This is a genomic window from Klebsiella sp. WP8-S18-ESBL-06, from assembly GCF_014169755.1.
Lineage (GTDB): Bacteria > Pseudomonadota > Gammaproteobacteria > Enterobacterales > Enterobacteriaceae > Kluyvera > Kluyvera ascorbata_B.
In genome coordinates this window covers 1-114,961 of sequence record NZ_AP022257.1, presented here as the reverse complement: position 1 = coordinate 114,961, position 114,961 = coordinate 1, and the positions used below count along the sequence as shown (strand labels likewise).

The window sequence follows — 114,961 nt, the reverse complement described above, 5'->3', positions numbered from 1 at the left end:
TGATGACCGAGCCATAAGAGCTGCGCGTGCCAGCTATCGCGAGTACGCCGCAGCGGTTTGCCCTGCCAGAGAATTTCCCCTTCTTCTGGCGTCGATAACCCGGTCAGGAGGTGTAATAACGAGGTTTTTCCCGCGCCGTTGGGGCCTGAAATTTGAATAATCTCGCCGGGTTGTACCGCAAACGATAGGTGGGTAAAAAGGGTTCGTTCATCCCGCAGGCAGGCGATATTTTTTATTTCCAGCATCAGATAGGAGGTCCAGTCTGGGCGTCAGTGCATGAAGTGGCTTATTATAACGAAAGAAAACAATATGTTTTGCTAACTGTATCAAAATTTTAAGCAGGGGATAAGCGGTAAATGTAAGGGTTCGCGACCCGATATAGCCGGAAACGTAGGATCATTATCCGGTTTTAGAATGCCGAGCAGCGCGCAGGCATTCCTGGATGCGCCAGCGGCGCATGAAGGCGCCAGCTGGAGCTGAATGTGGCTCTTCTGGTTAGTGGCGCCGTAGCCCGGCGCAGCCGGCTGATTTATAGAGGATCGCTATCAACCCCCCCTTCCCTGCAAAGCTTTAACCCGCTAATCGCGATGTAGAAGCATCTGTGCGCCGTCGGAGTGGCCACGACAAGGCGTAGCCGCAGTCGGGGCGTATCTCCGCGTTAGCGGGCCGTCAGGGCCGCTTACGGGCGTGTACGAGAAAACCCCAGCTGTACTACTTAAAGCGGCTAAAAATCTAGTTACAACATCCATTATTAAAAGCGACGTTGTTCCGGGCCTTCGGCCCGGGGCGGCCTCGCTTTTCAGTGGTGGGGAGGGGCTGTGAGGGTTCAGGCAGACACTGTTCCTGCTTTTGAGTGAGTATTTTGAATGTTGTAACTATATGTGCCGTGCCGGGGCCCGTCGCGTAGCGATGGGAGCTACTTTAGGCAGTTGCCGAACCGGCGCGGACGTGAGTCCGCTGCAAGGGCGGGCATTTTCAGGAGCCTGTCCACAGGTCAGGCGACGAACAGGTTATATATTTATATGAATGAAATAAAAGATATTTAAAAGAAGTACAGAGCAGGTTTTTAAAGGAAACCACGCACTTTGAAATCAGGTCGGCTGGCGCTCTGTAAGCATAACGGTTGTAACCTTATGGAAAGGTCCCTTGCAGTTATTTGTGGGTAACTGAATCTGGCGACGAGATGTGGCCACTCTGATGCAATTTCTGGCCATTCTGATGGCGGAATGGGGTGAATGTCAGGAAGGACGGCCGTCATTTCGTGCAGAAAACCGTCAACGATGGACTGCAGACGTGCGAAACCCTCCGGCGCCAGCCGGATTTTTCACACAGGAAGGGTTATATGGGGACGGTGGCCAGCCGCGTGTAGTTGTTACCACGCGACATCAGCATGCGCTCTTTCACGCGCCGCTCCAGCTCACGCTGGAGAGCATCCCTGTCGCCGACGAAACGCCCTTTGGCGTAGTCACGCGTCAGCTGCTGTTTCACCAGCGTCACAATGTCCTTACGGGCTCTGTCCGCGTCACGTCGGGCGCGGGCGCGCTTCAGGCCATGCTGTTTACGTTCGGACTGGTAGCTGCGGAACCGTTCGCGCACAAACCGCCAGGCCTTCGCTATCAGCTCGTCCATCTCCAGCGGCTTCAGGTTCTGCTTCTTACGCTGCTGATTCTCCCATTCCACACGGCTGCGCCTCGCGGCCACAACGGCCACGTCAGAGACGTCGAGCGCGGAGAACAGTGCCGGCGTGAAGGTGATATCGGTCGGGATATTGCAGCCAATCTGCGGGTCATACTCGGTCTGATAGGTAATCAGCCCCAGCTCCGCCATAAACGTCAGCGCCCGCGTGGCGCGGGTGATGGACAGATTACCGCTTTTCGACTCGGTGGCGAGACCGCACTCGATGGCCAGATTGGTGATGGAGCGCTGAACGCGGTTGGCCAGCGGGTCATAGTGGAAACACAGCCCCTGGAGCAGGGCATCGATGGCCCGGCGGCGCAACAGTGGCGGCATCCGGTGACGTTTACCCAGCGAGCGTAAGAACGCCACATGGATGGAAAAGTCAAAACGGGACGTGAAGCCTTCGGCTTTCGCCATCAGCTTACGACAGAACGGCAGTGTCTTTTTGCCTTCACGCGGCGTGAATGCCGGGTTCGGGTTTTTGACCTGACGGTAATGGGAGAAGGGGTTTGAGGGCCAATGGAACGAAAACGTACGCTAAGAAGTTAATTCATTGTTTAAATTGAAATTTAGTTCTCTCAGTTCCCCCTTCAAAATATCCTCCGGTAGCGTAAACGTATAATGCCCCAGCATATTGATATGCCCGTGCATCAGTGGGGACAACCGGGCGATATCTTCAACCCCGATTTCTTCTCCATTACTGCGTATCCAGCTCAGGGCTTCCTGCATATAAAGTGTGTTCCACAGTACCACTGCGTTAGTGACCAGGCCCAGTGCCCCCAGCTGATCTTCCTGACCTTCACGATAGCGCTTTCTGATCTCACCGCGCTGCCCGTAGCAGATCGCCCTCGCCACAGCATGGCGGCCTTCCCCCCGGTTTAGCTGCGTCAGGATCCGCCGACGATAATCCTCATCATCAATATAATTAAGAAGGTACAGCGTCTTGTTGACGCGCCCCACTTCCATGATCGCCTGTGCCAGCCCTGATGGGCGCGAGCTTTTCAGCAAAGAGCGAATGAGTTCTGAAGCATGAATGGTGCCCAGTTTCAGCGAACCGGCGGTTCGCATCATCTCATCCCACTGATCCTCGGCTTTCGACAGATCGGCACAACCACGTGCCAGTTCGTCCAGTGCACCGTAATTTGCCGATTTATCCACTCGCCAGAATACCGCTTCACCGGCATCGGCAAGCCGGGGGGAAAACTGGTATCCCAGCAGCCAGAAGAGGCCAAAAATAATGTCGCTGGTACCGGCTGTGTCTGTCATGATCTCAACCGGATTCAGCCCTGTCTGCTGCTCCAGAAGGCCTTCCAGCACAAAAATGGAATCTCGTAATGTGCCGGGGACAACGATGCCGTGGAATCCAGAGTACTGATCAGAGACGAAGTTGTACCAGGTGATGCCACGTCCGGAACCAAAATATTTTCTGTTAGGTCCTGAATTGACGGTTTTCACCGGCGTGACAAAGCGCATGCCATCAGCTGAAGCCACTTCGCCACCACCCCAGCGGCCAGCAAGCTCCAGTGTGGACTGAAAATCAACCAGGCGGGCATTGGCGCTGACCAGCGTTTCTGCCCGGAGGTAATTCTGTTTTACCCAGCTAAGCCGGTGGCGCGTCAGCGCCGGTATATTGTGCTTTATCAGCGGTTCCAGCCCGATATTGCAGGCCTCTGCCATCAGGACCGCGCACAGGCTGATGTGCAGATCCTGTGCCCGGGCCCCGGATTCACTGACATGCGTAAACTCACGTGTAAATCCCGTTCTGGCATCTATTTCAAGCAACAGTTCCGTCAAATCTACTGGCGGGAGTAGCAGCCTTACCCGACTGTTGAGACGATGCAACGATGGTGGCTCCTCCAGTTTCTCCAGGCTGCTGATAGTCAGGGAAGGATGTTTACCGTCATGGCAAATATGAACCTCCGCATTTCCTTCAAAGCGGGATGCGACGGTTTTCCAGGTTTCATCTAGCTGGACCGCCAACTGTTGCACGCCTTTATGTCCATCAGTGGGATGTCCCAGCGCCCGGCAAACGGGGACCCGCTGAGCCTGCCATTCTTCCCCCTGCAACAGCTTCTCGCGGGATTTCCCCAGCGATCGCTGTTTTCGAGCCAGATGTCCCTTCGACGTAGTGCATCCTGAAGGCGCTCCAGCAGACAAAGCGAGTAACCGGCACGCTGTATCCGGCCCTCCGCATCGTATACCAGGCGTTTCCAGGGGCCGGTAATAATATGTTCAGGCGCATTGTCCAGGATGCGCTTTTTCGAGCCGTTCAGTTCGGTCAGATAATGAATGGCGGACAACGTATGTTCTCCGGCTGGCGCTGCCTGGAAATGCAGGTCGCGCAATACCGCCGGAAGAAAGCGCTTTACCCGCCCGTACTGCTCCACCATTTCGTCATGGAAATTGTTGTTCTGAGGCCGGGCCAGCTCATTTACCTTGCTGACGGATTCTGCCAGCCTGCTTTTCGGTATGCTGTTGAATATGGTCTCCCTCAGTTCAGCATCGTCAGCCTGTTCATCCAGCAACAATGAACATGCCCGCGCCAATATTAGCGCAGCACGATCAAGATCTTTAAGCGTCCTGAGCCGTTTTTTCTGCCCCGTTTTCTTCGCCGCACGAGTGATATCCAGTATCAGCATATCGAGCACATCAACGGCCTCATCCAGCGCCGCAGTCTCCTGCGCTTTAACGAATGCTGTGAGTACGGCCAGTTTTCTCTGCTGTGGCATTCGCGCGATATATTTTACCGACGCCATGCCTGCGTAACGGGCCAAATTACGCAGTTGTATAGCAGGCAGACCGGTAAAATTCAGTCGGGAAAATTCCAGGTTTCGCAGCCGGATATACCGCTCCAGCGCTTCGGTAAATGCCGGGCCGCTGACGGTGACCGGTCCCTTTTTCAGTTGCTCCAGCGGTGAAGTACGCTGCCCCTCAGGAATGTCCAGAAGCTCCGTCACGCGGGCGGTCTGCCAGCTGTCCGGCAACGCGGCCAGTTTCTTCCACAGCCGCTGATTTGCCCGTTCGCGTATTTCACTGACGAGACGTACAAGTGTGGTTGCTCCGGGCAGCAGGACCTTATTCTGAAGCAGCCACGCGGTGGCAAAATCAAACATAAGGCCGGGTCGCTCATTACTGAGCCATGCGCGGGTGTACAGCAGGCGCTTCAGGCGGAAAGACCAGGGGAAATCGCCAAATTCATGGTAACCGTAATATTCCTTAATCAGCGCAGTATGCTCTCTGAGGGTGGTAACCCGTTCTGCGTAGCGGGTAAGGACTTCCGGACGGCGAATATTAAGCTGCACCGCGACAAATTGCTGAACACCTGGCAGAACCCGGGTTAAGTCTGTCAGAAAGGTGCCCAGAAAACGGGCGGTGGTGAGCTGAAGCGCAATTCCCAGCCGGTTATGCCTTCCCCGCCGCTGGTTAATGAAGGCAAGATCCCGCTCATCAAGATGAAAATAGCGCGCCAGCTGCACGTCATTGGGTTCTGCAACATAGCGACCATAATTCAGTTCCTGCTCAGTGGTCAGAAAATCGACGGGCATACCGGCCTCCCTGCCTGATGGTCATGAATTAACAATTTCGCAACCGTCCGAAATATTATAAATTCTCGGACACACTAAAATGGTGTTGTCTAGGTGTCTATTAAATCGATTTTTTGTTATAACAGACACCCACTGTCCGATATTTGATTTAGGATACATTTTTATGCGACTTTTTGGTTACGCACGGGTATCAACAAGCCAGCAGTCCCTCGATATTCAGATCAAGGGGCTTAAAGAGGCGGGGGTGAAAGCCAGTCGCATATTTACCGACAAAGCATCCGGCAGTTCTACCGACAGGAAAGGACTGGATCTGCTGCGAATGAAGGTGGAGGAAGGTGACGTCATCCTGGTGAAGAAACTCGACCGGCTTGGCCGCGACACTGCCGATATGATCCAACTGATAAAAGAATTCGACGCTCAGGGAGTCGCGGTCCGATTCATAGACGACGGGATCAGCACCGACGGTGAAATGGGGAAAATGGTTGTGACCATTCTTTCAGCTGTAGCCCAGGCCGAACGCAGGAGGATTCTGGAGCGTACGAACGAAGGACGGCAGGAGGCCAGGCTGAAAGGTATCCGGTTTGGCCGAAAGCGCATCATCGACAGAAATAGTGTACTGGCACTTCATCAGCAGGGAACTGGTGCAACAGATATTGCCCGCCGGCTCAGTATTGCCCGTTCCACTGTTTATAAAATTCTGGAAGATGAGAGCCGGGTTAATCTGAGCAAAATTTGAGGACGAACATGAGTGATGTAAAGGCATTCAACAATTGCATGAGTGTGTTCTGGCGACAGCATGAAGCCGAATTCTCTCGCTTTCTGACATCGAAGACAGGTGATAGCGAAAAAGCAGCAGACCCGGAGAAGACGAAGGTGATTATCGTGACGCTTGCCGAAACGACACCTGTACTGGAAGCCGCTAACCTGCAGCAGGATCTACGCCGAGCTGGCATCGAGCCGTGGGCATGGGTCGTTAATAACAGCCTGGCAGCTGCTCAACCGTCTTCGCCTTTCCTGAAGATCAGGGCGAACCGCGAGCTGCCTCTCATCTCTGATGTGGAAGAGCAGTATGCAAAGCGTATTGCATTAACAGCGCTACAGAGCGAAGAGCCGGTTGGTATTGACCTGCTGGAAGAAATGGCGAAGTAATAATGAAGGGGGCAAATGCCCCCTTCGTCTTTATTTCAGTCTTTTACCTGAATCATCAACGACTTTTTCACCGTCTTCCTTGGTGAAAGCCGCTTTCTGGGCATCTGGAAGGATATCGAGAACAACCTCTGAAGGACGGCAAAGTTTAGTTCCCAGTGGCGTCACTACGATCGGACGGTTGATCAGAATCGGATGCTGTAGCATAAAGTCGATGAGCTGGTCGTCAGTAAATTTATCTTCTGCAAGACCCAGTTCCTCATACGGCTCGACGTTCTTACGCAGCAAAGCCCGGACGGAAATGCCCATATCCGCAATGAGTTTGAGCAGCTCATCGCGTGAAGGTGGAGTCTCAAGGTAAAGAATAACGGTCGGCTCGATACCGCTGTTGCGGATCATCTCCAGCGTATTACGCGACGTGCCGCAGGCTGGGTTGTGATAAATGGTGATGTTGCTCATATCAGTATCTCATTACAAAGTGAAAGAGAGACGTAGCGCCAGCGCGGCCAGCGTTACAAACAGCACAGGCAGAGTCATGACGATCCCGGTGCGGAAATAGTATCCCCATGTGATGGTCATGTTCTTCTGTGAAAGGACATGCAGCCAGAGCAACGTTGCCAGGCTACCAATAGGTGTAATTTTCGGTCCAAGATCGCAGCCAATCACGTTGGCAAAAATCATCGCCTCTTTGATAACGCCTGTTGCAGTGCTGCCATCAATAGAGAGAGCACCAACCAGCACGGTAGGCATATTGTTCATGATGGAAGAGAGGAAAGCCGTCAGGAAGCCAGTACCAAACGTCGCGGCCCAAAGTCCTTTATCTGCCAGCACGTTCAACACACCGGAGAGGTATTCTGTTAGTCCGGCATTACGCAGACCATAGACCACCAGATACATTCCCAGAGAGAATATGACGATCTGCCATGGCGCACCGCGAAGCACTTTGCCAGTGTTAATGGCATGGCCTCGCTTCGCCACCGCAAACAGAATGACAGCCCCTACAGCAGCAATCGCACTGACCGGGATACCCAACGGCTCAAGGACGAAAAAGCCAACCAGAAGAAGGATCAACACTATCCAGCCGGTTCTGAAGGTTGCCAGATCTTTAATCGCTTTTGCCGGTGCTTTCAGGAGAGCCAGGTCGTAAGTTGGCGGAATATCTTTGCGGAAGAACAGATGCAGCATCACCAGCGTGGCGATAATGGCTGCGATATCCACCGGCACCATTACCGACGCATACTCAGTGAAACCCAGCCCAAAGAAGTCTGCAGAAACGATGTTAACCAGGTTGGACACGATAAGCGGCAGACTGGCCGTATCGGCAATAAACCCGGCGGCCATGACAAATGCCAGCGTAGTGCCTTTGCTGAAACCTAATGCAAGCAGCATGGCGATAACAATTGGCGTCAGAATCAATGCCGCACCATCGTTGGCAAACAGTGCCGCCACCGCTGCGCCGAGCAAAACGATATAGGTAAACAGCAAACGCCCGCGACCGTTACCCCAACGTGAAACGTGCAGCGCCGCCCATTCGAAAAAGCCCGATTCATCGAGCAGAAGGCTGATAATAATCACGGCAATAAAGGTCGCCGTCGCATTCCAGACAATATTCCACACTACAGGGATATCACCAAAATGGACTACGCCAGAGATCAGCGCCAGTACCGCGCCCAGCGTCGCACTCCAGCCGATCCCTAATCCCTTCGGTTGCCAGATAACCAAAACGATGGTCAGGACAAAAATAGCGCCTGCCAGTAACATAAATCCTCCAGACAGGACGGCTTTGCCGCCCTGTATATACAAAAAAATTAAACAACCAGCTCTCTGAGTTTCTCGATGCCAGTGGGCTCTGCAGCCATTACCGGTACTAACGCTATGCGGCTTGCATGCTGGTTTTTCACAACCTCGATTTGAGGACGCTCTTGTAGGGCGCGCTGGCAAAGCAGCGGCGATTGCGTCTGTGCAATCGAAAGGCTGTTATTGATAATCCAGCCCCAGGGATGAATCCCCGCACGTTCAAGATCGGACTGCAGGTTTGCCGCTTCCAGTACAGGTGTGGTTTCAGGCAGAGTGACCAGCAAAACTTTGGTACGTTCCTGGTCCTGAAGCTGCATCATCGGAGTGGTAAAATGACCTTTATCCCCCATCTTCCTGGCAATCTCACGGTGATAAGCCCCGGTAGCATCAAGCAGTAATAGCGTATGCCCGGTAGGTGCCGTATCCATGACCACAAACCGTTTGCCAGCTTCACGAATTACGCGTGAAAACGCCTGGAACACCGCAATCTCTTCTGTGCAAGGAGAACGTAAATCCTCTTCGAGCAGCCGTTTCCCAGCCTCATCCAGATCCCTGCCTTTCGTCTCAAGAACATGCTGACGATAGCGTTCAGTTTCATCGTGAGGGTTGATTCGGCTGACCTGCAGATTTTTGAGGCTGCCATTGAGCGTTGTACTGAGATGTGCAGCAGGATCTGAGGTGGTGAGATGCACATCAAAACCCTTATCCGCCAGACTGACGGCGATAGCCGCAGCCATTGTGGTTTTGCCCACACCACCTTTGCCCATCAGCATAATCAAACCGTGTTCACTGCGGGCGATATCATCAACCAGGACAGACAACGACATATTCTCTGGCTTGTTCTGTGGGCTTTGTTCAGGAAGCGATGTTATCTCAGCGTGTTCGTTGAGCAGGCCTTTCAATGCGGATACACCAACCATGTTCAGCGGCTGCAGGTATAAGTTGTCTGTCGGCAAATCAGATAACCCGGCAGGAAGATTTGCCAGCGCCTCTTGGGAAGTTGCGATTAAGTGGTCCGCAGCTCCCGATATGACGCCCCAAACCGTCCTTTATCGACGTCCTGTGGCTCAATTTTCCAATTTTCAGCCCAAAATCGTCTCTTCGTGGCTGATTTTGGCCCTGTTTCAGGCCAATTTCCTCATTTCAGGTAGATCTCGCCTGTGCCCGTATCAATTGGTCAACTCGAACCAGGTTCGCCAGGGTGAATAACATCGCCAGTTGACTGTCATTTTTAGCCAGCCCCTTGTACCTGGCTTTGACGAAACCAAACTGACATTTTACTATCCGAAATGGATGCTCAACCTTCGCTCGGATACTCGCTTTCAGGTATTCGTAACGGATGGCCAGCTTGTTCTTGCGCGGGTGTTGCTTCAATGCATTCACTTTGCCGGGACGCTTGGCGATAAGCCAGTCTGCGCTGACATCGCTGAGCTCATCGCGCTTTTCGGCCCCCTGATAACCAGCATCGGCTGAGATAAATTCTTCATCGCCATGCAGTAACTTGCCAACCTGATTGAGGTCGTGCTCGTTAGCCGCCGTGGTCACCAGACTGTGGGTCAGGCCACTTTTGGCGTCCACGCCAATGTGCGCTTTCATGCCGAAGTACCACTGGTTACCTTTCTTGGTCTGGTGCATGTCTTCATCACGGCTGTTGTGTTTGTTTTTGGTAGAGCTGGGGGCTTGAATGATGGTGGCATCCACCAAGGTGCCCTGGGTCATTAGAACGCCACACTCTGCTAGCCAGTGATTAACGGTACTGAAGATTTTGCGGGCCAGTTCATGCTGCTCCAGCAAATGCCGGAAATTCATGATGGTAGTGCGGTCTGGAATGGCTTTATCCAGTGACAGGCGAGCAAATTGGCGCATGGAGGCGATTTCATAGAGGGCATCTTCCATGGCCTCATCGCTCAGGTTGTACCATTGCTGCATGCAGTGAATACGCAGCATGGTTTCCAGCGGATAGGGCCTGCGACCATTACCGGCCTTGGGATACACAGGCTCGATAACGCCAAGTAATTTGTCCCAGGGAAGCAAGTCATCCATTCTGCCAAGGAAAACTTCTTTGCGGGTCTGGCGGCGTTTACTGGAAAACTCACTGTCGGCAAAAGTCAGTTGCTGGCTCATCCGGTTACTCATTCTGGGTTCAGGTTACAACACGATGATCTCACATCTCGGACTTATTCGCACCTTCCCTTGCTCCCGTTGCCATATTGCAGCGGCCAGTGCATCACGTTCTGCTTCGCTCGCAGGCAGGACACCGTTAATGACTAAATACTGATTTTTAAGGCCAATAGCTGATAATTCGTCATGAGTACGAGCGACTTCCTGCAGTGTTGATTTTTGCAATCGCGCGACCAGCACAAGGCGAGTTCGTTCAGGATCGGATAATGCCTCAACCGCATGAGCATATTGCTCGCGTTGTTTTTCCAGCCCAGCCATTGGACCAAGACAGGAAGCACCATCCGGGTTACTTTCGATGAAGCTGCTCCAGGCTCCGGGAAGCTGAAGAAGGCGAATAGTGTGGCCAGTTGGGGCAGTATCAAAAATGATGTGATCAAAGCGGGTCAGCAGAGAAGCGTCAGTCAGTAAGCCAGTAAACTCGTCGAATGCAGCGATCTCTGTCGTACAAGCTCCTGAAAGCTGTTCACTGATGCTGTTAACAACGTCATCAGGCAAAAGACCTTTAATAGGGTCAACGATTCTGGCGCGGTATTGCTGGGCGGCGTCCTGCGGGTCAATCTCCAGAGCCGAAAGACCAGACACAGCAGTCACGGGCTGGATAGTGTTACCGATAGTCTGATCGAATACCTGACCGACATTGGAAGCCGGGTCGGTACTGACAAGCAGAACACGCTTTCCCAGTTCAGCCAGACGTATAGCCGTTGCGCAGGAAATCGAAGTTTTGCCTACACCTCCCTTACCGGTGAAAAACAGGTAAGACGGGATATTCTCTAAGAATTTCATATGTCCTCCTGACATACTCAACAACAGGAAGTTTTACCACCACAGCAACTGGTGGAAGCTAAACCCACCTTTTCCAGCGGTATACCAAACCAGCGAGCCAGTTCAGCGCGTTTTGGGTATCGCCCGGCCATCACCGTTTCACCATCAAGCAACAGCAGCGGAAGCCCTTCAGCTCCAGAAGCCTCAAGGAATGCTTTCGCTTTTTCGTTCTCAACGAAGCTCATAGGCTGCTGCGCCAGGTTATAACGTTCGATCTGAACCCCACGCCCTTTCAGCCATTGCACATCAGCAGAAAAATTGACCAAAACCTGATCGACATCTGAACCACAAACGCCGGTACTGCAGCACATCGCCGGATCAAACACCGTTAACATTTTCATCTTTAACACCTCATATTCGTAAAAACATATATGTACAGGCAAAATTTTTAGATACAAACAGCCTTACCGCTGCCAGAGCAGTTGGCCGATGCCAGCTTACGGGCGATGGCCTGTACGTCGTCCTGTTGACTTAACCAGGCCTGCTCAATCACCAGGGCAGCCCAGGAAGGAATATGCGGGGATAAGCGATAATGAACCCATTTCCCCTGCTTGCGATCCAGCAACAGGCCACTTTCCCGAAGCATCGCCAGATGGCGGGAGGTCTTGGGTTGTGATTGTTCCAGCGCTGTGCAGAGATCGCATACGCACAGCTCCCCCATCTCCCTGAGCAGTAGCACGATACCCAGGCGGGTTTCATCAGATAGTATTTTGAAAAGTTGTAGGGATGCAATTTCTGGCATTATGTACTCCTGCTATGAATGGGTATTGTCTCTCCACCAAAACAAGAAGTCAAAATCATATGTGTTTTCTCGCATGTGAGTGCAGGTGTCACTATGCGGTTGAAAAACGACCTGATGTGCGATCGTTACGTTAGTTGGGTAGGTAAAAAAGTCATTTGAGGCTAAAACATTGCTTAGTGCGGGCTTTCAGTTCATAGAGAAGAATGAATAATATCAATTATAACAATTGGTTATTTCCTTAGCGTACGTTTTCGTTCCATTGGCCCTCAGACCCCATCACTTGCAGAAATTTCACCGCCCCTTATACTGTATGCATATGGGTCTTCCCTTGTTGTGGTGGCTGAAGGCATGATAATGGTGTATTTAATCGCCAGAGGTCACCGCCATGGACGAAAAGTCCCTCTACGCTCATATTCTCAACCTGTCCGATCCGTGGCAGGTAAAGTCCCTTTCTCTCGATGAAAATGCCGGTTCTGTTACTGTCACTATTGAGATCGCTGAAAACACCCGGCTAGCCTGTCCGACCTGCGGTAAATCCTGTTCTGTTCACGATCACCGTCATCGTAAATGGCGCCATCTTGATACCTGCCAGTTCACCACTATTGTTGAAGCCGATGTTCCACGAATTATGTGTCCGGAGCATGGCTGCCTGACGTTGCCTGTTCCGTGGGCTGGCCCCGGAAGCCGGTATACGTTGCTATTCGAATCGTTCGTTCTCTCATGGCTGAAAATCAGCACCGTTGATGCTGTCAGGAAGCAACTTAAGCTCAGTTGGAATGCGGTTGACGGCATTATGACCCGGGCAGTTAAGCGAGGTCTTGCCCGGATAAAAAAGCCATTATCCGCCCGTCATATGAATGTGGATGAGGTCGCCTTTAAAAAAGGACATCGTTACATAACGGTGATCTCCGATCGCGATGGTCGGGCGCTGGCCTTAACGGATGATCGCGGCACAGAGAGTCTTGCCGGCTATCTTCGCACGCTCACTGATGGGCAGTTGCTGGCTATCAAAACGCTCTCAATGGACATGAACGCGGGCTATATAAGAGCAGCGCGTATCCACTTACCCAGTGCGGTTGAGAAAATCGCCTTTGACCGCTTCCATGTGGCGAAGCAACTGGGCGAGGTAGTTGATAAAACCCGTCAGAATGAACATCCGCACCTCCCTGTTGAAAGCCGACACCAGGCAAAAGGAACCCGCTTCCTGTGGCAGTACAGCGATAAGTGGATGACCGAATCCCGGCAGGAAAAGCTGATGTGGCTGCGTGCACAGATGAAGCTGACGAGCCAGTGCTGGGCGCTGAAAGAGCTGGCAAAGGATATCTGGAACAGGCCATGGAGCGAGGAAAGACGGAGTGACTGGCAGAGATGGTTGGCGCTGGCGGCTAACAGTGACGTTCCCATGATGAAAAATGCCGCGAAAACGATAGGAAAAAGGCTGTACGGGATCCTGAATGCGATGCGACACAGTGTCTCAAACGGAAATGCGGAGGCACTTAACAGCAAGATCAGGCTGCTGAGGATAAAAGCCAGGGGATACCGAAACCGGGAGCGCTTTAAACTGGGGGTGATGTTCCACTACGGAAAGCTGAATATGGCGTTCTGAGCCTTCCCACCATGATCGGGGAAGACCCATGCATATACAGTTTTAAGCGAGGGAAAAAACGATGAAGTTCATTCCTGCAGTATCAGAAGCCAGCATAGTAAAAATTCCTTTGTTCACAGAGCGATGCCCTGCGGGTTTTCCGTCACCGGCAGCAGACTATACTGAGTCTGAACTGGATCTGAATGAGTACTGCATTCACCGGCGCCACTCCACCTATTTTGTCAGAGCGATTGGCAACTCAATGACTGATATTGGCCTCTATTCCGGCGATCTGATGGTCGTGGATAAAGCAGAACAGCCGCGGCACGGGGATATTGTTATCGCGGAAATTGAGGGTGAATTTACGGTAAAACGCCTGCTTCTGACGCCGCGGCCAGCCCTGCAGGCGATGAACCCGGACTTCCCTTCCCTGTACCCGGATCCGGAAACTCTGCAAATTTTCGGCGTGGTGACGGCCTTCATTCATAAAACCCGGAGGGCAGACTGATGTTCGCCCTGGCAGACGTCAACTCCTTCTACGCCAGTTGCGAGAAGGTTTTCAGGCCGGATTTGCGCGGCAAACCTGTCGTCGTTCTCAGTAACAACGATGGCTGCGTTATTGCCCGGAGTGCTGAAGCCAAACGGCTGGGTATAAAGATGGGACCCCCCTGGTTCCAGCTCAAAGAGGCGCAGTTTCCTGAAAAACTGTACGTTTTTTCCAGCAACTACGAGCTCTACGCGAGCCTGAGTAACCGTGTGGTCGCCCTGCTGGAAGAGCTGTCGCCCCGCGTCGAACAATACTCAATTGACGAATGTTTCCTGGATGCCCGGGGAATTAGCCACTGTATGGATCTGGAGGATTTTGGCAGGCAGCTGCGTGGGCATGTTCTCAGTGGAACCGGACTGACGATCGGTGTCGGCTTCGGCGCCACAAAAACACTGGCCAAATCGGCGCAGTGGGCGTCAAAGGAATGGCCACAATTCAGTGGGGTGCTGGCGCTGTCGCCCGAAAATCCACGCAGAACGGCAAAATTACTCAGCCTGCAGCCGGTGGAAGAAATCTGGGGCGTGGGGAACCGGATAGCGAAAAAGCTGCACGTTATGGGGATCACCACCGCCCTGCAGCTGTCGCTGACGAACCCTACATTTATCCGGAAAAACTTCAACGTAGTGCTGGAGCGCACGGTACGTGAGCTGAACGGCGAGAGTTGCATTTCGCTGGAGGAAGCGCCGCCGCCGAAACAGCAGATTGTCTGCAGTCGCAGCTTCGGGCAGCGGATCACCACCTACGGAGAAATGCGCCAGGCCGTCTGCCAGTATGCCGAGCGCGCGGCGGAAAAGTTGCGCGGTGAGCGACAGTACTGCCGGCATATCAGCACCTTCATTAAGACATCCCCTTTTGCGGTTAATGAGCCGTATTACGGTAACGTGGCCACGGAAAAACTGAACACCCCTACCCGTGACACCCGGGACATTATCGCGGCAGCGGTCAGGTCTCTGGACAGGATCTGGCTCGATGGCCACCGCTACGCAAAAGCGGGGATAATGCTCAATGATTTCAGTCCGAACGGCGTCGCGCAGCTGAATCTGTTCGATGACGTGCAGCCACGGCCGCACAGCGATGCGCTGATGAAGGTACTCGACGGCATTAATCATTCCGGACTCGGGAAAGTCTGGTTTGCCGGACGGGGTATTGCGCCGGACTGGCAGATGAAACGGGAGATGCTGTCACCGGCATATACCACACGCTGGAAGGAGCTGCCGGTTGCCCGTTTCTGACCGTTGAAATGACAGAAGGGACTTGCCGCCAGAGCTTACTTTACCGATCATACAGGTGACTTGTCTCAGGGGGGAACCATGACAAATATCATTCTGTGTGATGTGACTGCCAGCGTCAGCGAACTTAAAAACGATCCGGTGGCCACCGCCAGTGCCCACGGCGGCTACCCGGTCGAGATAATTGACCGTAACCGCCCTGTTTTTTATTGTGTGCCCGCGGCTTTGTATGAACAAATGCTCGATGAGCTGGACGAAAAAGACCTGGTGCAAACGATAACAGAACGTCAAAACCAGCCGCTGCGTGAAGTGGATCTCAATCAGTATCTGTGATGTGCTCCGGTGCGAGGAGCAAGGAATGTATTAAGCCAATGTTAAGGAACAATATGGGTAGCAAAATCGCAGGTGTGGTTTTCTTATACTTCGCTGTCTGGGGAATGGCTTCAGTGATTGAATTGCAGTACTGGCGTAACGCTGATACCTATCCTGTCTGGCTGACAAAACATCTCCGGATCTCTCCTGAAAATAACGACAGGAGCCTGATAAGGATAGAAATGGAAACCTTTGACAAGGTATGTGGTGATAAAAGGGGCCTCCTTGCCGTCACCCAAAAACAAAACGGTATGTTTATGCGCTGTGATGATTCCCCCGGTTTTTTTTCATGGTTCAGCGGCGTTTACAAAGTCAATTAATCAGATAACGTGTTGCACTTTCAATATGTTACCCACATGGTTATCCCCCGTTACTGTGGGTAATCAATATATTGTGTCTCTGGCAGCTGCTTTTCCTACCATATGTTGTCCCTGCCCGTTCTATTTTGTGATCGGACAGTGTGAAAAACGACATCACAGTGGAGACGCTGCTGACGGGATGATGTTCATCCAGGGTCGTAAGATCGGCCGGTACTGGTTACCCGCCGGACGAAGGGCCGGCCAACGCGCAGCGTCGGTAGCTGGCTTTAAAAATGCTGGCGGAAATTTAAAGATGAAGCCGCATACTCTGCGAAATTTTGCAAATTTCACTCAACATGCTTCGTTCAGATCCCAACAGAGCTTTCACCATCGCCTGTAACAGCCGTCCTGCTGCGTGATTACTCCGCTCAACGGGTTGCTGGCGACAAGCCAATACCTGTTCGTGACAGGCATTGATTGAACCGTTGTCCCTAACTAATAATGTGCCGACGATGCAGGTGGGACCGTGGTCCCAGGCAGATAACCTGACCGGCGATACAGGTGGGACCGTGGTCCCAGGCAGATAAGCTGACAGACGATGCAGGTGGGACCGTGGTCCCAGGCAGATAACCTGACCGGCGATACAGGTGGGACCGTGGTCCCAGGCAGATAAGCTGACCGGCGATGCAGGTGGGACCGTGGTCCCAGGCAGATAACCTGACCGGCGATACAGGTGGGACCGTGGTCCCAGGCAGATAACCTGAGCGGCGATACAGATGGGACCGTGGTCCCAGAGAGAATATTCAGGCCAGTTATGTTTTCTGGCCTGTGAGAAAGGAAATGAAGTAAAGGGAGATCACCGTAGACTAAAGCGTGTCCGCATCAGACTCCTGGTTTCTCAAGCTCCTTAAGAATGGCTTCTATTTTCTCTATACACTCCGCAGGAATGCGGGACCTATCCAGGTTAAGCACCATTTTATCGCCCTTATACAATGCTGTTGCCCCTGGAGCAAACTGATGACGTGAGCTCAGATTAACTCTTGATGCGGGAGATTGTTTCAGTACGGATGTTAAAAGACTAATGACCTCTTCAGCTTCAAAGATTAGTCCCGCTTTCTTCTGATCGTGGAGAGTCTCAGCCTGCTGCTTCAGTAATTCTTCTTTATCTGCAAAAGCCTTCTGAAGGGATTCACCTGACCGGGCAGACAGTTCTCCAGGATGTGCAAACAGGGCAACAACGGATTTAGGCAATTTGGCCGTATTGATACAGCGGGTAATGATCTTACGAGAGATGTTTTCCGCATCGGCAAGCGCAGAAATATTTCCTGCAAACTCATTCTGCAGCCGGCTTGTATAACGCAGGCCACGTTCATAAGCACTCGTCGGCCGATAATCGTTACCCAGTCGGGACAATGCAGCCATCTGCTCATCGTCCAGTTCACCAACCAGAACGCGATAATCACTTTCCGTCAGGATTGCGGCTTTACGGCGACGGCTGCCGTCGGCAATTTCTATGACATCAGAAACCCGGCGGCCGAAAGCTGGAGTCTGCTGACCGGTCAGTAAAAATGAAGGAATGAGATCATCCAGAGCATCTTCGGTAAGTAGTTCCTGATCGCGCTCATTGCCTGACCATACGCGTGAAGCGCTCTCAACAGAGTCTCCCCGGAGCACCTCAAGGGTAAATTTCACTTCCCGTCCACATACCGGAAGAGAGATTGCATTACCGCGGGCCATAGCACCCACGCGCGCAATTAATGAATCCACCATCGGCGCGGCCGGCGCCGGTGATGAAGTATCTTCAGTCGATTGACTATGTGTGGTATGTCTTGGAATGACAGGAGCACGCTTCATTATCTAATCTCCCAGCGTGGTTTAATCAGACGATCAAAAATCTCATTGCAAACAGGCTCCCAGATAGAGAGGGCATTACGCCAGGCACCGGTTGAAGAACGTTGATCAATAGCCTGTTCAAAAACGGTTCTCATACGGATCTGACCTTTACCGACTTCATCCGTTTCGCGCACAACATTTTTAAGGACCATGCTTCCCCAGGCATCCCGAATTTGTTCTTCCATCCACGGGGACTGTGAGCCATTATTATTACTGTATTTGGTAAGCAGAATACGGACATCTGGCTCGAAGCCTTTAAGATCCACGTTCTTAAGCAGGTCACGAAGCATATCGAAAAACTGCAGTGCGGAGGTGTAGTCGAACAGCTCTGCCGGAGTAGGGACAATCAGAACATCAGCAGCGCATACAACATTTATCGTACCGATACCAAGGTTGGGTGCACTGTCGATAACTATCACGTCATAATCATGAGCGACAGTTTCAATGGCCAGACGGAGCATCAGGTGCGGGTCAGCAGGTAATTTGCCTTCGTCAAATTTCCCCATCAGCTCGGTTTCAATGCGGTGCAGTGCCAGACAGGACGGGATGATATCAAGGCCAGGCCAGCAGGTGGGCTTTATAGCGTAGCTGGCGTCATCCTTTTCCCCAAGATAAAAGGGCAGGAGAGTGTCCTCAGCATGAATATGAAGATCGGGCACCCATCCGTGATACATAGAAGCAGTTCCCTGTGGGTCATTGCCTTCAACAAGCAGAACACGGAGTCCTTTCAGAGCAAGATCCTGAGCCAGGTGAACGGATACTGAGGTTTTGTAAACACCACCTTTGTGAGCTGCAACGCCAATCACCGGCGGAAACGCATCTTCAGCACGGCGCAGTCGTGTACCAAATACATCCCGCATGTGATTGATTTGTTCGATGGTATAACCAACGCGTTGCTCAACTCTCCCACGGGTTTCCATATCAGGGTGCGGCAGCCGGCCAGCTTTCTCGGCATCCCTGATAGCCTGAGATGACACGCCAACTAAATCTGCCGCTTCACCAATCCTCCAGCGCCGGGTTATTTTCCGGGCTTCCGGACTGTCATCATTAAACTGTGCAATGGCGATTGCTTTCGTCATTTCATGACCAGCACTTATGCACTGGTTGAGTGTATCCATAAGTCCCATACTGAACATCCTTTAATCATCACTTTGCACTATTTTATTAAATCTTGGAATTTATTGCAAAGCAACAATAAAATCGCAAAGCACACGAAAAAGTGCAAAGTGAACCACATTGGGTAATGAAAGAACGCAGGGGATTACAAAAGAGTACATACCGCAGTCAATATTAATCACTGCCGCTCGCCGCAGTAAGCGATCTCACACAGTGAGAAAGCGGCGAGGAAGCGGAAAATCACAGAACTCACAGATTGCACGTACGTCGGGTTGCTAAAGATGACCCGGGATCAGCCAGTTATAATGAAATTGACTGCGGTATGTAATATATTGACTATGGTATGATGCTTACCGCATCTGTAGGAAAGACGACTCAGCATACCGCAGTCAATGTTTCATTGTTGTACCTGTAGATCTCAATCTTCCAGAGCGTATTCAGGAAAATCAGGCCAGGGTTCTGGATATCTGGTGTGGCGCTTCCGGCCTTGTATCTGAGTTATTCATGGTCTCGATCCAATAATTGATCCCAAGGAGATCATAGTGAGATCCAAAAGAGATCCCCGGATCGCTCCAGCATGCGCTGTAACTGGCTTTAACGTCTGTCTGGATCGACTGCGGAATGTAAAATGTTGACTGTTATATGCATAATCTAATACTGTGATATGCAACGGTATTTACTGAGGTATGTATATCCGTTGACTGCGATACGTATTACTACATCCTTTTGTGGATAACCGTTGAGGATCAAGATGACGAGCGAAAATAATAGCTTACTTCTGAACCTTCAGGAAGTTGATAAGACAACCGGTGAAGTTGTTAAGCTGGATGTCAACAGCACCAGTACCGTGCAGCCAGTAGCGCTCATGAGACTCGGTCTCTTCGTTCCAACTCTGAAATCAACAGGGAAGAGCAAGGCGAACCGGAAAAACGTTACAGACGCGACTGAGGAGCTTGTACAGCTGGCCATTGCCAAAAGCGAAGGATACACTGACGTTAAGATCACCGGTTCGCGTCTTGATATGGACACGGATTTTAAAGTCTGGCTGGGGATAATTCGCTCCATGTCGGAGTATGGGGTAAAAAGTGACACCCTGGAACTGTCGTTCGTCGAATTCGTTAAGATGTGCGGATTTGACTCCCGTCGTTCAAACAAAAAAATGCGCGATCGCATCAGTAATTCCCTGTTTAAACTCGCCTCGGTTACGCTGAAGTTCCAGAGCGAGACCAAAGGATGGACCACCCATCTGGTGCAGTCAGCCTATTATGACATCAACGAGGATATCGTTGAGATCAAGGCTGAACCTAAGCTGTTTGAGCTTTACCACATGGACAGAAGGGTACTGCTGCGGCTGAAAGCCATTGACGCCCTGCAGCGCAAGGAATCAGCCCAGGCGCTTTATACCTACATCGAAAGTCTTCCCCAGAATCCTGCACCTATTTCCATGAAACGGATGCGTGACCGGCTGAATCTCACCTCAAATGTCTATACACAGAACCACACGGTGCGTAAGGCGATGGAGCAGCTGCGTGATATTGGTTATCTGGATTACACCGAGTTTAAACGTGGCCGAGCCACCTATTTCAGCGTGCATTATCGCAACCCCAAACTCATCAGTAGTCCTGTGAAGGTTCCGCGCAAAGAGGAAGAAGAGAAGGCGCCAGAGCAAAATTATGACGAAGTCATTAAGGCGCTGAAGGCTGCTGGCATCGATCCTCTTAAACTGGCTGAAGCCCTCTCAGCGATGAAGCCAGAAAATTGACTGCGATATGCATATCATGACTGCCGTATGCCGCTAAGGACATTCCATTGACTGTGATATGCATCACGCATACCGCAGTCAATATTTATTCTCTATCATGTCTGCCCGGATCGAACAATATTGACTGTCATATGTGATTTCGGGTCATGATACGCAGATATTGACTACGGAATGCGGGTTTAATGGGGGTAATCCCTGGTCTGTTCACCATTCCATGGGGGATAACATGCCACAGTCAATTTTTCAGTAACGCTCTATATCCCTTACGAAAATCTCAATCGGGTGCTGAGACGGTCATGTTACCTGACGGTATCCGTTCCCCTGTGTACTGCAGGTTTAGCCCGGCAGGATGAGACTGCAGCTGTCTGTATAACCCGGCGCCAGCTTCACACTGTTAAATGCGATCAGGAAACGGGAGCCGAATGGCAGAAAGGTGTTGGCTAGGGAAGGTGCGAATAAGCAGGTCATTTCTTCCCAAGCTGACTCGCTGATTAAAATTTCGCGGATCTGGGCCGATTTTTTTCCCGCAAACACATCGAATCAGCCTATTTAGGGGTCAGTTTGGAGATCGGAAATTATTGTACTATAAGGGCTTCCCCGGCATGTCAACGCCGGTGTTTACGGTTTCTGTCTGCACTATAGTAAAAAAATAAAGGGGAGAGACTGCGGTACTATAAACGGTCATGATGAATCGTCATCGATTCGAACCCTGATGAAAGACGCTCGTGAGGCTCTAGTTCGTTAGTCGGGTACACTTGCCCTGTACAATAAGCAGATATACCTCACGGGGTCTAACCCTTTATCATCAACGAGTTGCAGAACAGATGGTCATACAGCTTTGTACTTTAGCTAGCTGAGTACAACCTGAAATCATCACCGTAATGCAATGATGCCCAGCACAGTCTTGCATTTTTGGCAGCGATGGCAACAACAGCGCGCCAGTATCCTCTGCGTTCGACCAGTGAGCAGACCCAACGACTGAATAAATCAGTCCTTTTCTCCGCCCCGATCAGTACCGAGCGGGCACCCTGAACCAGAAGTGTTCTCAGATACGAATCGCCAGCTTTCGTTATCCTGCCAAGCTTCGACTTTCCGCCGCTGCTGTACTGCGATGGTGTCAGTCCCAGCCAGGCTGCCAGCTGGCGCCCATTCTTAAAATCATGTGCATTACCGATACTGGCGACCAGCGCACAGGCCGTTGTGGGGCCAACGCCCTTCAATTCCATCAGCCGCTGACTGCGATGATCTGTTTTGGCCATGCGGGACAAAATTCGGTCATATTCAGCGATGTTATCTTCAATGCGAGCAACGTGCTCCAGCAAATCATCAACACATTGCTGAACCTGAAGTGGTAAAGAATTCTTCTGCTCAAAAACTATGTGGCGCAGGGCATCTGTACTTTGTGGGGCGATAACGCCGAATTCAGATATCAACCCCCGGAGACGATTATATGTTGCTGTTTTCTCTTCGATAAAACCCTGTCGGGTACGATGCAGACACTGCATTGCCTGCTGGCTCTCATCCTTAACCGGCACAAACCGCATATGTGGGCGACGAACCGCCTCGCAGATAGCCTGAGCATCAGCTGCATCATTTTTCCCTGATTTACCAGCCATGCGGTAAGGCGATACAAATTTAGCGGCCATCAGACGCGGCTCATGACCATACTGCCGAAACAGTCTTGCCCAGTAATGAGCCCCGGAGCACGCCTCCATCCCGATAACACAGGGCGGCAAACCAGCAATCAGCCCGGGAAGAGCTGCGCGGGTTACTCTGGATTTAACCAGAACGGTTTTGCCATTCTGGTCAACGCAATGAACAGCGAACACATTTTTAGCAAGATCGATACCGACAGTAGTAATGGTCATAACGAATCCCTCCGGGGTTGTGTTTACCCCATGATTGCACAAGAGTTAATCAGGCGCATAATCAGGGGAAGTCCCTTCCATTCGGTAAGCCTGTTTTTTGAACAGACTTACCGTACAATAATTTCCGTTTCCCAAACCGACCCCTATTTGCAGTACCAGCGTACGGCCCACAGAATGATGTCACGCTGAAAATGCCGGCCTTTAAATGGGTTCATGTGCAGCTCCATCAGCAAAAGGGGATGATAAGTTTATCACCACCGACTATTTGCAACAGTGCCCATTTTTGTTGGTCAATGCTGTTTTTAAGTTTTTTAAAAACAAAGAATTAACAAAAAAGGATTAAAAATCACCGACCGGTAGACATCAGGCGACTGATGCGATCAAGATCACACAAATGTCGCCATTTAAAGCGTAGAAAGGTTTGAGCTTTTTCTTGCCACTCGCCTCTGAGGGGCAAAACCCACGATAACTTCAAACATTTTCACCCGATGACAGGAGTTGGCATCAATACCCTATTACTTGCAACGCTGGGAGGAACACATGACATATGCAACGATCAATCCCTTCACGGGAGAGCTCATCAAAGAATTTCCCAATGCCACTGATGCCGAAGTCACAGAGGCAATTGAATCGGCCCACCAGGCCTTTTTGAGTTGGCGCAATACCTCTTTTGCCAACAAGGCTGAAATACTCAATCGGGCTGCAGCCCTGCTCAGAGACAGCAAGCGCCGCTATGCAGAGCTGCTGACCCTAGAGATGGGTAAAGTCATTGGAGAGGCCGAGGCCGAAGTAGAACTGTCGGCGCAGATCCTCGAATACTATGCCGAGCATGCCGAGAGACTGCTGGCACCGCAGAAACTGCCTGTGGCCGATCCCGCCGAAGGGGAAGCGCTGCTGGTCAATGAACCTCTTGGGGTCTTGCTGGCCATTGAACCCTGGAACTTCCCCTATTACCAGATAGCCAGGATCTTGGCTCCGCAACTTTCTGCCGGCAACACCCTGCTGCTGAAACACGCTTCCAATGTGCCTCAGTGCGCCGCCGCTTTTGAGAGCCTGATGCGGGATGCCGGACTGCCACAGGGCGCCTTCCAGAACCTGTATGCTACCCGGGATCAAGTCGAGCAGATCATCAACTCACCCAAGGTACATGGCGTGGCTCTGACCGGCTCTGAAGGTGCAGGCGCCGTTATTGCCTCTCAGGCCGGTAAGGCGCTGAAAAAATCCACTCTGGAGCTGGGCGGCTCTGACGCCTTTATCGTGCTGGAAGATGCCGAGCTTGAGAAAACCATAGATTGGGCGGTATTCGGCCGTCACTGGAATGCCGGTCAGGTATGTGTTTCATCCAAACGGATGATCCTGGTGGAAGCCATTTATGACAAGTTTATGGAAGGCTATACCAAAGGCGTAGCCGCGCTTAAAGCCGGTGACCCTATGGATCCGAACACGACTCTGGCGCCCCTGTCTTCCCAGGGTGCTGCCGATGAAGTGAAGCAGAAAATTCGTGAAGCGGTTGAGCATGGTGCCACAGCTACCGAAGTTGGTCCCAAAGTGCCGGAGCAAGGCGCTTTTGTACAGCCGACCATACTTACCAATGTGACCCCGGACAACCCGGCTTACTATTGGGAGTTCTTCGGCCCTGTCTCCATGATCCTCAAGGCAAAGGATGAACAGGAAGCGATTGCCATTGCCAACGATTCGCCCTTCGGCCTCGGTGGCTCTGTGTTCACCGCCGATGAACAGCGCGGTCTGGCGGTAGCCAAGCAAGTCTCTACCGGGATGATGTTTGTCAACCACCCCACCATGGTTAAGGCTGATTTGCCCTTTGGCGGCATCCGCCGCTCCGGCTATGGTCGTGAACTGATCGACTTAGGCCTGAAAGAGTTCGTCAACCACAAGTTGATCAACGTGGTGGATATCAACGCTCCCTTCTGATCGGGCACTGTTGCAAATAGTCGGTGGTGATAAACTTATCATCCCCTTTTGCTGATGGAGCTGCACATGAACCCATTCAAAGGCCGGCATTTTCAGCGTGACATCATTCTGTGGGCCGTACGCTGGTACTGCAAATACGGCATCAGTTACCGTGAGCTGCAGGAGATGCTGGCTGAACGCGGAGTGAATGTCGATCACTCCACGATTTACCGCTGGGTTCAGCGTTATGCGCCTGAAATGGAAAAACGGCTGCGCTGGTACTGGCGTAACCCTTCCGATCTTTGCCCGTGGCACATGGATGAAACCTACGTGAAGGTCAATGGCCGCTGGGCGTATCTGTACCGGGCCGTCGACAGCCGGGGCCGCACTGTCGATTTTTATCTCTCCTCCCGTCGTAACAGCAAAGCTGCATACCGGTTTCTGGGTAAAATCCTCAACAACGTGAAGAAGTGGCAGATCCCGCGATTCATCAACACGGATAAAGCGCCCGCCTATGGTCGCGCGCTTGCTCTGCTCAAACGCGAAGGCCGGTGCCCGTCTGACGTTGAACACCGACAGATTAAGTACCGGAACAACGTGATTGAATGCGATCATGGCAAACTGAAACGGATAATCGGCGCCACGCTGGGATTTAAATCCATGAAGACGGCTTACGCCACCATCAAAGGTATTGAGGTGATGCGTGCACTACGCAAAGGCCAGGCCTCAGCATTTTATTATGGTGATCCCCTGGGCGAAATGCGCCTGGTAAGCAGAGTTTTTGAAATGTAAGGCCTTTGAATAAGACAAAAGGCTGCCTCATCGCTAACTTTGCAACAGTGCCCTCTGGGAGACTACCCCAGCCTCTCCACCTTCGTTTCTCCTTCCACCATCGACAGCTGATACAGCGAAAACGATCTCTGTTTCTCAATTAAATTCGCCAGTTCCGGCGAGTGGCTGGTCAGCCAAATTTGCGAGTAGCGGCTGGCCTCGGCGATTAAGCTCGCCAGCGCGGGCAGCATCTGCGGATGCAGGCTGTTTTCCGGTTCGTTGAGGGCGATAAAGGCCGGTGGACGCGGGCTTAATAGCGCCACCGCCAGGCACAGAAAACGCAGAGTGCCGTCGGAGAATTCCGCCGGCTCCAGCGGTCTGCTTAGCCCTTCACGCTGCATCATCATCCGGAAGCGTCCGCCGGTGTTGTCGCTGTAAAACACGCAGCCGGGGAAGGCCTGGTCGAGGATGCGCATCAGCAGCAGCTCGTCGCCAATTTCCACGATGGTCTGAAACGCCGCCGCCAGGTTTGCGCCGTCGCTGGCCAGCACTGGGGAGCGGAAACCGACCTGAGGCGCGCGCATGGCCGAGCCGATTGATACAGAAAACTCCTGATAAAAGCGCCAGTTACGCAGCGACTCGCGCATCTGCGACACTTCCGGGTAAAGATGCGGCTCGCCAAGCTGGCCGAACACCGATTCGTTCTCATACAGCGTGCCGCTGTGGGTGACTTTCTCGTGATGCACGTTGTTCAGAAATACGGCCTGATTTTTACGCTTCATCAGCTGTGACGACGGGCGGCGGTATTGACCACTCAGCCAGATGGACTCTTCTTTGATCACCGGATCGAGTTGAAACTGTGAGGGGTAAGGCAGTTTTTCGACAAAGCCTACCTGCAGCTCGTATTCGTAGGTTTCGGTTTCAACGGCCAAATTCATCCGCCGCAGCTGGTCGCTGCGGGTTTTGCCTGCCCAGAACACTTTTAAAATCCCACCCTCGTTCGCCAGTGCCTGCGAAAACTGCCCCTGTGCGGCGCTGTGCATCAGGTGGATCGCCTTGTAGATATTGGATTTTCCGGTGCCGTTTGGGCCAAAGACGATGTTGAGCTGTTCCAGCTCCAGCGACATTTCGCGAATCGAGCGGTAGTTTTGAATGTGCAGGGTGGTGATCACAGGCAGTCCCTTTTTGCGTTACAATCCTGTACATAATTACAGTCTTTTGTGTGGAATGCAAAAAAGAGACGACAGTGAGGGTGTCGTCTAAACGGGGTACTGCTTTGGGCCTCTGTGGGTCAAACGGGCCTTCGCATTTTTATCGTCAGGTTACTGCCAGACGCAGACCCAAATCATCAGGATAGGGATCAAAGTAGTTTTGCGTCATCAGATACCGGTCAGGGTATTCGGCCATGTAGTGTTTCAGTAGCGTCAACGGCGCGAGGATGGGTAGCAGCCCGTCGCGATAGTGCAGGATCACATCGCGCAGCTCGACGCGCTGGCGGCTGTTCAGCTGGTTACGGAAATAGCCCTGGATATGCATTAGCACGTTGGTATGGTTTTTCCGCGAGGCGGGCTTTTTCAGGATGGTCATCAGCTTTTCGCGGTACGCCACGAAGAACGCGTCCAGATCTTCCCATTCATGCAGCGACGCAACGAACGGGCCAATCTCGCGGTAGCCCGCCTGATGGTGCGCCAGAAGCTGCAATTTATAGCGGCTGTGGAAATCCAGCAGCGCGCGGCGCGTCAGGCCTTTAGCGCGCAGCGTGTTCAGCTCGTGCAGGGCAAATACCCGCTCGATAAAGTTTTCCCGCAGCACCGGGTCGTGCAGCCGACCGTCTTCCTCCACGGGCAGCCACGGGTAGGTTTCAAGCAGGGCGGCGGTGAACAGCCCGACACCCTCCTTGCGGCCCCGGTTGCCGTTTTCATCATATAGCCGCACGCGTTCCATGCCGCAGCTTGGCGATTTCGCGCAGACGATAAATCCCGACAGATCGCCGATTTTTGGCAGATAGTCCGCCGTAAAGTCGGCCATTTTCTGCGTTATATCATCATGGGGCGGCTTGCTGAAGCGGAGCTGCGTTTCGCCGCTGTCCGTCAGCGTCAGGCGTATGGCCGGGCGTGGCGTCGGCAGGCCAATCGCCATTTCCGGGCAGACGGGCCTGAAACTCACCCACTGGGCCAGTTCATCCATGACAAAGCCCATACGCTTGTGTCCGCCGTCGAAGCGAACGGCAGACCCGGTCAAACATCCGCTAATACCGAGCACAGGTTTTGTTGTCATGGTGTGGTCCTCCCGTTCTTCTCTTTAAAACTTACACAACATGACTAATTTGTCCAAGTATTAGCGGAATTATTTTTTATTTGCCTTTAAAATCAACGTTTCTTAACTGCCCTTGTAAGTTGAATAACCGTATTGGCTCAGCAGGAGAGGGATGTGCAGCTTTTCGTTGGTCCGGGTTACGGTGAACAGCACCGGGATCTCCGGGAAGAAGGAGTCCAGCTTCTTCCCGTGGAAGTAATCTGCGGTTTTAAAGGCCACTTTATAGACGCCGGGCTGCATATCCTGATCCTCCGGATAAAGCGATTTGATGCGGCCGTCATGGTCAGTTTTGCCGCTGGCAATTGGGGTCCATTTGTCCTGCTGCTGTTTTTCCAGCGTGACGGTAACGTCCGATGGCGGGATCCCGGTTTGCTGGTCAAGAATGTGTACGCTCAGCGTGCCGGCAGGGGCGCTAAAGGCGGCAGGGGCAAAGGCCAGGGTGGTCAGCATCAGCAGAGAGGCAGTTTTTTTCATTGTGTTTTCCTGTGGGGTTGTCGGTCACAGGAAAACGTTAGCATTTGTGGCGCGGGAAAATATTCAACTTTTCGTGAAGATTCCCGCAGGAGAAAATGATTAGAGGATAATCACTTCAAGCGATACCTGCTGCTGCCACTGCTCGATCTGCTTTTTGCGCGCGGCGGTGAGTTTACCGCGCGTGACCAGAAGCCAGTGGCGGTCCGGGAAAATCTCCGGGGCCAGCGTGGCGGGCGGCGTGGGTAAAATATCGATACGGTGGCCTTGCCCGGTGCGGGTTAAGGCTTCGAGCCAGACTTCGCACGGGTCATTCAGGTTCCAGCCGCTGAGCAGGATGTTGTCGCCCGGCGCTTTTTTATCGCCTTCCAAGCAAAACGAGGTGTAGGCGATGATGATGCCGTCGAGGATCTCCCGCAGGGTCATGGCGGCGGCGACGTTTGCCGACACCTGACTGCGCAGCGGACGCAGCACGTTCGCGACCAGTTCTGGTCTTGGGTACTCGCGTCCTGCGTCGTAAATCATCTGACGCAGGGACTCGATTTTGCCGTCCTGCAGGCGCTGTAACATGCTCTGCTGCAGCGTGAGCCAGTTGTTGGTCAGGCGCGACGTAGGGCGCTCCAGCAGCGGTTTGACCTGGCCAATCGGGACGCCTTTTTTTACCCAGTCGAGGATTTTTAGCGCCTGCTGGACGTCCTCATCGCTGTACTGGCGGTGGCCGCCCTCCGTGCGCTGAGGCTTGAGTAAGCCGTAGCGCCGCTGCCAGGCCCGCAGCGTGGTGGCGGTGATCCCGCTGAGTCTGGCGAATTCGCCGATGGAGTAAGCCATGTCCGTGTCCAGAGTTGAGGAATACTCTCAATATACTACGAATTTTCGCGGATGGGATGAAGCGCCGCCGCGGTGCACTACACTTAATTTCCAACCGTGCAAATGAAAGGAATTCTCATGAAGCTATGGCCTGTTGTGGTAATCCCCCCATTTTTAGCAGAGGTCAATAGTAGAACTTAGGCTGTGCGCAGCTCATGTTGTCTTGGCGTATAACCACCCAGTGCCATATTCGGCCTTTCGTGATTATAAAACCACTGCCATTCTGTCGCGTAGCGTTGTAATTCATCCAGCGAACAAAATAAATACTGCCCCAGCCAGTCATAACGCACTGTCCGGTTATAGCGCTCAATATAAGCGTTTTGTTGCGGATTTCCCGGCTGAATAAAGTTGAGTTTTATTCCGTTATCCTCCGCCCAGTTTATTAATTCGTGGCTCGTGTATTCCGGGCCGTTGTCACATCTGATTGCGGCGGGTTTACCTCGCCATTCAATGATCTGCTCAAGTGTGCGTTTTACCCGACTGGACGGCAGCGAGAAGTCCACTTCTATTGCCAGGGCTTCCCGGTTGAAGTCATCAATAATGTTCAAAAGCCGAACTGAACGGCCATCTGAAAGCTGATCATGCATGAAGTCCATTGACCAGCATTCGTTGCTGTATTCCGGCACCGCAAGCGGCTCTGGCTTATCACGCTTCAGCCTCTTTTTAGGTTTGATCCGCATATTCAGTGATAATTCGCAGTAAATTCGATAAACGCGTTTATGGTTCCAGCGAAAACCTTTCACATTACGCAGGTACAAAAAGCACAAACCAAAACCCCAGTTCCGCTGGCTGCCTGTAATGCGCAGTAGCCAGCCAGCAATACGCTGATTTTCTACAGAAAGACGTGGCAGATATCGATAGCACGTTTCACTGACAGAAAAAATCTGGCAGGCCAGGCGGATACTGATTTGCTGCGTGCTGACGGCGTGTCTGGCCATCTGTCGGCGTTGAGATGGCCTCACCACTTTTTTGACATAGCTTCCTGAATAACTTCAGCTTTAAGTCGCTCTTCGGCATACATTTTCTTAAGACGCCGATTTTCATCTTCCAGTTCTTTGAGACGCGCCATCAGAGAGGCATCCATCCCGCCAAACTTTGACCGCCATTTATAGAAGCTGGCGCTGCTGAAGCCATGTTCCCGGCACAGCTCAGGGACCGGTGTTCCGGCTTCAGCCTGTTTCAGAATGGTCATGATTTGGCTGTCGGTGAAACGTGATTTTTTCATAGAGATCTCCTCAGTTGAGATTACGAGAAAATTCTACTTATGAACACACTGCTTTTTCGGGAGGATTACCGTTCCTACAAAACACCAATTTTGACACCAATGATAGATAGACCAGAAATCATATGGCCTGATTATTTATTCATCTTTTACTTCGAACAACTCTTCAATAGATTTTGTCGGGTAGAAGAGCGAATTACAGTTCTCTTCCTTTAACTGTATAAAACCCAGTCGAAGGTAGAATTTTTGGGCGTTGTCGTTCAGCGCCTCCACGAACATTCCGTGTATGCCCACAGCCTGCGAGGCCTGATACACGACTTTCATCGCATGGGTCACAAGTATTTCTCCATATCCCTGGTGATGAATGCTTTTATCAATTGCCAGACGGCCCAAAGTCACGCTCGGCACATTCTTGTAGGGTACACGCTTTTGTTGTGTTTTGCTGGGTAGAAGTATTTTCTCAAAGCAACTTCCTGATAGCGTGTAGTACCCCATCACACGCGGTTTATCCTCTCTCGTCACGAGAACATAACCACGTAAGATCTTACTGTTATGCTGCCGTTTCAGATGGTCAGTAAGAAAAGTATTCAGATACTCTTCTCCACAATCGAAGTTGCTTAATTCATATTCAACTTCCTCTGAAAAAATCTCAATCCTTAAACCCTCCATTTATTACTCCAGTTCCCGGAGACGGTTAGCGGCGCGTTTCAGCCGGTCATTCGGTGCTGGCGGATTAATGATTGCATCCATAACCAGGTTCCAGGACTCCTCATTGAGGAGCAGACGACGGTGCTGGTCAATAACTTCTGCAGCGCGTTCTGAGGCGGTACTGACCATGAACTGCGAAATTGACTGGTTAGTCATTGCTGCAGCTTCTTCGATCATGTGTTTGTCGTCTTCATTTAATCTCAGGTCAATGCGCTGCTTTTTCAGTGCTGACATAGTTTCTCTCCCAGGCCACTCTTTAATCTGAAAGAGCGGACAGTTTTGTTGAGTTCGGGACTTAAGGCGATAGCATGTACGGATGTATACCGTACAATTATAATAGAGTTATGGTATGCATGTTTCAACCACTAGTTGGCTGTGGATCCGGGTACAGCACGTAAAGGTGTAGAGAAAAACTTCTCGATGTTGATCGGTCAGGCTCAAATTACCGTTGCTGTGTCTGATCGGAAGAAACCAGAATCAAACTGTACTATGTAACCTCCGTATCATGGCTCTGAGAGAAGTGCAGTTTTGACATAGTCTGTATTGAGAAATGAATAGATCAGTGCTCGCCGCAGTCCGGTGACCGGGCTTATGCCCGCGAACCGGCGAGGAAGCGCAATAGCACAGATGCTGGCAGGAGCAGGTACGCGTTGTTGCCGGTATGAAAAGGGATCATTAATGAACAGTCTGAATTACCTTGTCGGTCAGCAGGTTATCCACATATACAGTCATTCGATCCAGTAATAAGATCCTTAAAGCGATCCCTGTAAGATCCAAAGAAGATCCCGACACCTCTGAAGGCCGCGTCAGGACTGAGCCTAGAGCATGATCACATAAGCTGTAGCATGTTAATCATAAGCTGTAACTGGTAGACAATAAGCTGTATTATGCAACGGATATGCTGTAATAAGCGATTGATATAAACTACAGTGAGTATGTCACCTGAAAGTTCATCAGGGCTGTGCATAAACTGAAGCCAGTTGTCTGGCGTTTTACAGGCCATAACATGAGAACAGTGGCTGCTTTTATTCTAAAACAATCCACCGATCGGGGGGCTCTCTGGACAAGGACAATCTGGACATAAAAAAGCTGTTTGAAGAGGTGGATAAATCCTCCGGTGAAGTCGTAAATCTCACACCTAATGCAGCTAATACAGTGCAGCCTGTGGCACTGATGCGGCTTGGGGTGTTTGTTCCCACGCTCAAATCACTGAAAAACAGTAAAAAAAATACGCTTTCCCGTACTGATGCGACGGAAGAACTGACGCGCCTTTCTCTCGCCAGAGCCGAAGGGTTTGATAAGGTGGAGATCACCGGCCCCCGCCTGGACATGGATAATGACTTCAAGACCTGGGTAGGGGTGATCCATTCCTTTGCCCGGCATAAGGTTATCGGCGATAAAGTTGAGCTGCCGTTTGTCGAGTTCGCCAAACTCTGCGGGATCCCCTCCAGTCAGTCATCACGTAAGCTCCGGGAGCGTATCAGCCCTTCACTCAAGCGTATTGCGGGTACAGTGATCTCGTTTTCCCGCACAACGGAGAAACACACCAAAGAGTACATCACGCATCTGGTGCAGTCGGCTTACTATGATACGGAAAAAGATATCGTTCAGCTGCAGGCCGATCCACGTCTGTTTGAACTCTACCAGTTTGACCGTAAAGTCCTGCTGCAGCTCAAGGCCATCAATGCCCTGAAGCGTAGGGAGTCAGCTCAGGCTCTTTATACCTTTATAGAGAGTCTGCCGCGGGATCCGGCACCGATATCACTGGCGCGTCTGCGGGCCCGTCTGAACCTGAAATCCCCTGTATTCTCACAGAACCAGACGGTGAGGCGTGCCATGGAGCAGCTCCGGGAGATTGGCTATCTGGACTACACTGAGATCCAGCGGGGACGCACAAAACTCTTCTGCATTCACTACCGCCGTCCCAAATTAAAGCCACCTCATGATGAGAGTGCGGAGAACCCGCAGCTGCCTGCCACACCGGGTGATGTCAGTCCGGAGATGGCTGAAAAACTGAAACTTCTCGAGAAACTGGGCATCACGCTTGATGACCTGGAAAAACTCTTCAAATCCCGCTGAACATAAGCTGTAGTGAGTAATCCATCTCTGTTTACTTACTACAGCTTATATTACTGCCTCTGGTGAGTGTTCTGCTCACTGCAGCTTATATAAGCAGTGATGAGAGCTGCCCATACCGGAAGCACTGCCTTCCTGATCCACAAGCCCTTCAGAACGGCATTCCTGTTACTGCCGGAGCCCTGCGAAACCGTCGTGCCCACCATAAACCGGCATCTGCTCACTATAGCTTATGTTGCCTGCTACAGTTTATTTCACTCACTACAGCTTATCTCCGGGAAGGTTTACTCACCACAGCTTATATAAACTGTGGTGAGTGACGTTGTCACGTAAGAGGGGGGAGTGTCCGGAGGATCTGCGCGGCATCATGCCCGTCACCGGTGAACGGCACGGCCAGTGTGGCGGCCATATCCAGCGCGAATACCCGGGTATACACCTCCATGGAGCGCGGATCCTTGTGACCGGCCAGTGCCTGAATCACTTTCCGGGGCTGGCGATGATAGAGCATGTGCATGATGTAGCTGTGCCGGAAAGTATGGGGGGTCACCGGAATTGAAAAATGCACCCCGTCAGCTTCGGCCCGCTTCACGGCCTGCTTCAGCCAGTTACGCATGGTTTCATCGGTGACGGCCCACAAAGGTTCGCGCCGGCGGGGGCGGGTGGTGACCATCCAGCTCGCCATCTGCCTGACATAGCTTATATCGGTCAGCGGGACCAGGCGGACCTCATCCTTTGGCGGGCGTCCGCGTCGTGCCCGTACTTTTTCAGACAGTACCCGCACAAACGGCCGCAGCCCGTCGAGATCAAATGACTCCGGGGTCAGCGTCCGGGCTTCTCCGATACGGATGCCGGTGTTCCACATGGTGGCGAACAGCATGTGATGCCGCTGGTCGGGCATATACCAGAGGAGGGCACTGACTTCCGGCGCCAGCAGGTAGGTCGGGGTGGCGCCGGTGGAGGTGGCCATGCGTCGTAATGCCACGGCGGTCGCAAAATCAACGCCGGGGGCGATCGGCAACAACGAAACGCGTTCTGGTGAATTCTGCAGGGGAATGACGTTGTTCATCAGTTATTTTTCACGTAGCGCACGCACTGTTTATGGATACAGGTATTTTGCACCTGACCGGCCGATCCTGCCATGACAATAAATCGCAGCGCGCGGATCCTTTTATTGTCTTATCCCGCATTATTGCGGGTAAAACCAAATGCGTAAAGGATCATTTTTCAGCGTCGATCCACGCTGAAGCCAGTCATGACGCGGGCTGAGGGCCGTTTTACGTTTTTTGGGAGAAATGGGGTAATGCCAGGACAGACATGATCGGACCATAATGAGAATGGAGCAGAGAAGAAGAGGATGGGGTCCGCTTGGAAAAGGGAAAATAACCTACGCTAAGACTACTTTTTAACCAATCGGCTATTGGATATCACTCGGTTCGCGGGGCTACAGCGTTTCTGTGTCCGAAACCGAACGATTGCGTACACCATGCCAATAACATGTACGAAAGTAAGCAAAACTGTTAACGGACAGTCAGATCGTTCCGTACATCCCTTACGGTCAGGGGTTCGCGCTCAATGGAACGAAATCACTCGTTAAGCTCAAAACGCTTAACGTAGGAAAATTTCCGTTTTCCAAGCGGACCCCATTACTCCCGGTCATTCGCTGATTAGCCACTGCACGGTTACGGTCTGCATATTCACCGGGCCAGTAACCCGCACCTTTTCGGGGAGGGATAAGCGCGCTGATTTTCTTACGCCGCAGTTCATCGTGACATAGCCGGGTATCGTAAGCGCCATCGGCGGCGGCTGACCTGATTTTCCGGTGGGTTTGCCGGATTAACCCGGGGAAGGCCTCTGAGTCCGTAACGTTGTTCAGCGACAGGTCAGCGCAGATGATTTCATGTGTTTTACTGTCAACGGCGAGATGCAGCTTACGCCAGATACGGCGGCGTTCCTGGCCATGCTTTTTGACTTTCCACTCGCCTTCACCGAAGACCTTCAGCCCGGTGGAATCAATTACCAGGTGTGCGATTTCACCCCGGGTGGGCGTTTTGAAACTGACATTAACCGACTTTGCCCGCCTGCTGACACAGCTGTAATCCGGGCAGCGTAGCGGAACGTTCATCAGAGAAAAAATGGAATCAATAAAGCCCTGCGCAGCGCGCAGGGTCAGCCTGAATACGCGTTTAATGACCAGCACAGTCGTGATGGCAAGGTCAGAATAGCGCTGAGGTCTGCCTCGTGAAGAAGGTGTTGCTGACTCATACCAGGCCTGAATAGCTTCATCATCCAGCCAGAAAGTTATGGAGCCACGGTTGATGAGGGCTTTATTGTAGGTGGGCCAGTTGGTGATTTTGAACTTTTGCTTTGCCACGGAACGGTCTGCGTTGTCGGGAAGATACGTGATCTGATCCTTCAACTCAGCAAAAGTTCGATTTATTCAACAAAGTCTGATTTCGCCGCAGGAATAGATTTTCTTTAAAGAGTTAAACCCCAACTGTTTCATTATGCTGTTGCTGTAGGTATAGGTGGTTTTTGGCTTGATGTTATATAAGGTACTGATATCGTCAATCGTGTAGCCTGAGATCATTAACTTCAGGACACAGAACTCCATGTGCGTCAGTTCGATATGTTTTTTGACGATCCCGCTTTTGCTGGGGTGGCGCTGGGTATGCATTTTCCTGACGATTTCATCGTTGGTCAGATTATTGATGTTCACGAGACGATGTTTGTAATGCGAGCAGATGCAGGCGAAAAGCTCCGGAAAGATATCCGAGTGGTAAGCGATGATGATCTCATCTATGGCGTGGAGATTTGTTTTCTGTTTGAGTGAGATAAGCCACTGAAAGTAGATGATGTTGCTATAAATAGAGTCAGGAAGCACCAGGTACAAGGTAAAAAAACTATCTTTTTTCATACCTTTTGCCCAGTCATGAAAATGGTGCTGATTATAAAAAGAGAGAATCTCTTCTTTTTTGAATGTATTGGAAAGTAAATGGCGCAATCCGATATTGCTGAAATGACATCTTGATAATATGACCCGCGACGTATCCATTTTTATTCCTTTGGTTAAGGAAGTTGCGATTAAGTGGTCCGCAGCTCCCGATATGACGCCCCAAACCGTCCTTTATCGACGTCCTGTGGCTCAATTTTCCAATTTTCAGCCCAAAATCGTCTCTTCGTGGCTGATTTTGGCCCTGTTTCAGGCCAATTTCCTCATTTCAGGTAGATCTCGCCTGTGCCCGTATCAATTGGTCAACTCGAACCAGGTTCGCCAGGGTGAATAACATCGCCAGTTGACTGTCATTTTTAGCCAGCCCCTTGTACCTGGCTTTGACGAAACCAAACTGACATTTTACTATCCGAAATGGATGCTCAACCTTCGCTCGGATACTCGCTTTCAGGTATTCGTAACGGATGGCCAGCTTGTTCTTGCGCGGGTGTTGCTTCAATGCATTCACTTTGCCGGGACGCTTGGCGATAAGCCAGTCTGCGCTGACATCGCTGAGCTCATCGCGCTTTTCGGCCCCCTGATAACCAGCATCGGCTGAGATAAATTCTTCATCGCCATGCAGTAACTTGCCAACCTGATTGAGGTCGTGCTCGTTAGCCGCCGTGGTCACCAGACTGTGGGTCAGGCCACTTTTGGCGTCCACGCCAATGTGCGCTTTCATGCCGAAGTACCACTGGTTACCTTTCTTGGTCTGGTGCATGTCTTCATCACGGCTGTTGTGTTTGTTTTTGGTAGAGCTGGGGGCTTGAATGATGGTGGCATCCACCAAGGCTTTACCTTCAGTTTTACTCTTTCTCGGAGTAACTATAACCGTAATAGTTATAGCCGTAACTGTAAGCGGTGCTGGCGCGTTTAATCACACCATTGAGGATAGCGCCTTTAATATTGACGCCTGCCTGTTCCAGACGCTGCATTGACAAGCTCACCTCTTTGGCGGTGTTCAGGCCAAAACGCGCAACCAGCAGGCTGGTGCCGACAGAGCGCCCCACGACCGCAGCATCGCTCACCATCAGCATCGGCGGCGTATCGACAATCACCAGATCGTAATGGTCGTTCGCCCATTCCAGTAATTGACGCATCCGATCGCGCATCAGCAGTTCAGACGGGTTAGGTGGTATCTGACCGCGAGTAATCACATCAAAGCCTCCTTTGCCAAAATGCTGGATCACTTTGTTGAGCTCATCTTTACCTGCCAGATATTCCGACAAGCCATGTTCATTACTCACGGTAAACAGGTTATGCGAATAACCACGGCGTAAGTCGGCATCAATAAATAACACTTTTTGATCGGACTGGGCGATCACCGCTGCCAGAGTTGAACTGACAAACGTTTTACCACCGTCTGGCGTCGCACCGGTGATCATTAGAATGTTATTCTCCGTCTCCATCATAGCGAAATGCAGACTGGTTCGTAGCGCACGTACGGCTTCCACAGCAGAATCCGCCGGGTTATCCACCGCCAGGAAGGGGATATTTTTAGTACGATGGCGCTGCTGATTAGAAAATAAATTTTTCTTACGCAGACGGGTGCGTTTATCCAGCCACTCGGACATTGGGATAGTGGCATAAACGCTGATGCCGTGCTCTTCCAGTTGTTCCGGGGCTTCTACACCACGACGCAACATCGCACGCGCCAGCACGGCACCCACAGAAATAAACAGGCCAAGAATAAAACCAAGCACCACGTTCAACGCTTTTTTCGGTTTCACTGGCTGCGGCTGAGTGACTGCCGGGTCGATAATCCGCACGTTACCAATGGCACTGGATTTCGAAATACTCAACTCCTGCTGGCGGTTAAGTAATTGCAGATATACCGCACGGCCCGCTTCTACGTCACGACTTAAACGCAACACTTCCTGTTGGGTGGAAGGCATTGCCGATACCCGCTTATTCAGGCGTTTGCGTTCTTGCTCCAGCGTCTGGCGTTTTTCCAGCAGCGCACGATAAGTTGGGTGATCTTTCTTATACAGCTGGGAGATCTCTGCCTCGCGGAAGGTCAGCTCATTGAGTTGATTATCAACGTTCACAATCTGCTCAAGAACGGCTTTGGCTTCCAGGTTAAGGTCAACCGAATCGCGCTGCTGGCGATAAACGCTGAGTTTTTCTTCCGCCTGGTCCAGCTCGCTGCGCACTTCTGGCAACTGGCGCTGTAAGAATTCAAGGCTTTGTGAATCCTGCGCCGCCTGGCGAGCGATATTCTGTTGCAAATAGTTGTTAGCGATGCTGTTCAGAATACGAGTAATCAACTGGGGATCATCACCAGTCATGGTAAGTTCCAGCATCCCGCTTTCTTTACTGCGTTCGCTAACGGTAAAGGTTTTCTGCAACGCGTTAATCGCTTCCAGTTCGGTACGCTGGCTCAGGACAAACTGTGTTCCTGGTTTGGCCTTAATGTCCGCGATAGTCAGCGCAACGCCATCTTTTTCCAGACGCTGGCCGACCATACCATTGACGGTGAACTCTTCACCTTCCAGCGTATAGTGGCCGTTTTCCCCAACCGTGAGTGTCAGTTGCTGATCCTGACCATTCAGTTGTGGAATATGCATCCAGCTGATCGCCAGCTCACCTGGTTTCTCTTTGGTTAATCTCGCCCAGCCGCGACCCACAATCGGAAAATACTTCTGCTCAACCATGTCGCGCAGATTCAGTTCAGCAATGGTTTTACCGAGAATCATGCGCGATTGCAGCAGTTGGATCTCCGGTGCAGACTCGGGCGATGAGTTAGGGATCATATCGCTCAGGTCACTGAGAATGGCGTTGCCCTGTTTCTGCTCAACCTGGACCAGAGTATCTGCCTGATAAATTGGCGTGCTTAACAGCGAGTAAGCGACAGCGATCAGCGTGAATAACGCGGTCACGCTGATAATAAACTTACGGTGATCCCATAACTCGCCGACCAGACGAAGCAGATCGATCTCATTTTCCTGAGTGCTGCCTGGTGGCGTATTCATATTTTTAGTTGTCATCGTATCTTATAAACTCAAATTACCGGCTGAGGCGCTTCGCCCATTCCTGACTGGCGCGCTCCAACATACCGTAGACATGTTCAAATGCGTCCTGACTTTTACGATAGGGATCCGGGATCTCTTTCTGTTCCAGCCATTGCCCAAACAGCATTGTCTTCCCGCGGACCTCGGGAGCGATTGCGGTAACCTGAGCAATATGTTCCGACTCCATTGCCAGAATCAGATCGTAATTTCGTGCCATCTCAGCAGTGAGCTTACGTCCGGCATGTCCTTCAAGAGATACGCCATGATTAGCGGCAACATCTGCCGCTGTCGCATCTGCAGGGTGTTTTACCAGACCATGAACACCTGCCGATTTGACTTTTACGCCCGGCAGACGTTTACGCAGCAAGCGCTCGCCAATGGGCGAACGGCAAATGTTGCCGGTACAAACCACCAGGATTGAGTTAAATTTTAGTTGGGCCATGTTTGAATCCACCGTGAAGTCTCTGTCAGGTCATGCACCCCGGAAATCGTCGGTACCAGCAGAGAAATCACACGGTTCCAACGAGCCAGCGGCGCGGTAGTGACATAAACAATGTCGTAAGGTTCAAGCTGGAATTCCGTTCCGAGTATCATTGCCGATGCGTCCTTCGCATTCAGCTGATAAATATTGGCGATTTTGCCATTCTGCTTGTTTTGCGTTGCACGAATAACAAAAATCCCCGTCGCATCAGCGACATCCTGATTCATACCCTCAGCGTTACCCAGCGCTTCCGCCAGGGTCATACCGCTGCGGTCCATTTTCAGCGTGCTCTGTTTACCCACTTCACCCATCACGAAGACTTTCAGATCATCGTTGCGCGGAATAAATAAAATATCGCCCGGGTGCAGCAGTTTGTTCTGGCGCAAGTCGCCACGCTGCATCAGCGCATAGAGGTTCACTTTGGTCTTTACGCCATTCTGGGTGAGCACCACATTGCGCCAGTCTGCATCTGCGGTCAGACCGCCCGCGGCGTTAATCGCATCCATGATGGTCAGAGGAATATTGGTAATCGGCTGCTGACCCGATTTGCTGACTTCGCCGGTGACGTACGCTTTTTGCGATCGGAACGCCGCGACGCTGACATCGACTTGCGGGCTTTCAATGACTGAATCGAGACGCGCTGTAATCTCGTTGCGTACCTGGGTAAGTGTTTTCCCGGCCACTTTCAGGCGACCAATATAGGGGTAGAAAATCGCACCATCGGCGTTAACCCAGTTGCCGGTATCACTGGCGCTACGGTATTGCCCTGCGGGGGTGGTTAGTTCCGGGTGATCCCAGACCGTAACCATCAACACATCACCAATCCCGATACGATATTCATAGTTTGCGATTTGCTGCTCCAGCTCCGGGTTAGCCTGCGACATAATCGGTTTGGCGCGCAACTGATCAATCAATCCTGGCGTGACGGGATAGATATTGACCATTTTGTCCAGGTCATACTGATTGTCAGGTAGTTCAATGACATCCTTGTTACTGGTCGATAAATTCTGACCAGGAACAAGGGTACATGCTGTCAAAGACAGAACAGCCAATGTCAGTACCGAAAACTTAAAAATGTTCTTTTTCATTGGTTTATATTTATCAGTCAATGTAATGTTATGAATTACGTCAGGTTATTGTCCAACCGGTACTTCTCGCTCTGCCGTCATTGGATAGAGCTGGTATTTGCGTGACAGCATTTGTCCACCATCACGCGTCAATGGTGTCCACGAAACCACCGCGCGGTTGCGGTTAGGTCCAATGGTCATCAAGTCGAATGGAATCGAGATATAAAAACCTTTACTAAAGCCGCCTTCGCCGTAGTCATCTTTAGATACGTTACTGATTGCCGCCCATACCCCTACCGCCACGCCGCTGTCAAAGCGTTTGGCGACGTCGATCGTTGCGCCTTTATCTTTTGCCAGATATTGCCCAACGCTAAGTTTCATCAGTATGCCATTGAGCGTCGGCGGGTTCCAGTAAGCCGTCACGAAACCTGTGGGCGTGGAATAATCGGTGAAACGCATCATGTTGTCCCAGTCACGCTGCTTCACGTAGTTAACGTCCACACCCAGCGCCCAGCTGGCATCTAGCGGGCGATAAAGCAGCTCGGAACCGACACCGGCATACATCGTTTCCAGATAACCGCCATACATCTGGCCATAGAAACCATTGCCTAAGTCGGCAAAGTAGTTCGCCTGCAAGTTGTTGAGATAAACGTCATTGCGAACGTAATCACGGATATGCGTGCGCACGCGGGGCAGGGTAGAGTCCGCGGGCAACAGCGAAGACTTAAACTTGTCGTAGTTGTTGTAAATATTGGTGAAAATACCGCCATCAAGCAGCAGGTGGTCGGTAAACCAGTAGCGGGCACTGGACATCAGCCCCAGCTGGAACATATAGAAATCTTCCGGGCCGCCCAGCGACTGTGAAAGTGTTGGGTTGAAAGAGTAGCTAAAGCGATCTTCACGAATACGGTAGCCCCGACCAAAGGCAGAAAGATCTTCTGCTTCAACACGTTGTTGTTGAAGTTGCTCTGATTGACCAGGCGCTGTACCAGCCAGCTGTTTGCGCAGGCTGGCTACGTCGGTTTCGGTAGTCACCATCGCCATATGCTCGCGCTTTTGCGTCACGCTAATCTTCTCAACGCCTTGCGGCAGGTTATTCACCAGAATCCGGCTGGCACGATCGACCGCTTCGCGAGAATCACGGTATTTGTATTGTTGACCAGACATATACAGCGTCTTATCGCGCAGCTGAATTTCCGGTGCTTCAAAACCTGCGTTGTACTTCAGCGCGGTAAGTTGGTTCGCTACTGTGGTGTACTGCAATCCTTCAGATTCAGGCGCAGGTTGATATGCCGGTTTTGGCGTATCGCGCAGGGCAGGGCGCAGATCGTTGAAATTGGTCCGTAACGTGAAGCCAAACATCAACGTGTTACCGCGTTCATAACTCAGGTTGAGATCTGCCCAGCTGGCAGCGCGATAAACTGCGCCGACGTTGAAATGGCTTGCCTGAGGCAGTTTGCCAGCGAAATCATTCTGGTAATTGTTGCCATCGTATTCGAGTTTCAGACGCAGGGGATTCCACGGCGTTTGATACTCAATGCCGCCAAAGATGGAAGCCGGGCCACGAAAGATATCGCTAAAGCTGATATCGCCCGCATCGTGAGACTCTGCGCGATGACAATATTTATCGCTCACCCGGCAAAACGGGTTGGTAATATTGCCCGCATTACCGGCGTAGCCCCATGCCATCCCGAGGGTGAAATCAAATGGCCCCGCTTGCTTGCTGGCCACCAGATACTCACCGTCAAACAGACCCGTACCAGCAATATCACGTTTACCAAACGCCACTTGCGGTAGCCAGTAACCTTCTTCCCACAGGCGAAGTTTAAAATCGAATGATTTGTCTTTGTATGACTGATCGCCGCTGAAATCTTCCCACTGGCTATATTTGCGTGTGCGCACATCCGTATAACGAATGGTGCCTTCCAGCCATGGGAACAGCGCCACGGAGGTGGAGTAGAACCGGTATTGATCGTTATCCCGGTAGTTGACTCTGAATTCACCTTCCGGTGCGATGCGCGCATTTGGCATCTGCAACAATCCTGTGCCGCCAAAGTCTGATTGCGACGAACCCAGCGGATCCGGGTAGGTTAAGGAAGGTGCGAATAAGTCCGAGATGTGAGATCATCGTGTTGTAACCTGAACCCAGAATGAGTAACCGGATGAGCCAGCAACTGACTTTTGCCGACAGTGAGTTTTCCAGTAAACGCCGCCAGACCCGCAAAGAAGTTTTCCTTGGCAGAATGGATGACTTGCTTCCCTGGGACAAATTACTTGGCGTTATCGAGCCTGTGTATCCCAAGGCCGGTAATGGTCGCAGGCCCTATCCGCTGGAAACCATGCTGCGTATTCACTGCATGCAGCAATGGTACAACCTGAGCGATGAGGCCATGGAAGATGCCCTCTATGAAATCGCCTCCATGCGCCAATTTGCTCGCCTGTCACTGGATAAAGCCATTCCAGACCGCACTACCATCATGAATTTCCGGCATTTGCTGGAGCAGCATGAACTGGCCCGCAAAATCTTCAGTACCGTTAATCACTGGCTAGCAGAGTGTGGCGTTCTAATGACCCAGGGCACCTTGGTGGATGCCACCATCATTCAAGCCCCCAGCTCTACCAAAAACAAACACAACAGCCGTGATGAAGACATGCACCAGACCAAGAAAGGTAACCAGTGGTACTTCGGCATGAAAGCGCACATTGGCGTGGACGCCAAAAGTGGCCTGACCCACAGTCTGGTGACCACGGCGGCTAACGAGCACGACCTCAATCAGGTTGGCAAGTTACTGCATGGCGATGAAGAATTTATCTCAGCCGATGCTGGTTATCAGGGGGCCGAAAAGCGCGATGAGCTCAGCGATGTCAGCGCAGACTGGCTTATCGCCAAGCGTCCCGGCAAAGTGAATGCATTGAAGCAACACCCGCGCAAGAACAAGCTGGCCATCCGTTACGAATACCTGAAAGCGAGTATCCGAGCGAAGGTTGAGCATCCATTTCGGATAGTAAAATGTCAGTTTGGTTTCGTCAAAGCCAGGTACAAGGGGCTGGCTAAAAATGACAGTCAACTGGCGATGTTATTCACCCTGGCGAACCTGGTTCGAGTTGACCAATTGATACGGGCACAGGCGAGATCTACCTGAAATGAGGAAATTGGCCTGAAACAGGGCCAAAATCAGCCACGAAGAGACGATTTTGGGCTGAAAATTGGAAAATTGAGCCACAGGACGTCGATAAAGGACGGTTTGGGGCGTCATATCGGGAGCTGCGGACCACTTAATCGCAACTTCCCTAAAATGATACCTTTACGCTTCGTCATTTCTTGCGATCTCCATAATTCTGCTCAATCCAGCTTTTGTAAGCACCGCTTTGAACATTAGAAACCCATTCCTGGTTGTTCAAATACCATTCGACTGTTTTTCGAATGCCACTCTCAAACGTTTCCTGAGGTTTCCAACCTAGTTCAGCTGTAATTTTAGGTGATGCTACCAACTTGCTGATTTAGTGTATAATGGTGTTTTTGAGGTGCTCCCGTGGCTTCAGTCTCCGTCTGCTGTCCCTCCTGTTCCGCTACTGAAGGCGTGATGCGTAATGGCAAAAGTACTGCCGGGCATCAACGTTATCTCTGCTCTCACTGCCGTAAAACATGGCAGCTCACCTTCACTTATGCCGCTTCTCAGCCCGGTACACACCAGAAAATCATTGATATGGCTATGAACGGCGTCGGTTGCCGTGCCACCGCACGACTAATGGGCGTGGGCCTCAACACCATTTTGCGCCATTTAAAAAACTCAGGCCGCAGTCAGTAACCTCCCGGATACAGCCGGGCAGTGATGTCATTGTCTGTGCGGAGATGGACGAGCAATGGGGCTACGTCGGTGCAAAATCACGTCAGCGCTGGCTGTTTTACGCGTATGACAGGATACGCAGGGCGGTGGTAGCCCACGTTTTCGGTGAACGCACTATGGCCACACTGGAGCGTCTTCTGAGCCTGCTGTCAGTTTTTGACGTGGTGGTATGGATGACGGACGGCTGGCCGATGTATGAGTCACGTCTGAAGGGAAAACTGCACGTCATCAGTAAGCGTTACACGCAGCGAATTGAGCGACACAACCTGAATCTGAGACAGCATCTGGCAAGGCTGGGCAGGAAGTCCCTGTCGTTCTCAAAATCGGTGGAGCTGCATGACAAAGTCATCGGGCACTATCTGAACATAAAACACTATCAGTAAATTGGAGTCATTACCTAATTTTACGGGCATCAATGGCATAACGACGATCGTGTCCAGGACGATCGGTTACGTAGGTGATCTGGTCCCGATAAGAGCTTGTTTTTGGTACAATTTCATCCAGCAGATCGCATATTGTATGAACTACCTCAATATTTTTCTTCTCGTTGTAGCCGCCAATATTATATGTTTCGCCAGTTTTACCCGTAGTCAGAACGGCATACAACGCACGTGCATGATCTTCAACATATAGCCAATCGCGGATCTGGTCACCTTTGCCATAAATAGGTAATGCCTTATTTTCGAGAGCATTAAGGATGACGAGTGGAATTAATTTCTCCGGGAAATGAAAAGGACCATAGTTATTGGAGCAGTTAGTGACAATCCCCGGCAGTCCGTAGGTGCGGATCCATGCACGAACTAAATGATCGCTTGATGCTTTTGATGCGGAATAGGGACTGCTTGGCGCATACGCTGTTTTTTCGGTAAAGAGCGGTAACGAAGAGGAGCTGTGATGCTCATCAGGATGGGGTAAATCGCCATAAACTTCATCTGTTGAAATATGGTGAAAACGAAATGTCGATTTAGCCCGCTCATCCAGTGCAGACCAGTAAGCGCGACTCGTTTCTAACAGGACGTAAGTGCCAACAATATTTGTTTCAATAAATGCAGCTGGCCCAGTGATGGAGCGATCAACATGGCTTTCTGCCGCCAGGTGCATTACTGCATCGGGTTGATGAGCGGCAAAAATCTTTTCCATTGCAATTTTGTCGCATATATCAGCATGTTCAAAAACATAGCGGTCACTATCGCTTACTTCACGCAAGGATTCCAGATTACCGGCATAGGTCAATTTATCAACGTTAACAACGCTATCTTGAGTATTATTAATGATATGTCGGATAACCGCGGAACCGATAAAACCGGCACCACCGGTGACGAGAATTTTCACGCAATCTATTCCGTTCAAAAGTGAGTGGACTTGGCGAGATAAAAAAGCCCGGTATCGCTACCGGGCTTGATGGAATGGCAGAACTAATTAGATTAATCCAGCCATTCGGTGTGGAACACACCTTCTTTATCCGTACGTTTATACGTATGCGCACCGAAGTAGTCACGCTGCGCCTGGATCAGATTGGCAGGCAGTACGGCAGCGCGATAGCTGTCGTAGTACGCCACTGCAGCGGAGAAGGTCGGCACAGGAATACCGTTCTGTACAGCGTATGCAACCACATCACGCAGCGCCTGCTGGTATTCGTCAGCAATCTTCTTAAAGTAAGGTGCCAGAAGCAGGTTCGCGATATCTGCATTTTCAGCATAGGCATCGGTGATTTTCTGCAGGAACTGGGCGCGGATGATGCAACCTGCACGGAAGATCTTCGCGATTTCACCGTAGTTCAGATCCCAGTTGTTTTCGTCAGAAGCCGCGCGCAGCTGAGAGAAACCTTGCGCGTAAGAGACGATTTTGCCCAGGTACAGAGCACGACGAACCTTCTCAACGAATTCCGCTTTGTCACCAGCTGGTTTAGCCTGCGGACCAGACAGCACTTTGGAAGCCGCAACGCGCTGATCTTTTAGAGAAGAGATGTAGCGAGCAAATACGGATTCGGTGATCAGAGACAGCGGTTCGCCCAGGTCCAGAGAGCTCTGGCTGGTCCATTTGCCGGTACCTTTGTTCGCCGCTTCGTCAAGAATCACATCGACCAGGTATTTACCCTCTTCATCTTTCTTCGTGAAGATATCTTTGGTGATGTCGATCAGATAGCTGTTCAGCTCGCCTTTGTTCCACTCGGTGAAGGTCTCTGCGAGTTCTTCGTTGGAAAGATTCAGGCCCCCCTTCAGCAGAGAGTAGGCTTCAGCAATCAGCTGCATATCGCCGTATTCGATGCCGTTGTGAACCATCTTAACATAGTGGCCTGCACCGTCCGGACCGATATAGGTCACACACGGCTCACCATCTTCCGCAACGGCAGCGATTTTGGTCAGGATTGGCGCAACAAGCTTGTAGGGCTCCGTTTGGGAAACGGACAATATTGTACTATAAGGGCTTCCCCGGCATGTCAACGCCGGTGTTTACGGTTTCTGTCTGCACTATAGTAAAAAAATAAAGGGGAGAGACTGCGGTACTATAAACGGTCATGATGAATCGTCATCGATTCGGACCCTGATGAAAGACGCTCGTGAGGCTCTAGTTCGTTAGTCGGGTACACTTGCCCTGTACAATAAGCAGATATACCTCACGGGGTCTAACCCTTTATCATCAACGAGTTGCAGAACAGATGGTCATACAGCTTTGTACTTTAGCTGGCTGAGTACAACCTGAAATCATCACCGTAATGCAATGATGCCCAGCACAGTCTTGCATTTTTGGCAGCGATGGCAACAACAGCGCGCCAGTATCCTCTGCGTTCGACCAGTGAGCAGACCCAACGACTGAATAAATCAGTCCTTTTCTCCGCCCCGATCAGTACCGAGCGGGCACCCTGAACCAGAAGTGTTCTCAGATACGAATCGCCAGCTTTCGTTATCCTGCCAAGCTTCGACTTTCCGCCGCTGCTGTACTGCGATGGTGTCAGTCCCAGCCAGGCTGCCAGCTGGCGCCCATTCTTAAAATCATGTGCATTACCGATACTGGCGACCAGCGCACAGGCCGTTGTGGGGCCAACGCCCTTCAATTCCATCAGCCGCTGACTGCGATGATCTGTTTTGGCCATGCGGGACAAAATTCGGTCATATTCAGCGATGTTATCTTCAATGCGAGCAACGTGCTCCAGCAAATCATCAACACATTGCGTATTCCGCTCTATTCGATCACGGATTGGCATCGAAGTCCGATCAGCGATTCGCATCCATTCGATCAACCGGGAACTTAACTTTTTCTACCGCTTTTTAACGCGTTTTTTCGCTGCTTTCCACTACCGGGGGATTTTTCCTCAGTGACTCTCCCTGAAGGACCACCCGGTGTGAGTTATGTACCAGTCTGTCCAGGATGGCATCTGCTGTTGTTGGGTTCTCCATCAGACCATGCCATTTATCTACCGGGAACTGGCTTACCACTATCGTGCTGCTTTGTCCGTAACGATCCTCTATGAGCTCCAGAAGGTCATTACACTGGGCGTTACTTAACTGTTCCAGCCCCAGATCGTCCAGGATTAGAACCTGTATTTTTTGCAACTGTTTCAGATATTTCAGCCAGCTGCCATCAACACGTCCCTGAGCCAGTTGTTCCAGTAATCGCCCGGTTCTACAGTACCGGACGCTGTGTTTCTGTCGACATGCCTGTTCGCCCAGCGCATTGGCTATCCAGCTCTTGCCACATCCTGTCGGACCGGTTATCAGCAGGTTTTTCCTGTGGGTTATGTAGTGGCCGTTCAGCAGTTCTCTCATCTGTTCAGCCCGCAGACCTCTTGAGGCCGGATAGCGCAGCCCTTCCGGTGTTGCCTGGTATTTCAGGCCGGCATTTTTTCTCAACCGTGCCACACGGCTGTTTTCCCTGCTCAGAAGCTCGTCATCAACCAGCAGCGTCAGCCTTTCCTCGAACGACAGTTCGTCGTAGGTCTGAGGCGTTTCCCGCTGCCGTATCAGGCTCCCGGCCATCGCCGGGAGTTTCAGTTGGGTCAGTTTGTTTAACAGGTTATCACTCATACTGTTGTTCCTTCTGTCAGTGGTAGTAGCCCGGACCACGCAGGTTTTCATGCTCTGAAGCATATGCCGGATGTTGTTCGCCCTGGCGGGATAATGGAAGCTCCAGGTTCTCCCGATGGTGACGCAGCAGATTGTCGATAAAGCGTCTGTCAGGGGCGTTATAGTGCAGGGCAACGTAACAGGCCTTTTCCAGCCGTTCCGGGCCGTATTTTTTCTGAAGTGCCAGCAGCCCCAGAACTGCACGATAAGCCAGTTCCGGATGGGGTTTTGCCTTCAGCATGGATTCAACCACCCGGCCTGTGGACGGGCCCGTACGTTTTCCCTGCTCGATCAGGCGTTCCGGTGTCCATGTCCCGTGCTGCCGGTGGCGCTCTGGCATGTGAAGCGGATTGGTTGTGTGTTTATATTCATGTGTGCTGCGCGGATGTTGCGCCACACACTGCCCCTTGTGCCAGAGCTGTACCACCGACTGCCCCGCCTTCAGTGACAGACGCTGACCGACCAGTTCGTGTGGAACGGAGTACCAGTGACGGGCATATTCAACGTGGTAGTCAGGGCCAACCTTCACAGCTTTGTATTCCGTGTATTCATAAGGTGCCAGAGGCAGCGGAGAGAGTGCTGGCGCATCCAGTATGCGGAAGCGTTCTGCACGGGTTTGATTGCCGTACCCCTTCATTGGCCGGTTATTCATGTCTGTCAGTAACTCCCTAAGGCGCGCATTCAGCGCCCTGAGCGTGTGGAAGGTTTCATTACGGATGCGGGCAAGAAGCCATCGTTCGACGATGAGGACGCCGTTTTCTGCTTTTGGTTTATCTTTAGGTTTGCGTGGTCGGGCCGGGATGATAACCGTGCCATAGTGCTCAGCCAGTGCCTGATAACTGTCGTTGATGACAGGCTCATATCGATCGGCCTTTTTCACTGCGCTTCTGAGGTTATCGGGGATGAGCAGCTTCGGTACGCCGCCCAGGAAGGTCAGGCAACGGCTGTGGGCATTTAACCATGACATCATGTCCTGACCTTCGCACGCTTCAACGTAGGTATAGTTGGACGCCCCCATTACGGCCACGAAGATTGCCACGCGGCGTATCTCACCGGTGTCCGGATTAATAACAGGAACCGTAGGACCACAGAAGTCGATAAAAAGCTTTTCGCCGGCACGATGCTCCTGGCGCATGGAGAGACGTCGCGTTTTTTTCCACTCCCGGTAGCAACGGCAGAAGTGCGAGTATCCCATCGCTTTGTCACCCGCCTGTGCCTTGTATTCCATCCACAACAGTTGCCGCGTCACACCTGGTTTTCTCATTTCCGTATCGAAGTACAACATGTCAGGCATTACAAGCTCTGATGCAAAGGTGTCTTTGGGCGGAAAAATGAGTTTCTCCAGCGTGTCATGGGATATATCAGCAGGTAATGGCCATGACAGAGAAGAGGCTTTGAAGCGGGCAAGAACCTCAAAAACGGTTGAGGCGCTGATGTGTAACGTCAGTCCGATACAACGGTTAGTCAGCTTCTTGTCGAACTTGAGCTGAAGGATCTTAAAACAGGTTTCCATAGTGCTCCTGGATTTTCTCTTTCTGGACATTGACGTCTCCACTGGTTTAAACACGGCAATGGAGACTGTGGTGAAAAGAGTTAATTCCCGGAGTGACTGGCAGGATGCCAATCAATGATCGGAAGCATGCCAAATCGTGATCGATTGTGATGCCAAACTGTGATCGGAGATGGATGCCAAATCATGATCGATTCGAATGCCAAACTGCGATCGATTCAGATGCCATTTTGCAACACATTGCTGAACCTGAAGTGGTAAAGAATTCTTCTGCTCAAAAACTATGTGGCGCAGGGCATCTGTACTTTGTGGGGCGATAACGCCGAATTCAGATATCAACCCCCGGAGACGATTATATGTTGCTGTTTTCTCTTCGATAAAACCCTGTCGGGTACGATGCAGACACTGCATTGCCTGCTGGCTCTCATCCTTAACCGGCACAAACCGCATATGTGGGCGACGAACCGCCTCGCAGATAGCCTGAGCATCAGCTGCATCATTTTTCCCTGATTTACCAGCCATGCGGTAAGGCGATACAAATTTAGCGGCCATCAGACGCGGCTCATGACCATACTGCCGAAACAGTCTTGCCCAGTAATGAGCCCCGGAGCACGCCTCCATCCCGATAACACAGGGCGGCAAACCAGCAATCAGCCCGGGAAGAGCTGCGCGGGTTACTCTGGATTTAACCAGAACGGTTTTGCCATTCTGGTCAACGCAATGAACAGCGAACACATTTTTAGCAAGATCGATACCGACAGTAGTAATGGTCATAACGAATCCCTCCGGGGTTGTGTTTACCCCATGATTGCACAAGAGTTAATCAGGCGCATAATCAGGGGAAGTCCCTTCCATTCGTTAAGGTTGTTTTTTGTACTGGCTGATATCAACCGGCCGCAAAGGTCGATACTTCCCTTCTGCCAGTTTTTTATTGTTTCTCCAGATATAATCTCCCGTCAGATTAATGTGCTCCCAGCCCAACGGAGACAAGTGTGACAGCAATTGCTCATTGAGATGTAGCCCCTTCCTCTTCAGCAGGTTAACGGCGTTCTCTATATATACGGTATTCCACAATGTGATCGCGGCGGTGATCAGCGTCAGTCCACTGGCCCGGTAACTCTGGTTTTCCAGACCTCGATCCCTTATTTCGCCCAGACGATGCATGAAAACGGCTCTGGCAAGGGCATTCCGGGCTTCCCCTTTGTTCAGACCTGCCTGAACTCTGCGACGCAGTGAAGGATCGCGAAACCAGTCCAGCATAAACAGTGTTCGCTCAATGCGGCCGATTTCCCTCAGTGCCTTGGCAAGCCCATTCTGTTTCGGATAACTGGCCAGCTTTTTCAGCATCAGAGAAGCGGTCACAGTTCCCTGCTTTATTGAGGTCGCCAGCCTCAGAATTTCATTCCAGTGGGTTTCTATCTCTTTGATATTCAGTTGAGTTGTGGAAATAATTGACTGTAGAGCCGGATATTTATCAGCCTTCCCCTGAATAAACAACCGCTTGTCATGAAGATCCCGGATCCTGGGTGCAAAAGCGAACCCCAGCAGATGCATCAGCGCAAAAACATGCTCCGTGAAACCTGCCGTATCGGTGTAATGTTCCGTGATTTCAAGATCACTTTCGTGATACAGCAGGCCATCAAGTACGTGGGTGGAATCACGAACACGGCTGATCACTTTGGTGTAAAACGGACTGTATTGGTCAGAAATGTGCGTATAAAACTGCACCCCCGGCTTCTGACCGTACTTCAGGTTGACCTGACCGGCATAGCGGCCATGGCTGCCAACCCGAAAATTCTGACCGTCAGAAGATGAGGTTGAACCGTCTCCCCATAATGCCGCCAGCGGACGTGACTTCTGGGCATTAACCAGTTCAGCCAGTGCAGCAGAGTACGTTTCATCGCGGATATACCATGCCTGCATGTTTTCCAGCGAAGCCCGCGTGGTTCCCGGACAGGACTCTGCCATTTTGGTCAGCCCCAGATTGATGCCGTCCGCCAGGATGGTGGTAAGCAGCAAACGGTTATCCTGCGGGCGGGTAAGCGGGTTCTTCAGATGGGTAAAATGTCGCGAGAAGGCTGTCCATCTCTCAACTTCATCCAGTATTTCTGTAATTTTTGGGTGTGGCAACATGTTGTAAATCAGGTCGGCCAGTGGTGATATTGTGGAAGGAACGCTGTTATCCAGCGGGGTGATCTTTAGACCTTTATCTGAAATATCCACATCGGGAAGATCCCCGGTAACGGCCATTGCGTTAACTTCCTCCAGGCGGGAGGCCAGCAGCGTCAGCCTTGCCTTAAGGTAAGCTTCGCAATCTGTTTCGACAGGTATATTTAACTGATTATTATTTAATAACTTTTCGAAATTATCTCCTGGCATAAGATAGTCATCGAAGTTTTTGTAGCGCCGGGAACCCCGGATCCAGATATCACCGGCCCGCAGCGCCCCCTTCAGCTCGTTCATTGCGCAAATTTCATAGTATTGCCGGTCAATACCTGAGGGGGTGATCACCATCTTTTTCCAGCTCTCAGGGATGAAATCCAGTGACGCTGATGAGGGAACCTTTCTTAGCTGCTTACGATACATTTCACGGATAGTATCGAGGGCATCATTAAGAGATAAGGCGGCCGGAGTGGCCCTCAGTTGCAGGGCCGATAACAACCGGGACGAATATTTGCGCAGCGTGCTGAATTTTTCGGTAATAAGATGAAGCGGTTCGAAATTATCCTTACGTGCAAGGAGCCGGGTTTCCTCCAAGCTGGCGGCAAAATCTTCCCACGGTAATATCTGTTCAACAGCAGACAGAGGATCTTCGCCTGCGTTGCGTGCATCCAAGATAGCCTGTCCAACGGAAACATACTGCCGTAATTTCTGCTGTATCAGCTTGCCCGTTTTCTGAAGGCGTTCGGCCTGCTGACGTTTTGCCCGGCTGAACATACTGCCCAGTATGCGTTCATGCAGTTCTATAATTTCATCAATGATTGTGGCTCTGGCCTCAGTCAGTACACAGACCATCGTTGCGTATCGACGAGCAGGGGAAAAATCAGCTAAATCCCGGCTGCTCATTTTGCGGCCTTCCCGCGCCAGTTTCAGCAGCCGGTTCTGATGAACTGTTTTATCCACGCCTTCCGGTAGCGCCAGTGCTTCAATGGCGTTAAGGCGGTCGATATGTTGCAGGACATTCTTTCCATTGATCTTTCCCGGAGGCTGAAGCAACCACGTCAAACGGGAGATTTGTTTTTCAGTTGTCACCAGTAGCGCATCAAGCGCTGATTTATGCGTGATACCAAGATGCGCATTCAACGTGGTGTAAACCGCTTTATCACCCAGTGTCATTGCTTCAGCACAGGTACGTTCCACAACATCAATACCAGGAATAATAATTCGCTGTTGATGCAGACGCTTCAGTAATTCCTCGGCGATAAGTATGCCCCGATCGGTCCTGGTAGACAGAGGGAGCAGATGCTGGATGCATTCTTTCTGAAGTGCCCCATTAAAGGCTTTCAGTTCCAGATACCGATACAGTTCCCCCAGGTGCTCGCGCCGGGTGGTATCACGGCCGGAAATATATTCCTGCCAGAGTTCTGCTGAAAGTTTAAGGCGGTTGCCGATGACTCTGAGCAATTCTGCCGGTGGAGACGATTTTTTATCCGGAGCAAACCCGATATTTTTCAGATAGCAAAGAAGGACGGCGAAACCAAACCGGCTGGCCGGTTTACGATGAGCATTAATAAATGCCAGATCCTGCTCACTGAAATAGGCCATTCGGGTCAGCGTTAACTCATCGTCCGGTAATGCCAGTAATGATTCTCTTTCCGACAGAGAAAGAATCTGCCTCCTTGCCATATAGTTTTCCTCGTAAATTATTCAGTACGGTATTTTTAACAAAACCAGATATCGCATAAGGGTTACACCCCGACGCCATACTCAAAACGTGACGGCACACGATGAATGACATAACCTATATGCGATAGAATTAATGCAATAACCTAAATGCGATAACGTGGTGAAAAAATGTTCATCAGAGCTTATTTAAGGGCATCGACGGAAGATCAGTTCGCCGATCGGGCAAAAGAGATGCTGGAGCAGTTCGTCCAGGAGCGGGGGCATAAAATCGCCAGCTACTATCGGGAGAACATCAGCGGTACAAAACTTGACCGTCCGGAGCTGGGCCGCTTACTGATGGACAGTCACCGTAATGATATTTTGCTGGTCGAGCAGATAGACCGCCTGACCCGTCTCAGCAACAGTGACTGGATGACGCTGAAAAAGCAGATAGAACAACACGAGTTGCGGATTGTCAGTCTGGATGTTCCCACCTCATGGCAGGCGCTGTCAGAGAAAGATCCTTCACAGGCTGACCCGATAACCCGCGCTGTCATTACTGCCATCAACAATATGTTGATTGATCTGATGGCTGCAATGTCGCACAAGGACTGGCTGAGTCGTCGCCAGCGACAGCAGCAGGGAATTAAGCGTGCTCATTCTCTGGGGAAATACCGGGGCAAACAGGCAGACCAGGAACGACACCAGAAGGTGTTGTACTACCGACAGGTTAAGAAACTCAGTATACGGGAGACAGCAGAAGCAACCGGCTACAGTTCTTCTCAGGTTTGTCGGATACAGGCGCTTAATAAAATCACCGGTACTGATTGAATCAGCTTTAACCTGGATCAATTCCCGCCTATACAACGTACTATCAAACTTATCATCTGAAATGCTATGCTCGTCGTTATGTCAAAAATGACATAACGAATCAGAGAGGAATGCATGTCATCAGTTTCAAAAAGGAATGGAAAAGGTTTTTTCTCAGGCGCGGTAATTGGGGCTTTAGGAGGGCTGATTGGGCTCGGTGGGGCTGAGTTTCGCCTTCCCGTCCTGATCGGTAGTTTCAAAATACCCACCCTGGAAGCCGTCATCTTTAACAAAGCAATGAGCCTCGCTGTTGTCGCTATCGCTCTAATTTTCCGCACAAAATCGATAGCCCCCGATCAGTTGGTAGAGCATCTTGATATTGTCATGAATTTACTGGCGGGAAGTCTTATTGGGGCATGGTGGGCCGCAGGCCGCGCCATTAAGATGTCCAGAATCTGGCTGGACAGAATCATTCTGATCCTCCTTGTTTTACTGTCGTTCGTCATGTTCTCAGAAGCATGGCTACCACTACACAGTATTTCCGGCGGGTTATTTCAACCCGGTATTGCCACCATTATTGCAGGTGTGATTTCAGGGTTCTTTATCGGGATAGTTGCAGCATTGCTCGGTGTGGCTGGCGGTGAGCTTCTGATCCCCACAATCGTTATCCTGTTCGGGGTTGACATCAAACTGGCCGGAAGCCTGTCATTGATGATTAGCCTGCCCACAATGATTGTTGGTTTTTCCCGTTATACAAATGCAGATGCTTTCCAGATTCTGAAGAAAGAAAGGCCACTGTTTGTATGGATGGTCATCGGATCTGTGATTGGTGCGGCAATTGGCGGACTTCTGGTCGGCCTGTTCCCGGTTAAGGTACTTATGACTTTACTTGGGGTGATCCTTCTTATCTCCGCCATCAAAACGTTCAAACACACCCGGCAAAAATAATTCCGAGAAAGGTATCAGGATGAATAAAAAAGCGCTTATATCTGATTTTATTTTGGTCAGACCCCGAATTTACATTAATGACAACATCTCGCTGGGGCCGGGTAAAATTGATCTATTGCGCGCTATAGATGGGTTTCACTCCCTGTCAGCCGCCGCAAAAGATCTGGGTATACCCTACAAAAGGGCTTGGCTCCTGATTGATACGTTAAACAAAGGGATAGGTAAGCCCGTGGTCATCACGTCAACAGGCGGCAGCAAAGGTGGAGGCTCGGTTTTGACACCACTTGGTCAGAATCTACTTAGCTGGTACGACAAAGCAGAAGCCAACCTTAACGAACAATCACAGCAGGACTTGCAGGATCTCGAAAAAATTATCTTCGGTGAGAAATAACCCATTCGGCTCGGTCTTTGATCGGGCCATGACCGTACAAAAAATCATCTTAACGAATGGAAGGGACTTCCCCTGATTATGCGCCTGATTAACTCTTGTGCAATCATGGGGTAAACACAACCCCGGAGGGATTCGTTATGACCATTACTACTGTCGGTATCGATCTTGCTAAAAATGTGTTCGCTGTTCATTGCGTTGACCAGAATGGCAAAACCGTTCTGGTTAAATCCAGAGTAACCCGCGCAGCTCTTCCCGGGCTGATTGCTGGTTTGCCGCCCTGTGTTATCGGGATGGAGGCGTGCTCCGGGGCTCATTACTGGGCAAGACTGTTTCGGCAGTATGGTCATGAGCCGCGTCTGATGGCCGCTAAATTTGTATCGCCTTACCGCATGGCTGGTAAATCAGGGAAAAATGATGCAGCTGATGCTCAGGCTATCTGCGAGGCGGTTCGTCGCCCACATATGCGGTTTGTGCCGGTTAAGGATGAGAGCCAGCAGGCAATGCAGTGTCTGCATCGTACCCGACAGGGTTTTATCGAAGAGAAAACAGCAACATATAATCGTCTCCGGGGGTTGATATCTGAATTCGGCGTTATCGCCCCACAAAGTACAGATGCCCTGCGCCACATAGTTTTTGAGCAGAAGAATTCTTTACCACTTCAGGTTCAGCAATGTGTTGATGATTTGCTGGAGCACGTTGCTCGCATTGAAGATAACATCGCTGAATATGACCGAATTTTGTCCCGCATGGCCAAAACAGATCATCGCAGTCAGCGGCTGATGGAATTGAAGGGCGTTGGCCCCACAACGGCCTGTGCGCTGGTCGCCAGTATCGGTAATGCACATGATTTTAAGAATGGGCGCCAGCTGGCAGCCTGGCTGGGACTGACACCATCGCAGTACAGCAGCGGCGGAAAGTCGAAGCTTGGCAGGATAACGAAAGCTGGCGATTCGTATCTGAGAACACTTCTGGTTCAGGGTGCCCGCTCGGTACTGATCGGGGCGGAGAAAAGGACTGATTTATTCAGTCGTTGGGTCTGCTCACTGGTCGAACGCAGAGGATACTGGCGCGCTGTTGTTGCCATCGCTGCCAAAAATGCAAGACTGTGCTGGGCATCATTGCATTACGGTGATGATTTCAGGTTGTACTCAGCCAGCTAAAGTACAAAGCTGTATGACCATCTGTTCTGCAACTCGTTGATGATAAAGGGTTAGACCCCGTGAGGTATATCTGCTTATTGTACAGGGCAAGTGTACCCGACTAACGAACTAGAGCCTCACGAGCGTCTTTCATCAGGGTCCGAATCGATGACGATTCATCATGACCGTTTATAGTACCGCAGTCTCTCCCCTTTATTTTTTTACTATAGTGCAGACAGAAACCGTAAACACCGGCGTTGACATGCCGGGGAAGCCCTTATAGTACAATATTTGCCGTTTCCCAAACGGAGCCCATATAAAACCCGCGTATTGGTGCATTAATATGCACCATCACGATGAAGAACGACCTTCACAGTTTTGAACAAAATTGCGATATCATTCCAGAGCGACCAGTTTTTTACATACCAGGAGTCAAAGTAGACGCGCGTATCGTAATCCACATCATTACGGCCACTCACCTGCCATAAACCTGTCATGCCAGGTTTCGCCATCAGATAGTAATCGACATTATCATCATATCGAGGCAGTTCTTCAGAAATAATGGGACGCGGCCCAACCAGACTCATTTGCCCTTTAAGGACATTGAATAACTGAGGCAGTTCATCAAGGCTGGTTTTGCGAATAAACCGACCTACCGAAGTGATCCTGGGGTCATTTTTTAGCTTGAAATCACGATCCCACTCTTGACGGGCCGCTGGATCCGAATCAAGAAGCTTTTGCAAAACCTCCTGAGAATTCAGGACCATAGAGCGAAATTTATAGCATGGGAAAAGCTTACCATGTCGCCCGACGCGCATATGTCCATAGATTGCCGGGCCACCATCACGGGTCACTTTATACCAGAGATAAATAAGCAAAGGTGACGCAATCAGGATGATCAGTGACGAACAAACAATATCGAATGTGCGTTTCAGGAAACGAGAAGTCCTCTTCGCCAGATTATTATGGATTCGAAGAAGCATAACTTCGTGGCTGAAGATAAATGACATATCGGTGTTATATAGCGGTAAACCTCGTAAAGAAGGTATCACCGTAACGGAACGACAGTCTTTCTTTGACAGTTCTCGCAGCCAGTTTAGGGTCTTATCGCTGTTTTCCATTTCAAATGCGACGATGAAATGAATATCCCCTGTTTTCTTCATCTGCCAAAGAATTTCGGGGTCACGCAAAACAGGCAGTCCCTGGAGCATCGTTTCCGTAGAATCTTCATCATAGAAGGCCACGACATCGAAACCGAGCATTTCTTCGCTCTGCAACGCGAAGTAAGCCTCAACAGCATTGCTTCCGCTTCCCATGATGATGGTTTTTTTCTTCCAGATACCAAGGCGATTAAGAAGATGCTTCGTCATGGCTCTAAAGAATGGAAGCAGGATTAACGCAAAGGTCCAGCAAAAAACCCACACATACCGCGAGAACTGCCATTTAGAAAAGGCAACAAGCGCCAGGTCAAAAACAGCAAAAATAACGATAGTACGGATAATTTCCTTTAATTCAAACCAAAATGGTTTTCGATAGGAATAATGCCGCAACCGAACCCAGAACCATCCCACACAAATTATACTTAATATGATGTGGGAAATGATACGCATCTCAAGTTGGTTATCAGGGATAAAACGATAGAGATCGTTAAAAATCCAATACACACAACCAATTGAAAGTGCGAGTGAAACGTTAAAAAATATAAAATCCGAGGCCGCCAGAAAAACTTTGCATAGCAACGGGTTATATTTATTCAAAAAATTATCCGTATCCATGACCACACCTGACTTTATCGCGGATTTATATTAAATACAGGCATCGGCTCCTGATTTTTTTGGCATTCGAGATATTTGTTTGCCACATCAATAGCTTCGCGGATAGTGACATCCATATCAAGATAGCGATAGGTACCCAGACGGCCAACAAAAGTTGTATTACTGAGTGCCATGGCCTTGTCAAGATAGCGGTTTAATAACTCTTTCTCTTTTACCATACGAATCGGGTAATAAGGCACATCGTTTTCGGTACAAAAACGGCTAAACTCACGATAGCAGGTAGTATTTTCGTGTGATTCCCAGGGTGAAAAATGCTTATGCTCGGTAATACGAGTATAAGGTACGTCTTCTTCACAGTAGTTGATCACTGCTGTACCCTGATAGTCGCCTTCCGCGGAGAATTTTTCAAAGTCCAATGTGCGATAGCCAAGCCGCCCTTCGCTGAAGTTAAAGTATCCATCCAGGGCACCTGACCAGAACACATGTTCATACGCAGTGCTTTCTGCCGCAGAAAACTCGGTATCCGTTCTGACCTCAATCAGCTCATGGTCGAGAATTTTTGCGACCATCTCGGTATAGCCTTCTTTAGGCATGCCCTGATACTGATGATTAAAGTAATTGTCGTTGTAATTGAAGCGCAGCGGCAAACGCTTCAAAATACTGGCAGGCAATTCCGTTGGTTCAACGCCCCATTGCTTGCGCGTGTATCCCTTGAAGAACGCCTCGTAGAGCTCACGGCCAATCATGCTGATTGCTTGTTCTTCAAAGTTTTGCGGATCGACAATTGATTTATCCGCTTTTGATTCAATAAACGCCCGAGCTTCGTCAGGACGTAGCGTTTTATTGAAAAACTGGTTAATGGTGTGCAGGTTAACAGGCAGCAGATAGACATTGCCCTTGTAAACAGCCTTTACGCGGTTTGTGTAAGGCATGAATTCAGAATAAGCATTTACGAAGTCCCAGACTTCTTTATCATCTGTGTGGAAGATATGCGGACCATAGACGTGCAGCATGACATTAGTCTGCGGATCACGTTCAGAATGGCAGTTTCCTGCAATATGCGAGCGCTTATCAAAAACAACGGATGATATTCCTTGCTCAGCTAACAGCCTGGCGATAACGGCCCCAGAGATACCTGCACCAACAATAGCGACTGTCATTTTGTTCCCCAAAAATGTCGTTTTAATAATCCAATCCCCTTCAGAAGGAGGTTCTCACCATCAATATTGACCACCGGCATATATTTAATCCTCAGTCGATTGCGCTGATGATGAAGCCACACATTGAAAAGTCTTTCTGCCATAAACCCAAAGACGCGTTTTTGGTACGCATCATAATTCTGATAAGCAATTTTTTGTTCAAGCGCGAACAATAGTGGGAAGAGCCAGGCAAAATATTCATCTATCAATGCTTTTTTACAGACGAACATATTGTACAGGCTGATCTTAGTGCCCCCCATAACATCATCAAAATCTGAGAGATAATCAGGTTGTTGTCGCGCTATTTCATCTCGCAGTTGAGTGTAGTCCGACTCATGATGAGCATGTATATAATGGCTTTTAATGCTCGTAATATAATAATTACGTGGTTTAGCAACCAGAATATCAGCATTTTGCAGAAGATTCATCATCTCTTCAGGAGAGGCGATACGCTTCCCTTTAACCACCAGATTACTTGTAGAAGAGGCAAAATAGCGGCGGTAGTGCGCGAGGCCAACAATGTCTTCCTGAGAGTTCTTCCATATCCAATAGGCTGCGGTGAGTTCGCAGAATGATGAATTTAGATGGGCGATGTTGTCGCCAGCACAGTCTTGCTCGTAACTCGAAGATATTTCATCACTTAACATGCCAACTTTAAGAGGTACATATTCTCGAGTGGTTGGAAATTCATAAGGTTTATGAGAAACCACAAATACTTTCATTTATTACCTTTAACATAATCATTATCAGGCACGACAATGCAATTGCCGTTTTATTTACTAATACGGTTGTATAGTATCTTGAAACAGAAAAAACCGACCTTATTCATTTTCAATAGTGCAAAGCAAATCTTATCTGGTAGGTTAGCATCGCATTGTAATATTAAAGAAAGGGGATATTGATTGAATTTTGTATAAATAATTTTTTGATTCTCCCTTAATACATGCGAAGAACTATTTGTTTTGGAGGTTTTGTATAGCGTAATCAAAGCACTTCTTGATAAATGAGCAACGCAAGAATATAGGTGCGGTCGATATTCTTTGATTTTCTTGACCCTTTCTTCAAGAAGCGAAAGTGCAGTAACTAATTCCATGTTCCTTAGAACATTATAATTCGTCAACGAATCTTTTCTTACGCGGTAATAGTAAAGCACCTCATTGATTTTTAAAACATTTTGAGCCCTAGCGTTAAGCAAAGGTACCGTTACCGAATCCTCATAAATAATCCCCTCAGGAAAAAGATTATTATTAAAAAATTCTCGCCGAACAACTCTCACCCAAGGATAATTATGGATTGTAGAGAGCACTTTTTTTGGTACAAGTTCCAATGAAGAAAAATCGAAGCCGGCATTTAAAATTTCAGGTTCTATACCATCCTGGAATTTCTCATAGCGGTAAATAATTGTATCAACGTCATTAAACTTCTTAATGGATTCTTCTAAGTATTTAAAAAAAGCGGGTGAGAGCAAATCATCTGGGTCTAGACATGAAATAAACTTACCAGAAGCATGACTAATACCATAATTTCTTGCAGTGGATACTCCACCATTTTCTTTATGTAAAACTATCACTCTTGGATCAGCTAATGCAAACTGCTTAAGTATCTCAGCTGACGTATCAGTCGAACCATCATCAATGAAAATTATTTCACAAGGTAATGTACATAATTTGAAAGGTGAAAAAAAATCTTTAAGATAAGCAGATACATTATAGACGGGTATGATAAAAGAAACATTAAACATTGGTTCTAGAAACCCTATTTTTTGAATGTGCAACCAAGGCAAATACTAAAGGCAGCAGTAAAAGAATAATTTTCCATTCAAACAAAAGGTATACCCTGCCCATCAATATGAACTGAATAGCGATGTTGAAAACTTTCATTGCTATAAACAGCAAGATATAGTCTTTATTCCTTAAAGTATATGCTGTAAACCAAAAGGCCAATGATAGGAAAAACGCCAATATCGCACATACTAGTAGTGCCAAAACTGGACCAAAGAACAGCAATACATTTGCAGGGAATGCCATAGTCAGAGCAATTCCTGCCTCTTGATAAACATTGAATAATTGTTGAGGCATAACCAGCCCCATGAGATATGACATTCCCGTATTTTCAGGTTGAACTCCGATGCCAAAAAAATTACCAAAAATATTCGACACATCAACTTCAGCTGAGTTCGCAGTATTTGTTAGAGACCACCAAAGCTGACTTTGCGCTGCAATACGCGTTTTCAGGGATTCAAATGCGAGCGAACTATCTCCAGAAAGAGAGAAATAGCTAGTCCAAACTAAAGTAACAAAAGCAATACCTAAGACTGAAAATAACAATATACTTCTTAATGAAAATAATTTTTTGCTAATTTTTTTGTTCGATGCAATGAGAAAACATACACTGAAGAAAAGAAGCATCTGGAAAATTCCCGTGAATTTTTCGCCAACAAGAACTTGCGAAATGACGCCAAAAAGGAATATTCCAAGGGTAAATTTACTTTTAGTTTTGGCATATATACAGCCAAGAATAAATACTGATTGTTCCACAAACAATCGCACATTATTGCCCCAAGATGGAGCAACATTATTCCAGTAGTAAAACCTGTCCTGGCCGTAATCGCTTGGCCTGCCAAATTTAATAAAGAAAAATATCACGACTAGGGTAGCAAAAAGAACTAAGACTGGATATATCCTTTCTATAATAGCATTCACTACAAATGAGGTATTTAAATTAACAACTATACGCTCGTTCATGAAAATAAAAAAATTGGATGCAACCAAAAAGGTTATTACTGCCAAACTAACATTTATAGCCGTTGCACCATTTATCGTAGATATTTCTCCGAGTTCAGGTATAAATACACCGGTTTCAAGAATCAAGCCACTAATCGCTGTTGTTAAAATAGACCATAAAAAGAAGCTGCCAATTATAAAGAAATCTTCTTTTTTAATTAACAGGTAAAAAAGTACAATTATATAACCTAGTACGACAATCAGATTAAGTATATACGAACCATGAAAGATATAGCTTGTTAAGAAAACAGATATCCAGCACCACAACATTAGCATTTAGTGGTCCTTTAATGCGCGAATTATTTGTGAGCTGACTTTTTCAACAAATTCAGCACCTGGATAATTCGTGTAATTTATCGTTAGTGGAAAACAAAGAGAGTCATAAGCACCGACAAATCGAATGTTGTATTCATTATAATTTGCAGACTGATTGTCATCAATATGTTTAACAGCATTTACGATATCACCGTAGCCTTTACACTGATGCACAAGAGGATGCCTCATATAAAATACATCACCGAAAACGGCAACTGGTTTATTCATCAGTACAGCCTCATAACCCACCGTACTGGTTAATGTGAATACACCTAATGATTTATTTATTAATTCTTTAGAATTCAGTTTCGGATTAGCGAGTTTAACGTTAGGAAGTTTTAGGATTTTTTTATAGAACTCAATACCTTCATATCCAGTCGCGGAAATATGATCTTTTACAACCAAAAATGTCCCATGTGGTAAACTGAAAGCTAAATTGCGGATGAGGTTATATTCATCGTAAAATTTTGCAAGAATAGATGTAGATGATTCGGGATGGTAATGCAATGGATATAGATAAAAGGGTTGCGATGTAAGATCTTCATCGAAGAAATCTTTTATCCTTTTCACGCAAAACCAACGTTTTACCTCTCTATAATTCATGTGAAAACTTTTCAGCAATGGGTTTCCTACTTGGAACAAGACATTTTTACCGACAATGGTTTGCCTTATAGTTTCAGTAATAAAAGTAAAATCCCGTTTCTTTAAAATTTTGCTCACAAAATTAACAGAAGAAAGCCCGTTATTATTCATATAATCAGGTTGGATATGCTGAATATTAGCAATATATTCACTAATTTCTTCATGCTTCTCCTGACTGAGTTCAGGCATTGTATCTATCGTTTTTAATATTGTTTTAGATAAGCGATCGTCCAAAGATGAAAATAAGGATCGCCCTGGCAAACGACTCGCTGTTAAGCCTAAATATTTCACACCGTATTTTTCTGCAACTTGATTCGCAGTATATGCCAATCCATTTGAAACATTTTCATAAAACACGAAATCAAACCTTTGTTTACTGAAAATGCTTTCAAAAAAGCAATATAAATTCTTAGAAACGCGCCCCCAAAAATTACTCTCGGAAGAATAAACTGAATGATAATAGTTATCACGATCATAATCAGAATGTATATTCCACTTATCATACTGACTTAGCAATGAAATATCTTTATCTGTACTAGTATATTCTTCGAAGCAAATAATTTCACATTTCACTTCATGAAGTTTATATTTCCTAATGGAAAAATAGCTATCGGTAATTATAGTAATGTCGACATTTTTATTTATTAATTCAATCGCCAACCTTTTAAATACTGGGGAGAAAATTGCATTATTAATTAAGATGACACCCTTCACCATTGAACTCCTTCACAAATAGAATATACTTAATTATTAAGATAAATAGATTAGAACCAATTAAGGCTATTAATATCGCAAGCATACCGCTATCAGGCAGCATTTTAACACCGGAGAATGAAATAATTATAAATAATAGCAATGCAATCGCATTTATACAGATAATTGAAGTGTCTTTCTTCTTGGAGTATAAAACATAGTGATAAGGCATTGACACATTTAAAATTGATGTTGCAATAACTATTAATATATACCACAGGAAATAATTAGCATATTCAACTTTACCTGTTAATGTAATCATTAAATAACAGGCTGGAATAGATAGTATGTAAAGCCCAAAATTATACAAGAAAATTTTCTTTTTGAATCTTACAAAAGCTTTTTTTGCTTCGATTACATTATTAGCTTGAATCGCTTTAACAAGTGAAGGGTAGTATCTTGTCACGACCAATACATCAATAATCGCTTGAACGGCAGCCGCTACTCCAAAAAAGAAGACATATACACCTAAGTTTGGTGACGTAATAAAGTGAACTGCAATGACTTTATCTAAATAGTTAATTACTCGAAGACATAGAGTACCGAGAAAAAAAAGGAATGAAGTTTTTACCCCTCTTTTTAACCATTGGACATCTAACTTGAAATCAGAAATTGAAACAGATTCGAATTTTACAATAGAGATTACTCCTACAGCTACGGATATTGCTGAAAAGACTAACCATATATAGAATATTTGTTCTAATTTGATGAAATGAAAATAAAGTAGTGGCACACATAAATAACACCATATGCCTGACCGAATAAACAATATAAAATTAGCAATCGTAATTCTTTCTTTGATAATTAATACGCGATAACACTCTTGTGAAAGATGTTCTGTGATCGTTAAGACAAACAACAATCCACCGACTCCAGTGATTGCGGATAAAGTTAATAACCCCAGCCAGATTGCAGCAAGCAATAAGTAACTAAAAGCAAAAAAAACAAACTGATTAAACAGTATTTCACCTATATTTTTAATTACTTTGGGATCTAATATTTCTCGAGTTGAAAAAATATAGAAATCCAAACCAACAAAATAAAGTGAAACAACTATTATACTGACATATAATCCATAATCACCGACATCTTTAACTGTTAAGAACCTAGCGATAGCCATCATTAACAAAAACTTGCCGCCAAGCGCAGCTATTCTTAATGACAAATCAAATAAATACGTTGGAACTTTTATTTTTAACAAAATTACACCATCCTAAGAACTCTTAGCCCTCCTTGGCTAATATTTTAACTAAAATGTTCTTTTTTAAGTGGAGTGCCTTTATTTAGATCCCGGGTAGCAAATTTATCAATTACATCATGATAATTTTTAGGCGCAAGCCCATATCCGGGACGAATGCTTTTGACGTTTTCAGCCGTTAGCTTTTCACCTTTTTTGACATCCTTAACTATATAGAGTGAACGACGGAACTTAACATTTCCTTTTTCACTTTCTTTACGTTCATAATTTACATAGCCTAAAGCTTTCCACGCTATTTTTGCATCCCTACACAAGGCAATTAACTCGGCAGGTTCAAGCGAGAAACTGTCATCTGGCCCCCCACCATTCCGATCCAGTGTAACGTGTTTTTCAATAACGTTAGCACCAAGGACAACTGATGCAACTGCAGTCGTATTATCGATTGTGTGATCTGACAGCCCAGTAATGACCCCAAAACGCTCAGCCATATCTGGAATAGTCGCCAGATTATAATCTTCTGCTGGTGCCGGGTAACCACTCACGCAATGCAGAACGACAAGTTCCTTACAACCACCGTCACGTGCTGCAGTAATAGCCTCCTGAATCTCCTGCTCGTCAGCCATGCCCGTTGAAATAATCATCGGCTTGCCTGTTTTTGCAACATATTTTATTAATGGCAGATCGATAGCTTCAAATGAAGCGATTTTATAGGCAGGGGCTCCGAGTTCCTCCAGAAGATCTACAGCTGTATAATCGAAAGGACTACTGAAAATAGTGATTCCGAGTTCTTTAGCTTTGTCAAACAGAGGCTTATGCCATTCCCAGGGCATTTGTGCCCCTTTGTATAAATTATAAAGCGTTTGCCCATCCCATAGGCCGCCATGAATCTGAAAATCTTCAGTATCACAATCAATGGTGATGGTGTCTGCACGGTATGTTTGTAATTTTATGGCATCTGCACCTGCAGCTTTCGCTTCTTCCATAATCTTGAATGCACGGTTGATGTCGCCATTATGGTTCGCCGAAAGCTCAGCAATAATATAAGGAGGATGATCTTTACCAATTTTACGACCATCAATAGTAATAAATTTGTTCATTATTTTTTCTCGCTGATATATTCGCTGGGTGAAAATTTATAAAATCCGATACGCTCAAATAACTGATGCGATGTATGGTTTTCAGGTAAAACCGTTGCCAGTATGCTTATACCTTTATGCAACATTAAGGCGCGTTTGATAGCTGCACTCGCAATGCCTTTACCGTGACATGCTGATGTCAGAAAAATCGATATTTCATATTTTGCAAAGCCATGCTCAACAGGATCTAATCGAATGACACCACATGCCCCTGCATTTTCAATAACGTAAAAAAATGCATTGTCGGCATTTAACTTTCGTTTCATCCATTCGACGTGATTCTCGTATGCAGGAATTTCAGGATTTCGAGCATATTTGCGCGTTTGCGGCTCACATTGAAGTTGATATACAAAATCGATATCGTCAAATGTAGCCTGACGCAGAGTCACATTAGTGCCATCTTTGGCTGACATTATTACTATTTCCTGGATATCTCTGTTAAGCCCCTGTCCATCACATATGTTCATAGCAAGGAGGCGCTGCTCGTGATAATGCGCGATCAAATGATTCAGAGCCTCGCTCAACTCTGCAGCATTAAAATTATCCGCATATAGCACAATCGCACCAGCGCTAGACAGATTGTTTGCGATGGTTTTTTGATTATCCGCAATGACTACGTTTACCGCAGGTAAACCCATAGTACATCGTTCCCACGTCGTTCCCCCCATAGCGCCGATTGCGAAATCGTGTTCCAGCATCAGTTCTGCCATATTTGACACATTAACGAGAACGTCGACGTCGTATTTCGATTTATTCGCAAGAGAGATAATTTCAGAACGGTGTGGACAAGCAGAGCCCAATACAACAGTGATTTTTTCTATGTTTTTAAAGTTTGACTGCTCAAGGAATACCAGCATTTTTCCAGCAACATTATGTGCATCCACCCCACCCATTGTTAATAATAGTTTTTTCGGTGCAGTAATGTTGGCTTTACGAACAATTGATTGTTTTCTTAATTGCGAAAATGCAGGGTTTAGCAACGCATATTTTGCGCCAGCGAGAACTTTACCTTCTCTTTTATTGAATTGGGCATATTCTCTGGCGCTGCGCATATAGGTTTGATCAATCAGTAAATCACAACAATGCGGCCGGTTGCAGAGATCATCGATCACCACTAAATGTGAATCAGGAAAACGTGCTTTCACAATCGCTTCCCATTCGTAATCAAGAGAATAGTGATCGACAATGATGATGTCTGGATCAGAACAGTTTTCTACTATTAAATCGATAAATTTCTCAGCATCATCGTATTGACTTCCATTAAGCCATGATTTTTCATCGCTGATGTAAGTACTCGATTTATCGGCAGCTGCGATAACTTCGACAGGAAAACCTTCCTGTTTTATTTTATCCAGAATATTACCAGGGTGGTCTTTTGATATAAATGAACAACGAGCTCCTGCTTTTTCTAAGACTTTCGCAAGATTTAGACAACGGATAATATGACCAGAACCGATCGATAGCGATGAATCAGCCCGCAGAAACACGTTCATTTTTAAACTCCATGGCTTTAAACAACCACTCAGCTACGCGCCAGTCTTCTGGAGTATCAATATCCTGGACACGTTCACGCGGAAGTTCAATCGAGTAGGAATCTGCGCTAAAAATCGGCTTTTCGTTCAACCAAGCTGAGGATGTCCCCCAATAAAATTGCCCGGCATCGTGCCACGACTCTTCAAGATCCTGTGACCGGACATGGAACATCTCAGGTGAAAACATACTTATACGCTGTTCATCACTGACTTTAAGTGCTCGTTGAATGGGATAAGGAAACCTTGAAACTGTGAAAGCATAATCGCCTTGCTGGCTTTGGAGAGTTCCTAATCCCTGAATAATATCTTCAGCGCGGATAAAAGGAGCTGTAGCATAAATACAGCAAACATAATCAACCGCGCAGTCGTGACTAATGAGCCAATCAGTCGCGTGGCGAATCACAGGAATAGTACCTGCATAATCATTTGAGAGTTCTTCCGGGCGCATAAATGGCGCTTCTGCACCATATTGACGCGCAACTTCAGCTATCTCCGCATCATCTGTTGAGACAATGATTCGGTCAAAGACGCCGCTCTTTTGAGCGGCTTCAATGGACCAGGCAATCATTGGTTTCCCACAAAAATTTTTAATGTTTTTTCGTGGAATACGCTTACTGCCACCACGCGCAGGAATGATTGCCACATTCATTTAAAAAAACTCCCGAATGCACTGAATAACGTAGTCTTGCTCTTCATCTGTCAGCGTTGAGTACATAGGGATACTTAGCGCGCGAGAGTAATAGTCTTCAGCGACGGGATAATCACCAGATTTATGACCTAACTGCTCATAATAAGGCTGAGTATGAACGGGGATATAGTGGACGTTAACCCCAATGCCTTTATCACGCAGATAATCAAACAGTGGTTTACGTTGCGCAGGCTCGTTCACCGTCAGTGGGTAAAGATGCAAAGCACTGTACCCACTCTCTGACTGCTGAGGTATTGAAACTGGAACACCGTCAAAGGCCGTGTGATAACGTTTTGCCAGCTCATGACGACGTGCCACAAAACCATCAATGCGCTTCAACTGACTCACACCCAGTGCAGCCTGTAGTTCGGTCATGCGATAGTTTAATCCGAGATCTACCTGCTGATAGTACCAACCACCTTCCGATAGTTTGGTCATTTTCTCGTTGTCGCGGGTAATCCCGTGGCTGCGGAAAAGTTGCATACTCTCGGCCAGCGCATCGTTGTTTGTCAGCGCCATACCACCTTCAGCAGTTGTGATGATCTTAACCGGGTGGAAGCTCAAAACGGTAATGTCGGCAAAACGCGAGTTGCCAATTTTAGCTCCCTGATAATTACCACCGATCGCATGCGACGCATCTTCGATAATGGCGAACCCATACTCTTTAGACAGTTTATGGATCGCTTCCATATCACATGATTGACCCGCGAACGCTACTGGCACCACGATTTTAGGCAATTTGCCTTCTGCTTTAGCCGCAATGAGTTTAGCTTCCAGAGCGGAAACACTCATGTTGTAAGTTTGCGGATCAATATCAACAAAGCTTACATTGGCATCACAATAAAGCGCACAGTTTGCCGAAGCCACAAAGGTATTAGGCGAAGTCCAAAGCCAGTCGCCTTTTTTCAACCCCAGCGCTAAGCATGCAATATGAAGTGCAGACGTTGCGCTATTAACCGCTACAGCATGTTTAACGCCAACATAGTCAGCAATGGCCTGCTCGAACTGTGGAACACATGGCCCCTGAGTCAAGAAATCAGACTTCAGTACGTCCACCACTGCACTGATATCTTCTTCTGAGATATCCTGCCGTCCGTAGGGGATAAATTTCATTAGATATTGCCTACTTTTTCACGGTTATCATCAATCCATTGACGCAGTTCTTCAATGCTCATCCACTCGGTATTGCTGTCGCTTTCGTAAACGAACCCTTCTGGTACACGTTTACCATCTTTAATACGTTCAGGAGAATCGCACCAGTTATGGATTGCAGGAAGGATTTTGAAGTGTTCCGGATATTCATAGGTGTAATGCGCATCTTCTGCACTGATCATTTGTTCATGCAGTTTTTCACCCGGACGAATACCGATTACTTTCTGAGTTGCGTCAGGAGCAACAGCCGTTGCAACATCAGTTACTTTCATTGATGGGATTTTCTTAACATAGATCTCGCCACCTTCCATGTCATTGAAGGCGTGCCAAACCAGTTCCACACCCTGTTCCAGGGTAATCATGAAACGGGTCATGCGGTCATCGGTAATTGGCAGTTCGCCCTTGTCTTTGATAGACAGGAAGAATGGAATTACGGAACCACGGGATCCCATAACGTTCCCGTAACGCACAACGGCGAAGCGGGTCTTGGTTGCACCGGAGTAGGAATTACCTGCCACAAACAATTTATCGGATGCCAGTTTAGTTGCGCCATACAGGTTTGCTGGGCTGCTTGCTTTGTCAGTAGACAGTGCAACGACACGCTCGATACCTTTATCAATACATGCATCAATAACATTCATCGCACCGTTGATGTTGGTTTTCACACACTCAAACGGGTTGTATTCTGCGGTAGGAACGATTTTTGTTGCTGCTGCATGCACCACGAAATCAACCCCATCTAACGCGCGGTACAAACGATCTTTATCGCGGACATCACCGATGAAAAAGCGGATGCGGCTTTCATCTTTGAAATGCTTTGCCATTTCCCATTGTTTCATTTCATCACGTGAATAAATGATAATTTTTTTAGGATTATATTTTTCAAGCGTCATGCGGACGAATTTATTGCCGAATGAACCTGTGCCGCCAGTTACCAGAATCGTTTTATTATCAAACATGTTTTTCACCAGAAAATATCAACTTATTGAATGCTACAATTGAAGAGATTGTAACCCAACCCTGCAAGGGTTTTTCCCACGCTACCGCCCCTGGCTTAACAGCTACCAGTGCACTGAATGAAGGTTAAATGTTCCATATGCTGAAGTCTTACACCGGACTCTACTGGTGCTGGACAACCACAAAAAACTGGCGTTAATTGTCGTCCTAAACGACCTCAGAAACAAGCACAAATCGTTACAAATCTGACCAGATTTAAATCAGATAAATCCATGTTATCATTAGAATGGCTTTGTTGAATAAATCGAACTTTTGCTGAGTTGAAGGATCAGATCACGCATCCTCCCGACTGGATTTGCCCCTATATTTCCAGACACCTGTTATCACTTAATGGAGTGACCCCGAGCCCGTAGACAAATCTGCCCTATAGTTTGAGCATAGGAGGAGTCTATGGGCACATCACGTTTTACCCCTGAATTTAAGGAAGAGGCCGTCCGCCAGATCACCGAGTGTACTGCACCCATTTTGTTGGACGATGAAATGGAATAGTCCCTGATATGTCAAAGCCAAAATACCCCTTCGAAAAGCGCCTTGAAGTCGTGAATCACTACTTCACAACTGATGATGGTTACAGGATCATCTCTGCACGTTTTGGTGTACCCCGAACCCAGGTCAGGACGTGGGTTGCCCTCTATGAAAAACATGGAGAAAAAGGTTTAATTCCCAAACCTAAAGGCGTTAGTGCTGATCCAGAGTTGCGCATTAAGGTCGTGAAAGCCGTGACCGAGCAGCAGATGTCCCTCAATCAGGCTGCTGCTCACTTTATGCTTGCTGGTAGTGGTTCTGTAGCCAAGTGGCTGAAAGTCTATGAGGAGCACGGAGAAGCTGGTTTACGCGCACTCAAGATCGGCACCAAAAGAAACATTACAATGTCAGTTGATCCAGAAAAAGCGGCGTTAGCATTGGAGCTGTCGAAAGACCGACGTATCGAAGATCTTGAAAGACAAGTTCGATTCCTTGAAATGCGGCTTACGTATCTAAAAAAGCTGAAAGCCTTAGCTCATCCCGCGAAAAAGTGAAAGTACTCAACGAGCTAAGGCAGTTTTACCCTCTTGATGAGCTTCTCAAGGCAGCGGAGATACCGCGCAGTACGTTTTATTACCATCTAAAGGCTCTCAGCAAGCCTGATAAGTATGCGGATGTTAAAAAGCGTATTGGTGAGATTTATCACGAGAATAAAGGTCGATACGGATACCGCAGGGTAACGTTGTCTCTCCATCGAGACGGGGAACGGATTAACCATAAAGCTGTTCAGCGCCTGATGGGAACCCTCTCGCTTAAGGCAGCGATTAAGGTCAAGCGATACAGCTCCTACAGAGGAGAGATAGGGCAAACCGCCCCCAATGTTCTCCAAAGGGATTTCAAGGCTACACGGCCAAACGAGAAGTGGGTTACCGATGTTACTGAATTTGCAGTCAATGGGCGCAAGCTGTATTTGTCTCCAGTAATAGATCTCTTCAACAACGAAGTTATTTCTTATAGCCTGTCGGAAAGACCTGTGATGAACATGGTCGAGAATATGCTCGATCAGGCATTCAAAAAGCTTAAGCCTCACGAGCATCCTATTCTGCACTCTGACCAGGGATGGCAGTATCGTATGAGAAGGTATCAAAACATCCTTAAAGAACAAGGTATTACACAGAGCATGTCAAGAAAAGGGAATTGTCTGGATAATGCAGTCGTGGAATGTTTCTTTGGAACCTTAAAGTCGGAGTGTTTTTATCTTGACGAGTTCAGTAATATAAGCGAACTGAAGGATGCTGTTACGGAATATATTGAGTACTACAACAGCAGAAGAATTAGCCTGAAATTAAAAGGTCTGAGTCCAATTGAATATCGAACCCAGACCTATGTGCCTCGTGTTTAACTGTCCAACTTTTTGGGGTCAGTACAGAGCGGGGCTATTCTATTGCTGAAGTATCTGAACGGCTCGGCGTGTCGGCGCACAGCCTATATAAATGGCTCCGGGCTGTTAAGCCTGACAACAGTGGACAGCAGGCACAGGATTTACTGGATGCCAGAACAGAAATTCTCAGGCTGAAAGCACAGCTTAAACGGTAAGCGACTCGTCAGAACCGTATTGATATTTACTGAGAGCTCAGATCAACTTTCCAGGGCAACAGATCGCGTACCCGGTTTGCCGGCCAGTCCTGGATATGTTCAATGACGTAACGCAGCCACTTTTCTGGCTCCACATTGTTCAGACGGCATGTGCCGATCAGCGAGTACAACACCGCCGCATGTTCACCACCGCTGTCGGAACCCGCGAACATCCAGTTTTTCCGGCCTACGGCCACTCCCCGTAAGGCGTTCTCTGCGATGTTGTTGTCGATTTCCACCCAGCCATTACTGCAGTACACGTTCAGTGCATCCCACTGTTTCAGCAGGTATGCGAACGCTTTTGCCGTATCTGAGTGACGCGACAGTGTTTTCATCTGTTGCTGTATCCAGTCATACAGTGACTGCATCAGTGGCGCGGCTCTGGCTTTTCTTGCCGCCAGACGCTGTTCTGCTGAACAGCCCCGGACCTCTGCCTCGATGGCATACAGTTCACCGATACGCTGCAGGGCTTCCGTGGTGATGTAGGTGGGCGCTCTTGCATGCACATCGTGGATTTTTCTCCGGGCATGAGCCATACACGCGGCTTCCGTTATTCTGCCGGATTCGTATAACGCCCGGTAACCACCGTAAGCATCGGCCTGAAGCACACCGCTGTAACCGGCCAGGTGATTTTGTGGATGGATACCTTTCCGGTCCGGACTGTACGCGAACCAGACCGCCGGGGGCATCTGTGAACCGGCGTTACGGTCATCACGGACGTAGACCCACAGCCGGGCTGTCCGGGTTTTACCGCTGCCCGGCTCCTGGACCGGGACGGGGATATCATCAGCATGGACTTTACCGGGCATCAGCACATACTGGCGCAGGACGTCATACAGCGGCTCCAGCAGTTCAGCAACAGCACCTGTCCAGCGCCCCAGTGTGGCACGGCTCAGCTCCACTCCCTGACGACGGTATATTTCTGACTGGCGGTATAACGGCAGATGGTCTGCATATTTCCCGGTGACAACATGGGCCAGAAGCCCCGCTCCGGCATAACTGCGTGCAATGGGTTTTGAAGGTACTGGTGCCTGCACGATATGGTCGCACCGGCAACAGGCCTGTTTCGGACGTTGTGTTTCGATAACCTTAAAGGCGCTGCTGATAAGCTCCAGTTGCTCTGACACATCACATCCCAGAGAACTGAGTTCACCACCACAGGCAGGACAGCATTCCTCTTCCGGCCGGATAACCCGGGTTTCACGGGGAAGTGAGGCCGGTAACGGTTTACGGGCTGAAGACTGGCGCAGGGCGGATGGCAGTACCGGGTCATATTGCTCACCCAGCGTTTCCGCCATTTCTTCCTGAAGTGCGCTGATTCGCTCCTGTGCTTCCTGTATCTGCCGTTCGGTTTTTGCACGAAGTTTTTCTGAGCTTTTACCGAACTGCATACGTTGCAGTTTCGCAACCAGCGCCTTCAGTCGGTTGATTTCGGAAGCATAAGCCGCCACCCGCTGTGAGAGCAGGCGGTTGTATTTCGCCATCTGTCGGATGGTGTCCTGTTGCGTCTGCAACAGTGCCCGCAGGCGGGCGTTCTCATGAGCAAGTGAGGTGTCCATATCCTCACTTTACAACGGGTTATATGCGGATTCCAGCGCGTTCCGTTCGTTTCGGGTGCTTCCAGTTGATACCTTCAAGAAGCATGGATAACTGAGCCGGAGTAAGGTGCACCTTGCCGTCACGGGTGACTGGCCAGACGAAGCGGCCCCGCTCCAGGCGTTTGGTGAAGAGGCACAGTCCGTCACTGTCAGCCCACAACACTTTTATCTGGTCACCCCGGCGTCCGCGGAAGATGAACAGGTGTCCGGAGAACGGGTCATCCTTCAGGACGTTCTGAACTTTTGATGCCAGGCCGTTAAAGCCATTTCGCATATCGGTGATACCTGCAACCAGCCAGATACGCGAACCTGCAGGGAGAGATATCATCAGTGGCTGCTCCCTTTTATTTCGCGGATAAGTGTCTGTAATAACGCCGGCGTCAGTTTACCTTTAAGCCTGAGAGTTCCGGCCGGCAGAACCAGCTCACAACACAGACTGTCGGACGGTGTATTTATCTGCTCTGGTTCCTGTGCGGGGGCCGGGATTTTATTATCCGGCTCCGGCGTTAACGTCACGGGAAGCAGTGCCGGCATATTTTTTCCGGAAGGCAGCAGGCCACCTTTCCGGTATTGATGGCGCCAGTTGAAGAGCAGGTTATCGTTGATTCCGTTTTCCCGGGCGATCTGCGCCACACAGGCTCCGGGCTGCAGTGACTGCTCCACTAAGGCGATTTTAAACTCATAAGGGAAGTTGGGCCGCCGGGGACGTTTTTTTACCACGGGGGCTTCGGATATAACGGTGCTTTCAGGACGTACGACTGGTACCGTGGAAAATTGTCCGTAAAGGCAGGCATCAAGTTCCTGCTCCGACATGCCTGCGGGCAAAGGCCACGAAAGGCCAGCTCTCCGAAAGCGCACGAACATACTACAAACTGTTGATTTTGGTACACCCAGGCGACGCCCGGCCACAACCCGGGGTAAATGTTCTTCAAAGTGAAGACGTAAAGCTTCAGTGATCCAGGTCCGGTGTTTCATACGATAGTGTCCATTAAAAATGATGGACATTATTTTTGTAGAGCCGGAGGAAACAGACCAGACGGTTTAAATGAGCCGGTTACCCAGCTGGCGCCCATTCTTAAAATCATGTGCATTACCGATACTGGCGACCAGCGCACAGGCCGTTGTGGGGCCAACGCCCTTCAATTCCATCAGCCGCTGACTGCGATGATCTGTTTTGGCCATGCGGGACAAAATTCGGTCATATTCAGCGATGTTATCTTCAATGCGAGCAACGTGCTCCAGCAAATCATCAACACATTGCTGAACCTGAAGTGGTAAAGAATTCTTCTGCTCAAAAACTATGTGGCGCAGGGCATCTGTACTTTGTGGGGCGATAACGCCGAATTCAGATATCAACCCCCGGAGACGATTATATGTTGCTGTTTTCTCTTCGATAAAACCCTGTCGGGTACGATGCAGACACTGCATTGCCTGCTGGCTCTCATCCTTAACCGGCACAAACCGCATATGTGGGCGACGAACCGCCTCGCAGATAGCCTGAGCATCAGCTGCATCATTTTTCCCTGATTTACCAGCCATGCGGTAAGGCGATACAAATTTAGCGGCCATCAGACGCGGCTCATGACCATACTGCCGAAACAGTCTTGCCCAGTAATGAGCCCCGGAGCACGCCTCCATCCCGATAACACAGGGCGGCAAACCAGCAATCAGCCCGGGAAGAGCTGCGCGGGTTACTCTGGATTTAACCAGAACGGTTTTGCCATTCTGGTCAACGCAATGAACAGCGAACACATTTTTAGCAAGATCGATACCGACAGTAGTAATGGTCATAACGAATCCCTCCGGGGTTGTGTTTACCCCATGATTGCACAAGAGTTAATCAGGCGCATAATCAGGGGAAGTCCCTTCCATTCGTTAAGGTCGTTTTTTGACCTTTCTACTTTAGCTGGCCTCAGCCGACGAAACTTACCGGAGGCCGGTATTCTGTTGTTTTTCCAGATGTAATCGCCTGTCAGATTGATATGCTCCCAGCCTAACGGCGACAAATGTGACAGCAGTTGCTCGTTGATCTTCACCCCTTTACGCTTCAGGGCATCGACCGCTCTTTCCATATACACTGTATTCCACAGCGAGATAGTTGCTGTCAGCAGCGTCAGTCCACTGGCGCGGTAGCTCTGATTTTCCGGTTTACGATCCCTGATTTCAGTAAGCGTCATCTCAGTACCGTCTGTTGAAATTTCCGGTGATTGACGATGATAGAGTCCTCTTATAAACGTTAATGGACTCTATCAATGTCAGATTCTCTTCGTCCCCGCAGGGTTCGTGCGTCTTACTCCATGGACTTTAAACTGGAACTTGTCGAAAAATCTTATCAGCCTGGAGCCTGCGTGGCCCAACTGGCCAGAGAACACGGGATTAATGACAATCTGTTGTTTACATGGCGCCAGCGCTACAGCCACCTTTTGCCCGATGAAATACAACGTTCAGTCAGTAAACCTGATGCTGTCATCCCTGTTGTGGTATCTGACATGTCCCTGTCACATCATGCAGAACCACACTATGAACCATCCGGTTCCGCTTACGGTGAGGTGATGACCTGCGAAGTGGCTGTCGGGAGCGCCAGTCTGCGCCTGACAGGGAACTTATCTCCCGCTATCCTGAAAACACTGCTTCGCGAACTGACCGGGAGGGGACGATGATCTCCCTCCCGTCTGGCACCCGTATCTGGCTGGTCGCCGGCGCCACCGACATGCGTAAATCCTTCAACGGTCTGGGCGAGCAGATACAGCACGTACTGGATGAGAACCCCTTCTCCGGCCACCTGTTCATCTTCCGTGGCCGCCGGGGTGATACCGTCAAAATTCTCTGGGCAGATGCGGATGGACTGTGCCTCTTCACCAAACGCCTTGAGGAAGGGCAGTTCATCTGGCCCGCCGTGCGCGACGGCAAGGTGGCCATTAGTCGCTCGCAACTGGCCATGCTCCTCGATAAGCTGGACTGGCGTCAGCCCAAAACACCCCGTCTTAACTCACTGACAATGTTGTAAAAAAAGCATGGCCGCATTATAAATGGGTCATGAGTCAGGACTATCTCGCCCGTATCACCGCGCTGGAAGAAGAACTTCGCCGGAAAGACAGCCAGCTCAGTCTCGTTGCCGAGACTGAGGCCTTCCTGCGCTCTGCGCTGACCCGCGCTGAAGAAAAGATCGAGGAAGACGAACGGGAGATAGAACACCTGAGGTCTCAGATAGAAAAACTGCGCCGTATGATGTTCGGCACCCGTTCTGAAAAACTGCGCCGCGAGGTGGCACAGGCCGAAGCGCTGCTGAAACAGCGCGAACAGGCGAGCGATCGTTACAGTGGGCGGGAAGACGACCCGCAGGTTCCCCGCCAGCTCCGTCAGTCCCGGCACCGTCGTCCGCTTCCGGAACATCTTCCCCGTGAGATACTCCGGCTGGAGCCGGAAGAAACCTGCTGCCCGGCATGTGGCGGTGAAATGGCGTACCTCAGCGAAGTCAGCGCGGAGCAGCTGGAGCTGGTTGCCAGCGCCCTGAAAGTGATCCGCACAGTGCGGGTAAAAAAAGCCTGCACAAAATGTGACGGTATCGTGGAAGCTCCCGCGCCGTCACGTCCTGTCGAGCGGGGTATCGCCGGACCGGGTCTGCTGGCCCGTGTGTTAACAGCCAAATACTGTGAACATCTGCCGCTGTACCGCCAGACGGAAATCCTTGCCCGCCAGGGGGTGGAGCTGAGCCGCGCACTGCTCTCCAACTGGGTGGATACGTGCTGCCGTTTAATGGCGCCGCTGGACGAAGCCCTTTATCACTACGTGATGAACTGCCGCAAACTGCATACAGATGATACTCCAGTGCCGGTGCTGGCGCCGGGCAGGAAAAAGACGAAAACCGGGCGTATCTGGACGTATGTCCGGGATGACCGGAATGCCGGTTCGTCAGATCCTCCGGCAGCGTGGTTCGCGTACTCACCGGACCGGCAGGGAAAACACCCGGAGCTGCACCTTCGCTCCTTCCGTGGCGTCCTGCAGGCAGATGCCTTCGCGGGGTATGACCGGCTGTTCAGTACATCGCGAGAAGGCGGCGTGCTGACAGAGGCGGCATGCTGGGCGCATGCCCGCCGAAAAATCCACGACGTGTACATCAGCAGCCAGAGCGCCACGGCGGAGGAAGCGCTGAAACGCATCGGCGAACTGTACGCCATCGAAGCGGAAATACGCGGCATGCCGGAGACAGAGCGTCTGGCGGCCAGACAGTCGCGGAGTGCGCCGCTGCTGGCGTCACTGCATGAGTGGATGGTGGAGAAAAGTGCGACACTGTCGAAAAAATCCCGGCTGGGAGAGGCGTTCACGTATGCCCTGAACCAGTGGGATGCCCTGTGTTACTACTGCCGTGACGGTCTGGCGGAACCCGACAATAACGCCGCGGAGCGGGCGCTTCGCGCCGTCTGCCTGGGAAAGAAAAACTACATCTTCTTCGGGAGCGATCATGGTGGCGAACGTGGTGCACTGCTGTACGGACTGATCGGAACGTGCCGTCTGAACGGTATCGATCCAGAAGCGTATCTGCGCCACATCCTGAGCGTTCTGCCTGAGTGGCCTTCCAACAGGGTTGGTGAACTTCTGCCGTGGAACGTGGCTATACCTGCCTGACCAGTGTCAATACGGCGTCCGGTTAACGCTTACGCAGATTCTCCGTTCCGGATGCTCTAAAACGCTGTCAGAGGGATGATAAGGCAAAAAAAAGAACCCCGAAGGGTTCTCTTTTTCGCCTCAGTCAGCGATTCGCAGTCGCTGCTGCTGCCCGAAACATGTACCGAAGTTCACGTTGTCGTTACTATAGCGAAGTAATGTTACCCCTGGGGTGATTCTACGTCAACGTGAGCCGGTAGTTCTTGCAACCTGCAATATGGATTAAGTCTATGGCTGAAGTGCTGACTGCTTTCATAAAAGCGCCGCGTATAACTCAGGTGCTGACCATCGTTCTGTGCCTAATCTTGCTGGCGCTACTGGTCACTCCGCACCTGTTCTAAGTGTAGAACCACCTAATAAAAAAGCCGCTTATGCGGCTTTTTTTATTCGGTATCAATGTACGGCAAAGTCACTTTTGACTGTAACAGGCACCACATGGGAGAGGTCGATCTCCTTGCGGGCGCGGCTAAGGTCATAGGTCGCCTGCATTGCCAGCCAGAGTCGAGCTGCGATTCCTAAACCTGCCTCAAGTTTAAGAGCCATTTCAGGACTGATTGCCGCTTTACCTGCCGAGACTTTACTCAGCGCAGAAGGGGAAACATCGAGGTTACGGGCAAGGGCTCGTAAGCTGATTTCGTTATCCTCCAGGTATTCGGTAATCAATCCCCCTGGGTGTGGTGGGTTGAGCATCGTCATTAGTGGTAGTCCTCCAGATTCAGTATGTAGGCATCACCATCTGTAAACTCAAAGGTGATTCGCCAGTTCGCCCGAACGGTGATCGCATAAAGATTCTTCTTATCGCCTTTCAGGGGGTGAAATTTAAATCCCGGATAGGCGCGGAAATCTTCTGTTGTCGTCGCTTCGTCTAACATCAGGAGGCGAAGTTTTATTCTCTCCACATCCTTTGCCTGTACTCCGCTCGGATCGTCGTTCTCAAAGAGCTTTTGTAACCCTTTGTGCTTGAAACTTTTTATCATTATTGATTCCCTGTTTCTCAACGGGAAACATTATACCACGCGTTTCTCTTAGCGAAACACTTTTCTGCAAATAAATTGTGTTTCAAGGGAAGGCGCAAGGCGAAAAACAATAATATGCGCACTTAAAATGTACATTAATAGTACATAAAGAGTACCTTATGTGTACGGTTAATTGCGTTGTATTGTATTGCTAAATTACAGGGAAATCCTCGAACTCCCCCGTTCTGGCATCGGTAACGATGTGCGTCACCACGCCCCTGATCTCGATACCTTCATCCTCATTATCCGGCAGGGCGCGGACGTTCTCCGGCCTGTCCAGCTCCTGTAGACATCTTGCCGGATGGAGACGCAGTCGCATGATCCTGAATTCATCTTCCAGCACGCAGAGCACCAGGGTGCCGTCAACCGGCCGCGCGCCGAAATCCACGATCAGCAGCGAACCCGGCCTGATGCCCTCCCGGAACGAGGTGCAGTCGCTACGAAATAGGAACACGCCCGGACGCCCGGTTTTACAGTAGCTATCCAGCGAGAGGCGGCTTTCCTGGTAATCCATTGCCGGTGACGGAAACCCCATATCAGCGCCCTCCGTTCGGATTAAACAGCTGGAACGTCCGGTTTTCTCCCTCATTGGGCGAGACGTCCCGGAACACCGTCACATACGTTTCTATCCACTGGTTAGCCTGGCGGGGCGTCCAGTGCCAGTTGAACTTGTGAAGCTCCCGGACAAAGGCTGCGGTCGTGACGGTCTGACGGCCATCCTGTTCGCGGGTGATGGCCGCACGCCAGGCAGCGTCAATTTCATAGCGTCGTGGCATCAGATTTACCTCTTTATACTGTATATACATGGGTCTTCCCCGATCATGGTGGGAAGGCTCAGAACGCCATATTCAGCTTTCCGTAGTGGAACATCACCCCCAGTTTAAAGCGCTCCCGGTTTCGGTATCCCCTGGCTTTTATCCTCAGCAGCCTGATCTTGCTGTTAAGTGCCTCCGCATTTCCGTTTGAGACACTGTGTCGCATCGCATTCAGGATCCCGTACAGCCTTTTTCCTATCGTTTTCGCGGCATTTTTCATCATGGGAACGTCACTGTTAGCCGCCAGCGCCAACCATCTCTGCCAGTCACTCCGTCTTTCCTCGCTCCATGGCCTGTTCCAGATATCCTTTGCCAGCTCTTTCAGCGCCCAGCACTGGCTCGTCAGCTTCATCTGTGCACGCAGCCACATCAGCTTTTCCTGCCGGGATTCGGTCATCCACTTATCGCTGTACTGCCACAGGAAGCGGGTTCCTTTTGCCTGGTGTCGGCTTTCAACAGGGAGGTGCGGATGTTCATTCTGACGGGTTTTATCAACTACCTCGCCCAGTTGCTTCGCCACATGGAAGCGGTCAAAGGCGATTTTCTCAACCGCACTGGGTAAGTGGATACGCGCTGCTCTTATATAGCCCGCGTTCATGTCCATTGAGAGCGTTTTGATAGCCAGCAACTGCCCATCAGTGAGCGTGCGAAGATAGCCGGCAAGACTCTCTGTGCCGCGATCATCCGTTAAGGCCAGCGCCCGACCATCGCGATCGGAGATCACCGTTATGTAACGATGTCCTTTTTTAAAGGCGACCTCATCCACATTCATATGACGGGCGGATAATGGCTTTTTTATCCGGGCAAGACCTCGCTTAACTGCCCGGGTCATAATGCCGTCAACCGCATTCCAACTGAGCTTAAGTTGCTTCCTGACAGCATCAACGGTGCTGATTTTCAGCCATGAGAGAACGAACGATTCGAATAGCAACGTATACCGGCTTCCGGGGCCAGCCCACGGAACAGGCAACGTCAGGCAGCCATGCTCCGGACACATAATTCGTGGAACATCGGCTTCAACAATAGTGGTGAACTGGCAGGTATCAAGATGGCGCCATTTACGATGACGGTGATCGTGAACAGAACAGGATTTACCGCAGGTCGGACAGGCTAGCCGGGTGTTTTCAGCGATCTCAATAGTGACAGTAACAGAACCGGCATTTTCATCGAGAGAAAGGGACTTTACCTGCCACGGATCGGACAGGTTGAGAATATGAGCGTAGAGGGACTTTTCGTCCATGGCGGTGACCTCTGGCGATTAAATACACCATTATCATGCCTTCAGCCACCACAACAAGGGAAGACCCATATACATACAGTGTGCGCCGGGAGACCGGTAGAGATCAAGGGGTGAAAGTCCCCGACCATTGAAGGACCAGCAATCCACAAGGTCCCCGAGTCATGCGTGGCATACCGCGAGGTATGGGGCGAAGCGTTGACAGGGGTGTTGACAGGCCAGCCATTGAGCCACGAAATGTATATTAAATTACCGGGTGCCGACGTTGTACTGTTAACGGAAGGCAACATCATAGGGTGCGATACTGCGAGTGCCACATGGACCCGGCGGGGTCTGAGACCCTGGCATGTCAATACGATCTCTACGCGGGAACCGGGAGATCTCCCCTCTGACCATCTGCCAGTGTCGGAGATGGCCCGCACCGGGAAGACGAGGAGTCATAGCCGGTGATGTACGGAGAGGAGAAGTCGGACTCGCTCATAGTAGCGGCGAAGCAGGCGAACAACCCGAAAGGAGCGGAGTCAGTGGAGCGAAGGAGCGGGGCCAAGGGGAACGCGGAACAGCCACACATGCGCCGGACACAGAGCCGGGAAAGCATGTCACAGAGGCTGTCACGCGTGCGGGAAGCTGCGAAGCAGCGGAAGAAAGAACGGTTTACAGCATTGTTCCACCTGCTGACAGTCGAAGCACTGGAAGCCGCATTCCTCTCCCTGAGCAGGAAAGCGGCCGCCGGAGTGGATGGCATCAGGTGGATGGACTACGCCGGAAACATGAAGAACAACATAACAGATCTGCACCGGAGGCTACATCAGGGCAGCTACAGGGCGCAGCCCGGCAGGCGTCACTACATCCCAAAAGCGGATGGAAAACAACGCCCGCTCGGCATCGCCTCGCTGGAGGACAAGATCGTCCAGTATGCGCTGGTGAAAATCCTGAACGCAGTCTATGAAAACGACTTTATGGGGTTCTCATACGGGTTCAGACCCGGGCGAAGCCAGCACGATGCACTGGACGCACTGGCCACAGGGCTGGTACGCACTAACGTAAACTGGGTACTGGATGCCGACATCAGTCAGTTCTTCGACAGGGTGAGCCACGAATGGCTGATCAGGTTCACAGAGCATCGGATCGGCGACCGGAGGGTAATCAGGCTCATACGTAAGTGGCTCACAGCCGGGACGTCGGAGGAGGGTCAATGGCGAGCAACGGAGGAAGGCACCCCACAGGGTGCGGTCATCTCACCGCTGCTGGCAAACATATACCTCCACTACGTCTTCGATCTGTGGGCGCATCAGTGGCGACGTCGCTATGCCACAGGCAATGTGGTAATGGTCAGATACGCCGATGACATCGTCATCGGGTTCGACAAACGATACGATGCCCGGCGCTTCCGTATAGCCATGCAGCGCAGACTGAGGGAGTTCGGACTCACGGTTCACCCGGAGAAAACCCGTCTGATGGAGTTCGGCCGCTTCGCTGTCGAAAACCGTGCCATCAGGGGAAAAGGCAAACCAGAAACGTTCAACTTCCTCGGGTTCACGCACATCAGCGGGAAAGATCGCAACGGCAGGTTCATGCTGATACGAAAGACCCGCCGGGATCGGATGACGGCAACTCTGAAAGCCATCAAAGACGGTCTGCGAAGGCGCTGGCATTACTCAATCCCCGAACAGGGAAAATGGCTCAGGAGAGTGGTTCAGGGATACCTGAACTATCACTCGGTACCGGGCAACTTCCCCACCATGCAGAAGTTCAGGACACACGTAACAAACCTCTGGCGCCGGGCGCTCAGGCGCAGGAGCCAGAAGGATGATACGACCTGGACGAAAGCAAACAAACTGGCAGCCGCATGGCTACCAAGGGTTCGGGTTCTTCATCCATGGCCTGTGGAGCGGTTCACCGCCAGACACCCGAGGCAGGAGCCCGGTGCGTAAATCGCGCACGCCGGGATCTGTGCGGGGGGTATCCGGTAACGGGTATCCCTACCGCGACATAAAGGGCGGTGAAATTTCTGCAAGTGATGGGGGAGTGCCGGTCAGAACGTCCCCGAAAACAAACCGCCCCCGGATTCAGGAAGGGCGAACTGACCGGCTGCGGCAGTGTAACACCGCACACCACAAAGGCAGCACTGACGTCGTCAGTGCTTTTTTTACCTGTCCTCCGGACGCTGAAGGGCGATTTCACCCGTGCAGCTAAAGGGGCGGTAAGTCCGGGTGTGCACATCGTCATTTTCTCCTGTGATGCCTTTCTCCTGCGTATCAGCTTCCGGTAATCGTCCCCCGTCACAACCTGGTCAGCAAGGGTAAATGGCACGCTGCGCGCCCTTGCAGACCAGAACGACTCCGGGCAGGCCGAACCGTCAGGCGATACGAAGACGAAATTCACACTGACGGAGAAACAGCCATGACGATGAACCTGCACACTCAGACAACCGCCCCTAAAGCTTCACAGGCGACCAGCGTATCCCCGCTGGAGCAGTCAGGCTCCTCAAAAACGAAATTTTCCAGGGGCAAAAGCAAAGCCCGTGCTGGCGCAGTCAAAACAGACCTTTACCAGACCGTAACGGACAGCATCATTGCAGCCCTGGAAAGCGGCGTTAAACCGTGGGTGTGCCCGTGGGTTCGCGACGGCGCAGCGGCGGGATTACCGGCCAACTTCAGCACCGGCACGGCATACAGCGGAATTAATATCATGCTGCTGTGGTGTAGTGCGGCAAAACAGGGTTTTCAGGACGAGCGCTGGCTGACCTACAAACAGGCGCAGGAGCTGGGCGGCCAGGTTCGTAAAGGTGAACACGGCACGACGGCCATCTTTTACAAGACTCTGGAGAAAGAGGACGAGGACGGGGAAATCGAAAAAATCCCGATGCTGAAAGCCTTTACCGTGTTTAACGTGGAGCAAATCGACGGCCTGAGCATCGAGAGCGTGCCGCAGCCGGTTGCCGGTTTCGATCCGCTGCCGCAGGCGGAAGCACTCATGACCCGGAGCGGGGCAAAAATCACCGAGCAGGGCGTAAAGGCGTTCTATCGTCCGGCCACCGATGAAATCGTCCTGCCAGAGCGGTTCCGCTTCGCGGACGCGGCGAACTTCTACGCCACCGGCCTGCATGAGCTGGTTCACTGGACGGGGGCAGCGTCCCGCCTCAATCGTGAAAAAGGCAATAAGTTTGGCTCTGAGGCGTATGCGTTTGAGGAACTGATCGCCGAGCTGGGCAGCGCGTTTCTGATGGCGGATTTGGGAATTACGGGAGAGGTGCAGCATGAAAGCTATATCGCGTCCTGGCTGAAAGCCCTGAAGGGAGACAAGCGCTACATCTTTAAAGCGGCGGCAGCGGCCTCAAAAGCGCACCGCTGGCTGATGGACTGCTGACAGCTGGAGCCCTGCGGTGCAGGGCTTCAGAATTTTTGAAAGAGAGAGAATCAGGGAGGGAATTATATAAGTCACTGTTTTTTATAATTCTGTAACGCGGCCGGCATCAGCTGCAGGACGTCCTGCAGCTGATGCCGGCACGGGAAAAAAAACAGGACAGATTCAAAAAAAATGAACCCTTTTTCAGGCGGCAGCCGTTACGTATCTGGGATACGTAACGGCGCGATGTCTTACGTAAAAAATGACGTAACGGCTTTCGCCGCCGCAGCTAAAGGGGCGGTAAGTCCGGGTGTGCACATCGTCATTTTCTCCTGTGATGCCTTTCTCCTGCGTATCAGCTTCCGGTAATCGTCCCCCGTCACAACCTGGTCAGCAAGGGTAAATGGCACGCTGCGCGCCCTTGCTGACCAGAACGACTCCGGGCAGGCCGAACCGTCAGGCGATACGAAGACGAAATTCACACTGACGGAGAAACGACCATGACGATGAACCTGCACACCCCGACAACCGCCCCTAAAGCTGCACCGGCGACCAGCGTATCCCCGCTGGAGCAGTCAGGCTCCCCAAAAACGAAATTTCCTGAAATCAAAACCGTCAAAACGGCGGTGGTTAAACTGATCAGCGACATCGAGGGCAACCTCGATCAGCGTCTGGCATATCGCGAGGCCGTAGAGGGATTGTGCCAGGAGGCGGCCAACCGGATAACCCAGTGCATGCATTCACGCAGTACAGGGCAGACGCTACGTGATCTCCGCGAGCTGCTGTCGGTGACGCTGGACACCATTATCGTGGTGGAGTTTGAAGGGGAGCAGACCCGTCTCAACTATGGCGGACGTTCAGCAGAAGACGTGATCGCCATGCTGAAAGCGCTGCATCTTGAAGGGCGCAAAGCCTGGCTGGAAGTGGAGTAAAAAAAAAAGCCCCGTCCGCAGACGGGGCTGATTCAGTACAGGGCATTCAGCGGGGTGCCCTCATCCCACAGGCGGTTAAATTCTCGCTGGTACGTCTCCGCCAGCTGCGGCGCATCCTCGATCAGCAGCACGTTTTCCGCGTTGCGTGAAACGGCGCTTGCCGTGTAGTTAAACGACCCGGTCTGGACGTTTTTGCCGTCGATCACCATAAACTTGTTGTGCATGATGGCGTAACGGCCGTTAAGGTGCACCGGCACGCCCTGGTTTATCAGATACGTCACGGCGGTGTAGCGGTCGCTGTTCGCCTTTTCGTCGGCCACCACGCGCACGGCCACGCCGCGCCGGTTAGCACCGGCGAGCGCCGTCGCGACCGGCTTACTGGTGAAGCTGTAGGCCGCGACGTCAATGCTCTGCCTGGCGTTGTTTATGGCGCCGAGCACGATTTCAAGAGCAGGGCGCCCGTCAGACGGCGAAAAACCCGCCGTCAGGACGGGCGCGGCGGTGGCGAACGCGGGCACGCAGAGGGCGGCGGCCAGCACCAGAAGGGTGGTTTTACGCATAGTTGTCCAGCTCCAGGTTTTTCAGTTCATCGAGGGTGTAAAAGCGGAAGACGTCGCGGTGTTTTGCCTCCAGTTGCACATGCTGGTTTTTCACGATCACGCTGGCGATGCTGTCGAAAATAATCTTCAGGGCGCGCTTTTTCGCCTCGTCCGGGGCGACGTAAAACGCGTACCGCCATTTTTTATCGCTGATAGCCAGCAGGTGGCTCGCCATGATGGACTGATAGCGCGCCTTTGTTTTGATACGTCGTTCGGTTTCAACGGCGATCAGCCTGCCGTCCGGCAGGCTGATAAGCCCGTCGGGACGGTGTTTGACGCTGTACTGACTGAGGAACGTTGAACGGTCGCCGTTAATCCACCCTGTCGCGCCGTTCTTCTCCAGCGTAAGGCGCACTAGCTGGTTATCAAGGTGATGGTCGAGTGACCAGCCGGTCAGGCGGTAGGGTTCAAAGCGGGCGGGCATTATGTTGTCGTCCGCCGTGAGGATAACGGCCAGCCCGTCGGCGGTAATGCCCCACAGGGATATTCTCGACGCGCGGGATTCATGCACGTGTTTCTGAATCAGCCCCATTTTCTCCACCTTCTCCAACAACCGGTAGAGAGGGCGGTCAGATTTAAAATCAAAAAGCAGCTTTATGATTTGAAAATCGCTGTAGGTTTCCTCCTTGAGAAAATTCAGCAGTACGCGAATTTTTTCAGTGCTGCGTGCATAACGTTCCTGATACGACGAAATAAGCATAGAAACTCCTTATTTTATAAATCCAGCAACGAATGTATTTCGTCATTTGGAGCGGGCTGTGATGCCATCAGCCACTCCTCGTCAGGTTGCACCGGCGGAGTGGGTATTGGCGTTGCTGAGGGTTTTTTGGTGGTTGTTGCGCTGACCGGAATAATGTCAGGTGCCGGAACTGCCGGAACCGTTTTATCAAAATCCAGATCCAGCACCGGTTTAACTTCTGCCACCGTAGCGACTGCGACCGGCGGCAGGGTAAACAGCTCCAGTGGGGCTTTTTTAACCTTGAGCGGTGAGATTAACGACGGGAACGCGAGCGCGTTCTGGCTGAAGATATAGCTGACGAACTTCGGCAGGTTCTGGAGCATATTGCTGTCGATGTAATAGCTTTCCGCCTGCCGAAGCATGCGCTCGTTATCGACTTTTTCTGTCAGCACCGCCGTGGTGGTGACTTTTCGGCTTTCATCATCGACTAAAATCGTGCCAGACATGCGCGCAATCCATTCGGCGGTGTCTGGATCCTGAAGTTTATATACCAGCTTAAACTTGCAGTTTTCCACGACCGCCCCAACCACGGCGTCGCCGTTTAAATCCGCCGGACAGTCGCGCAGGTCGGCAATTGACTGGTGCGCCATTAATATATGGACGCCTTTATCGCGTGCCGCGCCTAACCCTTCGAGCGCCGGTTTGGAAAGGTGATATTTCACCTCGTCCTTAAAGATGGCGATGGGGCGGATATTCCCCGCGACGCGGTCGCGCAATTCCGCGAGCTGGAACAGGCGAACTAAAATCATGCGCTGCGCGGTAATGATTTTAGAGTTACGCATCGAACCGATGATGTAGCAGCAGCCGCCCTTGTCGAAAATCTCCTTCAGCGCAAAACCGCCTGGCGCGTTAATGCTGTTGAGCATTGCCAGCTCCTCGGTTTTACCGTGAAAGGCTTTAATCGTCTCGCCAATGCCCTGAACATAATCGCCGTTATAAATATCCCGCACGGTTGCGCCCGGATTATCCTTCACGAACTGCGCCGCCGTTCTCGCCGCCTTGCGGTCGTCGATACGGTAAAAATCCGCCGCCTCGCCTTTTTCCGCCAGACTGAAACCGGCCACGAATAATTCCTCCAGATGGTCGGCGGTGATACCGTCGATAAGGTTCATCTGGTATTCCTGTTTATTCAGGTCGATAAGCACAAAGGGTTTTCCGGCGTCCGCGCACGCTTTTTTATACAGGTGCGGTGCCCACTCGTCGTTTTTGGGGTCGAGAACAAAAACGCCCTCGTCGGCGAGGATGCTCTGATAAAGCAGAATACCGGTTACGACGCCTTTACCGGCACCAGTGGTGCCGATAATGTCGGCGTGCTGGGTCTGCCATTCTTTTAACGGAATATATTGCGGCTCACCCTCGCGGCTCAGCCCGATAAAAATCCCCTTAGTCAGATCGATGTAATCCATCGGATCGTATTCGGTGGTGACGGGTAAAATTTCTTTTACCCGGCGAACGTCGGTTCTGCGGTCGCGCTCCATGCTGGTTTTTTTCACCATGCCGCGTTTGACCTTATCAAATTCAGGCGAGATCAAACGCCGTAAAACCACGTGCAGAATAAAACCGGCGACGGTAAACAGTAGCGCCATTGTCCAGGTAAGCAGCGGCGGACTGGCGATATCTTCCCGGCCATAAATGCGCTGTAAAAACCAGACGGCCACTGGCGCTATCGAGCCGAAAACAAAACAGATCATGGAAAGCAGAATTAAGATCCTTTGCAGAAACGTCGGCTTTTCCTGACCGCCGTGTTTCGCAGAAAATATAAAAGGCAGCATGACGCCGGACAGCAGCGCTAACGCCAGTTGATGCGCCTGCAAAAAGGCGATAAAGGCCAGGACGGCATTTGCTATCGGCGACAGCAAATGATTCAGTTTGTCGAATATCACGATATTCTCCTTCACTTAAATTCGGTCAGCACCATCGGTCAGTCAGAACGGTCACAGGTTGTGATCGTTCTGACTGACCGATTCCATGCTGCAAAAGAAGTGGCCGCTAAGCGGCCATGATCGCAGGAGGTACACTCCCGCGATCTAACGGCGTGCGGCATTACGCGCGGGCTGGACGCCCTTACTGCATGTCGCATGGGGGTAATGTCCTGGCTGAACGCCCGGCCAAAACCCCCAAGGTCAAAAGAGGCCACACCGTCGCGCGCTACGCGCGACCACCCCCTAAAAGACGCCTGTTTTAGCCCTTTTCTTCGCCTTGTTCGTTCCTCACAAGACGAATTAAAGGGAAACTAGGCTTTTTAGGGGGTGGTCGCGCCACGCTACCGGCTTTTGGCCGGAGACTTAGGCACGACGGTGTGGGGGGCAAGCCCCCCAAATAAACCGACGCGTGGGCGCGTCTTTTTGCTCGCTGGGGCGGCAAAATTTATTCGGCCCCCCCCGGCTTTTTTCGGCTCACTTGGGGTGAGCGCTCAAAAAGTGGAATCGGCGACGCAAATTAGCAATTTCTTCGAAATTGAATTTACTCGCCTCCTGCCACTTCGCAGACTCAGGCGGCCTGTCGATTAGCAATTTTTTCAAAATTGAATCGCCATGCTCGCCAGTCTTCGAAGCCCGAAAAGCCAGGTCAAAACCGACCCTGTGCCGTTGTTAGTCGGTGGTAATAAGGAAGGATTCAAGAGGTTTTCCGGCGTCAAGTTCTTGCTGAATTACAACCGGCACGCGTCCGACGCCTGACCATTTTTTATGCACGCCGTTTTCAAAATACTGATATTTAGCTTTGCGTTTTGCCGACTTTTTGGCGGGAGTTGTACTAACCAGCTCTGTCGGTGAAAAGCCCTCCGATTCAATCAGCGCCAGCAATTCATTGCGCTTTTCTTCCCGCTGTCGGCGTAGCTTTTCCTGCTCGATATGCTCTGCGCGTTTTTCATCAAGCGCTGCTGAAATACGTGCACTCAGCATCTCCAGAAAGGCAAAATCACTTTCACGTAAAAACTTTTTCAGCGCGCGCTCTGAGGTTAATTCGTCCTGGATACGGTTCATAATTTCAGCTCCTTCGGCATAGATACGTTCAATCCTTTCAGCGGATCGCGTGGTGGATATTCAAAACCGAGTTCCCCGGTTTGCGCGTTTTTCAGCGTGACGATCATCGAATAGGTGTCGTCGTTTTTCTTCGATTTAAAACCTTTAATAACGTCGGTTTTGCCCTTGCCGATTAACTTCTCGGCCTGTTTTTCCGTCAGCTTTTTGCCGCGCACTTCCAGCCATATTTTGAACTGACAGCCCGTACAGGCGCAGGTTTTCGGCGTCATAACCAGCTCAGAACCGCACGACGGACATTTAACCGCGAGGCGGTTAAGCGCCGTTTTAACGGGCTGTTTTTCCGTCGCGCTGATGGCAATATCGGCGCTCTCAACCAGGCGGGAAACTTCCGCGTAAAGACCATCAATAAAGCGCTCGATGGTCATTTCGCCGGTTTCAACCGCCGCCTGTTTTTCAGCCCATACGGCGGTCATATCCGGCTGCGTCACCGAGTCGGGCAGGGCATCAATTAACGCCAGCCCGGCGGCAGTTGGGATAAATTTGCCCTTTTCCACGGTGATGTAATCGCGGGTTTTCAGCGTCTCAATAATAGCCGCGCGGGTCGCCGGTGTGCCGATGCCGCCGTGTTCATCTTTTTTGTCTTTATCCTTCTCCTTGAGCAATTTTTTAATGCGCGGATCGGCGACAAAATCGGCCACGCGAACGAGGGCAGCGAGCAGGGTCGCCTCGGTAAACAGCGGCAGCGGTTTAGTTTTTTTCTCCGAAATCACCACCTCGCGGCAGGTTAATGTCGCCCCGGTTTGCAGGCGGCTGATGGCCTCAAACGAGGTGCTGTTTTCGTCCTCCTCGTCGTCTTCTTCCGCGTCGTTCAGGAACGTCGTAAAACCCGCATCGGTGATTTTACGCGCCGAGACTTTAAACATCTCGTCACCGCATTTAATCTCCGCGATCGACTCGTCATAGCGCTTTTTCGCCACGAACTGCGCGAGATAAAACTGCGCGATGGTGAGATAAACCGCCTTTTCCTTGTCGGTAAGGCGGCTTAAATCCGGCATGTTCGTCGTCGGGATAATGGCGGTGTGGGCGGTGACTTTTTTACTGTCAAACGCCGCACTTTTTTGCGCCGTGTCGGTGGTAAGGCCGTTAAAAACGTCGAGCGTTTTTAAGGCCGCCACCACCTGTGGCGTGTCGTTGAATTGTTCATCGGACAGATAAGAACAGTCAGAGCGGTTGTAGGTAATGTATTTACTGTCCTTGAGCTTCTGCGTGATATCGAGCGTCTGCTGCGCGGTCAGTTTGTGCCTGCGGTTCATATACACCTGGAGGCGCAGCAGGTTAAACGGCAGCGGTGCGGCCGTGGTTTTTCCCCGGTCGGTGGCGGCCGCGAGCACGCTGGCCGGTTTTCCGGCCAGAGCCCTCGCGAGTCCTTCCCCCCAGGCCTTATCCGTCAGCCGCTTTTTATCGTCCACCGGCGCGTATTCTGACGTCTGCCAGCGGGCGCAGACAACGTCCGTACCGCTGATAAACTGCCCTGCGAGCTGGTAGTAAAACGCCTCGCTGTGCGCCTGATTGTCGCGCCACCGGCGCACAATCATTCCCAGCACCGGCGTCTGGACGCGGCCAACCGAAATCGTGCCCTTATAGCCCTTATCGCGGGCTTTGAGGGTGTAACAGCGGCTCATACTGAAGCCAAAAATCGCGTCTCCTGCGCTGCGCATCAGGGCTTTCAGGTACATCCCACGAAAATCGCTGTTATCGCGCAGGGAGTTGATGGCTTTTTTCACCGCTGGCGCGGTGTTGTCGTTAATAAGCGCCCGTTTCACCGGCGCGGTGTTTCCGGCGAACTCCAGCACCTCGTCAACCAGGAGCTGCCCCTCGTCGTCCGGGTCGCCGCAGTGGACAACCATTTTGATATCCGGGCGCCGAATCAGCTTCACCAGGGTATTAGCCTGCTTTGCCACGCTCGCTTTTGGCTGAAGCTGTACCGGGTACAGCTTCAGCGGCAGGGTGTCGAGCGACCAGGTGGCGTAGGCCGGGTTGATCGTCTCCGGGGGCACCATTTCCAGCACGTGGCCGACGCAGTAGCTCACGATATCGGTCGCCGATTCGGCATAGCCGTCGTGCCGGGTGAAGTTGCCGCCCAGCGCTTTCGCGATATCGCTCGCGACTGCGGGTTTTTCTGCAATCCACAGTCTCATTCTTGATCTCTCCTGATTTCATCCATCGTTTCGAAGTACATCATTCGACTTTCCTGAAAGTCGTTATCAGACAGACTAAAGCCATGATCCGCCGCTACTGTCATGAACGTCTCAGCATCACGGACGCTGAGACTGGTCAGAACATCGTGCAATTCGCACAGGGCGCGATATTGGTAGATTTCGTAATGCAGGCCGCAGCCGCGATGCGCTTCTTTCTCGATGCGAGAAATCAGGCTCGCGGCACTAACGGAATCACCACGCACATGCGGCCACGGCGGGGCTATAAATCCGGTTTTTGTTGCCATTGGAGTGCATCCTTATCGTCGAGTTTTTCCCATTCCGCCGCCTCGTCGTCGCTCAGCGGAACGGTGTAAAAGAAGACCGGCATACTGAGCACGGAGCGGAAGAACGACTGACGTTCTGCTGGTAATGCCTGGAAGGTCGGCGAGTGCTGCGCGGCGAGCTGGACGAGTTCGGACGTGTTGGCCTGAAAATGATCCTGTTTCTGGCTGATTTCCGACAAAACGAGCAGCACCGTCTGCAAATCACCTGCAGGAAGCTCCTCATCTTTCAGCAGCCCGGAAAAGTTATTAATAGAAACGGTTTGATTAATCACGTGGTGTCTCCTTTACGGCTGCCGTTTTACCAACCGTTCATACGGCCAAATTTCGAGATGATCTTGCCGACAATGGCGCTGTCAGCGGACGGGCAGGCGCTCAGTTTTTTCTGCCGCGCTGCGGCGGTGTGATCGGGTAAAAACGACCCCTTTTTTTCTTTTTGATGCTCATGAAATTTTTGTACATCGGGTCACACTCGGCGGGACTGCTGCCGTCGAGCTTTCCGGCCAGGCACAGCACCATCGCGCACGGGTCATTCGGGTCGGCATTCTGGCCATCGGCGGCGAACGCCGGAGAAGTAAGGGCGCACAGCAGCGCCGCCGTTATCGGTAGAAGACGATTTCTGAGGTGTCGCAGGTCAGGCAGCCGGAGCGGGGGCGAAACTCCACCACACCCTTGTAGCCGCCCTCGCGGAGCCAGGTTTTGGCCGCAAAGAAGCGCTGGCCGTCCGGGGCATTTACTACCGCGCGCGAGGCGTGCGCAACCGCGTACCACTGTGCGGCCGGGTAAATCCCGCCGGGTTCAAAACGCGCAAGCACCTGCGACCAGTGCCCTTCCGTCACCGGCGAGGCCACGATAAGACGGTTGGGTTCCCATACCGGCCGGGTGGTCGTTACCGGCTGCGCCGGTTGTGACCAGTCAACGGCCGCAGGCTCCGGTGGCGAAGAACAGCCCGCCAGGAGGACGACGATCGCCGTCAGGCCGGTCAGTTTAGGCAGCATCATTGAAACTCTCCTTCATAGCCTGCATGTGCAGGGGTTTAAAATAGACGTCGCTCATGCGGCGCACGTTGCCGTGAACGTCCACGCTCACAATGACGTCGACGCAGTGCAGTACCTTGCGCAGCAGCACGTCAACCGGCATGCCCCGGCACGCCGGATGCTCGTAGCAGCGGTCAATCAGCCCGGAGATACACTCGCGCGGGCTGCCCGCGTGCAGGGAGGACATAAACCCCTCGTGCCCGGACTCAATCAGCTTGAGTGCGTCCCACGCCTCGCGGCCACGCACCTCGGCGAGCAGGGGGCGGTCGGGGTTCATACGGTAAATCGCGCGCACCAGGCGATCAGAGGTGACTATTGCGCCCTCTCCGGCGTCCGCCGGGTAGAACAGATGAACGTAGTTTTTCTGGCTGTAAAACTTCAGCTCCGGGTTGTCCTCGATGGTGATAAGGCGCAGCGTCTCGGGAATGTAGTGCAGCAGCATCTTCATGTAGGTGGTTTTCCCAGAGCCTGTTTCCCCCACCACAAAGAGCGTTTTGCCGTACTCCACGCACTTTTCCATAAAAAGCGGGATATTCCCGGACAGGTATATGCGGCTCAGCTCCCCGTCTTTTGATTCCACCTTTTCTGTACCCTGCACCCGGTCATAAAACCCGGCATCGATATACGACTGATGGGTGCGCTGGAAGTAGTCCGGCTTACGCAGGGTGATTGAGATGGTGTTGCGCTCACAGGCCGGGGGCACCACTATCTGGCAGCGTTCTCCTGTAGGGAGCGTGGCCGAGAGGATAGGCGACGTTTCATCAATGGTGTCGTTGTTCCACACGGCCAGCGCCCTGGCAAAGGACGAGCACTGGCGCAGCGTGACCGGCGAGGCGTGCATTTCCCACGCCCCGTTGATTTTTGTGTGCAGCTCTCCGGGGCGGTTGATGGCAATTTCCGTCAGCCCCTCCCGGCTCAGGTAGTCCCCGAACAACAGATCGCGCAGGTGTGACAGCGCGACGTTGCCCTCTGACGGGGTATCAGTCAGTTTATCGTCCATCGCTTACCTCATGCGCAGTCTGTAGACGTCTGAAAAATCAATGTCCGCCCCCGTGACCAGGCCAATCACGTCACCCTGGTTGAGGTACATCGTCGGCGGGATGTTAATGCTGTTTTCCAGGAGCGTTTTTGCCATTTCCGCCGTGGCCGCGCGGGTGTTCTCCGTGTAGTCCGTGTTGCGATCCTTGCCCGGCGACGAGCCGGAGGCCGCAGCGGCAAAGTCCTGTACCGTGCCGAGCAGGAGGGTATTACCTATCCGCTCCAGCCAGTGATTGTCTATCCAGCCCGCGACGCCGTTCTCGCCAAGCGCCCCCACGGCCTGGCTGTCAACCATCGGAATAACCAGGCGGCCGGGTTCCGGCGTGCGCAGCTCGGTGATGGCGAGGAACAGACGCCCCTGCCCGTTTTTCAGCGTGCCGGTGCGGTACAGGCCGCGCGCCTCAGTGCCTGCCGGGATAAGGCGCACGGCGTTGCTGGCGCTGTAAATGTCCTCGCTGATAAGGCAGTTAAAGCGCCCGCCCACGTCCGATACAAAGCGCTGCATCATCGCGCAGGGGATATGCCGGTCGGCCGGAATGTACAAATCCGGATCGAGGCCGAGCCGCTTCACGCCGGTAATGCGCGCCAGCCCGTTATCCTGCGACTGCCCGGCGGGTGTTGCAGAGCCTGGCGCGGACGCGCTGCCCGCAGGTGATACGTTACTGCTGGCCGTGCTTTTCGGGGCGCTGCTTGCAGTGGTTGGGGCGCTGTCTGCCAGGGCGCTGACCTTGTCAAACGTCAGGGGGGGCGGTGATGCCTGCGGCGGCGCGGCGGTATCAGTCGGAGTAGTCTTCTCCTGGCCGGTTGTGTCTGCCAGCTGTCCCAGCGGGTTCAGATCCCGTCCGAGGTTATTGCGCTCGCGGGCGGGGGAGGTGGCGTGCGATTCCGGTTCATGGCTCGCGCTTTTCCCGCTGCCGTCACCCTTCAGTTTCGCCATCAGGTAATCCCCGCCGGTGGCGATAATGACCAGTAACACCAGGCTGATGGCGGCCAGCACGAGCGTGCGGCGGCTGCGGCGCTTCGCGTGCTGCACCACCTGTGGCTGTCCGGGTGGCACCGCGCCTGCGGCGGGTTTATCGCCGTCAATCTCTGCCCGCGCCCGCTCGCGGGCTTCCGCCTCCAGTTCGGCGGCGGTTTTAATGTCTTCCTGTTCGTTCATCATTTGCTCTCCAGTTTCACATCCGGTGAGACGGTGCTGCCGTTCGCCACGGTGACTTTCCCGTAACTGCCGTTTTCAATCCCCACGACCTGGCTGCCGTAGCGCAGCACAAAGCGTGGAGAAAGAGAGCGCAGTACCATCACCCGGTAGTTACCCTCGGTGCTGAAGGTCGGGGTGATCACCTGCTCGCTGCCGCCGACGATGACGGTCGGCGACGGGATCAGCTTCTGCGGTGAAAAGCCGAGATAGGTAAACCGGCCGTCGTCATACGCAAAATCCGGGGTGATCGACTCCGAACCTGCCGCCACCCTGCGGGTGTAGTTCCAGTTGCGCGGCGCAGTGGATTTCTTCAGGGCAAACTGAATGCGTTCTTTCTCCTGCGCGGCCTGAAGCTCCTGCTGACGGGCGAGGCGGGCTGCGTCGTTCTGCCTGCGGGTATCGTCGGGGTAGCTGAAGCGCACCACAAAGGCCAGATTTTCCGCCTCGCGATCGTTATCGATCACGTTCAGCATCAGGCTGTAGTCGCGCTTTGTGGTGGTCACAAACAGGTTGGTCTGCCAGTCCTGCTGCGTGGGGGTGAAAATCTTCTGGACGGTTTTGCCGTCCGCATCCGTTACCGGCTGCTTCACCGGCGCGGGGCTAATCCCCACGCGGTTACGGTCGGATGTGATCGTCCAGCCCTGCGGAAAACCAGCGGTGGCGGTGATCACCTCCTCGTCGGCGTCAAAAACCAGCGTCGTGATGTAACCCGCCCGCGTGTTAATCACTGTCGTGTTCTGGCTGTTGTAGGGGATGTTCTGCATGCGGCTGTCATAGGCGCTGCCGTGCGGTGTCGCCGCACCCCATGCTGACGCGGCGGTCAGCAGGAGGGCACACATCAGTACCTTATTCATCGCTTTTCTCCTTAAACCGCTGGTAACTGGTGACGATGAAGCCGAACGGGTTCACCTCGCGCTCGGAGGCCGTCATTTTCTTCTGCGGGAAATAGCGGTAGGTCATGCGCACCGTCCAGTAATCATACGTTTCGGTGTTGTCCTTGACCTTTCGAATGGTGCGCTTGATGCGCAGCATCTCCACCATGCTGGAGCCGGTGCCCTCTGACGGTACGTTGGAGAGGACTTCCACCGTGACCACATAGGCCGCCTGCTGAAACACAGCGTCCGGCGCGTCCGGGCTGTTAAACCAGTCGAGGTATTCCTTGTTGACCTCGTCGCTGTTGAACATCTGCGTCTCTCTGTAGTCCTGCTGAAGGGCGAAATAGTTGTACCCCTCGCGGCGCTTCACGTAGGACGCAGTCTGCGAGAGATTGAGCACCTCGGAGGTGTCCAGCTTGTCCTCGCCGACGGTGGTGACGCGCTCGATGCGCCCGGTCTGACGGTCGAGCGTGTACAGCTCCACGGTGGTGGTTTTGAGCGGTAGCAGCAGGATAAGGGCGGCAAGGGCGAAGACGAGCAGCAGACCGGCGAGCGCCGCCACGATCCAGCCCGCCTTTTTCATGCGCATATCCCGCTCAAGAATGGCGTTCTCAAACGAGCGCGAGTCGCTCAGGGCTTTGGCGGTAAGTTCAGACATGGGGGGTTAACTCCTGAATAATGGCCGGGGAATTGACCGGCTCCGGGTTGCCCGACACGGGCGGAAGTTGGGTGTTTCGCTGTGCGCAGCCTGCAAGCAGGCACAGCATCAGCAGCGTGATGCCGTATTTCATGGTGTTTTTCCTGTGGTAAAGACGTGACGAAGCCGCAGGACGCCGTTGCGGCGTCCCGCAGTTCAGTCAGACTGGGTTATCTCTGGTAGCGTTCCTGCATCCGCTGAACGGCGGCGCGGCTGCGGCTGCGCGCATCGCCGGTGGCGCGGGAGGCCGTGGAGGCAGACGAGGCCGTTGCGCTGCCGGTACTGTTAAGGTTCTGTGAGGCTTTATCCCCCACCGCACCGGCTGCGGAGGAGGCGGATTGACGGGCTGAACCTATTCCCGACGCGGCAAGTGCCTGCGCGGCACCCTGTGCGGATGCACCGGCAAGCGCCTCGGCCAGCTTATAGGTCAGGACCATCACGGCGGCGGCACCCGCCGTGCCGAGGAAGACCTGAACGGCCAGAGTCAGGTAGTTGGCATCGGATGCTTTTGTGGCGCCCGCCAGGATGTAGTCCAGGTAATCCATTACCACCGTCAGGGCGATGCCGCTGAACAGGGATGTAAGGATGCAGCCCAGAATAATTCTGAGCCAGTTGCTGAACATATCCCGGAACCACGACCACATCAGGCAGTAGATAAAGATCGGGGCGGTCGCCAGCATCAGCAGCATCACCAGTTCGGCTATCAGGTTAATGATGGCCGTGATGCCTACCAGTAACATGACGCCTGCCCAGACCAGAAACTGCGCCAGAGTGCCTTTTAGAGCGACATAGGTTGAATCATCATAAGAGTAAAGCTTCTCCCCAAGTGCTTGAGCCTTTTCCCAGACCGTATCCAGCCGCGCCCAGATCGACGCGTCGCCGCTGAATCCGTCCCGCAGGCCGGTGATGGCATCCGAAACCAGATCGAGATAGCCTCCGGCGTTGGTGACGAAAATCATGATGATGAGCATCCGGCTCACGTCCCACACGATCTCCTCGAAGGGGCGGACAAGCTTGCCTGCCATCGTCTGGTAGGCGCGCCACGTGATGTACAGCGAGAGCACCGCGACGGAGAACAGGTGTGCCATCCACCCCCCCGTATCGGCGGCCACGCTGGTGAGCACGCTGTCAAACCCCTCCATGATGTGGCTGTTTAATCCGACGAATATTCCACTCATGGTGCGTTCTCCTGTCGCTAATTCAGGTCAGCAATAGGCTCTTGCACGCGAGCTTTATCAAGGTCTTTCAGGATTTGCTTATGGAAGGTGCGAATAAGCGGGGAAATTCTTCTCGGCTGACTCAGCCATTTCATTTCTTCATGTTTGAGCCGATTTTTTCTCCCGTAAATGCCTTGAATCAGCCTATTTAGACCGTTTCTTCGCCATTTAAGGCGTTATTCCCAGTTTTTAGTGAGATCTCTCCCACTGACGTATCATTTGGTCCGCCCGAAACAGGTTGGCCAGCGTGAATAACATCGCCAGTTGGTTATCGTTTTTCAGCAACCCCTTGTATCTGGCTTTCACGAAGCCGAACTGTCGCTTGATGATGCGAAATGGGTGCTCCACCTTGGCCCGGATGCTGGCTTTCATGTATTCGATGTTGATGGCCGTTTTGTTCTTGCGTGGATGCTGTTTCAAGGTTCTTACCTTGCCGGGGCGCTCGGCGATCAGCCAGTCCACATCCACCTCGGCCAGCTCCTCGCGCTGTGGCGCCCCTTGGTAGCCGGCATCGGCTGAGACAAATTGCTCCTCTCCATGAAGCAGATTACCCAGCTGATTGAGGTCATGCTCGTTGGCCGCGGTGGTGACCAGGCTGTGGGTCAGGCCACTCTTGGCATCGACACCAATGTGGGCCTTCATGCCAAAGTGCCACTGATTGCCTTTCTTGGTCTGATGCATCTCCGGATCGCGTTGCTGCTCTTTGTTCTTGGTCGAGCTGGGTGCCTCAATGATGGTGGCATCGACCAAGGTGCCTTGAGTCATCATGACGCCTGCTTCGGCCAGCCAGCGATTGATGGTCTTGAACAATTGGCGGGCCAGTTGATGCTGCTCCAGCAGGTGGCGGAAATTCATGATGGTGGTGCGGTCAGGCAAGGCGCTATCCAGGGATAACCGGGCAAACAGACGCATGGAGGCGATTTCGTACAGAGCATCTTCCATCGCGCCATCGCTCAGGTTGTACCAATGCTGCATGCAGTGAATGCGTAGCATGGTTTCCAGCGGATAAGGTCGCCGGCCATTACCAGCCTTGGGGTAAAACGGCTCGATGACTTCCACCATGTTTTGCCATGGCAGAATCTGCTCCATGCGGGACAAGAAAATCTCTTTTCTGGTCTGACGGCGCTTACTGCTGAATTCACTGTCGGCGAAGGTGAGTTGATGACTCATGATGAACCCTGTTCCATGGCTCCAGATGACAAACATGATCTCATATCAGGGACTTGTTCGCACCTTCCCTATAAGCTGGATAAATTGCAAAATGATATCTGGCGCTGGAGCGACCTGAGAAGAACCATCCTGATTTGTAAGGTTGTTGCCTGATAAACGGTGTGCTGTATAACGCAGAACCCGCCAATCAGGCGGGTTCGAGAAATTACAGTAAGCGCATTAGCTGGCGCTGATGGTAACGACCAAGCAGCAATACCGTGGTTAATGCCCCGAGCAAGGCGCAGAACATGTCCGACTGCGTATCCCACGGATCGCCCTGAGTCCCCAGGAAATCATCTGCGCCCTGGCCCATCGCCAGCGCCGCCCACCACTCGATCAATTCATAGGCTGCACTGATGGCCAAAGCGATACAGCAGACCAGAAAACCGACCATTTTACGCCCGCGCACGTAGCCGCTGCGCAGTAAAATTTCTCGCGCCGCCAGTGCCGGAACCAGCCCCTGGAAAAAGTGGCCCAGTTTGTCGTAAGGATTGCGGCTCAGGTTAAACATCTCCTGCACGTCGAAGCCGATGGGCACTTTGGCGTAGGTGTACATGCCGCCGCCGATCAGAATAAGCGCGTGGAAAAAGATAAGCGTGTAAAGGAGGGGCGTCAGCGGGTAGCGACGATGCGTGGACAATAGCAGCGGCACAATGATAATGACCGGGGTGACCTCCATGAGCCAGGTCGTGCGGTCAGCGGTAAAGAGGCCGGTGTAAATCAGGGCAAGCAACAGGATCAGCGCGCCGCCTTTGAGTGTCGATGAGAGTGCGGTTGATGTCATACTCGTCTTCTGTCTCAGTCAAAAAAGCACTATCGCCTGCTGGCGTGCGAAATTCAATGTTACCGGGTGTACGTTTTCGTCACTTCCTGCGCCATTGCCGTAAATGCCTTCACGGCGGCCGTTCTCCACGCGCCTTTGCGTAGCATCAGCGCGGCGGTTCGTTCCAGCAACTGCGGCGTCAGTGAAACGGCTTTTAATCCCTCATTTTGCGCGGCGATTGGCGATGGAAGCAGGGTGGCGAGCGTTGTACGACGCACCAGTTCCAGAATGGCATTGATAGAGTTTGCTTCTATTACTATCTGCGGATGCAGATCTCTTTGGCGGCAATAGCGATCAATTTGTTCGCGCGTCGCAAATTCCTCACTCAGTAAAATGAGTCGTTCATTATTAAGATGTGACAAGGCTACGCACTCCTGTTGCGCCAGAGGATGGCTTTCAGACACCATCAACGCAAGGGATTCCTTCAGTAGCGGCAGTACGTCGATGTCTGCCGAATGAACATCATCAAATGCGATGCCGATGTCCAGTTCATCGTTGAGCAGCAGCTCTTCCATCTTTTCCTGCGACATCTCCTGTAACGCAAGGGTGATATTGGGATAGCGCGCATAAAACCTCGCCATTAGCGGCCCGATAAGCCACGAGGTAAACGTGGGGGTAACGGCGACACGCAGTGAGCCACGGCTCAAATCCTCGACATCATGAATTGCCCGCTTTCCCTCTTCCAGCGATCTCAGCGCATTTTTCGCGTAACCCAACCAGGCTTCGCCAGCATCGGTGAGCTGAATATGGCGACCACTGCGATCGAACAGTTGCGCGCCAAGTGACTCTTCAAGCTGTCTGATTTGCTGAGAAAGCGCGGGCTGCGAAACGTGAAGCGCCGTGGCGGCACGGGTAAAGCCTCGATGCTCAGCGACTGCCAGAAAGTAGTGAATATGTCGTAACAGCATCATCTTTCCCATAAGTTTTACCAATAGACTTGATTATAAATGAGTCTTTTATCTTATGGAACGTAGCGAGTAGCCTGTGTCCATTCCATAGTGAGACAGAGGAACAATCGTGAAAGAGATTATTGATGGCTTTTTGAAATTTCAGCGCAGCGTCTTTCCCGAACGCGCCGAGCTTTTCAGATCGCTGGCAAACCAGCAAAACCCACGCGCGCTTTTTATATCGTGTTCAGATAGCCGCCTGGTGCCGGAGCTGGTGACGCAGCGTGAGCCTGGCGATCTGTTTGTCATCCGTAATGCGGGCAACATTGTTCCTTCTTATGGCCCGGAACCGGGAGGCGTTACCGCATCGGTGGAGTACGCCGTGTCGGTTTTGAAAGTAAATGACATTGTTATATGTGGTCACTCTGACTGTGGCGCCATGACGGCCATCGCCGGATGCCATTGCCTGGACAGTATGCCCGCCGTCAGCCACTGGCTGCGCTATGCCGATTCAGCCCGCGTGGTGAATGAATCACGCACGCATATTTCATTGCAGGCGAAAACCGCATCAATGGTGCGTGAAAACGTTATCGCACAGCTGGCCAATATTCAGACCCACCCGTCAGTACGCCTGGCGCTGGAAGAGGGGCGGATGGCATTACACGGCTGGGTTTACGACATCGAACGTGGCGATATTGCCGCCTACAACGGTGCCAGCGGGCAGTTTGTCTCGCTTGCCGAAAATCCAAATACCTGCGCGATGCCGCTTCGCAGCCTCACCGCAGCTTAATTTTTTCTCTCTATACAGGAGGTTCCATTATGATCCACGCACAAATTAACCGCGATATTCGCCTCTCTTTGGCTGACCAGATTCTGCTTATCAAAGCGAAAAAAGATCTGACCTTTGCGCAACTCACCGATGGTACGGGCTTATCTGAAGCTTTTGTTACCGCGGCCTTGCTGGGGCAGCATGCACTGCCGGCTGATGCGGCGCGTCTGGTTGGTGAAAAGCTCTCACTGGATGAAGATGCGGTGCTGCTTCTGCAAATGATCCCACTGCGCGGCAGTATTGACGATCGCGTACCCACTGACCCGACCATTTATCGCTTCTATGAAATCCTGCAGGTGTATGGCTCTACGCTGAAGGTGCTGGTGCATGAGAAATTTGGCGACGGCATTATCAGCGCCATTAACTTCAAGCTGGATGTCAAAAAAGTGGCTGACCCGGAAGGCGGTGAACGCGCGGTGATTACGCTTGATGGCAAATATCTGCCGACAAAACCTTTCTAAACCCGAGTAAAGCCTGGCGCGTTATCCGCGCCGGGCTCAAAGAACAATATGAATCAATCTCCTCGTACGGGTCTGATGCTCCTTGTGTTGGTGCTGATTGGCCTGAATATGCGTCCGCTACTCACGTCAATCGGGCCTTTACTCCCGCAATTACGTGCGGCCAGCGGCATGAGTTTTACTGTGGCTTCTCTTCTTACCGCATTACCGATGGTCGCGATGGGCGGACTGGCGCTGGCGGGAGGCTGGATCACTCGTCATATTCGCGAGCGTGATAGCGTGGCGGTCGGTCTGTTGATGATCATTATTGGGGCGCTAATGCGTGAGCTGGCGCCTCACAGCGTGGTGCTGCTGACTAAATAGCTGCGCCTAATACCGCTACACTTTTGCCTGACCATGTTTTCCTCCGGGGAATGGGCTGGCGGTTTCCATAAAATGGCGGACCTTTTTCAGTAACTGCCACATTGAGCGGCACTGATGATTACGGGTTATCGTGTCATGAAGTGCCTGCCATAGCCGTTCCACATGATTCACCCACGGCGAGTAAACCGGCTGGTAAATTACCCTGAACTTGGGATTTGCTTTCAACCAGCGCTGTGTTTCGCGGCTTTTATGGATAATGTAGTTATCAACGATCAGCGTGATTGTTTTCGCCCGCCGGTAAGTGGCTTTCAGGTGCTTCAGCAGAGCGATAAACAGCGCTGAACTTTTGCTGTTGCCGCCCACGTAGCTGACTTTACCCGTGCCACTGTGCAGTGCGCCGGCCAGATAGTATTTTTCGTTCTGCCCCGGCGTCACTACCCGTTTCTGCTGTCCGCGCAACTGCCAGTCCGCACCGATTTTAGGATTAAGGTGAATATCCACTTCATCTTCATAAAATACCGGATGCTCTGCGTTGCATTCATCCAGCGCTTTGTGGATTACCGCCATCTTTTCATCTTTATGTGGGTCACGGATGCGCAGAGTTGGCGCGGCCCTGCGCCATACAAGCCCCGCAGATGGCAACCAGCGGCGAACGGTTCCTGCATGTAACTGGCAACCGGTTATCTCATTGATTTTTATTGCCAGTAATTCGGTGCTCCAGCGTGAACGTTGATAACCAAAATCGCCGGGAGAATGCTTTATCAGCTCACGTAACAGGGTGCAGATATGTTCAAAAGGCCAGCGTCGGGAGCGCCCTGCGGGTAAGGATTTCAGGCCTTCAATACCTGAGTGCGTAAACCAGTTAATCCAGCGACCAACGGATGAACGGGCACAACAGAGAGTTCTGGCAACATCGCTGACCCGTTCACCCCGATGAAGCATCAGCATGGCCGTGAGTCTGCGGGCATGATTTTTATCGCGCGTTTTATGAATAGCTTTCTGCATCAGGCGTCGTTCGCCACGGGGTATTGGTGCTATGATCGGCATCGCTCAGTCCGGTTGGTGGTTTTGGTTGGTTTGGCGAATGATCAGATCGCGCAATCCGGGCTGAGTTCCCTTTCAGTGATCTACTATTCCGCGCAGCTATTTAGTGTTGGCCTGCGGGTTCCCCCGCACCCGCTGTATGTAGTATCGGCAGCATCTGAGAAAACCACTACATGTAGTTATCAGCGCCACAACGGCGCGGGGACGAGTGCGGTTCGGAAAAATTGGGGTTTTACCGAATCCGGCAAAAGATTGCTTCCTATAACGTCCGCTTCTGGCACACAGCAGCCGTTAAGATGTAAGGCCTTACGCCAACTAAATCTAATGGGACAGATTTAGTTGGTGATGGTCAAGTAATCTGCAAACGGTCACCAAGTAAAATGCAAATGGGTAGTCAAGTCCGATGCAATTACGCACCCGGCAAGGTGGGCCGATTCCCACACGACAGCAGCGCCCGGCAAGGTGGGCGGATTTCCACACGGCAGCGGCGCCCGGCAAGGTGGGCGGATTTCCACACGGCAGCGGCGCCCGGCAAGGTGGGCCTATTCCCACACGGCAGCGGCGCCCGGCAAGGAGGGCCGATTCCCACACAGCACCGGCGCGCGGCAAGGTGGGCCGATTCCCACACGACAGCAGCGCCCGGCAAGGTGGGCGGATTTCCACACAGCACCGGCGCCCGGCAAGGTGGGCCGATTCCCACACGGCAGCGGCGCCCGGCAAGATGGGCGGATTTCCACACAGCACCGGCGCCCGGCAAGGTGGGCCGATTCCCACACGGCAGCGGCGCCCGGCAAGGTGGGCCGATTCCCACACGGCAGCGGCGCCCGGCAAGATGGGCGGATTCCCACACGGCAGCGGCGCCCGGCAAGATGGGCGGATTTCCACACGGCAGCGGCGCCCGGCAAGGTGGGCCGATTCCCACACGACAGCGGCGCCCGGCAAGATGGGCGGATTCCCATATCGACATGTATGTAGCTTGTGTTATCCGTGGATTGTGCAGCTCAGCGGGTCGCTTGTCGTATGGCGTAGTGTCCCCCGTAACCGGCCGCGTGCGGCCGCTAACGCGCAGTACGGCGCCGCGACCCGAAGGCGGGCCGCCGTTCCCGCGCGCAGGCGCGCGGCGCCCACTGCGCACCCCCGTGGGGGACGTACGGCAGCTGTGTGGCGGTGAGCGGGATTAGGGCTTTGCAGGGAGGGGGCTGGGTCGGGCGATACGTTCAGCATTGCGGTTTCCGGCGATTTGCGGCCGGTGCCCGTTTAACTCCGGCGTGGTCGCCTTCCATGCCCTGACGGCATAAGAAAATAAAACCGCCATGCTGCGGTCATTCATGATTTTGTGGTGTAGCGATAAATAGGGCACTGTTGCAAATAGTCGGTGGTGATAAACTTATCATCCCCTTTTGCTGATGGAGCTGCACATGAACCCATTCAAAGGCCGGCATTTTCAGCGTGACATCATTCTGTGGGCCGTACGCTGGTACTGCAAATACGGCATCAGTTACCGTGAGCTGCAGGAGATGCTGGCTGAACGCGGAGTGAATGTCGATCACTCCACGATTTACCGCTGGGTTCAGCGTTATGCGCCTGAAATGGAAAAACGGCTGCGCTGGTACTGGCGTAACCCTTCCGATCTTTGCCCGTGGCACATGGATGAAACCTACGTGAAGGTCAATGGCCGCTGGGCGTATCTGTACCGGGCCGTCGACAGCCGGGGCCGCACTGTCGATTTTTATCTCTCCTCCCGTCGTAACAGCAAAGCTGCATACCGGTTTCTGGGTAAAATCCTCAACAACGTGAAGAAGTGGCAGATCCCGCGATTCATCAACACGGATAAAGCGCCCGCCTATGGTCGCGCGCTTGCTCTGCTCAAACGCGAAGGCCGGTGCCCGTCTGACGTTGAACACCGACAGATTAAGTACCGGAACAACGTGATTGAATGCGATCATGGCAAACTGAAACGGATAATCGACGCCACGCTGGGATTTAAATCCATGAAGACGGCTTACGCCACCATCAAAGGTATTGAGGTGATGCGTGCACTACGCAAAGGCCAGGCCTCAGCATTTTATTATGGTGATCCCCTGGGCGAAATGCGCCTGGTAAGCAGAGTTTTTGAAATGTAAGGCCTTTGAATAAGACAAAAGGCTGCCTCATCGCTAACTTTGCAACAGTGCCGCCCCGGTCATCATGTCGGTAAAAATCCGGTCTTCACGCACACCGGCACTTTTCAGTTCAGCCACCTGGAGCGTCAGCTTCTGGTGGCTGGTTGATACCCTAGCATAGCCCAGTAACGCCATTTCAGTCTCACAAATCGTTTTTGATACAAAGTGGTATCATAATGTATAAATTACGATTTCTGATACCCTTTTCCGCTTTGGTTTTGACGGGTATCAAATATCATAACATTTGAGATAGTTAAAAATAGACCTAAGTCATAGTTACGCAAGGAGTGCTGGATGCCTATCGATTTTTTGACTGAAGAGCAGAAGCAAAATTATGGGCGTTATGCGGCAGAGCCGAACGAGGTACAACTTTCCCGTTATTTTATTCTGGATGAAAATGACCTGATATTCATCGCACAAAGGCGCGGGGACCAAAACCGTCTTGGTATAGCCCTTCAACTAACATCCGTCCGATTTTTAGGAGCGTTCCTGCCTGATTTGGCTCTGGTTCCGCACAATGTACAAACCTTTGTTGCCACGCAGCTTTCAATCAGTCGGACTGATATTCTGGCTGAATACGCAAAACGAGAACCAACCCGCTGGGAGCATTATGCTCAAATCAAAAAATATTATCACTATCATGAGTTCGGGGAGTTTCCGTGGACATTCAGATTGAACCGGTTGCTGTATACCCGAGCCTGGATTAGCAATGAACGCCCCAGCCTGATGTTCGATTTCGCCACCGCATGGCTGGTACAGCATAAAATTTTATTACCAGGAACCACAACACTCTCCAGAGTGATCACCGAAATCCGCGAACGAGCAGCAAACCGTCTTTGGCAAAGATTACTGGCATTGCCCAATGATGAACAGAAACGACAACTGGATGAATTACTGAGCTTTAGTGAAGGTCAGAGAGTATCCATGTTCGAGCAACTGAAAAAAGGTCCTGTGACAGTCAGTAGTCCTGCATTTAACGATGCACTTGATCGTTATAACAAATTGCACCAACTGGGTTTTCAGCAACTTGATTTTACAGGCCTTCCACCGGCTCAGCTAAAAAGTCTTGCTCGCTATGCCAATGTAACCTCGGTAAAAAAGATAGTTCGTATCCCCATGAAGAAACGTACAGCGATACTTATTGCCTTTGTTAAATCATTGGAGGTCATTGCGCTGGATGAAGCCATCGATGTTTTGGATATGCTAATCACTAATATTGCGGGAGAGGCTAAAAAAGCAGGGCAAAAGAAGCGGTTGAGGACGTTGAAGGATTTGGACCGCTCTTCGTTGATACTGGCAAAAGCCTGTGCACTCCTGCTGGATGAGGTAACTGATGATTCCCACCTCCGAAAATCAATTTTTTCCTGCATTTCCAAAGAAAGACTGGCTGAGTCGGTAAAAATGGTCAATGAGTTGGCCCGACCGGTAGACAATAATTTCCAAGATGAAATGATTGAACAATATGGGCGCGTTCGCCGTTTTCTACCCAGAGTTCTTCGGGAATTAACTTTTCTGGCCGCCCCGGCGGGAGAACATACTCTGGCAGCTTTTAACTATTTATCGTCGCTAGGCGCTTCAAGAAAGCACATCCTTGACGATGCTCCAAAAAATATTATTACCGGCCCCTGGAAGCGTTTGGTTTTTGACGAAGAAGGCCGAGTAAGACGGCCTGGCTATTCACTATGTCTACTTGAGCGGTTTCAGGATGCATTAAGGCGGCGGGATATTTATCTTGAGAATAGCGATCGTTGGGGAGATCCACGGTCAAAGCTATTACAAGGGACAGAATGGCAAGCTCAACGCGTCTCTGTCTGTCGAGCATTAGGCCACCCTGTCAATGCTCAGCAGGCAACAGAAAAGCTTGCTCAGCAGTTAGATTTTGCCTGGAAAGCGGTAGCTGATAGCTTTGATGATAATGCGTCAGTCCATATCGAATACGGGGGGAAACATCCTACGTTGACTATCAGCAGCCTAGAGAAACTGGATGAATCACCAAGTCTGATAGCTCTCAACAGACAAGTCAGAGGTCTTTTACCTTTGGTGGATCTGACTGAGCTCTTACTGGAAATCAATGCCCATACAGGATTTGCCGAAGAATTTACTCATGTCAGCGAGTCTAATGCGCGAGCGAAAGATCTGCATATCAGCATTTGTGCTGTATTACTGGCAGAAGCCTGCAACATTGGCTTTGAACCATTAATTAAGCACAATATTCCATCATTAACCCGGCATCGTCTTAGTTGGGTGAAACAAAATTATTTTCGGTCAGAAACCCTTATCAAAGCGAATGCTCGCCTGGTTGATTACCAGGCTACGCTCAGTCTCGCTCAGCGATGGGGTGGTGGAGAGGTCGCATCTGCTGATGGTATGCGTTTTGTTACGCCAGTAAAAACGATTAACGCCGGACCCAATAGAAAATACTTTGGCTCTGATCGTGGAATTACCTGGTACAACTTTATCTCCGATCAGTTTTCTGGTTTTCACGGCATTGTTGTCCCAGGTACGTTGAGAGACTCAATCTTTGTTCTGGAGGGTTTACTTGAACAGCAAACGGGGTTAAATCCACAGGAAATTATGACTGATACAGCAGGTGCCAGTGATTTGATATTCGGTCTGTTCTGGTTGTTGGGATACCAGTTTTCCCCACGTCTGGCGGATGCCGGAGATGCCGTTTTCTGGCGAGTGGATAAAAATGCGAATTACGGCCCTCTCGATGAATTGGCCCGTGGTTGCATCAATCTAGCACTGATTGAGGCTAACTGGGACGATATGATGCGGATTGCGGGTTCTCTTAAATTGGGAACTGTACAAGCATCAGAGCTAATCCGTAGTTTATTGAAGAGCACGCGCCCGTCTAGTTTGGCGCAGGCCATCATTGAAGCTGGGCGAATAAATAAAACGCTATACCTGCTGAATTATATTGATGATGAAGATTATCGTCGCCGAATACTAACGCAACTAAACCGGGGTGAAGGGAGACACAGTGTGGCTCGCGCCATTTGCCATGGTCAACGTGGTGAAATCAGAAAACGCTATCGCGAAGGGCAAGAGGATCAACTTGGATCATTGGGACTGGTAACAAATACTGTTGTTTTATGGAATACGCTGTATATGCAGGAAGCCCTTGGACATATTAATACAGATAGCCAGCCTACTGAAATTAACGAAGAAGATATATCCAGATTATCACCGCTGATGCACGGTCATATCAATATGTTAGGGCATTACTCATTCACCTTGTCTGAAAACGTGATGAATGGTGAATTAAGGCCTTTAAATCAACATGTTAATGAATATGTAGACTCTTAGCGTAGGTTTTCGCCCCATTGGACCTCAAACCCCTAACGTAGTGGTCTCCAAGAACATTCAGGACTGATCCCAGGCGTCGATGGTCAAGACCTGATCGGCAGGACAGGCGGCTACGCGGTCGGGAACTGGATGGTGTTCAGTCTCATGCCGACCCCATTCGATTGATCGCGTCGCTTGCGGCACGCTGCGACGCAAGGAGGTTTGCGACCTGGTTTAGCAGCCGTGTCCGCTGCATGTCTGTTACCTATCTCCCCGACCGCTCATTGGACCAACTCCAGAGATTGGGCTCTATCGCTCAGCCAATACGAAACCGGCATTGGCTGATGCCACAACCGAGACTAACACAAATGGCTCGGTACCTGTATTTCGCGCCCCGTGCACTTGGCCCGGTCTTGCCACGGCTATCTCACCTTCCCTGAGGGCACGAACAATCCCATTGCCCTGAAAGTAATCAGCCATTCCCGACAAAACAGTCCACGTGTCTTGGCCGTGAGGATGAATGTGAGCCGCAATTTCCTGCCCGGGATGGACATGCCAAACCACGATAATTGAGTCTCGGGTTTCAAGCACAACGGAACGAATAGGCTCGCCTTCGGACGGCTGAACATACTCGGCTACAGAAAATATTCTCGATTCAACAGTCATCGGAGATCCCTCTTTCACAGTGCCCCCAGACAGGCTGGATATGAGTTCTAACTCGAATTTGAACGGGAGGCTGGTCGTGCGGTCGTGCAGTTGCCGATGAGCGTGTCGGCTGCTGCCTCCTTGCCCACCAGCGAACCAGACGGTCGCATGCGCATCCTTTCTTATCGAAACTCGTTGAGATGATATGCAATCAAGAATAGAATTTCAAGAACTATTTTCGAGAATCGCAATGCCTTGATTCCCGTGCCGCGCCGGTTGCCTTGGCGGGCTTGTCACAAACCTACGTTTTCAAGAAGAAGGAAACCGCATGCCCCGCCGTTCGATCCTCTCCGCCGCCGAGCGCGAAAGCCTGCTGGCGTTGCCGGACACCAAGGATGAGTTGATCCGTCACTACACGTTCAGCGAAAGCGACCTCTCCATCATCCGGCAGCGGCGCGGCCCGGCCAATCGGCTGGGCTTCGCGGTGCAGCTCTGCTACCTGCGCTTTCCCGGCGTCATCCTTGGCGCTGATGAGCCACCGTTCCCGCCATTGCTGAGACTGGTCGCCAACCAGCTCAAGGTCGGCATCGAAAGCTGGGACGAGTACGGGCAGCGTGAGCAGACCCGACGCGAGCACCTGGTCGAGCTGCAAACGGTGTTCGGCTTCCAGCCGTTCACGATTGGCCACTACCGGCAGGCTGTCCAGTTGCTGACCGAGCTGGCCATGCAAACCGACGGCACTGTTGCAAAGTTAGCGATGAGGCAGCCTTTTGTCTTATTCAAAGGCCTTACATTTCAAAAACTCTGCTTACCAGGCGCATTTCGCCCAGGGGATCACCATAATAAAATGCTGAGGCCTGGCCTTTGCGTAGTGCACGCATCACCTCAATACCTTTGATGGTGGCGTAAGCCGTCTTCATGGATTTAAATCCCAGCGTGGCGTCGATTATCCGTTTCAGTTTGCCATGATCGCATTCAATCACGTTGTTCCGGTACTTAATCTGTCGGTGTTCAACGTCAGACGGGCACCGGCCTTCGCGTTTGAGCAGAGCAAGCGCGCGACCATAGGCGGGCGCTTTATCCGTGTTGATGAATCGCGGGATCTGCCACTTCTTCACGTTGTTGAGGATTTTACCCAGAAACCGGTATGCAGCTTTGCTGTTACGACGGGAGGAGAGATAAAAATCGACAGTGCGGCCCCGGCTGTCGACGGCCCGGTACAGATACGCCCAGCGGCCATTGACCTTCACGTAGGTTTCATCCATGTGCCACGGGCAAAGATCGGAAGGGTTACGCCAGTACCAGCGCAGCCGTTTTTCCATTTCAGGCGCATAACGCTGAACCCAGCGGTAAATCGTGGAGTGATCGACATTCACTCCGCGTTCAGCCAGCATCTCCTGCAGCTCACGGTAACTGATGCCGTATTTGCAGTACCAGCGTACGGCCCACAGAATGATGTCACGCTGAAAATGCCGGCCTTTGAATGGGTTCATGTGCAGCTCCATCAGCAAAAGGGGATGATAAGTTTATCACCACCGACTATTTGCAACAGTGCCACCGGGGCCACTGACGAGCGTGAAGGACTGCAACGACTGCTTGGCCGTGCTGAAAAAGATGACATCATCATCTGTACCAAAATGGACCGCCTCGGACGCAATACGGCTGATATGATCCATATCGTTGACGCCTGCTATAAAAAGGGGATCGCCATCCGGTTTCTGGAAAACGGCCTCAGTACGGAAGGTACGATGGGGAAAATGGTCATTCAGATCCTGGCCGCTGTTGCTGAAGCAGAGCGCGAGCGCATTCTGGAGCGAACCAATGACGGACGGATTGCTGCAATGGCTTCTGGCGTCAAATTTGGACGAAAGCCACACCCTAAAACGACAACTGCACAATTTCTTATAAAACAAGGTGAATCATTCAAAATGATATATGAAAAAACAGGAATATCTCGGGCAACATATTTTAGATTGAAAAAACAAACACAATCCGCATAAAAAATGGAAATGCATTATGAATATTCAATACCCTCATCTATATGAAATCACTAATGAGCGCTCAGCAAAAAATCAGTGGTATTTTTTAAATGGAGTGAGAGCAGAATATGCATTGCTAATATTCACTGCTGTTAACTCATCTTTATCTTACGATGGGAAATACATTACTAATTTAGCATTATTCATTTTATTGATTATATTGCTACTAGTTAGGAATGTTATAAATTTTGAACAAAAATGGTATAAATATAGAGCGGTTACCGAATCAATAAAAACCACAACATGGAAATTTGCAATGAAAGCGGAGCCTTTTAATGGCGATGAAGAAACACATAATGCAAAACAATATGTTGAATACTTAAAAAATATCTTAAAAGATAGTAAATATGCGATTCAGACAAAAGCACTAAATAATCTTGAAGGAGACCAATTTAGCATTTGTTTAAAAACTATTAGAAAAATGAGCTATGAACAAAGAAGAGATCTTTACGTAGAACAAAGAATTGAAGATCAACGGACATGGTATGCTAAAAAATCTCTATTCAACAAAAGGATTGGTAAGGGGTGGGCGGTGGCTATACTGATTTTCTATGTTTTATCCCTTGCTATGACAGCATACCTTGCTAAAGAACCAAGTCAATCTACCTCGTTACCAACAGAGCTAATTACAACAATAATTTCTGCTCTCATAGGCTGGGTGCAAATTAAAAAGTATAATGAACTTTCGGCATCGTATGCCCTTACAGCACATGAAATTGGTCTAATAAAAGAGCAATCTTATTATATTTCTAGCGAAAAAGATTTTTTAGATTTTATTCGTGATGCTGAGACAGCATTTTCACGTGAACATACACAATGGCAAGCGAGACGAATTGTATAAAATCTGACTAAGGGAACTGTAAAGTTCCCCTTATTGTATTATTTGGCACGTCGACGAATAGCATCAACAATACTTTCTGTGCTCCACCGAACCTGTTCGACAGAACGATTAGCTACAACCTGAGATACTCTTGATGCACCATGAGGAATAACACCAATAACGGGAACTCCATGTCTAATTGCGGTGTCCATCTCCCACTCCATCCAAGTACTATGGCTTGCATAGATTCCAGCTATAGCAAGTAATACATTACTGTTGCGAATTTTTTCGCCAAGAACTCTTTTGATGTAATCAGCATTCACTGAATTAATAGGTATATCTTTGCTAACTTCAGAGAATTCAGCCCTAAAATAGGGTCTTGCATTTAGAAGGTTACGCAGTCGTAGTAATTCGTCGTGATTCCCCCACGAATGACTAATAAAAATATTTAATTCTCTAGCCATAAATCCCCCCGCAATTATTAGTTATATTCCCATTAATAATATGGGGACTGTGACTTAGTTTATCAAGGGTATCATCCGGGAAAAACCTCACTTACACAGA

At 50.8% G+C, this 114,961-nt stretch carries 100 protein-coding genes and 18 pseudogenes (1 of these 118 cut by a window edge); 33 read left to right on the top strand and 85 right to left on the bottom strand.

What is annotated here, in order from left to right:
• The 5 genes and pseudogenes from ccmA to H7R76_RS24255 all read right to left on the bottom strand — a co-directional run.
• Window positions 1–245, bottom strand: the beginning of a protein-coding gene (gene ccmA, locus H7R76_RS24265; RefSeq protein ID WP_006798173.1) for a cytochrome c biogenesis heme-transporting ATPase CcmA. It extends 379 nt beyond the left edge of the window; the window shows 245 of its 624 coding nt (coding positions 1–245); it begins with the start codon at window positions 243–245; its stop codon lies off the left edge, out of view.
• Between the two features lie 333 nt (window positions 246–578).
• Window positions 579–803: a replication-associated protein RepA4 gene (locus tag H7R76_RS25330; RefSeq protein ID WP_502711078.1), complete on the bottom strand. Its 225-nt coding sequence runs from the start codon at window positions 801–803 to the stop codon at window positions 579–581.
• The gene (locus H7R76_RS25325; protein ID WP_502711077.1) at window positions 733–879 is read right to left on the bottom strand and encodes a replication-associated protein RepA4; all 147 of its coding nucleotides are present in this window, start codon (window positions 877–879) and stop codon (window positions 733–735) included. Before H7R76_RS25325 ends, H7R76_RS25330 begins: the two co-directional genes overlap by 71 nt.
• 459 nt (window positions 880–1,338) lie before the next feature.
• Window positions 1,339–2,181: pseudogene (gene repA / locus H7R76_RS24260) on the bottom strand (incFII family plasmid replication initiator RepA); the annotation flags it as partial.
• Between the two features lie 33 nt (window positions 2,182–2,214).
• Window positions 2,215–5,222 (bottom strand): annotated as a pseudogene (locus H7R76_RS24255) (Tn3 family transposase).
• Between the two features lie 163 nt (window positions 5,223–5,385).
• On the opposite strand from H7R76_RS24255, the gene H7R76_RS24250 reads away from it, so the two are divergent.
• Window positions 5,386–5,958 carry a recombinase family protein gene (locus tag H7R76_RS24250; protein ID WP_001556711.1) on the top strand — a complete coding sequence of 191 codons (573 nt, stop codon included), beginning with the start codon at window positions 5,386–5,388 and terminating at the stop codon, window positions 5,956–5,958.
• Between the two features lie 8 nt (window positions 5,959–5,966).
• On the top strand, window positions 5,967–6,371 hold the full coding sequence (locus H7R76_RS24245) for an ArsA-related P-loop ATPase (protein ID WP_004118313.1): 405 nt from the start codon (window positions 5,967–5,969) through the stop codon (window positions 6,369–6,371).
• 30 nt (window positions 6,372–6,401) lie between these two features.
• On the opposite strand, the gene arsC is transcribed toward H7R76_RS24245, so the two are convergent.
• The 7 genes and pseudogenes from arsC to arsR all read right to left on the bottom strand — a co-directional run bounded on the left by arsC (window position 6,402) and on the right by arsR (window position 11,910).
• Window positions 6,402–6,827, bottom strand: coding sequence for a glutaredoxin-dependent arsenate reductase (gene arsC, locus H7R76_RS24240; RefSeq protein ID WP_000065758.1), 426 nt, complete (start codon window positions 6,825–6,827; stop codon window positions 6,402–6,404).
• A 12-nt stretch (window positions 6,828–6,839) separates the two neighbouring features.
• Window positions 6,840–8,129, bottom strand: a complete 1,290-nt coding sequence (gene arsB, locus H7R76_RS24235) for an arsenite efflux transporter membrane subunit ArsB (protein ID WP_000922630.1) — start codon at window positions 8,127–8,129, stop codon at window positions 6,840–6,842.
• Between the two features lie 47 nt (window positions 8,130–8,176).
• Window positions 8,177–9,160: pseudogene (arsA, locus tag H7R76_RS24230) on the bottom strand (arsenite efflux transporter ATPase subunit ArsA); the annotation flags it as partial.
• A 148-nt stretch (window positions 9,161–9,308) separates the two neighbouring features.
• A complete protein-coding gene (locus H7R76_RS24225) occupies window positions 9,309–10,289 on the bottom strand; it encodes an IS5-like element ISEc68 family transposase (protein ID WP_000082736.1) in 981 nt (326 codons plus the stop codon).
• 69 nt (window positions 10,290–10,358) lie between these two features.
• Window positions 10,359–11,129, bottom strand: a pseudogene (gene arsA, locus H7R76_RS24220) (arsenite efflux transporter ATPase subunit ArsA); the annotation flags it as partial.
• 17 nt (window positions 11,130–11,146) lie between these two features.
• Window positions 11,147–11,509 (bottom strand): arsenite efflux transporter metallochaperone ArsD, encoded by a 363-nt coding sequence (arsD, locus tag H7R76_RS24215; protein WP_000783215.1) that lies wholly within the window; start codon window positions 11,507–11,509, stop codon window positions 11,147–11,149.
• Between the two features lie 47 nt (window positions 11,510–11,556).
• Entirely contained in the window at window positions 11,557–11,910 is a 354-nt protein-coding gene (gene arsR / locus H7R76_RS24210) for an As(III)-sensing metalloregulatory transcriptional repressor ArsR (protein ID WP_001114073.1), read from the bottom strand.
• A 385-nt stretch (window positions 11,911–12,295) separates the two neighbouring features.
• On the opposite strand from arsR, the gene H7R76_RS24205 reads away from it, so the two are divergent.
• The 5 genes from H7R76_RS24205 (at window position 12,296) to H7R76_RS24185 (ending at window position 15,963) form a co-directional block, all read left to right on the top strand.
• Complete coding sequence (locus H7R76_RS24205; protein WP_000343760.1) at window positions 12,296–13,516, top strand: ISL3-like element ISKox3 family transposase; 1,221 nt, start codon at window positions 12,296–12,298, stop codon at window positions 13,514–13,516.
• 61 nt (window positions 13,517–13,577) lie between these two features.
• A complete protein-coding gene (umuD, locus tag H7R76_RS24200) occupies window positions 13,578–14,003 on the top strand; it encodes a translesion error-prone DNA polymerase V autoproteolytic subunit (protein WP_001776124.1) in 426 nt (141 codons plus the stop codon).
• Entirely contained in the window at window positions 14,003–15,274 is a 1,272-nt protein-coding gene (locus H7R76_RS24195) for a Y-family DNA polymerase (RefSeq protein ID WP_072851522.1), read from the top strand. The genes umuD and H7R76_RS24195 overlap by 1 nt, the downstream gene beginning before the upstream one ends.
• Before the next feature lie 78 nt (window positions 15,275–15,352).
• Window positions 15,353–15,604, top strand: coding sequence for a type II toxin-antitoxin system Phd/YefM family antitoxin (locus H7R76_RS24190; RefSeq protein WP_182968100.1), 252 nt, complete (start codon window positions 15,353–15,355; stop codon window positions 15,602–15,604).
• A gap of 53 nt (window positions 15,605–15,657) precedes the next feature.
• A complete protein-coding gene (locus H7R76_RS24185) occupies window positions 15,658–15,963 on the top strand; it encodes a hypothetical protein (RefSeq protein WP_182968099.1) in 306 nt (101 codons plus the stop codon).
• An 861-nt stretch (window positions 15,964–16,824) separates the two neighbouring features.
• Here H7R76_RS24185 and H7R76_RS24180 read toward each other — a convergent pair.
• Together H7R76_RS24180 and sopA are read right to left on the bottom strand one after the other, a co-directional pair.
• Window positions 16,825–17,796, bottom strand: coding sequence for a ParB/RepB/Spo0J family plasmid partition protein (locus tag H7R76_RS24180; protein WP_182968097.1), 972 nt, complete (start codon window positions 17,794–17,796; stop codon window positions 16,825–16,827).
• On the bottom strand, window positions 17,796–18,962 hold the full coding sequence (sopA, locus tag H7R76_RS24175) for a plasmid-partitioning protein SopA (RefSeq protein WP_000523812.1): 1,167 nt from the start codon (window positions 18,960–18,962) through the stop codon (window positions 17,796–17,798). The genes H7R76_RS24180 and sopA overlap by 1 nt, the downstream gene beginning before the upstream one ends.
• A gap of 740 nt (window positions 18,963–19,702) precedes the next feature.
• Here sopA and H7R76_RS24170 point away from each other — a divergent pair.
• Window positions 19,703–20,713, top strand: a complete 1,011-nt coding sequence (locus H7R76_RS24170; protein ID WP_000200069.1) for a RepB family plasmid replication initiator protein — start codon at window positions 19,703–19,705, stop codon at window positions 20,711–20,713.
• Between the two features lie 845 nt (window positions 20,714–21,558).
• Here the strand turns inward: H7R76_RS24170 and H7R76_RS24165 are convergent.
• Window positions 21,559–22,581, bottom strand: coding sequence for an IS110 family RNA-guided transposase (locus H7R76_RS24165; RefSeq protein ID WP_001567660.1), 1,023 nt, complete (start codon window positions 22,579–22,581; stop codon window positions 21,559–21,561).
• Window positions 22,582–22,727: 146 nt separating this feature from the next.
• A pseudogene (locus H7R76_RS24160) lies at window positions 22,728–22,796 on the bottom strand (IS6 family transposase); the annotation flags it as partial.
• Window positions 22,797–23,121: 325 nt separating this feature from the next.
• Between H7R76_RS24160 and H7R76_RS24155 the strand changes: the two are divergent.
• Together H7R76_RS24155 and H7R76_RS24150 are read left to right on the top strand one after the other, a co-directional pair.
• A complete protein-coding gene (locus H7R76_RS24155) occupies window positions 23,122–24,513 on the top strand; it encodes an NAD-dependent succinate-semialdehyde dehydrogenase (protein ID WP_023205627.1) in 1,392 nt (463 codons plus the stop codon).
• Between the two features lie 66 nt (window positions 24,514–24,579).
• Window positions 24,580–25,284 (top strand): IS6-like element IS26 family transposase, encoded by a 705-nt coding sequence (locus tag H7R76_RS24150; RefSeq protein ID WP_001067855.1) that lies wholly within the window; start codon window positions 24,580–24,582, stop codon window positions 25,282–25,284.
• A gap of 62 nt (window positions 25,285–25,346) precedes the next feature.
• Here the strand turns inward: H7R76_RS24150 and H7R76_RS24145 are convergent, their stop codons facing one another.
• From H7R76_RS24145 to H7R76_RS25320, 8 genes are all read right to left on the bottom strand, one after another.
• A complete protein-coding gene (locus tag H7R76_RS24145) occupies window positions 25,347–26,435 on the bottom strand; it encodes an AAA family ATPase (RefSeq protein ID WP_000633445.1) in 1,089 nt (362 codons plus the stop codon).
• 145 nt (window positions 26,436–26,580) lie between these two features.
• Window positions 26,581–27,540, bottom strand: a complete 960-nt coding sequence (locus H7R76_RS24140) for a YbgA family protein (RefSeq protein ID WP_000208728.1) — start codon at window positions 27,538–27,540, stop codon at window positions 26,581–26,583.
• 102 nt (window positions 27,541–27,642) lie between these two features.
• The gene (uraH, locus tag H7R76_RS24135) at window positions 27,643–28,053 is read right to left on the bottom strand and encodes a hydroxyisourate hydrolase (protein ID WP_074526384.1); all 411 of its coding nucleotides are present in this window, start codon (window positions 28,051–28,053) and stop codon (window positions 27,643–27,645) included.
• 99 nt (window positions 28,054–28,152) lie between these two features.
• Window positions 28,153–28,878, bottom strand: a complete 726-nt coding sequence (locus H7R76_RS24130; protein WP_000331736.1) for a MerR family transcriptional regulator — start codon at window positions 28,876–28,878, stop codon at window positions 28,153–28,155.
• A gap of 176 nt (window positions 28,879–29,054) precedes the next feature.
• A protein-coding gene (locus H7R76_RS24125) for an IS3 family transposase (protein WP_088569307.1) occupies window positions 29,055–30,142 on the bottom strand; the annotation gives its coding sequence in 2 pieces (ribosomal slippage) (window positions 29,055–29,890 and window positions 29,890–30,142; 1,089 coding nt in all).
• Window positions 30,143–30,277: 135 nt separating this feature from the next.
• Window positions 30,278–30,808 (bottom strand): GNAT family N-acetyltransferase, encoded by a 531-nt coding sequence (locus H7R76_RS24120; RefSeq protein WP_182039154.1) that lies wholly within the window; start codon window positions 30,806–30,808, stop codon window positions 30,278–30,280.
• Between the two features lie 3 nt (window positions 30,809–30,811).
• The gene (locus H7R76_RS24115) at window positions 30,812–31,081 is read right to left on the bottom strand and encodes a type II toxin-antitoxin system TacA family antitoxin (protein WP_022652312.1); all 270 of its coding nucleotides are present in this window, start codon (window positions 31,079–31,081) and stop codon (window positions 30,812–30,814) included.
• A gap of 791 nt (window positions 31,082–31,872) precedes the next feature.
• The gene (locus tag H7R76_RS25320) at window positions 31,873–32,193 is read right to left on the bottom strand and encodes a hypothetical protein (RefSeq protein ID WP_502711076.1); all 321 of its coding nucleotides are present in this window, start codon (window positions 32,191–32,193) and stop codon (window positions 31,873–31,875) included.
• Here H7R76_RS25320 and H7R76_RS24110 point away from each other — a divergent pair.
• Window positions 32,177–32,926: a RepB family plasmid replication initiator protein gene (locus H7R76_RS24110; protein WP_502323889.1), complete on the top strand. Its 750-nt coding sequence runs from the start codon at window positions 32,177–32,179 to the stop codon at window positions 32,924–32,926. The genes H7R76_RS25320 and H7R76_RS24110 overlap by 17 nt on opposite strands.
• Before the next feature lie 322 nt (window positions 32,927–33,248).
• Here H7R76_RS24110 and H7R76_RS24105 read toward each other — a convergent pair whose 3' ends face one another.
• The 9 genes and pseudogenes from H7R76_RS24105 to H7R76_RS24065 form a co-directional block, all read right to left on the bottom strand.
• Window positions 33,249–33,989, bottom strand: a complete 741-nt coding sequence (locus H7R76_RS24105; RefSeq protein ID WP_045282345.1) for a tyrosine-type recombinase/integrase — start codon at window positions 33,987–33,989, stop codon at window positions 33,249–33,251.
• A 120-nt stretch (window positions 33,990–34,109) separates the two neighbouring features.
• The gene (locus H7R76_RS24100) at window positions 34,110–34,250 is read right to left on the bottom strand and encodes a transcriptional regulator (protein WP_182968095.1); all 141 of its coding nucleotides are present in this window, start codon (window positions 34,248–34,250) and stop codon (window positions 34,110–34,112) included.
• A 315-nt stretch (window positions 34,251–34,565) separates the two neighbouring features.
• Window positions 34,566–35,339, bottom strand: a pseudogene (locus tag H7R76_RS24095) (IS5 family transposase); the annotation flags it as partial.
• Between the two features lie 21 nt (window positions 35,340–35,360).
• The gene (locus H7R76_RS24090; protein WP_227674014.1) at window positions 35,361–35,975 is read right to left on the bottom strand and encodes a helix-turn-helix transcriptional regulator; all 615 of its coding nucleotides are present in this window, start codon (window positions 35,973–35,975) and stop codon (window positions 35,361–35,363) included.
• 166 nt (window positions 35,976–36,141) lie between these two features.
• Window positions 36,142–36,717: pseudogene (locus tag H7R76_RS24085) on the bottom strand (IS5-like element ISEc68 family transposase); the annotation flags it as partial.
• Between the two features lies 1 nt (window position 36,718).
• Window positions 36,719–38,899 carry a tyrosine-protein kinase gene (etk, locus tag H7R76_RS24080; protein WP_182968093.1) on the bottom strand — a complete coding sequence of 727 codons (2,181 nt, stop codon included), beginning with the start codon at window positions 38,897–38,899 and terminating at the stop codon, window positions 36,719–36,721.
• Between the two features lie 19 nt (window positions 38,900–38,918).
• On the bottom strand, window positions 38,919–39,365 hold the full coding sequence (gene etp, locus H7R76_RS24075) for a protein-tyrosine-phosphatase Etp (RefSeq protein WP_000057871.1): 447 nt from the start codon (window positions 39,363–39,365) through the stop codon (window positions 38,919–38,921).
• Entirely contained in the window at window positions 39,353–40,492 is a 1,140-nt protein-coding gene (locus H7R76_RS24070) for a polysaccharide export protein (RefSeq protein ID WP_001295357.1), read from the bottom strand. The genes etp and H7R76_RS24070 overlap by 13 nt, the downstream gene beginning before the upstream one ends.
• A gap of 45 nt (window positions 40,493–40,537) precedes the next feature.
• Window positions 40,538–42,589 (bottom strand): YjbH domain-containing protein, encoded by a 2,052-nt coding sequence (locus H7R76_RS24065; RefSeq protein WP_227674022.1) that lies wholly within the window; start codon window positions 42,587–42,589, stop codon window positions 40,538–40,540.
• A 44-nt stretch (window positions 42,590–42,633) separates the two neighbouring features.
• On the opposite strand from H7R76_RS24065, the gene H7R76_RS24060 reads away from it, so the two are divergent.
• Window positions 42,634–43,614: an IS5-like element ISEc68 family transposase gene (locus H7R76_RS24060; RefSeq protein WP_000082736.1), complete on the top strand. Its 981-nt coding sequence runs from the start codon at window positions 42,634–42,636 to the stop codon at window positions 43,612–43,614.
• A 172-nt stretch (window positions 43,615–43,786) separates the two neighbouring features.
• Here the strand turns inward: H7R76_RS24060 and H7R76_RS24995 are convergent.
• Window positions 43,787–43,948, bottom strand: a pseudogene (locus tag H7R76_RS24995) (dTDP-glucose 4,6-dehydratase); the annotation flags it as partial.
• Between the two features lie 56 nt (window positions 43,949–44,004).
• On the opposite strand from H7R76_RS24995, the gene H7R76_RS24055 reads away from it, so the two are divergent.
• Window positions 44,005–44,702 (top strand): IS1 family transposase gene (locus tag H7R76_RS24055; protein ID WP_223174630.1). Its coding sequence is split into 2 segments (ribosomal slippage): window positions 44,005–44,254 and window positions 44,254–44,702, totalling 699 coding nucleotides; the frame shifts between segments, so codons are not numbered across the junction.
• Window positions 44,703–44,718: 16 nt separating this feature from the next.
• On the opposite strand, the pseudogene rfbB reads toward H7R76_RS24055, so the two are convergent.
• The 7 genes and pseudogenes from rfbB to H7R76_RS24020 all read right to left on the bottom strand — a co-directional run.
• Window positions 44,719–45,651, bottom strand: a pseudogene (rfbB, locus tag H7R76_RS24050) (dTDP-glucose 4,6-dehydratase); the annotation flags it as partial.
• Between the two features lie 92 nt (window positions 45,652–45,743).
• A pseudogene (gene gnd, locus H7R76_RS24045) lies at window positions 45,744–46,718 on the bottom strand (NADP-dependent phosphogluconate dehydrogenase); the annotation flags it as partial.
• Window positions 46,719–46,999: 281 nt separating this feature from the next.
• Window positions 47,000–47,491, bottom strand: a pseudogene (locus H7R76_RS24040) (IS110-like element ISSm1 family transposase); the annotation flags it as partial.
• A 97-nt stretch (window positions 47,492–47,588) separates the two neighbouring features.
• Window positions 47,589–48,344, bottom strand: a complete 756-nt coding sequence (istB, locus tag H7R76_RS24035) for an IS21-like element ISSso4 family helper ATPase IstB (RefSeq protein ID WP_001282653.1) — start codon at window positions 48,342–48,344, stop codon at window positions 47,589–47,591.
• 16 nt (window positions 48,345–48,360) lie between these two features.
• Window positions 48,361–49,896: an IS21 family transposase gene (gene istA, locus H7R76_RS24030; RefSeq protein WP_000447015.1), complete on the bottom strand. Its 1,536-nt coding sequence runs from the start codon at window positions 49,894–49,896 to the stop codon at window positions 48,361–48,363.
• Between the two features lie 252 nt (window positions 49,897–50,148).
• Window positions 50,149–50,667, bottom strand: a pseudogene (locus tag H7R76_RS24025) (IS110 family RNA-guided transposase); the annotation flags it as partial.
• A gap of 84 nt (window positions 50,668–50,751) precedes the next feature.
• Window positions 50,752–53,739 (bottom strand): Tn3 family transposase, encoded by a 2,988-nt coding sequence (locus H7R76_RS24020; RefSeq protein ID WP_182968125.1) that lies wholly within the window; start codon window positions 53,737–53,739, stop codon window positions 50,752–50,754.
• Between the two features lie 168 nt (window positions 53,740–53,907).
• On the opposite strand from H7R76_RS24020, the gene H7R76_RS24015 reads away from it, so the two are divergent.
• The 4 genes from H7R76_RS24015 to H7R76_RS24000 all read left to right on the top strand — a co-directional run bounded on the left by H7R76_RS24015 (window position 53,908) and on the right by H7R76_RS24000 (window position 57,027).
• Entirely contained in the window at window positions 53,908–54,549 is a 642-nt protein-coding gene (locus tag H7R76_RS24015; RefSeq protein WP_058671571.1) for a recombinase family protein, read from the top strand.
• Between the two features lie 114 nt (window positions 54,550–54,663).
• A complete protein-coding gene (locus H7R76_RS24010) occupies window positions 54,664–55,476 on the top strand; it encodes a sulfite exporter TauE/SafE family protein (protein WP_000100193.1) in 813 nt (270 codons plus the stop codon).
• A gap of 19 nt (window positions 55,477–55,495) precedes the next feature.
• A complete protein-coding gene (locus tag H7R76_RS24005; protein ID WP_001034147.1) occupies window positions 55,496–55,867 on the top strand; it encodes a winged helix-turn-helix domain-containing protein in 372 nt (123 codons plus the stop codon).
• A gap of 137 nt (window positions 55,868–56,004) precedes the next feature.
• Complete coding sequence (locus H7R76_RS24000; protein WP_001567660.1) at window positions 56,005–57,027, top strand: IS110 family RNA-guided transposase; 1,023 nt, start codon at window positions 56,005–56,007, stop codon at window positions 57,025–57,027.
• 317 nt (window positions 57,028–57,344) lie between these two features.
• Here the strand turns inward: H7R76_RS24000 and H7R76_RS23995 are convergent, their stop codons facing one another.
• Genes H7R76_RS23995 through pseB form a run of 12 tightly spaced genes read right to left on the bottom strand, consistent with a single transcriptional unit; the run spans window position 57,345 to window position 71,138 of the window.
• Window positions 57,345–58,781 carry an undecaprenyl-phosphate galactose phosphotransferase gene (locus H7R76_RS23995; protein WP_063122228.1) on the bottom strand — a complete coding sequence of 479 codons (1,437 nt, stop codon included), beginning with the start codon at window positions 58,779–58,781 and terminating at the stop codon, window positions 57,345–57,347.
• 14 nt (window positions 58,782–58,795) lie between these two features.
• Entirely contained in the window at window positions 58,796–59,941 is a 1,146-nt protein-coding gene (gene glf / locus H7R76_RS23990) for a UDP-galactopyranose mutase (protein WP_063122229.1), read from the bottom strand.
• Entirely contained in the window at window positions 59,938–60,702 is a 765-nt protein-coding gene (locus H7R76_RS23985; RefSeq protein WP_063122230.1) for a DUF4422 domain-containing protein, read from the bottom strand. The genes glf and H7R76_RS23985 overlap by 4 nt, the downstream gene beginning before the upstream one ends.
• Window positions 60,703–60,752: 50 nt before the next feature.
• A complete protein-coding gene (locus H7R76_RS23980) occupies window positions 60,753–61,721 on the bottom strand; it encodes a glycosyltransferase family 2 protein (RefSeq protein ID WP_063122231.1) in 969 nt (322 codons plus the stop codon).
• Window positions 61,714–63,039: a DUF6418 domain-containing protein gene (locus H7R76_RS23975; protein WP_063122232.1), complete on the bottom strand. Its 1,326-nt coding sequence runs from the start codon at window positions 63,037–63,039 to the stop codon at window positions 61,714–61,716. The genes H7R76_RS23980 and H7R76_RS23975 overlap by 8 nt, the downstream gene beginning before the upstream one ends.
• On the bottom strand, window positions 63,040–64,437 hold the full coding sequence (locus H7R76_RS23970; RefSeq protein WP_063122233.1) for a capsular polysaccharide export protein, LipB/KpsS family: 1,398 nt from the start codon (window positions 64,435–64,437) through the stop codon (window positions 63,040–63,042). It lies immediately after the preceding gene.
• A complete protein-coding gene (locus H7R76_RS23965) occupies window positions 64,412–65,674 on the bottom strand; it encodes a lipopolysaccharide biosynthesis protein (protein ID WP_077483135.1) in 1,263 nt (420 codons plus the stop codon). Before H7R76_RS23965 ends, H7R76_RS23970 begins: the two co-directional genes overlap by 26 nt.
• A gap of 44 nt (window positions 65,675–65,718) precedes the next feature.
• Window positions 65,719–66,768 (bottom strand): pseudaminic acid synthase, encoded by a 1,050-nt coding sequence (gene pseI / locus H7R76_RS23960; RefSeq protein WP_063122235.1) that lies wholly within the window; start codon window positions 66,766–66,768, stop codon window positions 65,719–65,721.
• Complete coding sequence (pseG, locus tag H7R76_RS23955) at window positions 66,768–68,300, bottom strand: UDP-2,4-diacetamido-2,4,6-trideoxy-beta-L-altropyranose hydrolase (protein ID WP_063122236.1); 1,533 nt, start codon at window positions 68,298–68,300, stop codon at window positions 66,768–66,770. The genes pseI and pseG overlap by 1 nt, the downstream gene beginning before the upstream one ends.
• Complete coding sequence (gene pseF, locus H7R76_RS23950; protein WP_063122237.1) at window positions 68,278–68,988, bottom strand: pseudaminic acid cytidylyltransferase; 711 nt, start codon at window positions 68,986–68,988, stop codon at window positions 68,278–68,280. The genes pseG and pseF overlap by 23 nt, the downstream gene beginning before the upstream one ends.
• On the bottom strand, window positions 68,989–70,140 hold the full coding sequence (gene pseC / locus H7R76_RS23945) for a UDP-4-amino-4,6-dideoxy-N-acetyl-beta-L-altrosamine transaminase (protein ID WP_063122238.1): 1,152 nt from the start codon (window positions 70,138–70,140) through the stop codon (window positions 68,989–68,991).
• Window positions 70,140–71,138: a UDP-N-acetylglucosamine 4,6-dehydratase (inverting) gene (gene pseB / locus H7R76_RS23940; RefSeq protein WP_013097864.1), complete on the bottom strand. Its 999-nt coding sequence runs from the start codon at window positions 71,136–71,138 to the stop codon at window positions 70,140–70,142. The genes pseC and pseB overlap by 1 nt, the downstream gene beginning before the upstream one ends.
• A 555-nt stretch (window positions 71,139–71,693) precedes the next feature.
• On the opposite strand from pseB, the gene H7R76_RS23935 reads away from it, so the two are divergent.
• A protein-coding gene (locus H7R76_RS23935) for an IS3-like element ISKpn8 family transposase (RefSeq protein WP_085956500.1) occupies window positions 71,694–73,063 on the top strand; the annotation gives its coding sequence in 2 pieces (ribosomal slippage) (window positions 71,694–72,174 and window positions 72,174–73,063; 1,371 coding nt in all).
• Window positions 73,030–73,254 (top strand): annotated as a pseudogene (locus tag H7R76_RS23930) (transposase); the annotation flags it as partial. The gene H7R76_RS23935 and the pseudogene H7R76_RS23930, both read left to right, overlap by 34 nt.
• A gap of 29 nt (window positions 73,255–73,283) precedes the next feature.
• On the opposite strand, the gene H7R76_RS23925 reads toward H7R76_RS23930, so the two are convergent.
• The 5 genes and pseudogenes from H7R76_RS23925 to H7R76_RS23905 all read right to left on the bottom strand — a co-directional run.
• Window positions 73,284–74,855, bottom strand: coding sequence for an IS66-like element ISCro1 family transposase (locus tag H7R76_RS23925; RefSeq protein ID WP_032277629.1), 1,572 nt, complete (start codon window positions 74,853–74,855; stop codon window positions 73,284–73,286).
• 19 nt (window positions 74,856–74,874) lie between these two features.
• The gene (gene tnpB / locus H7R76_RS23920) at window positions 74,875–75,222 is read right to left on the bottom strand and encodes an IS66 family insertion sequence element accessory protein TnpB (protein WP_000624622.1); all 348 of its coding nucleotides are present in this window, start codon (window positions 75,220–75,222) and stop codon (window positions 74,875–74,877) included.
• On the bottom strand, window positions 75,222–75,899 hold the full coding sequence (tnpA, locus tag H7R76_RS23915; protein ID WP_001339397.1) for an IS66-like element accessory protein TnpA: 678 nt from the start codon (window positions 75,897–75,899) through the stop codon (window positions 75,222–75,224). The genes tnpB (H7R76_RS23920) and tnpA (H7R76_RS23915) overlap by 1 nt, the downstream gene beginning before the upstream one ends.
• A gap of 54 nt (window positions 75,900–75,953) precedes the next feature.
• A pseudogene (locus tag H7R76_RS23910) lies at window positions 75,954–76,685 on the bottom strand (IS110 family RNA-guided transposase); the annotation flags it as partial.
• Between the two features lie 84 nt (window positions 76,686–76,769).
• Window positions 76,770–77,065, bottom strand: a pseudogene (locus H7R76_RS23905) (Tn3 family transposase); the annotation flags it as partial.
• A gap of 81 nt (window positions 77,066–77,146) precedes the next feature.
• On the opposite strand from H7R76_RS23905, the gene tnpA (H7R76_RS23900) reads away from it, so the two are divergent.
• From tnpA (H7R76_RS23900) to tnpC, 3 genes are read left to right on the top strand one after another with little or no spacing between them, the layout of a single operon-like run.
• Window positions 77,147–77,554: an IS66-like element accessory protein TnpA gene (gene tnpA / locus H7R76_RS23900; RefSeq protein WP_015632445.1), complete on the top strand. Its 408-nt coding sequence runs from the start codon at window positions 77,147–77,149 to the stop codon at window positions 77,552–77,554.
• A complete protein-coding gene (gene tnpB / locus H7R76_RS23895; RefSeq protein ID WP_032414478.1) occupies window positions 77,551–77,901 on the top strand; it encodes an IS66 family insertion sequence element accessory protein TnpB in 351 nt (116 codons plus the stop codon). The genes tnpA (H7R76_RS23900) and tnpB (H7R76_RS23895) overlap by 4 nt, the downstream gene beginning before the upstream one ends.
• Window positions 77,902–77,930: 29 nt before the next feature.
• Complete coding sequence (tnpC, locus tag H7R76_RS23890; RefSeq protein WP_064146682.1) at window positions 77,931–79,520, top strand: IS66 family transposase; 1,590 nt, start codon at window positions 77,931–77,933, stop codon at window positions 79,518–79,520.
• 432 nt (window positions 79,521–79,952) lie between these two features.
• On the opposite strand, the gene H7R76_RS23885 is transcribed toward tnpC, so the two are convergent.
• The 5 genes from H7R76_RS23885 to H7R76_RS23865 form a co-directional block, all read right to left on the bottom strand.
• The gene (locus tag H7R76_RS23885; RefSeq protein ID WP_001698908.1) at window positions 79,953–80,255 is read right to left on the bottom strand and encodes a HigA family addiction module antitoxin; all 303 of its coding nucleotides are present in this window, start codon (window positions 80,253–80,255) and stop codon (window positions 79,953–79,955) included.
• Window positions 80,255–80,536 (bottom strand): type II toxin-antitoxin system RelE/ParE family toxin, encoded by a 282-nt coding sequence (locus tag H7R76_RS23880; protein ID WP_021312774.1) that lies wholly within the window; start codon window positions 80,534–80,536, stop codon window positions 80,255–80,257. Before H7R76_RS23880 ends, H7R76_RS23885 begins: the two co-directional genes overlap by 1 nt.
• A gap of 190 nt (window positions 80,537–80,726) precedes the next feature.
• Window positions 80,727–81,110, bottom strand: a complete 384-nt coding sequence (locus tag H7R76_RS23875; protein WP_023338071.1) for a HumD family translesion DNA polymerase — start codon at window positions 81,108–81,110, stop codon at window positions 80,727–80,729.
• A gap of 1 nt (window position 81,111) precedes the next feature.
• Entirely contained in the window at window positions 81,112–81,351 is a 240-nt protein-coding gene (locus H7R76_RS23870) for a hypothetical protein (RefSeq protein ID WP_017694266.1), read from the bottom strand.
• Window positions 81,352–81,409: 58 nt separating this feature from the next.
• Entirely contained in the window at window positions 81,410–82,630 is a 1,221-nt protein-coding gene (locus tag H7R76_RS23865; RefSeq protein WP_000343760.1) for an ISL3-like element ISKox3 family transposase, read from the bottom strand.
• A gap of 443 nt (window positions 82,631–83,073) precedes the next feature.
• Here H7R76_RS23865 and ltrA point away from each other — a divergent pair, with 443 nt between their 5' ends.
• From ltrA to H7R76_RS23850, 3 genes are all read left to right on the top strand, one after another.
• Window positions 83,074–84,561, top strand: coding sequence for a group II intron reverse transcriptase/maturase (ltrA, locus tag H7R76_RS23860; protein ID WP_024191381.1), 1,488 nt, complete (start codon window positions 83,074–83,076; stop codon window positions 84,559–84,561).
• A gap of 469 nt (window positions 84,562–85,030) precedes the next feature.
• Window positions 85,031–85,996, top strand: coding sequence for an ArdC family protein (locus H7R76_RS23855; protein ID WP_182968122.1), 966 nt, complete (start codon window positions 85,031–85,033; stop codon window positions 85,994–85,996).
• A 479-nt stretch (window positions 85,997–86,475) separates the two neighbouring features.
• Complete coding sequence (locus H7R76_RS23850; protein ID WP_001776120.1) at window positions 86,476–86,907, top strand: hypothetical protein; 432 nt, start codon at window positions 86,476–86,478, stop codon at window positions 86,905–86,907.
• Between the two features lie 32 nt (window positions 86,908–86,939).
• Here H7R76_RS23850 and H7R76_RS23845 read toward each other — a convergent pair whose 3' ends face one another.
• From H7R76_RS23845 to cynR, 17 genes are all read right to left on the bottom strand, one after another.
• Window positions 86,940–87,467, bottom strand: a complete 528-nt coding sequence (locus H7R76_RS23845) for a phospholipase D family nuclease (protein WP_001776119.1) — start codon at window positions 87,465–87,467, stop codon at window positions 86,940–86,942.
• Window positions 87,460–88,206, bottom strand: coding sequence for a MobC family replication-relaxation protein (gene mobC, locus H7R76_RS23840; protein ID WP_001776118.1), 747 nt, complete (start codon window positions 88,204–88,206; stop codon window positions 87,460–87,462). The genes H7R76_RS23845 and mobC overlap by 8 nt, the downstream gene beginning before the upstream one ends.
• A 14-nt stretch (window positions 88,207–88,220) precedes the next feature.
• Complete coding sequence (locus H7R76_RS23835) at window positions 88,221–90,128, bottom strand: type IV secretory system conjugative DNA transfer family protein (RefSeq protein WP_001776117.1); 1,908 nt, start codon at window positions 90,126–90,128, stop codon at window positions 88,221–88,223.
• A 708-nt stretch (window positions 90,129–90,836) separates the two neighbouring features.
• Window positions 90,837–91,229, bottom strand: a complete 393-nt coding sequence (locus H7R76_RS23830; protein WP_001079960.1) for an H-NS family histone-like protein — start codon at window positions 91,227–91,229, stop codon at window positions 90,837–90,839.
• Window positions 91,226–93,427: a type IA DNA topoisomerase gene (locus tag H7R76_RS23825; RefSeq protein ID WP_182968120.1), complete on the bottom strand. Its 2,202-nt coding sequence runs from the start codon at window positions 93,425–93,427 to the stop codon at window positions 91,226–91,228. The genes H7R76_RS23830 and H7R76_RS23825 overlap by 4 nt, the downstream gene beginning before the upstream one ends.
• Window positions 93,424–93,732 carry a hypothetical protein gene (locus H7R76_RS23820; protein ID WP_000212005.1) on the bottom strand — a complete coding sequence of 103 codons (309 nt, stop codon included), beginning with the start codon at window positions 93,730–93,732 and terminating at the stop codon, window positions 93,424–93,426. Before H7R76_RS23820 ends, H7R76_RS23825 begins: the two co-directional genes overlap by 4 nt.
• Window positions 93,708–94,043: a hypothetical protein gene (locus H7R76_RS23815; RefSeq protein WP_001776113.1), complete on the bottom strand. Its 336-nt coding sequence runs from the start codon at window positions 94,041–94,043 to the stop codon at window positions 93,708–93,710. The genes H7R76_RS23820 and H7R76_RS23815 overlap by 25 nt, the downstream gene beginning before the upstream one ends.
• A 324-nt stretch (window positions 94,044–94,367) precedes the next feature.
• Window positions 94,368–94,769 carry a cag pathogenicity island Cag12 family protein gene (locus tag H7R76_RS23810; RefSeq protein ID WP_001776111.1) on the bottom strand — a complete coding sequence of 134 codons (402 nt, stop codon included), beginning with the start codon at window positions 94,767–94,769 and terminating at the stop codon, window positions 94,368–94,370.
• A complete protein-coding gene (virB11, locus tag H7R76_RS23805) occupies window positions 94,756–95,805 on the bottom strand; it encodes a P-type DNA transfer ATPase VirB11 (protein ID WP_000342114.1) in 1,050 nt (349 codons plus the stop codon). The genes H7R76_RS23810 and virB11 overlap by 14 nt, the downstream gene beginning before the upstream one ends.
• Before the next feature lie 3 nt (window positions 95,806–95,808).
• On the bottom strand, window positions 95,809–97,005 hold the full coding sequence (virB10, locus tag H7R76_RS23800; RefSeq protein ID WP_039267233.1) for a VirB10/TraB/TrbI family type IV secretion system protein: 1,197 nt from the start codon (window positions 97,003–97,005) through the stop codon (window positions 95,809–95,811).
• Complete coding sequence (virB9, locus tag H7R76_RS23795) at window positions 97,002–97,895, bottom strand: P-type conjugative transfer protein VirB9 (protein ID WP_182968118.1); 894 nt, start codon at window positions 97,893–97,895, stop codon at window positions 97,002–97,004. The genes virB10 and virB9 overlap by 4 nt, the downstream gene beginning before the upstream one ends.
• On the bottom strand, window positions 97,888–98,574 hold the full coding sequence (locus H7R76_RS23790; RefSeq protein ID WP_001293055.1) for a VirB8 family type IV secretion system protein: 687 nt from the start codon (window positions 98,572–98,574) through the stop codon (window positions 97,888–97,890). Before H7R76_RS23790 ends, virB9 begins: the two co-directional genes overlap by 8 nt.
• Window positions 98,567–98,707: a hypothetical protein gene (locus H7R76_RS23785; protein WP_000873539.1), complete on the bottom strand. Its 141-nt coding sequence runs from the start codon at window positions 98,705–98,707 to the stop codon at window positions 98,567–98,569. Before H7R76_RS23785 ends, H7R76_RS23790 begins: the two co-directional genes overlap by 8 nt.
• 76 nt (window positions 98,708–98,783) lie before the next feature.
• On the bottom strand, window positions 98,784–99,791 hold the full coding sequence (locus H7R76_RS23780) for a TrbL/VirB6 family protein (protein WP_001776108.1): 1,008 nt from the start codon (window positions 99,789–99,791) through the stop codon (window positions 98,784–98,786).
• 228 nt (window positions 99,792–100,019) lie between these two features.
• Window positions 100,020–101,000, bottom strand: a complete 981-nt coding sequence (locus H7R76_RS23775; RefSeq protein WP_000019402.1) for an IS5-like element IS5 family transposase — start codon at window positions 100,998–101,000, stop codon at window positions 100,020–100,022.
• A 205-nt stretch (window positions 101,001–101,205) separates the two neighbouring features.
• Window positions 101,206–101,823: a DUF2238 domain-containing protein gene (locus tag H7R76_RS23770; protein WP_003032543.1), complete on the bottom strand. Its 618-nt coding sequence runs from the start codon at window positions 101,821–101,823 to the stop codon at window positions 101,206–101,208.
• A 59-nt stretch (window positions 101,824–101,882) separates the two neighbouring features.
• Window positions 101,883–102,770, bottom strand: coding sequence for a transcriptional regulator CynR (cynR, locus tag H7R76_RS23765; protein ID WP_003032546.1), 888 nt, complete (start codon window positions 102,768–102,770; stop codon window positions 101,883–101,885).
• 109 nt (window positions 102,771–102,879) lie between these two features.
• On the opposite strand from cynR, the gene H7R76_RS23760 reads away from it, so the two are divergent.
• From H7R76_RS23760 to H7R76_RS23750, 3 genes and pseudogenes are all read left to right on the top strand, one after another.
• Window positions 102,880–103,539: a carbonic anhydrase gene (locus H7R76_RS23760; RefSeq protein ID WP_003032549.1), complete on the top strand. Its 660-nt coding sequence runs from the start codon at window positions 102,880–102,882 to the stop codon at window positions 103,537–103,539.
• A gap of 29 nt (window positions 103,540–103,568) precedes the next feature.
• Window positions 103,569–104,039, top strand: coding sequence for a cyanase (cynS, locus tag H7R76_RS23755; RefSeq protein ID WP_003032552.1), 471 nt, complete (start codon window positions 103,569–103,571; stop codon window positions 104,037–104,039).
• Window positions 104,040–104,087: 48 nt separating this feature from the next.
• A pseudogene (locus tag H7R76_RS23750) lies at window positions 104,088–104,393 on the top strand (cyanate transporter); the annotation flags it as partial.
• 21 nt (window positions 104,394–104,414) lie between these two features.
• Here the strand turns inward: H7R76_RS23750 and H7R76_RS23745 are convergent.
• Entirely contained in the window at window positions 104,415–105,446 is a 1,032-nt protein-coding gene (locus H7R76_RS23745; protein WP_003033020.1) for an IS630-like element ISEc33 family transposase, read from the bottom strand.
• A gap of 1,415 nt (window positions 105,447–106,861) precedes the next feature.
• Between H7R76_RS23745 and H7R76_RS23740 the strand changes: the two genes are divergently transcribed.
• Window positions 106,862–107,566, top strand: a complete 705-nt coding sequence (locus tag H7R76_RS23740; protein WP_001067848.1) for an IS6-like element IS26 family transposase — start codon at window positions 106,862–106,864, stop codon at window positions 107,564–107,566.
• Between the two features lie 51 nt (window positions 107,567–107,617).
• On the opposite strand, the pseudogene H7R76_RS23735 reads toward H7R76_RS23740, so the two are convergent.
• Window positions 107,618–107,740: pseudogene (locus tag H7R76_RS23735) on the bottom strand (recombinase family protein); the annotation flags it as partial.
• 159 nt (window positions 107,741–107,899) lie between these two features.
• On the opposite strand from H7R76_RS23735, the gene H7R76_RS23730 reads away from it, so the two are divergent.
• On the top strand, window positions 107,900–110,914 hold the full coding sequence (locus H7R76_RS23730) for a Tn3 family transposase (protein ID WP_182968116.1): 3,015 nt from the start codon (window positions 107,900–107,902) through the stop codon (window positions 110,912–110,914).
• 288 nt (window positions 110,915–111,202) lie between these two features.
• Here the strand turns inward: H7R76_RS23730 and H7R76_RS23725 are convergent, their stop codons facing one another.
• Window positions 111,203–111,559, bottom strand: coding sequence for a cupin domain-containing protein (locus tag H7R76_RS23725; protein WP_000215515.1), 357 nt, complete (start codon window positions 111,557–111,559; stop codon window positions 111,203–111,205).
• Window positions 111,560–111,866: 307 nt separating this feature from the next.
• On the opposite strand from H7R76_RS23725, the pseudogene H7R76_RS23720 reads away from it, so the two are divergent.
• Window positions 111,867–112,274 (top strand): annotated as a pseudogene (locus H7R76_RS23720) (DUF4158 domain-containing protein); the annotation flags it as partial.
• A 52-nt stretch (window positions 112,275–112,326) separates the two neighbouring features.
• Here the strand turns inward: H7R76_RS23720 and H7R76_RS23715 are convergent.
• Entirely contained in the window at window positions 112,327–113,031 is a 705-nt protein-coding gene (locus H7R76_RS23715; RefSeq protein WP_001067848.1) for an IS6-like element IS26 family transposase, read from the bottom strand.
• 24 nt (window positions 113,032–113,055) lie between these two features.
• Between H7R76_RS23715 and H7R76_RS23710 the strand changes: the two genes are divergently transcribed.
• Together H7R76_RS23710 and H7R76_RS23705 are read left to right on the top strand one after the other, a co-directional pair.
• Complete coding sequence (locus H7R76_RS23710; RefSeq protein WP_227674020.1) at window positions 113,056–113,538, top strand: recombinase family protein; 483 nt, start codon at window positions 113,056–113,058, stop codon at window positions 113,536–113,538.
• 16 nt (window positions 113,539–113,554) lie between these two features.
• The gene (locus H7R76_RS23705) at window positions 113,555–114,418 is read left to right on the top strand and encodes a DUF4231 domain-containing protein (protein ID WP_182968112.1); all 864 of its coding nucleotides are present in this window, start codon (window positions 113,555–113,557) and stop codon (window positions 114,416–114,418) included.
• Window positions 114,419–114,456: 38 nt separating this feature from the next.
• Here H7R76_RS23705 and H7R76_RS23700 read toward each other — a convergent pair whose 3' ends face one another.
• Window positions 114,457–114,861, bottom strand: coding sequence for a TIR domain-containing protein (locus H7R76_RS23700; RefSeq protein WP_182968110.1), 405 nt, complete (start codon window positions 114,859–114,861; stop codon window positions 114,457–114,459).
• Between the last annotated feature and the right edge of the window lie 100 nt (window positions 114,862–114,961).

Excerpts from the sequence above, each read along its gene's own strand:
- tnpA (WP_001339397.1), bottom strand. The coding sequence starts at position 75,899 with ATGTCCATCATTTTTAATGGACACTATCGTATGAAACACCGGACCTGG.
- H7R76_RS23770 (WP_003032543.1), bottom strand. The coding sequence starts at position 101,823 with ATGACATCAACCGCACTCTCATCGACACTCAAAGGCGGCGCGCTGATC.
- H7R76_RS24150 (WP_001067855.1), top strand. The coding sequence starts at position 24,580 with ATGAACCCATTCAAAGGCCGGCATTTTCAGCGTGACATCATTCTGTGG.
- glf (WP_063122229.1), bottom strand. The coding sequence starts at position 59,941 with ATGACAGTCGCTATTGTTGGTGCAGGTATCTCTGGGGCCGTTATCGCC.
- H7R76_RS24010 (WP_000100193.1), top strand. The coding sequence starts at position 54,664 with ATGTCATCAGTTTCAAAAAGGAATGGAAAAGGTTTTTTCTCAGGCGCG.
- arsC (WP_000065758.1), bottom strand. The coding sequence starts at position 6,827 with ATGAGCAACATCACCATTTATCACAACCCAGCCTGCGGCACGTCGCGT.
- H7R76_RS24195 (WP_072851522.1), top strand. The coding sequence starts at position 14,003 with ATGTTCGCCCTGGCAGACGTCAACTCCTTCTACGCCAGTTGCGAGAAG.
- istB (WP_001282653.1), bottom strand. The coding sequence starts at position 48,344 with ATGAGTGATAACCTGTTAAACAAACTGACCCAACTGAAACTCCCGGCG.
- H7R76_RS23775 (WP_000019402.1), bottom strand. The coding sequence starts at position 101,000 with ATGAGTCATCAACTCACCTTCGCCGACAGTGAATTCAGCAGTAAGCGC.
- H7R76_RS23865 (WP_000343760.1), bottom strand. The coding sequence starts at position 82,630 with ATGGACGAAAAGTCCCTCTACGCTCATATTCTCAACCTGTCCGATCCG.
- pseB (WP_013097864.1), bottom strand. The coding sequence starts at position 71,138 with ATGTTTGATAATAAAACGATTCTGGTAACTGGCGGCACAGGTTCATTC.
- H7R76_RS24250 (WP_001556711.1), top strand. The coding sequence starts at position 5,386 with ATGCGACTTTTTGGTTACGCACGGGTATCAACAAGCCAGCAGTCCCTC.
- pseC (WP_063122238.1), bottom strand. The coding sequence starts at position 70,140 with ATGAAATTTATCCCCTACGGACGGCAGGATATCTCAGAAGAAGATATC.
- H7R76_RS23705 (WP_182968112.1), top strand. The coding sequence starts at position 113,555 with ATGAATATTCAATACCCTCATCTATATGAAATCACTAATGAGCGCTCA.
- H7R76_RS23810 (WP_001776111.1), bottom strand. The coding sequence starts at position 94,769 with ATGATGCTGCCTAAACTGACCGGCCTGACGGCGATCGTCGTCCTCCTG.
- pseF (WP_063122237.1), bottom strand. The coding sequence starts at position 68,988 with ATGAATGTGGCAATCATTCCTGCGCGTGGTGGCAGTAAGCGTATTCCA.
- H7R76_RS24100 (WP_182968095.1), bottom strand. The coding sequence starts at position 34,250 with ATGGTCCGATCATGTCTGTCCTGGCATTACCCCATTTCTCCCAAAAAA.
- mobC (WP_001776118.1), bottom strand. The coding sequence starts at position 88,206 with ATGCTTATTTCGTCGTATCAGGAACGTTATGCACGCAGCACTGAAAAA.
- H7R76_RS23730 (WP_182968116.1), top strand. The coding sequence starts at position 107,900 with ATGCCTATCGATTTTTTGACTGAAGAGCAGAAGCAAAATTATGGGCGT.
- H7R76_RS23845 (WP_001776119.1), bottom strand. The coding sequence starts at position 87,467 with ATGCGTAAAACCACCCTTCTGGTGCTGGCCGCCGCCCTCTGCGTGCCC.
- H7R76_RS23780 (WP_001776108.1), bottom strand. The coding sequence starts at position 99,791 with ATGAGTGGAATATTCGTCGGATTAAACAGCCACATCATGGAGGGGTTT.
- H7R76_RS24120 (WP_182039154.1), bottom strand. The coding sequence starts at position 30,808 with ATGGAGGGTTTAAGGATTGAGATTTTTTCAGAGGAAGTTGAATATGAA.
- H7R76_RS23830 (WP_001079960.1), bottom strand. The coding sequence starts at position 91,229 with ATGAACCGTATCCAGGACGAATTAACCTCAGAGCGCGCGCTGAAAAAG.
- cynS (WP_003032552.1), top strand. The coding sequence starts at position 103,569 with ATGATCCACGCACAAATTAACCGCGATATTCGCCTCTCTTTGGCTGAC.
- tnpA (WP_015632445.1), top strand. The coding sequence starts at position 77,147 with ATGTCAGATTCTCTTCGTCCCCGCAGGGTTCGTGCGTCTTACTCCATG.
- pseI (WP_063122235.1), bottom strand. The coding sequence starts at position 66,768 with ATGAACAAATTTATTACTATTGATGGTCGTAAAATTGGTAAAGATCAT.
- virB10 (WP_039267233.1), bottom strand. The coding sequence starts at position 97,005 with ATGATGAACGAACAGGAAGACATTAAAACCGCCGCCGAACTGGAGGCG.
- tnpC (WP_064146682.1), top strand. The coding sequence starts at position 77,931 with ATGAGTCAGGACTATCTCGCCCGTATCACCGCGCTGGAAGAAGAACTT.
- H7R76_RS24165 (WP_001567660.1), bottom strand. The coding sequence starts at position 22,581 with ATGACCATTACTACTGTCGGTATCGATCTTGCTAAAAATGTGTTCGCT.
- tnpB (WP_000624622.1), bottom strand. The coding sequence starts at position 75,222 with ATGATATCTCTCCCTGCAGGTTCGCGTATCTGGCTGGTTGCAGGTATC.
- H7R76_RS23885 (WP_001698908.1), bottom strand. The coding sequence starts at position 80,255 with ATGACGATGCTCAACCCACCACACCCAGGGGGATTGATTACCGAATAC.
- H7R76_RS24005 (WP_001034147.1), top strand. The coding sequence starts at position 55,496 with ATGAATAAAAAAGCGCTTATATCTGATTTTATTTTGGTCAGACCCCGA.
- H7R76_RS24130 (WP_000331736.1), bottom strand. The coding sequence starts at position 28,878 with ATGGCTTACTCCATCGGCGAATTCGCCAGACTCAGCGGGATCACCGCC.
- pseG (WP_063122236.1), bottom strand. The coding sequence starts at position 68,300 with ATGAACGTGTTTCTGCGGGCTGATTCATCGCTATCGATCGGTTCTGGT.
- H7R76_RS23725 (WP_000215515.1), bottom strand. The coding sequence starts at position 111,559 with ATGACTGTTGAATCGAGAATATTTTCTGTAGCCGAGTATGTTCAGCCG.
- H7R76_RS24020 (WP_182968125.1), bottom strand. The coding sequence starts at position 53,739 with ATGGCAAGGAGGCAGATTCTTTCTCTGTCGGAAAGAGAATCATTACTG.
- H7R76_RS24170 (WP_000200069.1), top strand. The coding sequence starts at position 19,703 with ATGACGAGCGAAAATAATAGCTTACTTCTGAACCTTCAGGAAGTTGAT.
- H7R76_RS24245 (WP_004118313.1), top strand. The coding sequence starts at position 5,967 with ATGAGTGATGTAAAGGCATTCAACAATTGCATGAGTGTGTTCTGGCGA.
- arsR (WP_001114073.1), bottom strand. The coding sequence starts at position 11,910 with ATGCCAGAAATTGCATCCCTACAACTTTTCAAAATACTATCTGATGAA.
- H7R76_RS24000 (WP_001567660.1), top strand. The coding sequence starts at position 56,005 with ATGACCATTACTACTGTCGGTATCGATCTTGCTAAAAATGTGTTCGCT.
- H7R76_RS23740 (WP_001067848.1), top strand. The coding sequence starts at position 106,862 with ATGAACCCATTCAAAGGCCGGCATTTTCAGCGTGACATCATTCTGTGG.
- umuD (WP_001776124.1), top strand. The coding sequence starts at position 13,578 with ATGAAGTTCATTCCTGCAGTATCAGAAGCCAGCATAGTAAAAATTCCT.
- H7R76_RS23785 (WP_000873539.1), bottom strand. The coding sequence starts at position 98,707 with ATGAAATACGGCATCACGCTGCTGATGCTGTGCCTGCTTGCAGGCTGC.
- H7R76_RS23855 (WP_182968122.1), top strand. The coding sequence starts at position 85,031 with ATGACGATGAACCTGCACACTCAGACAACCGCCCCTAAAGCTTCACAG.
- cynR (WP_003032546.1), bottom strand. The coding sequence starts at position 102,770 with ATGCTGTTACGACATATTCACTACTTTCTGGCAGTCGCTGAGCATCGA.
- H7R76_RS23975 (WP_063122232.1), bottom strand. The coding sequence starts at position 63,039 with ATGCTAATGTTGTGGTGCTGGATATCTGTTTTCTTAACAAGCTATATC.
- virB11 (WP_000342114.1), bottom strand. The coding sequence starts at position 95,805 with ATGGACGATAAACTGACTGATACCCCGTCAGAGGGCAACGTCGCGCTG.
- H7R76_RS24110 (WP_502323889.1), top strand. The coding sequence starts at position 32,177 with ATGGATAATGACTTCAAGACCTGGGTAGGGGTGATCCATTCCTTTGCC.
- etp (WP_000057871.1), bottom strand. The coding sequence starts at position 39,365 with ATGGCCCAACTAAAATTTAACTCAATCCTGGTGGTTTGTACCGGCAAC.
- H7R76_RS24090 (WP_227674014.1), bottom strand. The coding sequence starts at position 35,975 with ATGGATACGTCGCGGGTCATATTATCAAGATGTCATTTCAGCAATATC.
- H7R76_RS23820 (WP_000212005.1), bottom strand. The coding sequence starts at position 93,732 with ATGGCAACAAAAACCGGATTTATAGCCCCGCCGTGGCCGCATGTGCGT.
- H7R76_RS24070 (WP_001295357.1), bottom strand. The coding sequence starts at position 40,492 with ATGAAAAAGAACATTTTTAAGTTTTCGGTACTGACATTGGCTGTTCTG.
- H7R76_RS23970 (WP_063122233.1), bottom strand. The coding sequence starts at position 64,437 with ATGGTGAAGGGTGTCATCTTAATTAATAATGCAATTTTCTCCCCAGTA.
- sopA (WP_000523812.1), bottom strand. The coding sequence starts at position 18,962 with ATGGGACTTATGGATACACTCAACCAGTGCATAAGTGCTGGTCATGAA.
- H7R76_RS23790 (WP_001293055.1), bottom strand. The coding sequence starts at position 98,574 with ATGTCTGAACTTACCGCCAAAGCCCTGAGCGACTCGCGCTCGTTTGAG.
- H7R76_RS24060 (WP_000082736.1), top strand. The coding sequence starts at position 42,634 with ATGAGCCAGCAACTGACTTTTGCCGACAGTGAGTTTTCCAGTAAACGC.
- H7R76_RS23995 (WP_063122228.1), bottom strand. The coding sequence starts at position 58,781 with ATGGATACGGATAATTTTTTGAATAAATATAACCCGTTGCTATGCAAA.
- H7R76_RS23880 (WP_021312774.1), bottom strand. The coding sequence starts at position 80,536 with ATGATAAAAAGTTTCAAGCACAAAGGGTTACAAAAGCTCTTTGAGAAC.
- H7R76_RS24155 (WP_023205627.1), top strand. The coding sequence starts at position 23,122 with ATGACATATGCAACGATCAATCCCTTCACGGGAGAGCTCATCAAAGAA.
- H7R76_RS24205 (WP_000343760.1), top strand. The coding sequence starts at position 12,296 with ATGGACGAAAAGTCCCTCTACGCTCATATTCTCAACCTGTCCGATCCG.
- H7R76_RS24015 (WP_058671571.1), top strand. The coding sequence starts at position 53,908 with ATGTTCATCAGAGCTTATTTAAGGGCATCGACGGAAGATCAGTTCGCC.
- istA (WP_000447015.1), bottom strand. The coding sequence starts at position 49,896 with ATGGAAACCTGTTTTAAGATCCTTCAGCTCAAGTTCGACAAGAAGCTG.
- H7R76_RS24115 (WP_022652312.1), bottom strand. The coding sequence starts at position 31,081 with ATGTCAGCACTGAAAAAGCAGCGCATTGACCTGAGATTAAATGAAGAC.
- H7R76_RS23700 (WP_182968110.1), bottom strand. The coding sequence starts at position 114,861 with ATGGCTAGAGAATTAAATATTTTTATTAGTCATTCGTGGGGGAATCAC.
- H7R76_RS23870 (WP_017694266.1), bottom strand. The coding sequence starts at position 81,351 with ATGCCACGACGCTATGAAATTGACGCTGCCTGGCGTGCGGCCATCACC.
- H7R76_RS24225 (WP_000082736.1), bottom strand. The coding sequence starts at position 10,289 with ATGAGCCAGCAACTGACTTTTGCCGACAGTGAGTTTTCCAGTAAACGC.
- H7R76_RS23925 (WP_032277629.1), bottom strand. The coding sequence starts at position 74,855 with ATGGACACCTCACTTGCTCATGAGAACGCCCGCCTGCGGGCACTGTTG.
- H7R76_RS23715 (WP_001067848.1), bottom strand. The coding sequence starts at position 113,031 with ATGAACCCATTCAAAGGCCGGCATTTTCAGCGTGACATCATTCTGTGG.
- H7R76_RS23710 (WP_227674020.1), top strand. The coding sequence starts at position 113,056 with ATGATAAGTTTATCACCACCGACTATTTGCAACAGTGCCACCGGGGCC.
- uraH (WP_074526384.1), bottom strand. The coding sequence starts at position 28,053 with ATGAAAAAAACTGCCTCTCTGCTGATGCTGACCACCCTGGCCTTTGCC.
- virB9 (WP_182968118.1), bottom strand. The coding sequence starts at position 97,895 with ATGAATAAGGTACTGATGTGTGCCCTCCTGCTGACCGCCGCGTCAGCA.
- H7R76_RS24185 (WP_182968099.1), top strand. The coding sequence starts at position 15,658 with ATGGGTAGCAAAATCGCAGGTGTGGTTTTCTTATACTTCGCTGTCTGG.
- H7R76_RS23745 (WP_003033020.1), bottom strand. The coding sequence starts at position 105,446 with ATGCCGATCATAGCACCAATACCCCGTGGCGAACGACGCCTGATGCAG.
- H7R76_RS24180 (WP_182968097.1), bottom strand. The coding sequence starts at position 17,796 with ATGAAGCGTGCTCCTGTCATTCCAAGACATACCACACATAGTCAATCG.
- H7R76_RS24190 (WP_182968100.1), top strand. The coding sequence starts at position 15,353 with ATGACAAATATCATTCTGTGTGATGTGACTGCCAGCGTCAGCGAACTT.
- tnpB (WP_032414478.1), top strand. The coding sequence starts at position 77,551 with ATGATCTCCCTCCCGTCTGGCACCCGTATCTGGCTGGTCGCCGGCGCC.
- H7R76_RS23985 (WP_063122230.1), bottom strand. The coding sequence starts at position 60,702 with ATGAAAGTATTTGTGGTTTCTCATAAACCTTATGAATTTCCAACCACT.
- etk (WP_182968093.1), bottom strand. The coding sequence starts at position 38,899 with ATGACAACTAAAAATATGAATACGCCACCAGGCAGCACTCAGGAAAAT.
- arsB (WP_000922630.1), bottom strand. The coding sequence starts at position 8,129 with ATGTTACTGGCAGGCGCTATTTTTGTCCTGACCATCGTTTTGGTTATC.
- H7R76_RS23825 (WP_182968120.1), bottom strand. The coding sequence starts at position 93,427 with ATGAGACTGTGGATTGCAGAAAAACCCGCAGTCGCGAGCGATATCGCG.
- H7R76_RS23850 (WP_001776120.1), top strand. The coding sequence starts at position 86,476 with ATGACGATGAACCTGCACACCCCGACAACCGCCCCTAAAGCTGCACCG.
- H7R76_RS23875 (WP_023338071.1), bottom strand. The coding sequence starts at position 81,110 with ATGGGGTTTCCGTCACCGGCAATGGATTACCAGGAAAGCCGCCTCTCG.
- H7R76_RS23980 (WP_063122231.1), bottom strand. The coding sequence starts at position 61,721 with ATGTTTAATGTTTCTTTTATCATACCCGTCTATAATGTATCTGCTTAT.
- H7R76_RS24105 (WP_045282345.1), bottom strand. The coding sequence starts at position 33,989 with ATGAACAACGTCATTCCCCTGCAGAATTCACCAGAACGCGTTTCGTTG.
- arsD (WP_000783215.1), bottom strand. The coding sequence starts at position 11,509 with ATGAAAATGTTAACGGTGTTTGATCCGGCGATGTGCTGCAGTACCGGC.
- H7R76_RS24140 (WP_000208728.1), bottom strand. The coding sequence starts at position 27,540 with ATGACAACAAAACCTGTGCTCGGTATTAGCGGATGTTTGACCGGGTCT.